The organism is Thioalkalivibrio sulfidiphilus HL-EbGr7, assembly GCF_000021985.1.
Lineage (GTDB): Bacteria > Pseudomonadota > Gammaproteobacteria > Ectothiorhodospirales > Ectothiorhodospiraceae > Thioalkalivibrio_A > Thioalkalivibrio_A sulfidiphilus.
The window spans coordinates 1980990-2092463 of record NC_011901.1 but is presented as its reverse complement, the minus strand read 5'-3'; the positions used below and the strand labels follow the sequence as shown (position 1 = coordinate 2092463).

General features: G+C 65.3%; 114 protein-coding genes and 2 tRNA genes (2 of these 116 running past the window's edge). 61 read left to right on the top strand and 55 right to left on the bottom strand.

Going from position 1 to position 111474, the window contains the following annotated elements; all coding sequences use genetic code 11:
- From TGR7_RS09885 to TGR7_RS09845, 9 genes are all read left to right on the top strand, one after another.
- Positions 1–294 carry the 3' portion of a sigma-54-dependent transcriptional regulator gene (locus TGR7_RS09885; protein ID WP_012638532.1) on the top strand. Its footprint begins 1074 nt before the window's first position, so only the last 294 of its 1368 coding nucleotides appear in the window; its start codon lies beyond the left edge, outside the window; the stop codon is at positions 292–294.
- A 172-nt stretch (positions 295–466) separates the two neighbouring features.
- Positions 467–784 (top strand): flagellar hook-basal body complex protein FliE, encoded by a 318-nt coding sequence (fliE, locus tag TGR7_RS09880; RefSeq protein ID WP_012638530.1) that lies wholly within the window; start codon positions 467–469, stop codon positions 782–784.
- A 20-nt stretch (positions 785–804) separates the two neighbouring features.
- The gene (gene fliF / locus TGR7_RS09875) at positions 805–2463 is read left to right on the top strand and encodes a flagellar basal-body MS-ring/collar protein FliF (RefSeq protein WP_012638529.1); all 1659 of its coding nucleotides are present in this window, start codon (positions 805–807) and stop codon (positions 2461–2463) included.
- On the top strand, positions 2447–3463 hold the full coding sequence (gene fliG, locus TGR7_RS09870; protein WP_012638528.1) for a flagellar motor switch protein FliG: 1017 nt from the start codon (positions 2447–2449) through the stop codon (positions 3461–3463). Before fliF ends, fliG begins: the two co-directional genes overlap by 17 nt.
- 235 nt (positions 3464–3698) lie before the next feature.
- Complete coding sequence (locus TGR7_RS09865; RefSeq protein WP_012638527.1) at positions 3699–4427, top strand: flagellar assembly protein FliH; 729 nt, start codon at positions 3699–3701, stop codon at positions 4425–4427.
- 5 nt (positions 4428–4432) lie between these two features.
- On the top strand, positions 4433–5800 hold the full coding sequence (gene fliI, locus TGR7_RS09860; RefSeq protein ID WP_041442922.1) for a flagellar protein export ATPase FliI: 1368 nt from the start codon (positions 4433–4435) through the stop codon (positions 5798–5800).
- 111 nt (positions 5801–5911) lie between these two features.
- Positions 5912–6352 (top strand): flagellar export protein FliJ, encoded by a 441-nt coding sequence (gene fliJ / locus TGR7_RS09855; RefSeq protein WP_012638525.1) that lies wholly within the window; start codon positions 5912–5914, stop codon positions 6350–6352.
- Positions 6353–6406: 54 nt separating this feature from the next.
- Positions 6407–7381, top strand: a complete 975-nt coding sequence (locus tag TGR7_RS09850) for a flagellar hook-length control protein FliK (protein WP_012638524.1) — start codon at positions 6407–6409, stop codon at positions 7379–7381.
- A 297-nt stretch (positions 7382–7678) separates the two neighbouring features.
- Complete coding sequence (locus TGR7_RS09845) at positions 7679–9592, top strand: methyl-accepting chemotaxis protein (protein WP_012638523.1); 1914 nt, start codon at positions 7679–7681, stop codon at positions 9590–9592.
- Positions 9593–9677: 85 nt separating this feature from the next.
- Here the strand turns inward: TGR7_RS09845 and TGR7_RS09840 are convergent, their stop codons facing one another.
- Positions 9678–11102, bottom strand: a complete 1425-nt coding sequence (locus tag TGR7_RS09840; protein ID WP_012638522.1) for a phospholipase D-like domain-containing protein — start codon at positions 11100–11102, stop codon at positions 9678–9680.
- A gap of 191 nt (positions 11103–11293) precedes the next feature.
- Positions 11294–11962 carry an ArsR/SmtB family transcription factor gene (locus tag TGR7_RS09835; protein ID WP_012638521.1) on the bottom strand — a complete coding sequence of 223 codons (669 nt, stop codon included), beginning with the start codon at positions 11960–11962 and terminating at the stop codon, positions 11294–11296.
- Positions 11963–12120: 158 nt separating this feature from the next.
- On the opposite strand from TGR7_RS09835, the gene TGR7_RS09830 reads away from it, so the two are divergent.
- From TGR7_RS09830 to TGR7_RS09810, 5 genes are read left to right on the top strand one after another with little or no spacing between them, the layout of a single operon-like run.
- Entirely contained in the window at positions 12121–12972 is an 852-nt protein-coding gene (locus tag TGR7_RS09830) for a sterol desaturase family protein (protein WP_012638520.1), read from the top strand.
- Positions 12969–13931, top strand: a complete 963-nt coding sequence (locus tag TGR7_RS09825; RefSeq protein ID WP_012638519.1) for a VTT domain-containing protein — start codon at positions 12969–12971, stop codon at positions 13929–13931. The genes TGR7_RS09830 and TGR7_RS09825 overlap by 4 nt, the downstream gene beginning before the upstream one ends.
- Positions 13932–13940: 9 nt before the next feature.
- Positions 13941–14630 carry a TIGR04283 family arsenosugar biosynthesis glycosyltransferase gene (locus tag TGR7_RS09820; RefSeq protein ID WP_012638518.1) on the top strand — a complete coding sequence of 230 codons (690 nt, stop codon included), beginning with the start codon at positions 13941–13943 and terminating at the stop codon, positions 14628–14630.
- A complete protein-coding gene (locus tag TGR7_RS09815; RefSeq protein WP_012638517.1) occupies positions 14627–15238 on the top strand; it encodes a TIGR04282 family arsenosugar biosynthesis glycosyltransferase in 612 nt (203 codons plus the stop codon). The genes TGR7_RS09820 and TGR7_RS09815 overlap by 4 nt, the downstream gene beginning before the upstream one ends.
- 52 nt (positions 15239–15290) lie before the next feature.
- The gene (locus TGR7_RS09810) at positions 15291–15560 is read left to right on the top strand and encodes a hypothetical protein (RefSeq protein WP_012638516.1); all 270 of its coding nucleotides are present in this window, start codon (positions 15291–15293) and stop codon (positions 15558–15560) included.
- 483 nt (positions 15561–16043) lie between these two features.
- Here the strand turns inward: TGR7_RS09810 and TGR7_RS09805 are convergent, their stop codons facing one another.
- Positions 16044–16871: an N-acetylmuramoyl-L-alanine amidase gene (locus TGR7_RS09805; RefSeq protein ID WP_012638515.1), complete on the bottom strand. Its 828-nt coding sequence runs from the start codon at positions 16869–16871 to the stop codon at positions 16044–16046.
- Between the two features lie 106 nt (positions 16872–16977).
- Here TGR7_RS09805 and TGR7_RS09800 point away from each other — a divergent pair, with 106 nt between their 5' ends.
- From TGR7_RS09800 to TGR7_RS09790, 3 genes are all read left to right on the top strand, one after another.
- Positions 16978–17730, top strand: a complete 753-nt coding sequence (locus TGR7_RS09800; RefSeq protein ID WP_012638514.1) for an SDR family NAD(P)-dependent oxidoreductase — start codon at positions 16978–16980, stop codon at positions 17728–17730.
- A 55-nt stretch (positions 17731–17785) separates the two neighbouring features.
- Entirely contained in the window at positions 17786–18220 is a 435-nt protein-coding gene (locus TGR7_RS09795) for a DUF2946 domain-containing protein (protein ID WP_012638513.1), read from the top strand.
- 70 nt (positions 18221–18290) lie between these two features.
- On the top strand, positions 18291–18782 hold the full coding sequence (locus TGR7_RS09790) for a copper chaperone PCu(A)C (protein ID WP_012638512.1): 492 nt from the start codon (positions 18291–18293) through the stop codon (positions 18780–18782).
- 465 nt (positions 18783–19247) lie between these two features.
- Here TGR7_RS09790 and TGR7_RS09785 read toward each other — a convergent pair whose 3' ends face one another.
- The 3 genes from TGR7_RS09785 to TGR7_RS09775 all read right to left on the bottom strand — a co-directional run bounded on the left by TGR7_RS09785 (position 19248) and on the right by TGR7_RS09775 (position 22044).
- Positions 19248–19562 carry a high-potential iron-sulfur protein gene (locus TGR7_RS09785; RefSeq protein ID WP_012638511.1) on the bottom strand — a complete coding sequence of 105 codons (315 nt, stop codon included), beginning with the start codon at positions 19560–19562 and terminating at the stop codon, positions 19248–19250.
- A 403-nt stretch (positions 19563–19965) separates the two neighbouring features.
- Positions 19966–21396 (bottom strand): RtcB family protein, encoded by a 1431-nt coding sequence (locus TGR7_RS09780; RefSeq protein WP_012638510.1) that lies wholly within the window; start codon positions 21394–21396, stop codon positions 19966–19968.
- 222 nt (positions 21397–21618) lie between these two features.
- Positions 21619–22044: an archease gene (locus TGR7_RS09775; RefSeq protein ID WP_012638509.1), complete on the bottom strand. Its 426-nt coding sequence runs from the start codon at positions 22042–22044 to the stop codon at positions 21619–21621.
- 527 nt (positions 22045–22571) lie between these two features.
- Between TGR7_RS09775 and TGR7_RS09770 the strand changes: the two genes are divergently transcribed.
- Complete coding sequence (locus TGR7_RS09770; protein ID WP_012638508.1) at positions 22572–23171, top strand: NYN domain-containing protein; 600 nt, start codon at positions 22572–22574, stop codon at positions 23169–23171.
- 259 nt (positions 23172–23430) lie between these two features.
- Positions 23431–23892: a hypothetical protein gene (locus TGR7_RS17475; protein WP_148211488.1), complete on the top strand. Its 462-nt coding sequence runs from the start codon at positions 23431–23433 to the stop codon at positions 23890–23892.
- A gap of 116 nt (positions 23893–24008) precedes the next feature.
- Here TGR7_RS17475 and TGR7_RS09765 read toward each other — a convergent pair whose 3' ends face one another.
- Positions 24009–24476, bottom strand: coding sequence for a pyridoxamine 5'-phosphate oxidase family protein (locus TGR7_RS09765; protein ID WP_012638507.1), 468 nt, complete (start codon positions 24474–24476; stop codon positions 24009–24011).
- 232 nt (positions 24477–24708) lie between these two features.
- On the opposite strand from TGR7_RS09765, the gene TGR7_RS09760 reads away from it, so the two are divergent.
- The 5 genes from TGR7_RS09760 to TGR7_RS09740 all read left to right on the top strand — a co-directional run bounded on the left by TGR7_RS09760 (position 24709) and on the right by TGR7_RS09740 (position 29618).
- Positions 24709–25383 carry a cupin domain-containing protein gene (locus tag TGR7_RS09760; protein ID WP_012638506.1) on the top strand — a complete coding sequence of 225 codons (675 nt, stop codon included), beginning with the start codon at positions 24709–24711 and terminating at the stop codon, positions 25381–25383.
- A 327-nt stretch (positions 25384–25710) separates the two neighbouring features.
- Positions 25711–26946 (top strand): serine hydrolase domain-containing protein, encoded by a 1236-nt coding sequence (locus TGR7_RS09755; protein WP_222702425.1) that lies wholly within the window; start codon positions 25711–25713, stop codon positions 26944–26946.
- 279 nt (positions 26947–27225) lie between these two features.
- Complete coding sequence (locus TGR7_RS09750; protein ID WP_012638504.1) at positions 27226–27768, top strand: flavin reductase family protein; 543 nt, start codon at positions 27226–27228, stop codon at positions 27766–27768.
- Positions 27769–28092: 324 nt separating this feature from the next.
- Positions 28093–29052: a homocysteine S-methyltransferase family protein gene (locus TGR7_RS09745; RefSeq protein WP_012638503.1), complete on the top strand. Its 960-nt coding sequence runs from the start codon at positions 28093–28095 to the stop codon at positions 29050–29052.
- Between the two features lie 155 nt (positions 29053–29207).
- Entirely contained in the window at positions 29208–29618 is a 411-nt protein-coding gene (locus TGR7_RS09740; protein ID WP_012638502.1) for a nuclear transport factor 2 family protein, read from the top strand.
- A gap of 152 nt (positions 29619–29770) precedes the next feature.
- Here the strand turns inward: TGR7_RS09740 and TGR7_RS09735 are convergent, their stop codons facing one another.
- The 5 genes from TGR7_RS09735 to TGR7_RS09715 form a co-directional block, all read right to left on the bottom strand.
- Positions 29771–31111 carry a saccharopine dehydrogenase family protein gene (locus tag TGR7_RS09735; RefSeq protein WP_012638501.1) on the bottom strand — a complete coding sequence of 447 codons (1341 nt, stop codon included), beginning with the start codon at positions 31109–31111 and terminating at the stop codon, positions 29771–29773.
- Between the two features lie 375 nt (positions 31112–31486).
- Positions 31487–31741 carry a Txe/YoeB family addiction module toxin gene (locus tag TGR7_RS09730; RefSeq protein ID WP_012638500.1) on the bottom strand — a complete coding sequence of 85 codons (255 nt, stop codon included), beginning with the start codon at positions 31739–31741 and terminating at the stop codon, positions 31487–31489.
- The gene (locus tag TGR7_RS09725; RefSeq protein WP_012638499.1) at positions 31738–31989 is read right to left on the bottom strand and encodes a type II toxin-antitoxin system Phd/YefM family antitoxin; all 252 of its coding nucleotides are present in this window, start codon (positions 31987–31989) and stop codon (positions 31738–31740) included. The genes TGR7_RS09730 and TGR7_RS09725 overlap by 4 nt, the downstream gene beginning before the upstream one ends.
- Positions 31990–32081: 92 nt before the next feature.
- Entirely contained in the window at positions 32082–32843 is a 762-nt protein-coding gene (locus tag TGR7_RS09720; RefSeq protein ID WP_012638498.1) for an ABC transporter permease, read from the bottom strand.
- Between the two features lie 203 nt (positions 32844–33046).
- Positions 33047–34015 carry an ATP-binding cassette domain-containing protein gene (locus tag TGR7_RS09715; RefSeq protein WP_012638497.1) on the bottom strand — a complete coding sequence of 323 codons (969 nt, stop codon included), beginning with the start codon at positions 34013–34015 and terminating at the stop codon, positions 33047–33049.
- A 245-nt stretch (positions 34016–34260) separates the two neighbouring features.
- Here TGR7_RS09715 and minC point away from each other — a divergent pair, with 245 nt between their 5' ends.
- From minC to TGR7_RS09670, 9 genes are all read left to right on the top strand, one after another.
- Positions 34261–34989: a septum site-determining protein MinC gene (minC, locus tag TGR7_RS09710; protein ID WP_012638496.1), complete on the top strand. Its 729-nt coding sequence runs from the start codon at positions 34261–34263 to the stop codon at positions 34987–34989.
- Between the two features lie 73 nt (positions 34990–35062).
- Positions 35063–35872 (top strand): septum site-determining protein MinD, encoded by an 810-nt coding sequence (gene minD, locus TGR7_RS09705; protein WP_012638495.1) that lies wholly within the window; start codon positions 35063–35065, stop codon positions 35870–35872.
- Positions 35873–35875: 3 nt separating this feature from the next.
- Entirely contained in the window at positions 35876–36133 is a 258-nt protein-coding gene (gene minE, locus TGR7_RS09700) for a cell division topological specificity factor MinE (RefSeq protein WP_012638494.1), read from the top strand.
- A gap of 25 nt (positions 36134–36158) precedes the next feature.
- Entirely contained in the window at positions 36159–37031 is an 873-nt protein-coding gene (locus TGR7_RS09695; protein ID WP_012638493.1) for an NAD(P)-dependent oxidoreductase, read from the top strand.
- Between the two features lie 190 nt (positions 37032–37221).
- Positions 37222–37803, top strand: a complete 582-nt coding sequence (locus tag TGR7_RS09690) for a 3'-5' exonuclease family protein (RefSeq protein ID WP_012638492.1) — start codon at positions 37222–37224, stop codon at positions 37801–37803.
- Positions 37804–37835: 32 nt separating this feature from the next.
- On the top strand, positions 37836–39971 hold the full coding sequence (gene recQ / locus TGR7_RS09685) for a DNA helicase RecQ (protein WP_012638491.1): 2136 nt from the start codon (positions 37836–37838) through the stop codon (positions 39969–39971).
- A gap of 264 nt (positions 39972–40235) precedes the next feature.
- Entirely contained in the window at positions 40236–40565 is a 330-nt protein-coding gene (locus TGR7_RS09680) for a hypothetical protein (protein ID WP_012638490.1), read from the top strand.
- A gap of 20 nt (positions 40566–40585) precedes the next feature.
- The gene (locus TGR7_RS09675) at positions 40586–40981 is read left to right on the top strand and encodes a thiol-disulfide oxidoreductase DCC family protein (protein ID WP_041441491.1); all 396 of its coding nucleotides are present in this window, start codon (positions 40586–40588) and stop codon (positions 40979–40981) included.
- A gap of 21 nt (positions 40982–41002) precedes the next feature.
- Positions 41003–41602 carry a histidine phosphatase family protein gene (locus TGR7_RS09670; RefSeq protein WP_012638488.1) on the top strand — a complete coding sequence of 200 codons (600 nt, stop codon included), beginning with the start codon at positions 41003–41005 and terminating at the stop codon, positions 41600–41602.
- 14 nt (positions 41603–41616) lie between these two features.
- On the opposite strand, the gene TGR7_RS09665 is transcribed toward TGR7_RS09670, so the two are convergent.
- Positions 41617–42180 (bottom strand): MarR family winged helix-turn-helix transcriptional regulator, encoded by a 564-nt coding sequence (locus TGR7_RS09665; RefSeq protein ID WP_012638487.1) that lies wholly within the window; start codon positions 42178–42180, stop codon positions 41617–41619.
- 121 nt (positions 42181–42301) lie between these two features.
- Here TGR7_RS09665 and TGR7_RS09660 point away from each other — a divergent pair, with 121 nt between their 5' ends.
- From TGR7_RS09660 to arsJ, 4 genes are all read left to right on the top strand, one after another.
- Positions 42302–42535: a thioredoxin family protein gene (locus TGR7_RS09660; RefSeq protein ID WP_012638486.1), complete on the top strand. Its 234-nt coding sequence runs from the start codon at positions 42302–42304 to the stop codon at positions 42533–42535.
- A gap of 89 nt (positions 42536–42624) precedes the next feature.
- Positions 42625–42978, top strand: coding sequence for a metalloregulator ArsR/SmtB family transcription factor (locus tag TGR7_RS09655; protein ID WP_012638485.1), 354 nt, complete (start codon positions 42625–42627; stop codon positions 42976–42978).
- Between the two features lie 109 nt (positions 42979–43087).
- Positions 43088–44107 carry an ArsJ-associated glyceraldehyde-3-phosphate dehydrogenase gene (locus TGR7_RS09650; protein ID WP_012638484.1) on the top strand — a complete coding sequence of 340 codons (1020 nt, stop codon included), beginning with the start codon at positions 43088–43090 and terminating at the stop codon, positions 44105–44107.
- 126 nt (positions 44108–44233) lie between these two features.
- A complete protein-coding gene (gene arsJ, locus TGR7_RS09645) occupies positions 44234–45469 on the top strand; it encodes an organoarsenical effux MFS transporter ArsJ (RefSeq protein ID WP_012638483.1) in 1236 nt (411 codons plus the stop codon).
- Positions 45470–45525: 56 nt separating this feature from the next.
- On the opposite strand, the gene TGR7_RS09640 is transcribed toward arsJ, so the two are convergent.
- From TGR7_RS09640 to TGR7_RS09625, 4 genes are all read right to left on the bottom strand, one after another.
- Entirely contained in the window at positions 45526–45714 is a 189-nt protein-coding gene (locus tag TGR7_RS09640; RefSeq protein WP_012638482.1) for a hypothetical protein, read from the bottom strand.
- A gap of 1 nt (position 45715) precedes the next feature.
- Entirely contained in the window at positions 45716–46219 is a 504-nt protein-coding gene (locus TGR7_RS09635) for an Hsp20/alpha crystallin family protein (protein WP_012638481.1), read from the bottom strand.
- Between the two features lie 96 nt (positions 46220–46315).
- Positions 46316–47188 carry an ion transporter gene (locus tag TGR7_RS09630; RefSeq protein ID WP_012638480.1) on the bottom strand — a complete coding sequence of 291 codons (873 nt, stop codon included), beginning with the start codon at positions 47186–47188 and terminating at the stop codon, positions 46316–46318.
- Between the two features lie 177 nt (positions 47189–47365).
- The gene (locus TGR7_RS09625; protein WP_012638479.1) at positions 47366–48307 is read right to left on the bottom strand and encodes an L-lactate dehydrogenase; all 942 of its coding nucleotides are present in this window, start codon (positions 48305–48307) and stop codon (positions 47366–47368) included.
- 186 nt (positions 48308–48493) lie between these two features.
- On the opposite strand from TGR7_RS09625, the gene TGR7_RS09620 reads away from it, so the two are divergent.
- The gene (locus tag TGR7_RS09620; RefSeq protein WP_245522972.1) at positions 48494–48910 is read left to right on the top strand and encodes an FHA domain-containing protein; all 417 of its coding nucleotides are present in this window, start codon (positions 48494–48496) and stop codon (positions 48908–48910) included.
- A 162-nt stretch (positions 48911–49072) separates the two neighbouring features.
- On the opposite strand, the gene TGR7_RS09615 is transcribed toward TGR7_RS09620, so the two are convergent.
- The 3 genes from TGR7_RS09615 to TGR7_RS09605 are packed head-to-tail and all read right to left on the bottom strand — an operon-like array spanning position 49073 to position 52930.
- A complete protein-coding gene (locus tag TGR7_RS09615; RefSeq protein ID WP_012638477.1) occupies positions 49073–49669 on the bottom strand; it encodes a Maf family protein in 597 nt (198 codons plus the stop codon).
- Positions 49666–51495 (bottom strand): sodium-extruding oxaloacetate decarboxylase subunit alpha, encoded by a 1830-nt coding sequence (gene oadA, locus TGR7_RS09610; protein ID WP_012638476.1) that lies wholly within the window; start codon positions 51493–51495, stop codon positions 49666–49668. The genes TGR7_RS09615 and oadA overlap by 4 nt, the downstream gene beginning before the upstream one ends.
- A 16-nt stretch (positions 51496–51511) precedes the next feature.
- Positions 51512–52930, bottom strand: coding sequence for an acetyl-CoA carboxylase biotin carboxylase subunit (locus TGR7_RS09605; RefSeq protein ID WP_012638475.1), 1419 nt, complete (start codon positions 52928–52930; stop codon positions 51512–51514).
- 152 nt (positions 52931–53082) lie between these two features.
- Here TGR7_RS09605 and TGR7_RS09600 point away from each other — a divergent pair, with 152 nt between their 5' ends.
- From TGR7_RS09600 to TGR7_RS09550, 11 genes are all read left to right on the top strand, one after another.
- Complete coding sequence (locus TGR7_RS09600; protein ID WP_012638474.1) at positions 53083–53619, top strand: YceD family protein; 537 nt, start codon at positions 53083–53085, stop codon at positions 53617–53619.
- A gap of 56 nt (positions 53620–53675) precedes the next feature.
- Positions 53676–53864, top strand: coding sequence for a 50S ribosomal protein L32 (gene rpmF / locus TGR7_RS09595; RefSeq protein ID WP_012638473.1), 189 nt, complete (start codon positions 53676–53678; stop codon positions 53862–53864).
- A 132-nt stretch (positions 53865–53996) separates the two neighbouring features.
- Positions 53997–55025, top strand: coding sequence for a phosphate acyltransferase PlsX (gene plsX / locus TGR7_RS09590; protein WP_012638472.1), 1029 nt, complete (start codon positions 53997–53999; stop codon positions 55023–55025).
- Positions 55022–55990: a beta-ketoacyl-ACP synthase III gene (locus TGR7_RS09585; RefSeq protein WP_012638471.1), complete on the top strand. Its 969-nt coding sequence runs from the start codon at positions 55022–55024 to the stop codon at positions 55988–55990. The genes plsX and TGR7_RS09585 overlap by 4 nt, the downstream gene beginning before the upstream one ends.
- A 92-nt stretch (positions 55991–56082) precedes the next feature.
- Positions 56083–56550, top strand: coding sequence for a CYTH domain-containing protein (locus tag TGR7_RS09580; protein WP_012638470.1), 468 nt, complete (start codon positions 56083–56085; stop codon positions 56548–56550).
- Positions 56551–56631: 81 nt separating this feature from the next.
- Positions 56632–57294, top strand: coding sequence for a response regulator (locus TGR7_RS09575; RefSeq protein ID WP_012638469.1), 663 nt, complete (start codon positions 56632–56634; stop codon positions 57292–57294).
- 62 nt (positions 57295–57356) lie between these two features.
- Entirely contained in the window at positions 57357–58013 is a 657-nt protein-coding gene (locus TGR7_RS09570; protein WP_012638468.1) for a uracil-DNA glycosylase, read from the top strand.
- A gap of 19 nt (positions 58014–58032) precedes the next feature.
- Positions 58033–59862, top strand: coding sequence for an excinuclease ABC subunit UvrC (gene uvrC, locus TGR7_RS09565; protein WP_012638467.1), 1830 nt, complete (start codon positions 58033–58035; stop codon positions 59860–59862).
- A 6-nt stretch (positions 59863–59868) separates the two neighbouring features.
- Positions 59869–60426, top strand: a complete 558-nt coding sequence (gene pgsA / locus TGR7_RS09560; RefSeq protein WP_012638466.1) for a CDP-diacylglycerol--glycerol-3-phosphate 3-phosphatidyltransferase — start codon at positions 59869–59871, stop codon at positions 60424–60426.
- Between the two features lie 75 nt (positions 60427–60501).
- Positions 60502–60577, top strand: a tRNA-Gly gene (locus TGR7_RS09555).
- 78 nt (positions 60578–60655) lie between these two features.
- A tRNA-Cys gene (locus TGR7_RS09550) sits at positions 60656–60729 on the top strand.
- Between the two features lie 609 nt (positions 60730–61338).
- Here the strand turns inward: TGR7_RS09550 and TGR7_RS09545 are convergent.
- The 15 genes from TGR7_RS09545 to TGR7_RS09475 all read right to left on the bottom strand — a co-directional run bounded on the left by TGR7_RS09545 (position 61339) and on the right by TGR7_RS09475 (position 75114).
- A complete protein-coding gene (locus TGR7_RS09545) occupies positions 61339–61581 on the bottom strand; it encodes a DUF2274 domain-containing protein (RefSeq protein WP_012638465.1) in 243 nt (80 codons plus the stop codon).
- Positions 61578–62852 carry a TraB/TrbI/VirB10 family type IV secretion system protein gene (locus tag TGR7_RS09540; RefSeq protein ID WP_012638464.1) on the bottom strand — a complete coding sequence of 425 codons (1275 nt, stop codon included), beginning with the start codon at positions 62850–62852 and terminating at the stop codon, positions 61578–61580. The genes TGR7_RS09545 and TGR7_RS09540 overlap by 4 nt, the downstream gene beginning before the upstream one ends.
- Positions 62853–62854: 2 nt before the next feature.
- A complete protein-coding gene (trbG, locus tag TGR7_RS09535; protein ID WP_012638463.1) occupies positions 62855–63847 on the bottom strand; it encodes a P-type conjugative transfer protein TrbG in 993 nt (330 codons plus the stop codon).
- Positions 63844–64548 (bottom strand): conjugal transfer protein TrbF, encoded by a 705-nt coding sequence (trbF, locus tag TGR7_RS09530; RefSeq protein ID WP_012638462.1) that lies wholly within the window; start codon positions 64546–64548, stop codon positions 63844–63846. Before trbF ends, trbG begins: the two co-directional genes overlap by 4 nt.
- Positions 64549–64560: 12 nt before the next feature.
- Positions 64561–65943 (bottom strand): P-type conjugative transfer protein TrbL, encoded by a 1383-nt coding sequence (gene trbL, locus TGR7_RS09525; protein ID WP_012638461.1) that lies wholly within the window; start codon positions 65941–65943, stop codon positions 64561–64563.
- The gene (locus TGR7_RS09520) at positions 65940–66260 is read right to left on the bottom strand and encodes a hypothetical protein (RefSeq protein ID WP_012638460.1); all 321 of its coding nucleotides are present in this window, start codon (positions 66258–66260) and stop codon (positions 65940–65942) included. The genes trbL and TGR7_RS09520 overlap by 4 nt, the downstream gene beginning before the upstream one ends.
- 11 nt (positions 66261–66271) lie before the next feature.
- A complete protein-coding gene (gene trbJ, locus TGR7_RS09515) occupies positions 66272–66997 on the bottom strand; it encodes a P-type conjugative transfer protein TrbJ (RefSeq protein WP_003138979.1) in 726 nt (241 codons plus the stop codon).
- A complete protein-coding gene (gene trbE, locus TGR7_RS09510) occupies positions 66994–69447 on the bottom strand; it encodes a conjugal transfer protein TrbE (RefSeq protein WP_012638459.1) in 2454 nt (817 codons plus the stop codon). The genes trbJ and trbE overlap by 4 nt, the downstream gene beginning before the upstream one ends.
- A gap of 12 nt (positions 69448–69459) precedes the next feature.
- On the bottom strand, positions 69460–69732 hold the full coding sequence (locus TGR7_RS09505) for a VirB3 family type IV secretion system protein (protein ID WP_003138984.1): 273 nt from the start codon (positions 69730–69732) through the stop codon (positions 69460–69462).
- The gene (locus tag TGR7_RS09500) at positions 69729–70121 is read right to left on the bottom strand and encodes a TrbC/VirB2 family type IV secretion system protein (RefSeq protein ID WP_012638458.1); all 393 of its coding nucleotides are present in this window, start codon (positions 70119–70121) and stop codon (positions 69729–69731) included. Before TGR7_RS09500 ends, TGR7_RS09505 begins: the two co-directional genes overlap by 4 nt.
- Complete coding sequence (trbB, locus tag TGR7_RS09495; RefSeq protein ID WP_012638457.1) at positions 70118–71188, bottom strand: P-type conjugative transfer ATPase TrbB; 1071 nt, start codon at positions 71186–71188, stop codon at positions 70118–70120. The genes TGR7_RS09500 and trbB overlap by 4 nt, the downstream gene beginning before the upstream one ends.
- A complete protein-coding gene (locus TGR7_RS09490) occupies positions 71185–71649 on the bottom strand; it encodes a CopG family transcriptional regulator (RefSeq protein ID WP_012638456.1) in 465 nt (154 codons plus the stop codon). The genes trbB and TGR7_RS09490 overlap by 4 nt, the downstream gene beginning before the upstream one ends.
- Complete coding sequence (locus TGR7_RS09485) at positions 71646–73658, bottom strand: conjugal transfer protein TraG (RefSeq protein WP_012638455.1); 2013 nt, start codon at positions 73656–73658, stop codon at positions 71646–71648. Before TGR7_RS09485 ends, TGR7_RS09490 begins: the two co-directional genes overlap by 4 nt.
- Before the next feature lie 236 nt (positions 73659–73894).
- Entirely contained in the window at positions 73895–74173 is a 279-nt protein-coding gene (locus TGR7_RS09480) for an EexN family lipoprotein (RefSeq protein ID WP_012638454.1), read from the bottom strand.
- Positions 74170–75114 (bottom strand): LysR family transcriptional regulator, encoded by a 945-nt coding sequence (locus tag TGR7_RS09475; RefSeq protein WP_012638453.1) that lies wholly within the window; start codon positions 75112–75114, stop codon positions 74170–74172. The genes TGR7_RS09480 and TGR7_RS09475 overlap by 4 nt, the downstream gene beginning before the upstream one ends.
- A gap of 502 nt (positions 75115–75616) precedes the next feature.
- Here TGR7_RS09475 and TGR7_RS09470 point away from each other — a divergent pair.
- From TGR7_RS09470 to TGR7_RS09440, 7 genes are all read left to right on the top strand, one after another.
- Positions 75617–76324, top strand: coding sequence for a TorF family putative porin (locus tag TGR7_RS09470; protein ID WP_041441433.1), 708 nt, complete (start codon positions 75617–75619; stop codon positions 76322–76324).
- 54 nt (positions 76325–76378) lie between these two features.
- Positions 76379–78088 (top strand): potassium-transporting ATPase subunit KdpA, encoded by a 1710-nt coding sequence (kdpA, locus tag TGR7_RS09465; RefSeq protein WP_012638451.1) that lies wholly within the window; start codon positions 76379–76381, stop codon positions 78086–78088.
- Positions 78089–78098: 10 nt separating this feature from the next.
- Positions 78099–80138, top strand: coding sequence for a potassium-transporting ATPase subunit KdpB (gene kdpB, locus TGR7_RS09460; RefSeq protein ID WP_012638450.1), 2040 nt, complete (start codon positions 78099–78101; stop codon positions 80136–80138).
- Positions 80139–80148: 10 nt separating this feature from the next.
- Positions 80149–80805 (top strand): potassium-transporting ATPase subunit KdpC, encoded by a 657-nt coding sequence (kdpC, locus tag TGR7_RS09455; protein WP_012638449.1) that lies wholly within the window; start codon positions 80149–80151, stop codon positions 80803–80805.
- Positions 80802–81257, top strand: a complete 456-nt coding sequence (locus TGR7_RS09450; protein WP_012638448.1) for a PTS sugar transporter subunit IIA — start codon at positions 80802–80804, stop codon at positions 81255–81257. Before kdpC ends, TGR7_RS09450 begins: the two co-directional genes overlap by 4 nt.
- 92 nt (positions 81258–81349) lie before the next feature.
- Complete coding sequence (locus TGR7_RS09445; protein ID WP_012638447.1) at positions 81350–84091, top strand: sensor histidine kinase; 2742 nt, start codon at positions 81350–81352, stop codon at positions 84089–84091.
- The gene (locus TGR7_RS09440; protein ID WP_012638446.1) at positions 84075–84809 is read left to right on the top strand and encodes a response regulator; all 735 of its coding nucleotides are present in this window, start codon (positions 84075–84077) and stop codon (positions 84807–84809) included. Before TGR7_RS09445 ends, TGR7_RS09440 begins: the two co-directional genes overlap by 17 nt.
- Positions 84810–84834: 25 nt before the next feature.
- Here TGR7_RS09440 and TGR7_RS09435 read toward each other — a convergent pair whose 3' ends face one another.
- The 9 genes from TGR7_RS09435 to TGR7_RS09395 all read right to left on the bottom strand — a co-directional run bounded on the left by TGR7_RS09435 (position 84835) and on the right by TGR7_RS09395 (position 92213).
- Complete coding sequence (locus TGR7_RS09435) at positions 84835–86820, bottom strand: relaxase/mobilization nuclease domain-containing protein (RefSeq protein ID WP_041441429.1); 1986 nt, start codon at positions 86818–86820, stop codon at positions 84835–84837.
- A gap of 436 nt (positions 86821–87256) precedes the next feature.
- Entirely contained in the window at positions 87257–87856 is a 600-nt protein-coding gene (locus tag TGR7_RS09430) for a S26 family signal peptidase (RefSeq protein ID WP_012638444.1), read from the bottom strand.
- On the bottom strand, positions 87853–88386 hold the full coding sequence (locus TGR7_RS09425; protein ID WP_012638443.1) for a DUF2840 domain-containing protein: 534 nt from the start codon (positions 88384–88386) through the stop codon (positions 87853–87855). The genes TGR7_RS09430 and TGR7_RS09425 overlap by 4 nt, the downstream gene beginning before the upstream one ends.
- Entirely contained in the window at positions 88383–88655 is a 273-nt protein-coding gene (locus TGR7_RS09420; RefSeq protein ID WP_012638442.1) for a hypothetical protein, read from the bottom strand. The genes TGR7_RS09425 and TGR7_RS09420 overlap by 4 nt, the downstream gene beginning before the upstream one ends.
- Positions 88652–89359, bottom strand: a complete 708-nt coding sequence (gene parA, locus TGR7_RS09415; RefSeq protein ID WP_425358067.1) for a ParA family partition ATPase — start codon at positions 89357–89359, stop codon at positions 88652–88654. Before parA ends, TGR7_RS09420 begins: the two co-directional genes overlap by 4 nt.
- Positions 89360–89543: 184 nt before the next feature.
- Entirely contained in the window at positions 89544–90401 is an 858-nt protein-coding gene (locus tag TGR7_RS09410; protein WP_012638440.1) for a replication initiator protein A, read from the bottom strand.
- A 26-nt stretch (positions 90402–90427) separates the two neighbouring features.
- Positions 90428–90709 carry a helix-turn-helix transcriptional regulator gene (locus TGR7_RS09405; RefSeq protein WP_003107109.1) on the bottom strand — a complete coding sequence of 94 codons (282 nt, stop codon included), beginning with the start codon at positions 90707–90709 and terminating at the stop codon, positions 90428–90430.
- 83 nt (positions 90710–90792) lie between these two features.
- The gene (locus TGR7_RS09400; protein WP_012638439.1) at positions 90793–91554 is read right to left on the bottom strand and encodes a DUF2285 domain-containing protein; all 762 of its coding nucleotides are present in this window, start codon (positions 91552–91554) and stop codon (positions 90793–90795) included.
- A 308-nt stretch (positions 91555–91862) separates the two neighbouring features.
- Positions 91863–92213, bottom strand: coding sequence for a DUF2958 domain-containing protein (locus TGR7_RS09395; protein ID WP_012638438.1), 351 nt, complete (start codon positions 92211–92213; stop codon positions 91863–91865).
- 243 nt (positions 92214–92456) lie between these two features.
- Between TGR7_RS09395 and TGR7_RS09390 the strand changes: the two genes are divergently transcribed.
- Positions 92457–92762 (top strand): helix-turn-helix domain-containing protein, encoded by a 306-nt coding sequence (locus TGR7_RS09390; RefSeq protein ID WP_012638437.1) that lies wholly within the window; start codon positions 92457–92459, stop codon positions 92760–92762.
- A gap of 63 nt (positions 92763–92825) precedes the next feature.
- On the opposite strand, the gene TGR7_RS09385 is transcribed toward TGR7_RS09390, so the two are convergent.
- Positions 92826–93140: a DUF736 domain-containing protein gene (locus TGR7_RS09385; protein ID WP_012638436.1), complete on the bottom strand. Its 315-nt coding sequence runs from the start codon at positions 93138–93140 to the stop codon at positions 92826–92828.
- Between the two features lie 806 nt (positions 93141–93946).
- Between TGR7_RS09385 and TGR7_RS09380 the strand changes: the two genes are divergently transcribed.
- Positions 93947–94399, top strand: a complete 453-nt coding sequence (locus TGR7_RS09380) for a nuclear transport factor 2 family protein (RefSeq protein WP_211260886.1) — start codon at positions 93947–93949, stop codon at positions 94397–94399.
- 132 nt (positions 94400–94531) lie between these two features.
- On the opposite strand, the gene TGR7_RS09375 is transcribed toward TGR7_RS09380, so the two are convergent.
- The 3 genes from TGR7_RS09375 to TGR7_RS09365 form a co-directional block, all read right to left on the bottom strand.
- Positions 94532–94807 (bottom strand): hypothetical protein, encoded by a 276-nt coding sequence (locus tag TGR7_RS09375; RefSeq protein WP_425358066.1) that lies wholly within the window; start codon positions 94805–94807, stop codon positions 94532–94534.
- Positions 94804–96858 carry a ParB/RepB/Spo0J family partition protein gene (locus tag TGR7_RS09370; protein ID WP_012638433.1) on the bottom strand — a complete coding sequence of 685 codons (2055 nt, stop codon included), beginning with the start codon at positions 96856–96858 and terminating at the stop codon, positions 94804–94806. The genes TGR7_RS09375 and TGR7_RS09370 overlap by 4 nt, the downstream gene beginning before the upstream one ends.
- An 80-nt stretch (positions 96859–96938) precedes the next feature.
- Positions 96939–97763, bottom strand: coding sequence for a DUF932 domain-containing protein (locus TGR7_RS09365; protein WP_012638432.1), 825 nt, complete (start codon positions 97761–97763; stop codon positions 96939–96941).
- Positions 97764–98046: 283 nt separating this feature from the next.
- Here TGR7_RS09365 and TGR7_RS09355 point away from each other — a divergent pair, with 283 nt between their 5' ends.
- Complete coding sequence (locus TGR7_RS09355) at positions 98047–100614, top strand: ATP-binding protein (RefSeq protein WP_225546706.1); 2568 nt, start codon at positions 98047–98049, stop codon at positions 100612–100614.
- Between the two features lie 68 nt (positions 100615–100682).
- On the opposite strand, the gene radC is transcribed toward TGR7_RS09355, so the two are convergent.
- The 3 genes from radC to TGR7_RS09340 all read right to left on the bottom strand — a co-directional run bounded on the left by radC (position 100683) and on the right by TGR7_RS09340 (position 103880).
- Positions 100683–101189 (bottom strand): RadC family protein, encoded by a 507-nt coding sequence (gene radC, locus TGR7_RS09350; RefSeq protein WP_012638430.1) that lies wholly within the window; start codon positions 101187–101189, stop codon positions 100683–100685.
- A 325-nt stretch (positions 101190–101514) separates the two neighbouring features.
- Complete coding sequence (locus TGR7_RS09345; RefSeq protein WP_012638429.1) at positions 101515–102678, bottom strand: PDDEXK nuclease domain-containing protein; 1164 nt, start codon at positions 102676–102678, stop codon at positions 101515–101517.
- Positions 102675–103880, bottom strand: a complete 1206-nt coding sequence (locus tag TGR7_RS09340) for a tyrosine-type recombinase/integrase (RefSeq protein ID WP_012638428.1) — start codon at positions 103878–103880, stop codon at positions 102675–102677. Before TGR7_RS09340 ends, TGR7_RS09345 begins: the two co-directional genes overlap by 4 nt.
- Before the next feature lie 435 nt (positions 103881–104315).
- Between TGR7_RS09340 and TGR7_RS09335 the strand changes: the two genes are divergently transcribed.
- On the top strand, positions 104316–106838 hold the full coding sequence (locus TGR7_RS09335; protein ID WP_245522971.1) for a sensor domain-containing diguanylate cyclase: 2523 nt from the start codon (positions 104316–104318) through the stop codon (positions 106836–106838).
- Between the two features lie 213 nt (positions 106839–107051).
- Here TGR7_RS09335 and TGR7_RS09330 read toward each other — a convergent pair whose 3' ends face one another.
- The gene (locus TGR7_RS09330) at positions 107052–107288 is read right to left on the bottom strand and encodes a complement C1q domain-containing protein (RefSeq protein WP_012638426.1); all 237 of its coding nucleotides are present in this window, start codon (positions 107286–107288) and stop codon (positions 107052–107054) included.
- Positions 107289–107477: 189 nt separating this feature from the next.
- Between TGR7_RS09330 and TGR7_RS09325 the strand changes: the two genes are divergently transcribed.
- The gene (locus TGR7_RS09325; RefSeq protein WP_012638425.1) at positions 107478–107738 is read left to right on the top strand and encodes a hypothetical protein; all 261 of its coding nucleotides are present in this window, start codon (positions 107478–107480) and stop codon (positions 107736–107738) included.
- A gap of 84 nt (positions 107739–107822) precedes the next feature.
- On the opposite strand, the gene mnmC is transcribed toward TGR7_RS09325, so the two are convergent.
- The 3 genes in view from mnmC to TGR7_RS09310 are tightly spaced (each overlapping or abutting the next) and all read right to left on the bottom strand, a layout consistent with a single transcriptional unit that may run on beyond the window.
- Positions 107823–109808, bottom strand: coding sequence for a bifunctional tRNA (5-methylaminomethyl-2-thiouridine)(34)-methyltransferase MnmC2/FAD-dependent 5-carboxymethylaminomethyl-2-thiouridine(34) oxidoreductase MnmC1 (gene mnmC / locus TGR7_RS09320; protein ID WP_012638424.1), 1986 nt, complete (start codon positions 109806–109808; stop codon positions 107823–107825).
- A complete protein-coding gene (locus TGR7_RS09315; protein WP_012638423.1) occupies positions 109792–110565 on the bottom strand; it encodes an ABC transporter permease in 774 nt (257 codons plus the stop codon). Before TGR7_RS09315 ends, mnmC begins: the two co-directional genes overlap by 17 nt.
- Positions 110562–111474, bottom strand: partial view of an ABC transporter ATP-binding protein gene (locus tag TGR7_RS09310; RefSeq protein ID WP_012638422.1) — the 3' portion only. The gene runs 11 nt beyond the window's last position; only the last 913 of its 924 coding nucleotides appear in the window; the start codon falls outside the window, past its right edge; the stop codon is at positions 110562–110564. The genes TGR7_RS09315 and TGR7_RS09310 overlap by 4 nt, the downstream gene beginning before the upstream one ends.

Sequence of the window (111474 nt, the reverse complement as noted above, 5' to 3'; positions counted from 1 at the left end):
GGCCGTCAGATCGATGCGGCCTGCATCCGTTTCGAGCATGTTTCGCCCGGCGCCGTGGAGCCCCGGGTGAACACCGGCGTCGATGCCCTGGCGCCGCCCCAGGCCGTGAACGGGCAGGTCGCTGCCCGGGCCCTGGACGCCAGCCTGCGTTCCCGCGAGGAGCAGCTGATCCTGGACGCCCTGCGCTGCGAACAGGGCAGCCGCAAGGAGGCTGCTGCCCGGCTGGGGATCAGCCCGCGGACGTTGCGCTACAAGTTGGCAAGGCTTCGGGAAGCCGGAGTGGCAATTCCCTGAGCAGCCCGACGGGCTGCTAGAGACAAGTGACCAGAGACAAGAGTCAAGTGAGGGCGTACTGCATGAGATCAATCACGGTGAAGATGATGAATGATGTCCAGACAAGGGGTTTCTTGCCTCTTGGATCTTGCATCTTGTCTCTGCTCATGCCGACCTCCGTCAGGAGGTCGGCATGAGCGATATGCAGATCAACCAGGTGCTCGCCCAGATGCGGGCGCTGGCGGCGAACTCCGGTCTCAACGCCACGCCCGCCCAGGAACCGTCCGGGGTCAACTTCGCCCAGATGCTCAAGCAGAGTCTGGACCAGGTGAACCAGACACAGCAGGCCGCCAGCGAGTTGAGGAACGCCTTCGAACTGGGCGACCCCAACGTGAACCTGGCCCAGGTGATGGTGGCCATGCAGAAATCCAGTATTTCCTTCGAGGCAGTCAACCAGGTGCGCAACCGCCTGCTCAACGCCTACCAGGAAATCATGAGAATGCCGCTCTGATCGGCGCAGGATAGGGAACGATGGCAAATTCGATGGCGGTTCTCAGCAATCAGGTGCGGGGCTTCGGCAGGCTGCCCATGGAGCGCCAGATCGGCCTGATCGTGGCGCTGGCGGCGGCGGTGGCGCTGGTGTCGAGCCTCTTCATGTGGATGACGCGCCCCAGCTACACGGTGCTGTATCCCAACCTGGCGGAGCAGGAGAGCGGCCAGGTCGCCGAGGCCCTGGGGCGGCACAACATTCCCTACCGCCTGGATTCCGCCACCGGCGCGGTCACCGTGCCTGCCCGCCATCTGCACGACGCCCGCCTGAAGCTGGCCACCGAGGGGCTGCCCAGGGCTACCGGTTTCGGCTTCGAGCTGCTGGAGCAGGACCAGGGTCTGGGCACCAGCCGCCTGATCGAGAACGCCCGTTACCATCGCGCCATCGAGGGCGAACTGGCCCGCTCCATCGCCACCCTGAGCAGCGTGGAGAGCGCCCGGGTGCACCTGGCCCTGCCTGCTCAGTCGGTATTCGTGCGTGACCGGAGCAAGCCGAGCGCCTCGGTGCTGGTCAATCTCTACGCCGGGCGGACCCTGGACGAGAGCCGCATCGCGGGCATCGTGCACCTGGTGGCCTCCAGCGTGCCGGACCTGGAGCCGGAGCGGGTCACGGTGGTGGACCAGCGTGGCCGACTGCTGACCCAGCCGGCCGGAGACGTGGACGGCGTCATGGCCAGCACCCAGCAGCTGGATTTCACCCGCCGCATGGAGGAAAGCTACGTGCGGCGCATCATGGACATCCTGACGCCCATCCTGGGCGCCGACGCGGTCCGCGCCCAGGTGGCCGCGGACCTGGATTTCTCGCGCATCGAACGCACCACCGAGGCCTTCGATCCGGAATTCTCCGTGGTGCGCAGTGAGCAGATCTCCGAGGACGAGAGCCGCGGCGGCGGCATGATGGGCGTGCCCGGCGCGCTCACCAACCAGCCCCCCGAGGCGGGCGTGATCGCCGAGGAAGGCAACGGTGCCAACGGCCAGGCCCAGGTGCCTGGCTCCAGCAGCCGCCGCACGGTGCGTAATTACGAGGTGGATCGTACCGTCAGCCACATCCGCGAGGCCCCCGGAGGTCTGCGCCGCCTGTCCATTGCGGTGGTGGTGGACCACAAGGAAGAACGCAACGAGGCTGGAGAACTTGAACGGGTGCCGTTCACTGAACAGGAGATGGAGCGTATCACCACCCTGGTGCGCGAGGCGGTGGGTTTCGACGCCCGCCGCGGCGACAGCATCAACGTGATCAATGCCTCGTTCCGACCGGTGGAGGCACTGGAACTGCCGCCCGAACCGCCCATCTGGCAGGAACCCTGGGTGGTGGATCTCGCCAAGACTATACTGGCGGTGATCATGGTCATCGTGCTGGCCCTGACCGTGGTGCGGCCCCTGCTCAAGGGGTTGGCGGAGCGGGGTGCCGCGGCGCGCCGCGAGGATCAGCTGGGCCACCTGGCCCTGCCCGAAGGCGAGCTGGGCGAGGAGCAGTTGCGACTCGGCCAGCAGCCCCAGGTCCAGGGCGCGCTGCCGGGGCCGAATACGAAGAAGAACTACGAGGACCAGCTGGACTCCGCACGCGGTATGGTGCGCGAGGATCCCAAGCGGGTGGCCCAATTGATGAAGACGTGGATTGCGAGCGATGGCGCAGGGGCCTGAAAACAGTAAGTTCACCGGCACCGAGCGTGCCGCGGTGTTCCTCATGAGTCTCGGCGAGGATGCCGCCGCCGAGGTGCTCAAGCACATGGGGCCGAAGGAGGTGCAGCGCCTGGGCACCGCCATGGCCACCCTGGCCAACGTCTCCCGGACCGAGGTGCAGAAGGTGCTGGAGGAGTTCACCCAGGCGGTGGAAGAGCAGACTGCCCTGGGCGTGGGCACCGACGAGTACATCCGCAAGGTGCTCACCTCGGCGCTCGGCGAGGACAAGGCCGGAGGCCTGATCAACCGTATCCTGCTGGGCCGCAACTCCAAGGGCCTGGAGGCGCTCAAGTGGATGGAGCCCCGGGCGGTGGCCGAGGTGATCCGCCTGGAGCATCCCCAGATCATCTCCATCGTACTCTCCTACCTGGACCCGGATCACGCCGCCGAGGTGCTCTCCTTCCTGCCCGAGCGCACCCAGCCGGACATCCTCATGCGCATCGCCAGCCTGGACGGCATACAGCCCAACGCCCTGCAGGAGCTGGACGAGATCCTGGAACGCCAGTTCTCCGGCAACAGCAACGTCAAGTCCTCGGCGGTGGGTGGCATCAAGAGCGCCGCCAACATCCTCAACTTCATGGAGCCCTCCAAGGAGGCCACCATCGTGGACCGCATCCGCGAGGTGGACGAAGACCTCAGCCAGCAGATCCAGGACCTCATGTTCGTGTTCGACAACCTGGTGGAGGTGGACGATCGCGGCATCCAGGCCCTGCTGCGGGAGATCTCCACCGAGTCCCTGGTGCTGGCCCTCAAGGGCGCCGAGGACGCCCTCAAGGAGAAGATCTTCAAGAACATGTCCAAGCGCGCCGCCGAGATGCTGCGCGACGACCTGGAGGCCAAGGGCCCGGTGCGCCTGAGCGAAGTGGAAGGCGCCCAGAAGGAGATCCTCACCGTCGCCCGGCGCATGGCCGAAAGCGGCGAGATCGTGCTGGGCGGCAAGGGCGGAGACGAGTTTGTATGAGGGCGCTAGAGGCAAGAGACAAGTTCCTAGCCCGCATATCTCACCACCCTTCTACTGCGGCCGCCGATCTGCGCGCTGTGACGGGGCGTGCTCCCTCCAGCCGGCTTGACGTAGTGTCGGCTACGCCGGCACCGTCTTCCGGTCCGCGCGCCCCGTCACAGCGGCATCTCGACGCCCTCGCTACGAACGGTGGTGAGATATGCGGGCTAGAGGCAAGAGGTGAGAGCCTCTGCCTATGACTCAGCGCATCATCAGTGGGGAGGAGGTGGAGACTGCGCAGCGTTGGGAGGCGCCGGCGGTGGGTGATGCTGCTGCGGCGTCGCGCAGGCCGGGTGTCCAGGCGCGCTCCGAGGCGGTGACGGACCGGCCGGCGCTGCCCACCGCCCGGGAGATCGAGGAGATCCAGCGGGCTGCCCGGGAAGAGGGCAGGGCCGAGGGATTCGAGCAGGGCCTTCAGGAAGGCAGGAAGGCCGGCGAGGCGGCGGTGCGCGCCGAGGTGGAGTCGCTGCAACGGGTGCTGGAGTCCCTGGTACCCGGCGTGCAGGCCCTGGACCAGCAGCTGGAATCCGATCTGCTGCAGCTGGTCAGCACCGTGACCCGTCAGCTGGTGCGCCGCGAACTGCGCGCCGACCCGGGCCAGATCGTCGCCGTGGTGCGCGAGGCCCTGATGGTGCTGCCCAGCACCGAGCGCACCATCCGCCTGCACCTGCATCCCGAGGACGCGCGCCTGGTGCGTGACGCCCTGCACCTGTCGGAACTGGAGCGGCCCTGGAAGGTGATCGAGGATCCGACCCTGAGCCGGGGCGGTGCGCGCCTGGAGACCGACACCTCCCACGTGGATGCCTCCCTGGAGACCCGTCTCAATGCCCTGATTTCCGAACTCTGGGGCGGTGAGCGCCGTCATGACGAGCAGGGCGACGCACAGGGGCGAGATCGATCGCAGAGCCGGCAGCGATGCCGGTGACGGCCATGGCGCTCCCTGAGGGCCTGGATCCCGAGCTGCGTCTGGCCCGGCTGCGGGACAGCCTGCGCCGGGGCGCCCGGCGCGTGGAGCAGGCCCGACCGCTGACCGCCGAAGGGCGCCTGGTGCGCATGGTGGGCCTGACCCTGGAGGCCGAGGGGGTGCGCATGCCCGTGGGTGGACGTTGCCGGGTGGTGAGCGCGGGCGGCGCCGAGGTGGAGGCCGAGGTGGTGGGTTTCTCCGGCGAACGGGTGTTCCTCATGCCCGTGGGCGACATCAGCGGGCTCACCCCCAATGCCCGGGTGATCCCCACCCAGCATGCCCGTGAGGCCCGGGTGGGCGAGGCCCTGCTGGGTCGCGTACTGGACGGTGCGGGCCGGCCCCTGGACGGTCTGCCGCCTCCGGATTGCGAGGCCAGCGTGTCCTTGAACGGCCGTCCCCTCAACCCCCTGGCGCGGCGTCCCATCCACGAGCCCCTGGACGTGGGCGTGCGCGCCATCAACGGCCTGCTCACCGTGGGCCGCGGCCAGCGCATGGGCCTGTTCGCCGGCAGCGGCGTGGGCAAGAGCGTGCTGCTGGGCATGATGACCCGCTACACCAATGCCGATGTCACGGTGGTGGGGCTGATCGGCGAGCGTGGCCGGGAAGTGAACGAATTCGTGCAGAACATCCTCGGTCCCGAGGGCATGGCCCGGGCGGTGGTGGTGGCGGTACCCGCCGACCATCCGCCGCTGATGCGCCTGCACGGCGCCATGCTGGCCACCTCCATCGCCGAGTACTTCCGGGACCAGGGCCTGAACGTGCTGCTGCTCATGGATTCCCTGACCCGTTTCGCCCAGGCCCAGCGCGAGATCTCGCTGGCCATCGGCGAACCGCCTGCCACCAAGGGTTATACGCCGTCCGTGTTCGCGCGCCTGCCGCACCTGGTGGAGCGTGCCGGCAACAGCGACCGGGGCGAGGGCACCATGACCGCCTTCTACACGGTGCTCACCGAGGGCGACGACCAGAACGACCCCATCGCCGATGCGGCCCGGGCGATCCTCGATGGACACGTGGTGCTGTCCCGGCGCATCGCCGAGGCCGGCCGCTATCCCGCCATCGACATCGAGGCCTCCGTGAGCCGGCTCATGAACGAGATCGCCGACCCGGGCCAGATCCAGGCCGCGCGCCTGTTCAAGCAGATCTACGCCACCTACCAGCAGAACCGGGACCTGATCAGCGTCGGCGCCTACCAGAAGGGCGCCGACCCCCGGGTGGACGCCGCCATCCAGTACTATCCTCACCTCGAGCAGTACCTCTCCCAGGACATGCGCGAGGCCGTGGATTTCAAGGAAAGCCTGCGGGCGCTGGACGCGCTGATGAACGAGGAGGCGTGAGGCGCCAGGTGTGAGGAGTAAGGCGTCATTAGCTTGATGCAACGCAGGATGCCAAATGACCCGTACTTGTATCTTGTCACTAGCAACTTGTCTCTGCCCCGGAGGGGCCATATGACCCGTTCCAAACGCATGCAACCCGTGGCCAACGTGGTCCACAACCGTCAGCAGAACGCCGCGCGCGTGATGGGCGAGCGGCAGCGGGCCCTGGATGATCAGCAGAACCGCCTGCAGGAACTCAACAACTACCGCGACGAATACGCCAGGCGCTTCGAGGACGGCGGCGAGTCCATGGCGGGCATCAACATGCGCGACTACCGGCTGTTCCTCTCGCGGCTCAACGAGGCCATCGAGGAACAGGCCCGTCGGGTGGAACTGGCGCGGGCCGCCCTGGAACAGAGCCGTGGCCAGTGGACCGCCACCCGGGTGCACAGCGACGCGGTGAACAAGGTGGTGGAACGCATGCAGGCCGACGAGCGCCGCGACGAGGACCGGCGCGAGCAGAAGGAAAACGACGAGTTCGGGCAGCGCCCGCGTCGACCCCACGACAAGTAACTGGCACGCATCTTGTTAACCAAAGCGCAGAGCACCTGACACAGGACGACACACATGCAGCTTGCCGCCTTCCCTATGAATCTGCCGGGCCCCCTGATGCAGGCCCTGGGCGACCTGGATGCCATGCCGGACGGAGCCCGCGCCCTGGGCGAGCAGGGCGATTTCTGGATGCGTCTGGCCATCCATCTCCAGGGCCTGGAGCAGGTGGCCGAGGCCCTGCCCGAGGAACTGGACGCCGAGGGTCTGGCCGCCTGGCTGGCCGCCAGCCTGGGCAATGACGAGGCCCTGCCGGTGGGTAGGCCCTTGCCGCAGGACGGCAAGAACTTGCCGCCCCAGGCCGCCTTGATGCAGGTTGCGGCAGGGAGCGTGGGTGCCGATACGGCTGACACGGAGCACTTCTCCGGTTCGGTCCGTATGCGCGAACACCTCATGGCGGCCGCTGTGCAGACGGCGGCGGCCATGTCCGCCGACGATGAAGTGTCTGGCAAGCGCGCCCTGAGCGAGCTCGCCTCCCAGGGCAAGGTCGGTGACATTCAGGCCGTCATGGCCAATGCGGTCAGTGCGGATCCCAACCAGGCCGCCACGCGCGCAGCGCCCCGTGCCCTGAGCCTGGACATTCCCATGGGGCAGCCGGGCTGGGACCGCTCCCTGGGCGACCGGGTGCAGTGGATGGTCAGCCAGAAGGTGCAGGTGGCCGAGCTTCGTTTGAACCCCCCCAACCTGGGCCCCATCGAGATCCGCGTGCACGTGGATGGGGATCGCACCCAGGTGAACTTCGTCGCGCCCCAGGCGGCGGTGCGGGAGGCCATCGATGCGGCCCTGCCGCGACTGCGGGAGATGTTCGCCGAGGGCGGCATGACCCTGGATGTGTCGGTGTCCCACCAGGACGCCCGCCAGGCCCGGGGCGAGTCCGACGGCCAGGGGACCGGTGGCGGTGCCCAGGCGGGTGAGGGCGCGGAGCAGTCCGGGCTGCCCGGCGAGGCCCAGGCCGTGCGCCAGGGCCTCGGGCTGGTGGACTACTATGCCTGAGCGGGGTTTGTGTTTGCCGCGGATGCGAGGCGCCCGGGATGTTCCCAGGCGCCTTTTTTATTGTGAGGTGCACTGAGTGTCATGAGCGGGCCCATCCGCAGGATGAGTGGAGCCATCCAGGTCGGGGCGATCCGTATAATGCCGCCCCTAAAGTGACTAAGTCACTCAAGTTTGCGTGATGGGTGTCGCTACAGAACTCACAAGAAGCAAAACAACAAAACCATAAAAAGAAGACTCGGGCCGCCCACAATCCAGGGCGCGCAAACGGTCGCACCGTATTCTCAGAGGCCTTGCTCCATGTTCAACAACCTGAAGATCAGTGTCCGCCTGCTGGGCGGCATCGCCATCCTCCTGCTGCTCACCGTCGGCCTGATCCTGCCGGTGGTGCTCAACAACCTGGGCGGTATGAGCCAGCGGGCCGAGGAGCGTCAGCTACAGGACCTGTTCCTGTCCCTGCGCACCGCCATCGACGCCCAATCCCAGCAGGCCGAGGCCATGGCCGCCTCGGTGAGCAACATCCCCGAGATCCAGGCCGCCTTCGCCGCCCGGGACCGGGACCGCCTGGCCGAACTCACCGTGCCCATCTTTCAGAACATGGGTCAGAGCCACGGCATTGACCAGTTCCAGTTCCACCTGGCCCCGGCCACCTCCTACCTGCGGGTGCACCGCCCTGACCGACACGGCGATGACCTGTCGGCGTTCCGCAACACGGTGGTGGAGACCAACCGCACCCGGCGCGCCGTGCAGGGCCTGGAGCGCGGCGTCGCGGGCCTGGGCGTGCGCGGCGTGGTGCCCATGTTCTACCAGGGCCAGCACACCGGCTCCGTGGAGTTCGGCCTGACCTTCGGCCAGTCCTTCTTCGATGATTTCACCCGTCAGTACGGGGCCGGCGCCGCGCTGCACATTCCCGGCGATGCCGGTGCCTTCAACCGCTTCGCCAGCTCCATCGGCGAAGAGGCGCTGCTCAGCCGCGAGGAACTGGCCCGTGCCCTGCGCGGCGAGACCGTGCTGCGCCAGACGGAGCACCGGGGTACCCCCGTGGCCGTGTACGGCCGGGTGATCAACGACTTCGCCGGCCAGCCGGTGGGTGTGCTGGAACTGATGGTGGATCGCAGCGAGTACGTGGCAGGTTACCGGGAGGCCCTGTTCTCCGTGCTCGGCGTGGGTCTGCTGGTGTTGGTGCTGGGCATGGGGCTTGCTTGGGTGATTGCCCGAGGAATCGTCAAGCCCCTGTGCGAGACCGTGGCGCGCCTGGACGACATCGCCCAGGGCGAGGGCGACCTGACTCAGCGCCTGCCGGTGGAGGGCAAGAACGAACTCACCCAGCTGGCGGTGGCCTTCAATGCCTTCGTGACCAAGATCCAGGACGTGGTGCGCCAGGTGGCGGGTGCCACTTCCCAGCTGGCTGCAGCCTCTGAGGAACTGTCCGCCACCGCGGAACAGACCACCAACCAGGTGCGCCGCCAGCAGAACGAGACCGACCAGGTGGCCACGGCCATGAACGAGATGACCGCCACGGTGCAGGAAGTGGCGCGCAACGCCACCGACGCGGCTGCTGCCGCCCGGGAGACGGACCAGGAGGCCAGCGCCGGTCGCGACGTGGTGGGTGCCACCATCCGCTCCATCGAGTCCCTGGCCTCCGAGGTGGAGAACGCCGCCGGCGTGATCCAGCGCCTGTCCGCGGACAGCGAGGAGATCGGCAAGGTGCTGGACGTGATCCGCGGCATCGCTGAACAGACCAACCTGCTGGCGCTCAATGCCGCCATCGAGGCGGCGCGCGCCGGCGAACAGGGCCGGGGCTTCGCGGTGGTGGCCGACGAGGTGCGCACGCTCGCCTCCCGCACCCAGGAATCCACCCACACCATCCAGGAGATGATCGAGCGTCTGCAGGGCAATGCCAGCAGTGCGGTGACCGTGATGGAGAAGGGCCGTGTCCAGGCCACTGGTAGCGTCGAACAGGCCGCCAAGGCGGGTCAGTCCCTGAAGAGCATCACCGGCGCCGTGGCGCGCATCACCGACATGAACACCCAGATCGCCAGCGCCGCCGAGGAGCAGTCCGCCGTGGCCGAGGAGATCAACCGTAACGTGGTGAACATCAGCCAGGCCGTGGACGAAACCGCCTCCGGCTCCCAGCAGATCAGCACCGCCAGCGATGAACTGGCGCGCCTGGCCGCGGAGCTTCAGGGGATGGTGGGGCAGTTTAAGGTGTAAGAAAGCGTCAGAGACAAGTGGCTAGAGGCAAGAGGCAAGTAATCATTTCTTGTCTCTTGCATCTTGCATCTTGTCTCTAGCGCCTTCATAGATAAGGCGTCAGCAACCTTGCGGCGCCGTTCCTCAGCCGCACGGGCAGGGATCGCCTCTGGCTTTCCTCGAGTGTCAGCGCACGCGCCTCGCGTTTGCGTGCTTCCACCCAGTCCTGCATCTGCCGGCCCAGTGCCGGGTCCAGGCATTCCAGGTTGAACTCGAAATTGAGCCGCAGGCTGCGCGGGTCCCAGTTGGCGGAACCCAGCAGCACCCACTCGCCGTCCACCAGCAGCAGCTTGGAGTGATCGAAGGGCGGCGGCGTGAGCCAGATGCGGCAGCCCCGTTCCAGCACCATCCAGTGCATGGCCTCTGAGGCCCATTGCACCAGGGGCAGGTTGCCCCGTGCCGGCAGCAGGATGTCCACCTTGAGCCCGCGCAGCGCGGCGCTGTTGAGCGCCGAGATCAGCGAGCCGTCGGGCAGGAAGTAGGGGGTCATCACCGTGATGCTCTCCCGGGCCTCGGCGAGCGCGGCGAGCATCAGCTGGCGCAGGGTCTCGAAGTGCTCGTCGGGGCCGTCGGGGACGCCGCGCGCGGGCACATCGCCCGCGGACGGGAGCGGCGGGAACCAGTCGTCACCCTGCAGTGTTTCGCCGGTGGCGAAGCGCCAGTCATCGGTGAATACCCGCTGCATCTGCGCCACCACCGGTCCCCGCACCTGGAAGTGCAGGTCCTGCACTGGGTGGCGTACGTCCAGGTCGATCCGATGTCCGGCGCGCAGGTTCATGCCGCCGGTGAAGCCGGTGTGTCCGTCCACCACCAGCAGCTTGCGGTGATTGCGCAGGTTGAAGGCCGCGAGCGTGCGTGGCAGGTGCATGGGCAGGAACAGTCGCGCCGGCACGCCAGCACGGCGCAGGGCCCGCTGCATGCTGCGCCGGCTGTAGCGCACACCCACCCCGTCGATGAGCACGCGCACCGCCACGCCCCGTTCGTGGGCGCGGATCAGCGCGTCGCGGAATTCCTTACCCGTGGGGTCGTGGTCGAAGATGTAGGTGGCCAGCGCCACGCTGTGCTTCGCGCCGTTGATGGCCTCGAGCATGGCCGGGTAGGCGGTCTCGCCGTTGACCAGGGGTTCCAGCCTGTTGCCGCCGGTGTAGGGGAAAGGGCTCAGGGCGTCGCCTGCGCGTACCAGGGGTTGCCAGCGCTCGTCGATGGGTGCCGGCACCACGGTTCGTGGGAGCGGTGCCTGCGGGTGCCCCGCCGCCTCGCGCAGGGCGCGGGCCCGGCTCTTGATGCGGTTGACCCCCAGCAGCCAGTACAGGATCGAACCGCCCAGGGGCAGGAGCATGATCAGTCCCACCCAGGCGATCACCGCCCGGGTGTCGCGTTTGTTGAGCAGGGCATGTGCCGCGCTGTAGAGGGCGATGCCCAGCACCAGCAGAGCGGAGAGGCTGGCGATGAGGGCCTGAAGGGTGTCCATGGCTGCAAGGATGAAGGATGAAGGCGGAAGGATGAAAGGGGTGAGGGCTTGGGCGCGAGTACCGTAGGTCGGCCTTCAGGACGACAGCGCAGGCTTCGATGGCCACCGGCGTCGGCCTGAAGGCCGACCTACGTCGTGATGCCACGCCCCCTGAAGTGTCGTAGGTTAGGGTTCGCTGCGCGCACCCCGACCTACGATGCCGCCTTCTCCACCGGCAGACCCGCGTTCTTCCATTCCGGGTAGCCGTCTTCCATGCGCCGGGCGCGGAAGCCCTTTTCGCGCAGGTTGTGGACCGCGTCGTAGGCGAGCACGCAGTAGGGTCCCCGGCAATAGGCGATCACCTCGCGCCCGGGGTCCAGCTGGCCGAGGCGGGCCTCCAGTTCATCGAGGGGGATGTTGATGGCGCCGGGCACGTGACCGGCCTGGAACTCCGCTTCGGGGCGCACGTCCACCACGGTCACTTCGCCCCGGCGAATGCGTTCCAGCAGCTGATCCACGGGCACCGGTTCCATGGCGTCCCGGGGATCCAGGTGCCGGTGCACCAGGTGATCCACGTCGGGGATGTGCTGCCGGGCCACCCGGCGCAGGGCATCCATGAGGGCGATCACGTCGTCGCCCGCCAGGCTGTAGAGCACCCGCTGGCCCTGGCGCCGGGATTCCACCAGGCCCGCCTGGCGCAGCTGCTGAAGATGCTGGGAGGTGTTGGCCACGCTCTGGCCGCTGAGGCCCGCCAGCTCATCCACCCCCCGGGATCCCTGGGCCAGGAACTCCAGCAGCTCCAGGCGGTTCGGATGGCTCAGGGCCTTGCCCAGGCGGGCGAACTGGGCCAGCAGCAGGTGCTTGATGTTCGTGCTTGACATGGGGGCATTAGAGCGCGAAACTGCGCCGTAATCAATATTCAATTGATTTATTGAATATTGCTCGGGGTGAGGTGACAGGCGAAATCGAGAGACGTACGGTTCGTATCGCCAAGCTTGAACCATGTCGCCTCACCCCTCACGCACTCAGAGAGTCCGCCATGACCGAATGGATCACCGCCAACGAGGCCGCCCTGCGGCTCGGTTTCTTCCTGGGCATCCTGCTGCTGCTGGGCATCGCCGAGGCCCTGCTGCCCCGGCGTCAGCGCCTGCTCACCCGCCTGCAGCGCTGGACCAGCAACCTAGGCATCGTGGTGATCAACACCGTGCTCCTGCGCCTGCTGTTTCCCGCTGCGGCGGTGGGGATGGCGGTGTTCGCCCAGTCGACGGGCTGGGGGGTGTTCAATACCTTCGAGCTGCCTTTCTGGATCGCGGTGCTGGTGTCGGTGCTGGTGCTGGATTTCATGATCTGGCTGCAGCACGTGATGGTCCACGCGGTGCCTGCCCTGTGGCGCCTGCACCGGGTGCACCACGCGGACCTGGACTTCGATGTCACCACCGGCCTGCGCTTCCACCCCCTGGAGATCATCCTGTCCATGGGGATCAAGTTCGCCGTGATCACGGTGCTGGGCCCGCCGGTGCTGGCGGTGATCCTGTTCGAGATCCTGTTGAACGCCACCTCCATGTTCAACCACAGCAACCTGCGTCTGCCCCTGGGCCTGGACCGGGTGCTGCGCCTGTTCGTGGTCACCCCGGACATGCACCGGGTGCACCATTCCGTGGCCGATGACGAGACCAACTCCAACTTCGGCTTCAACCTGCCCTGGTGGGATCGCCTGTTCGGCACCTACAAGGCCCAGCCCCGGGAAGGCCACGAGGGCATGACCATCGGCATCGACACCTTCCGCGACCCGCGCCAGTGCGACGGCCTCAAGGGCATGTTGCTGATGCCCTTCGTGGGCAAGGTCACCGACTACGCCATCAACCGTCGCCAGTGGGAGAAAAAGCCATGAAGTCCGCCAGGGTCTGGCTGCGCATCGGCCTGGGCCTGCTGGTGCTGGCGGGCATCGTGCTCGCGGTGATGTACCGGGATGCCTTCACCGTAGAGGCCCTGGAGACCCGGATGGCTGAACTGGGCTTCACCGCGCCGCTGATCTTCATGGGTCTCTACGCCCTGGCGGCGGTGTTCTTCCTGCCCGGCTCGGTGCTGACCCTGGCCGGCGGTGCCCTGTTCGGTCCCGTCTGGGGCACTGTTTACAGCCTGGTGGGTGCCACCGTGGGCGCGACCCTGGCCTTCCTGGTGTCCCGCTACCTGGCCGCCGACTGGACCCAGCGCCGGGCCGGTGGCCGGCTGTCGATGCTGGTGCGCGGCGTGGAGCAGGAAGGCTGGCGTTTCGTGGCCTTCACGCGGCTGGTGCCCCTGTTCCCCTACAACCTGCTCAACTACGCCCTGGGCCTGACCCGCATCCCGTTCTGGCACTACGTCCTGGCCACCTTCGTGTGCATGGCCCCGGGGGCCTTTGCCTACACCTGGCTGGGCTACGCCGGCCGGGAGGCAATGGCCGGCGGCGAGGGGGTGATCCAGACCGTGCTCATCGCCCTGGCGATCCTGGCCGCAGTGATGTTCCTGCCGCGCCTTGTTACCCGCATGCGCCGGGGCCGGGACCTGTCGGTGCAGGAACTCCACGAGCGCCTGGATGCGGGACGGGTCACCCTGCTCGACGTGCGCGGCGCGGATGAGTTTGCCGAGGGACATGTCCAGGGCGCGGTGCACATCCCCGTGGACCAGTTGCTCGCCGATCCCCAGCGGGTGGCCGAGTCCCATGGCGGTCCGCTGGCCATCATCTGCCGCACCGACCGGCGCTCCGCCAGGGCCTGGCAGGCCCTGGCCAGGGCCGGGGTGGTGGATGCCCGGGTGGTGGCCGGCGGCATGGAGGCCTGGATCCGGGCCGGCCTGCCGGTCAGCCGCTGAACCCTGAGCATGGATCACCGCGAGACACCCTGGCTGTCGGTGGTGATCCCCGTGCTCAACGAGGCCGAGGGCATCGGCGCATTGCTGGAACAACTGGCGCCCCTGCGCGAACGGGGCGCCGAACTGATCCTGGTGGACGGCGGCAGCAGCGACGGCACCCGTGAAATAGCCGCCGGCTGGGTGGACCGTCTGCTGCAACGGGGGCGGGGCCGGGCGCGGCAGATGAACGCCGGGGCCGCAGTGGCCCGGGGCGAGGTGCTGTGGTTCCTGCACGGCGACAGCCGCATCCCGGAGGAGGCCGATGAACACATCCGCGAGGCCCTGTCCCGGCGGGCGTGGGGTCGCTTCGACGTGCGTCTCTCCGGTGAGCAGCCGATGCTGAGGGTGGTGGAGCGGGCCATGAACCTGCGCTCCTGCCTGACCGGCATCGCCACCGGCGACCAGGGGATGTTCCTGGGGCGCGAGGACTTCCAGTCCCTGGGCGGCTTCCCCGCCATCGAACTCATGGAGGACATCGCGCTGAGCAAGCGCCTGAAGCGCGCCCTGGGCCGCCCCGCCTGTGTGCGCACGCCGCTCATCACCTCCAGCCGCCGCTGGGAGACCCGCGGCATCCTGCGCACCGTTCTGCTCATGTGGTGGCTGCGCCTGGCCTATGCCCTGGGCGTGAAGCCGGCGCGCCTGGCGAGGTGGTACCGGTGACCCGCATCCAGGTCTTCGCCCGCGCGCCCATCCCTGGCCAGACCAAGACCCGGCTGATCCTGGCCCTGGGCGCCGAGGGGGCCGCCGCGCTGCATGCCCGGCTCATCCATCGCACCCTGAGGGTGGCCCGGGAGGCCGCGCCGGGGCGGCTGGAACTCTGGTGCAGCCCCGATGCCGGGGATGATTTTTTCTCGGCCTGCGAGGATCGTTACGGCGTGGTGCTACGGGAACAGCCCGAGGGTGATCTGGGGGCGCGCATGCACACGGCGCTTGCCGATGCCCGGGCGGCGGGCGAGCATGCGGTGCTGGTGGGCACCGACTGTCCGGTACTCTCGGCGGACCACCTGCGCCGTGCCATGGACTGGCTCGAGTCGGGCGTGGACCTGGTGCTGGGACCCGCCGAGGACGGCGGTTACGTGCTCATCGGCGCGGGGCGGGCGGAGCCTGACCTGTTCACCCACATGCCCTGGGGCACGGAGCGGGTGTTTGCAGAGACGCTCGCACGGGCCCGGGACGCAGGGCTTGCCGTGCAGTGCCTGGAGCCGCTGCCCGACCTGGACCGGCCCGAGGACCTGCTGCGGGTCAATCTCGACACTCTGGGAGACTGACGGGCCAGGCATCACGGGCATCCTGGGGCCCGCTTGTGTACAATCGCGCCCCATGAAAAATCGTGCCCTCAGATTCATCGACAGCGTCCCGCTGATGTTCGCCCTGTTCTTCGGTATCGGCCTGGGTCTTGCGCCCTTCGTGCCGGAGCCCCACCTGGTCGAGAAGACCCGCATGCTGTTCGAGGGCACGCTCACCCGGCCCCTGGACATCTTCGACCTGTTCATGCACCTGGCCCCCCGTGGTGCTGCTCGCCCTCAAGCTCTGGCGCCTGGCCTGGCTCAAGCAGCACGGCGCCCAGGGCTGATTCCCGGCGCCCCGTAGGTCGGGCTTCAGCCCGACGCCGGCGCCCACCGAAGCCTCCGCTGTCGGCCTGAAGGCCGACCTACGACGGTCCAACGCGCGGCCCAGCCATTCCCCCGTAGGTCGGGCTTCAGCCCGACGCCGGTGCCCATCGAAGCCTCCGCAGTCGGCCTGAAGGCCGACCCACGACGGTCCAACGTGCGGCCCAGCCATTCCCCCGTAGGTCGGGCTTCAGCCCGACGCCGGCGCCCATCGAAGCCTCCGCTGTCGGCCTGAAGGCCGACCTACGACGGTCCAACGTGCGGCCCAGCCATTCCCCCGTAGGTCGGGCTTCAGCCCGACGCCGGCGCCCATCGAAGCCTCCGCTGTCGGCCTGAAGGCCGACCTACGAAGGTCCAACGTGCGGCCCAGCCATTCCCCCGTAGGTCGGGCTTCAGCCCGACAGCCGGTGTCCATCGAAGCCTCCGCTATCGGCCTGAAGGCCGAACTACGGGAACCCTGCCGTCACGCCTCCACGGGCTCCAGATACCGCCCGTGCACCCACCCCTCCAGGTCCGACAGCCCGTTGACCGCCTCCAGCACGCTGACCCGGCGCCAGTCCCCGTCCTGGTCTATCACTTCCAGCTTCACCCCCTGGGGTAGCGGGCCGCTGGGCAGCAGCGGGTGCCTCACGCCCGGGCCGCTGCGGATGTTGAGTCCCGTGGTGGTGCGCATCACCGGCAGGCTGTCCTCCTGTCGGCCCAGCAGGCGGGCGCGCAGCGCGCCCATGGGAAAGGCGGGGCCCGGGTCGGACTTGCGTCCGGGGGCGATGTCCTCGTGACCGACGATGTCCTCCAGACCGTAGCGGGCGAACAGGCACTGGGCCACTTCCAGGGTCGTCTCGATCTGCTCCCGGGTGTAGAGCTGCCAGCCGCTGGGCTCCGTCTCGTGCTTGTGGCGGGCCACCAGCACCTCGTCATCGTGGTAATCCCGTCCGAACCAGGATCGCCATTGGTCCCCGTGGGGCTGCAGGCGCCCGGCGTTGTCCAGTTCGATGCCGATGCTGTGGTGGTTGAGGCCGCTGAGATCGTTCCAGCGGCTCGCCCCCGCGTGCCAGGCCACGGTGTCGAAGGGCACCATCTGGGTGATGTGGCCGTTACGGTCGATCACCAGGTGCGCGGAGGCCTTGGCCTGGGGGTTGAGGAACCAGTTGATGGAGGATTCCGCGCTGGCCCCGGCGGTGAAGTGGATCACCAGCAGGCGCGGCGTCATCTTGCCACCGTGGCAGGGGCTCTTGCGGTATTCGCAGGGGTCGTTGTCGTGCAGATGCAAACGGTGTCTGACGATTTTCATCGTTGAACCACTCCTTGTGGAATCTCGCGGCCAAATGGTCCAAGGTGGAATAACGCATTCTGCGTTGAGATAAGCCTAGACGCATTTTTAGAGCGAGGAGGCCAACATGCGACTCAGAAACAAGATCGCGGTGGTCACGGGCGGTGCCAGCGGCATCGGCGAGGCCACGGTGGTGGACATGATCAACGAAGGCGCCCGGGTGGTGATCGCCGACATGGACGAGCAGCTGGGCGAGGCCCTGGCGCTGAAACTCAACGAGCGTCAGGAAGGCTGCGCCATCTTCCAGCCCGTGGACGTGAGCGACGAGACCCAGGTGGAGACCCTGTTCGAGACCACCGTCTCGCGCCTGGGCACCGTGGACGCGGTGTTCAACAACGCCGGCATCGGCGGCATGGCCGCGGCGGAGAGCTATCCGCTCGAGGACTGGCAGCGCATCATCGACATCAACCTGACCGGCGTGTTCCTGGTGGCCAAGCACGCCCTCGGCCACATGAAGCGCCAGGGCTCAGGCAGCCTGATCAACTGCGCCTCCATCCTCGGCAACGTGGGCCAGTCCATGACCGCCGCCTATTCCGCCGCCAAGGGCGGGGTGGTCAACCTCACCCGCACCCTGGCCCTGGAGATGGCGCCCCACGGCGTGCGGGTCAACACCGTCTCGCCCGCCTACATCGACACGCCCCTGCTGCGGGACCTGGACGAGGCCACCCTCAAGGCGCTGATCGCCCTGCATCCCATCGGCCGCCTGGGCCGTTCGGAGGAGGTGGCCAAGGCGGTGAGCTTCCTCGCCTCTGATGATGCCAGCTTCATCACCGGCGCCAACCTGCTGGTGGACGGCGGTTTCACGGCGGGCAAGTCCTGAGCGGCCTGTTCCCCGCGCCGGGCGGTGCTGTTCAAGGCCGTCCGCGTGGGGTTTAATGGCAGTCATTGATTCCCCTGCCTTCGAGGTGCAGGTGCGCGCACGCTCCCGGACATCACGACTGACCCACCGCGCAGGCCGCTGGCTCGGCCTGCTGGCGGTGTGCCTGCAGTTGCTGATGCCGGTGGTGCACGCCATGCCGGCGGGTCAGGACGATGCCCTCTGGCTCGCCGGCCTGCACGGCGAGTTCTGCGGCCAGCCGGTGTCCCTGGAGGCGGCCGATCCGGATCACGCGAATCAGCAGGCGGGCCACGAGATGCCTGTGTGCGACTGCCTCACCTGCAAGCTGTTGCAGGCGGTGGTGCTGCCGCCCGGTGTGCCGCCCGCCGCGCATGCCGGGGCCGTTGAGTCACCGACTTCAGGCAACATCGCGCTGCCAGCGCTCGCGCCGGTCCACGAACGACCGCCTGTGCGCGCGCCGCCCGCTGTATGAGTGCCGGTCCCGGTGACCGGTATCAGGATTGCACGACATTCCGCTCAATACAGCACAAGGTACGACCGACATGAAAAACCTCTTCATCAGCCTGCTGCTCGCCAGCCTCGCCTTCGCCAGCCCCGTGTTCGCCCAGGATGCCGCCTCCCGGATGGAAGTGGTGGAGGGCGCCTGGGTGCGTTCCACGCCCCCCAACATGAAGATCACCGCCGGCTATCTCAGCCTGCGCAACAACGCCAGCACCGACCACCGGCTGGTGGCGGCCCGTTCCACGGTCTCCGACCGGGTCGAGCTGCACACCCACGTGCACGACATGCAGACCGGCATGATGCAGATGCGTCACGTGGACCACATCGACCTGCCCGCCGGCCAGACCGTGGCGCTGGAGCCCGGCGGCCTGCACATCATGCTCATGGACCTGAACACCGACCTGCAGCCCGGCATCGACGTGCCCCTGACCCTGGAGTTCGACGACGGCAGCACCCTGGAGATCATGGCCCCCGTGCGCCGCATGACCATGGGTGGGCACCACCAGGGTCACGGTCAGCATCGCAATCACTGAATCTGACACGCTCATGAAAAAAGGCCGGTGTGATCCGCGATCACACCGGCCTTTTTTGTCCTGTCACTACGTAGGAGCCCCGACCCCGGGGCGAATGATGCTTGGCTTGTCAGCGGTAGCCTGGGCTGAGCGCCGCGAAGCCCAGCGGGGCGGTGTGACCGGTATTGCCCCTGCTGGGGTTCACGCTGTTCACCCCAAGCTACGCACTTAACCCGCATATCTCACCGGTCGGACACCGGCGGACGCGTAACAGGCTGAAATGCAAGTGGAATACACTGAAATGGTCGGCAACCTCAGCATCACAGTCTGTTCCCGCCGGTGTACTATCGCAGTTCAGGCTCGTCTTCGCGTTCGTAGGCTTGCTCTTCACTCAACCCATAGCAACGGCTATGGGTTTCGCTCCAGAGCGGCGCCTACAAACGCGAATCCTTCGCCTGCTCCCGCGATCCCGGTGAGATATGCGGGTTAAGCCCTCGGTACCCAGGCGCTGCACCAGCCGCCGGCGGCCACCAGCCTGCCGGGGAAGGCGGCGCAGGGCCCCCATTCGGCGGCATCGGCATCGGTGTACAGCTGGCAGTTGGCGCAGGTCTGGCCCTCGCGGTAATCCGGGTGCTCTACGGCGCTGGCATCGTGCCGGTAGTTCAGGGCCCGGGCCTGGGGGTCATCCTCGCTCAGCCGTTCGCTGGCCATGGCGGGCATGAACACCAGGGGCGCGGCCGGTACGGCCACGAGGCCTGCAAGCAGACGGCGGCGGGTGAGGTTCGTGTCGCGATCACGCATGGCGATCCTCCTTTCGGGTCTGATGAGTACCTCACCACCCTAACAAGCATTCAAGTGCAAGTTCAAAGCCGATACGTCAAAACGCGATCTATGCCCAGGTGTTCATGGTGGCTGGGGTGAGCAACGCGAACCCTACAAACCAAACGGCGACTCGCCACAGAGGGCACAGAGGTCACAGAGAACAGTCTCTTACACCGTAGGCCGGATAAGCGCAGCGCATCCGGCGAGCCACGTTGGCAGATCTGGCGGCGCAGAGATCGCCAAGGCGCAAAGGCCGCAAGGATTTTTCATCACGGAAGAAAGCTTTGCGTCCTCTGCGTCTCTGCGCCCTTTGCGTTATCGAGGGCGCATACAAGGACTACCGGCTACCCAATGTAGGAGGCCCGACCCCGGGCCGAACCGTCTACCCCTTGATGCACACCAACGGCTCCACCCGCGCCACCATCCTCGCCAGGCCCGCCTGGTGGGTCGCCTTCACCACCTCGCTCACGTCCTTGTACGCCCCGGGCGCCTCCTCGGCCACGCCGCGCAGGCTGGGGCTGCGGATCAGGATGCCGCGCCCGGCCAGCTCATCCACCAGCGCGCGGCCGCGCCACTGGCGGGTCGCGGCATGCCGGCTCATGGCCCGGCCCGCGCCGTGGCAGGCGGAGTTGAAGGACAGCCGTTCGCCCTCGTTGGTGCCCACCAGGATGTAGGAGGCCGTGCCCATGGAGCCGCCGATCAGCACCGGCTGGCCCACCGGGCGCAGGGCGTCGGGCAGGTCCGGGTGGCCGGGGCCGAAGGCGCGGGTGGCGCCCTTGCGGTGCACGTAGAGCTGGCGAGGGCTGCCGTCGATGCTGTGGGTCTCCACCTTGCAGGTGTTGTGGGAGACGTCGTAGAGCAGGTCCAGGCGCGCCTCGGGCAGGACCTTCGCGAACACGCGCCGGGTCAGGTGGGTGAGGATCTGGCGGTTGGCCAGCGCGCAGTTGATGGCCGAGCGCATGGCGCCCAGGTAGCGCTCGCCCAGTTCCGAGCGGATGGGCGCGCAGGCCAGTTCCCGGTCCGGCAGCTCGATGCCGTGGCGGTTCGCCGCCACCGCCATCTCGCGCAGGAACTCGGTGCCGATCTGGTGGCCCAGGCCCCGGGAGCCGCAATGGATGCTCACCACCACCTGGCCCACGGCCAGGCCGAACACCTTGGCCACGGCGGGATCGTAGATCTCGGTGACGTGCTGCACCTCGAGATAGTGATTGCCTGAACCCAGGGTGCCCATCTCGTTGCGCTGGCGCTTGCGCGCCTGCTCCGAGACCGCGTGGGGATCGGCACCGGCCATGCGGCCGTGTTCCTCGATGCGTTCCAGGTCCGCCGCCTCGCCGTAGCCCTGTTGCACCGCCCAGACCGCGCCGCCGGCCAGCATCTCCGTCATCTGATGGTCCCGCAGGTGGATGTAGCCTGTGCTGCCCAGTCCTGCCGGGATGGACTCGAACAGGGCATCGGCCAGGGCCGGTTTGATCTTCTCGATCGCCTCCCGGGTCAGCCCCGTGTGCAGGGTGCGCACGCCGCAGGAGACGTCGAAGCCTACGCCGCCAGCCGAAACCACGCCGCCCGCGTCTGCGTCGAAGGCGGCCACGCCGCCGATGGGAAAGCCGTAGCCCCAGTGGGCGTCGGGCATGGCGTAGCTGGCCTGCACGATGCCGGGCAGGGTGGCGACGTTGGTCGCCTGCTCGGCCACCTTGTCGTCCATCTCCCGCAGCAACGCCTCGCTGGCGTACAGGATCGCCGGCACGCGCATCTTGCCCGTGGGCTCAAGCTGCCAGGCGGTGTCGGAGAGTTTCGTGAAGCGATTCGGGTCCATGGGGGTCTCCGAAATCAGGAAAGGCGGTTCTCTCGCGGAGGCGCGGAGACGCGGGGGAAAGTCAAAGGCATGATCTCTCGCGAAGACGCAAAGACGCCAAGAAAGGCATTGAATAGGTTAAAACTCAAAAAAGCTTTTCCTTCGCGTCTTCGCGTCTTTGCGAGAAATATTTCCTTTTGGTTTTCCCAGCGCCTCCGCGCCTCCGCGAGAGAACAAGGTTTTTCAGATATCCAGCACACACTGCGCCATCCACTGCCCATCCGGCTGCCGGGCCACCTGGAGCTGGGTGAAGGTGGCGCCCTTGACCTCCACCGCCGGCTGGTGGCGGGCCACGTCCACCGGTTCGCCCCAGGCCGTGGCGCTGAGCTTCTCGCCCTCGATGCGCACCTCGAAGCGGGAGAACAGGCGCTTGCCCACCGCCATTTCATAGACCAGGGCATTGAGAAAATCATAGAGCAGGATCTCGGTCTCCGGTGCCTCGCAGTGGATCTCGATGACCTCCCGGGGCTCGATGCCGGCGGGATCGGTGACCACGGCGGTCATCGCCAGCGCTGCCTGCTCGAAGGCCTGGGCCTGGGTCTCCCCATGGCCGCGCACGCCCATGTCGGCCTGGTGGGGGAAGTGCTGCCAGTGGGGGAGGGTGGGCATGGGGGTGTGGATTGGCAACGGGTGATGGGATAACGATAGATCCGATGTGCGGGCGTGTCACTGGCCTGTTGAGTATCGCTTCAAATGTGTTTCCTCCGTGGCTCCGTGCCTCCGTGAGAGAAAAAGCTTGTTGTCCTCTCACGGAGGCACAGAGCCACGGGGAATGCCAGTGATTGGTGGCTTTGAGGAGCGGCAGGCTTATGGTTGATCCGACGCCTTTTTTGGGCCTTAATAAACGCTTCGATGTGCCTGACATACCAGCGCCGCTGGCGTTCAGGAATGCCATTCTTTTCCAATAGCCTCAGATAGTTAGCATAAAACCGCGAGGCCGCATGGGAATAAGGAGGGGAGGGATCCGACATATGACTGCTCCTTGTCGCAAAGCTGGGCATCCTGCCCGTGGATTCACTGGCTCCACTCTGATACCAGGCAGAACCGCGCGTTCGTGCAATAGGCAGATGCAGCCTATCACCCAATACTCCTGCGTCAGCCTAATGCACTGTTAGATTTCATCACTGGAGGTCATCGTGTCATCAAAGAAGAAGACGAAGAAAGAGCCTGCCGCTTACATCAGGCCAGGATCAGCAAAGGCCCATGGCGAGTTGGCGAACGATTCTGTTCATGTGTTTGTGGACGACCAGAATCTGTTTTGGGGCGTCCTAAACTCTGGGCAAAGCCGTGGGTACAGGGTTGACTTTGGTCGCTTGCTTACGGCGGCCTCAAGGGACGCTAGCGGGAAAACACGTTTCGTAAAAAGCGCCTACATTGCCGGCGTCATCCCCGATGACGACTCGTTCTGGAAGATCGCTGAGAACCAAGGGTTCACGGTCCGGCGGGGTTACCTCAGTGGGGCAGGAGGGGGGCAGCGTTCAAAGCAGGACGACGCTTATCTCATCACCGAGATCACATCAACGCTCTACGAGCACCAAGGTCCATCCACGATTGTATTGGTTGCCGGCGATGCTGACTACGTGCCGCCACTCATTAGAGCAAATGAAAAGGGATGGCGCGTTGAGGTTGCCTTCATTGACCGTGGCCTGTCATCCGCGCTTGACGCGGTTTCCCACCTGTTCCGCACAATCAACATTTCGTCTGTTCAGTATTTGCCCCCTGGCTGCGGCGGGTAATGAAATCTAACTATGTGCTCAACCGGGCCTGCGGGGAAATGTTACGTTCAAACCAACCACTATCGGCCCGCGGCCGGTTAGCACGGCGTTATGCGTCACTATTCGTTCGGCTCCACTAAGCATAAACCGGGTCAGAGAGGCATTTTCTCTAATATTAGGCAACTGGCATAAACCGGGTTAGAGAGGAATTTTCTCTAATATTAGCGATATTTGTTCTCTGCTCCTGTTTCTTATATGAGCTTAGAGAAGGTGATCCTCGATGAGCGAGAGTACAGAAAAAAAGAAATCATCTAGCTTCCTGTCAAAGTTAAATTTCTTCCTGATTGTAGTTCTTGGAATATTGTTATTGGTTATTAATGATGAGCAGTCCAGAAGAGCGGACATTCTGTACCAAGCGATAACCTCAAAGTACGAGGTTGATTTCACCGTTCAAGAAGTGCAGCCTATAGATAGTTCTTTCTTTTTGTCAGGTGCATCACAAGAGGTGCACCAGACCGGAGTCAGGTTTTCTGGTCGTGTTATTAACTCTCGATCGGTAGATCATACTAATGTTGTTTTCGAGCTCTCTGTGAATGGGAAGAGTAGAGAGTTCACAATAAATAGAATATCTTCTGGAAATAGCACAGGCTTTAATGTGTACATCCCAGAGCTAAATATTAAGGATGCTAGATATGCAACTCTTCAACATGTACGCTCTCAGGTTCATTTCTATACCCAGTAGCGCTATAAAAATGATGGAGCGGATTGGGATATCCACAATCCGAATTATGGATGATCCAATCCGTACAATCCGTTACTTCACAGCGAGATGATGTGTCTAAGCAACCACGGCACGCCTCATCCATCCCCCATCTCCACCAGATCCGTGTGCCCGAACCCCTTCGAGTAATCCAGCACCGAGATCACCGTCGGTGTGACACGGAATATCCGGACGTCATCCGGGGTGGGCATTTCAATCTCCAGCTTTGACGTGTCCTGCTCGGGATACGCCTGGGCGAGCAGGCCCAGGACCTTCTGGGCTTCGTCCCGATCAATCACAGGTTCCGCATGGGCCGCCATGGAAAGACCACTGATCGCCATGAGGTCGGCGGTGTCGTGGTCGATGGTCAGGGACACCCGGTTGTCATGGGCCAGGTTCCGGGCCTTCTGGCTGTCCAGGCCGCAGAGGAAGTACAGCGTCAGGCCATCGTGCACGTAGCCGACGGTGGTCACCTGGGGCCAGCCATCCGGGCGCAGGGTGGCGACGCTCATGATCCGGTGTTCGTCCAGCAGGTTCAGGATCTTGTTTCTGAGTGCTTCGTCCATCGCGCACCTCCCGGGATGCGAGGATTTCAAAGCGGAGGGCTTGTTCAGTGGCCACATCACGAATTGGGGGGAGCGGGGACGAGGCCGAGGCCCGAGTAATAAATATAGACCTTCTTTCCATGGACGGGAGTTGAGATCAGGGTTGTCAGTGTGGCCACTCGCGCTTGTCTCCGGGATGTGGTTTGATCATGGCCAATCATCTTTCTCCCTGAAACATCAGAGTTTTGCGCATATGCAGAAGACTATTGATGACCTGGCGGACGTGAACGCCGATCCGCACGAGGCCGCACGGGTCGACACCGGGGTGATGGCCTGGGAGCCGAGCCCCAGCGGCACGGTATGGCGCAAGCCGCTGTACCGCAGTGGCGGCGAGTTTGGACCGGTGACCAGCCTGGTGCGTTACGCTCCTGGCGGGGCATTCCGTCCCCACAGTCATCCCGAGGGCGAGGAGATCCTGGTGCTGGACGGGGTGTTCGCCGACGAGCACGGTGAGTACCGGGCCGGCACCTGGTTCCTGAATCCGGACGGCAGTAGCCATGCACCGCGCTCGGAGCCTGGCTGCGACCTGTTCGTGCGGCTTCGTCAGTACCCCGGCCGCGATCGGGCCGCGCGCTGTCTCGACACGGACCGGATGGACTGGGTGGAGACCGGTGTGCCGGGGGTCCAGGAGAAGGTGCTCTACCGGGAGTCGGGCTATCCTGAAGATGTGTGTTTGATGCAGCTGGCCAACGGTGCCTCGCTGCCGGTGCCGGGCGACGGCATCATCGAAATCCTGGTGCTTGAGGGTGAGTTGCGCGGTCCCGATGGCGTTGTCGCCACAGGTACCTGGATGCGAGCACCAGCCGCAGGTGCAGGTTCCTGGCTGGCGGCGGGAGACTGCCGGCTGTACCGGCGTATCGTCACCTAGCAGGCTGTTGAAACTGTCACGGGCGGCGCCGATGATGAGCACCTCGGTCAGCGCTATGCTCAGTACTTAATCGTGCCTGCCGACTTAGCGCTACACTGTTGGGCGGGCGATTCCTGGGCACTGTATCTTTTTTGGCTTAAACGAAGTAGAAATTGGATGCGTACCTGAATACATATAATTTCCGGTACAACCGGACAACAGGGGTGCTCATTGTCGTCATCTGCAGTCAAAGCCGCTCGCATAGTTGCTTTTCTCGCCGTCGCAAGCACGATGTCGGTGCACGCGCAGGAGGCGTCACTTACGGCACGTGAGTCCGACCCCCGCGTGATGGGCTGGATGCAAGGCGTGCCGCCGGCGCCGGACAAGCGGATCAGCGTCGCCGCCGGCGACTTCTTCGCGTTCCCCAAGTCCCGCTGGTCCGTCTGTCACATGCGCGAGCTGTTTCCGACTATTGAAGTCAGCCGCGGCATTGGTGCGCCGGTACCGCTGGACTACGTGCCGCATCACGAGTTCGCCGACATCCGTGCCGAGATCGACGCGCTGACCTTTACGCCGATGGATGGCGATGAAGAGATGACCTGGGCTGAGTCGCTTGCTGCGAACTATACCGACGGCATACTGATCCTGCACAAGGGGCAGGTCGTCTACGAATGGTATTCGGGTTGCCTGAGCGAGACGGGCCAGCATGCCATGATGTCGATGACCAAGTCGCTGGTCGGCCTGCTGGCAGAGATCCTGGTCGCCGAGGGCCGGTTGGATGACGACGCACCGGTGACAGATTATGTGCCCGAACTGGCCGACACGGCCTTTGGTTCCGCCAGTGTTCGGCAGGTCATGGACATGACCACGGCGCTGGCCTTCGATGAGAACTACGACGACCCCAATGCCGATATCTGGGCCTATTCCGCCGCCGGGAACCCGCTACCCAAGCCACCGGGTTACGACGGCCCGATCGGCTACATCGAGTATCTGCAAACCGTCGAGCGGGATGGCAGACACGGCGTGGCCTTCGGCTACAAGACCATCAATACCGACGTGCTGGCCTGGATCGTCGCGCGCGTGACCGGGATGACCTATACGCAGGCGTTATCCGACATGCTCTGGAGTCGCATGGGTGCCGAGCAGAGTGCCTATATTACTGGCGACGCCGTCGGCACGCCGTTCGCAGGGGGCGGTATGTCGGCAGGGCTGCGCGACCTGGGCCGATTGGGTCTGCTGTTGCTCAATGAGGGTGTGATCAATGGCGAGCGATTGTTCCCGGCCGATGTGGTGGAGAGCATTCGTGCGGGGGGCAGCCGCAGGGCCTTTGCCAGGGCCGGCTTCGATACGCTGGCCGGTGGCAGCTACCGTTCTATGTTCTGGGTGTTCCACAACGACAACGGCGCCTTTGCCGCACGCGGCGTTTACGGTCAGACGATCTACGTCGATCCGGCCGCCGAGATGGTGTTGGTGCGCCTTGCTTCCTACCCCAAGCCGAAGAACGCGCTTATCGATCCAACATCGCTGCCAGCCTACCAGGCGGTAGCAGACTATCTCATGTCAAGTCGCTCCAAGTACCCGTGAAATGGGACAGATCCGTTTTTATCACGCCCCTTCGCGGGCGTGAGCTACTTTGCCAGACGATTCAGGTGCCATCGGCGCTGTAGCTGCCAAAGCACCTCCCACGGAAACACCCAGCGTGTATAGCGTCTGATTCCGCTCCACGGCGGTATTGCCTCCTCCATTGTCACGAGTCGAATTCCCTTCACGGCCGGGCGTTCGAGATCCGTTATCTTTTCATAGGATTCTCTTTTGTCACCGACCCCATTTTCAGAAGGCTATCTGACCCAGGCAGGGGCCCCCATGCGATCGTTGAAACTGAGCAAGGCCTTCACCCTCATCGAACCCGGCCCCGTTGTCCTGGTCACCACCCATGACGGGAAGCAGAACAACATCATGACCCTCTCCTGGACCATGGTGATGGACTTCACGCCCAGATTCGCCATCACCACGGGGCCCTGGAACTATTCCTTCCGGGCGCTCAAAAAGACCCGGGAGTGCGTGATCGCGATCCCCACCGTGGACATGCTGGACAAGGTGATCGGCATCGGCACCTGCTCCGGCGCGGATACGGACAAGTTCACCCGGTTCGGGTTAACGCCGGTGCCGGGGAGGGCGGTCAAGGCCCCCTTGATCAAGGAATGCCTGGCCAACATCGAGTGCAGGGTGATCGACATCGTCAAAAAGCACGACATCGTGGTGCTGGAGGCCGTGGCGGCATACGTGGACACGTCTCGCAAGGAAAAGCGCACCGTGCACGCCGTGGGTGATGGGACCTTCATCGTGGACGGCAGGACGCTGGACCGCAGAAAGCTGATGTCATCCAAGCTGCCTGCCGGTGTTTAGCGGCAAATCAAAGGCATGGTCTCTCGCGGAGGCGCTGAGGCGCGGAGAAGATCAAAGGCACTTTCTCTTGCAAAGGCGCGAAGACGCAAAGAAAGGCATTGAAGGGGTAAAAACTCATAAAGCTTTTCCTTCGCGGCTTTGCGCCTTTGCGAGAGACCCTGTTTTTGACTTCCCCAGCGCCTCCGCCAAAGTTCATGAATGGGGTTGGTGATATGCGAGCATTGTTTTTCCCCGGCCCCTTGGGTTTTTGACGGTTTCGGGATCGGCTGCTAGGAAAAGGGGTGACCAACGACGCTTCGGTCTTATGCCGGAAGGAGGTGGCCCATGAACACCGATACGGGGTTTCCCAGTGAACCCGGTTCAGAGACTTTCCTGACCGAAGGCGGGATCGAGACCGAACTCATGTACAAGTGGGGCTTCGAGTTGCCCCATTTCGCGGCCTTTCCCTTGCTTGAAGTTCCCAAGGCTGTGGACGTGATGCGCGACATCTACCGGCGTTGCCTGGACGTTGCGGCGGCACAGGGCCTGTCTGCCATGCTCACGGGTCTGGATTACCGGGCCAGCCCCGATTGGGGGGCGCTGCTCGGGTATTCGCCTCAGGGGTTGGCCGACGCCAATCACCAGGCCATCGAATTCCTGCGCGATGTGGCGGCGGAATATGAGGGGGACATCGAAACCACTCTGGTGGGCGGTATCGTCGGGCCGCGGGGTGACGCCTATCAGCTGAACCGGGATATCACGGCTGCCGAGGCCGAGGATTATCACTCGGTGCAGTTGTCCACTCTGCGCCAGGCCGGTGTGGATTATGCTTGTGCCATGACCTTCAACAACATCGAGGAGGCCGTGGGTGTGGCACGCGCTGCCGCCGGTGCCGGTGTCCCCCTGGTCATGTCCCTGACGGTGGACGGCACGTCACGCCTCAAATCCGGTCCATCGCTGGCGGAGGCCGTGGCGGCCATCGACGAGCAGACCGACGCTGCGCCGGTCTGCTACCTGTTGAACTGCTCCCATCCCGTGGAGTTCGAGCCGGGACTTGAAACGGGTGACTGGATCCGGCGCATGCGGGGGTTCAGGCCCAATGCCTCGAAGATGGAGAAGATCGCCCTGTGTCAGCTTGGCCACCTGGAGGAGGGCGACCCGGAAGAACTCGGCCGCCTCATGGGCGGCTTGGCGCAGCGCTATCCGCACATGGACATCTGGGGCGGCTGCTGTGGCACCGGGCATGTGCACCTGGAGGAGATCGCTCGCAACGTGCGCCAGGCGCGCGAATCGGCCCAGGCTTGAATGCAGGTGAGGCCCATGGCCGGCAGGAATCCGGTTTGTCCGGGAAGGGCGGGTGTTTCATCACTGACGTCGATTCCATCAGCCGGTGACCGGAGCGGCAGGCTGGATGGGGCTGTAATCTTGGCACTAACCCAGGGCCTGACGGAGCCGGAGTGATGATGTCCGATCTGCGCGTTTATGACCTGTCGCCTGAACAGCAGGATCTGTGGAAGCGGGTCAATGATCTGTGGTCCCTGTCCATGGAACGCAACGCCGAGAAGATCCGGAGTACCTTGCATCCCAGGTACATGGGCTGGGATATGAACAGCCCGGTGCCCCACGACAGGGAAACCGCAGTCCAGTCCGTACTGGGTGACTCACCTGTGGTGGTGGACTACCAGCTCAGGCCGCTCAGCATCGAGGTCTACGACCACGTTGCAGGCATCGTTCACTACACCTACTCGGCCACCGTCGCGCCAAAGGGCGCGACGTCCTTTCGTGTCAGCGGGAAGTGGACCGAAATCTATCTCAAGCAAGGGGATCAGTGGGTGATGATCGGGGTCAGCGGCAGACCGGATCATGTATAGGACACTTCAGGTGCCTTGAGATAACGGAGTCTGTCCAATGTTCTGGATGCGTTCCTTGGCGTCTTTGCGCCTTCGCGAGAGCCCCTGTTTTTTGACTTCCCCCCGCGCCCCAGCGCCTCTGCGAGAGAACCCCGTCTCAGGTCTCGGTCGCATCACGCACGCTGTCGAACAGATCGATGTCCCAGGCCACCAGGTCGCGGCGAATGGCGTCGCCCCGGGCACGGGGCAGGATGCGGGCCAGGTCCACGCCGCCCAGCACGCCGGTCAGGGCGTGAACCGCTCCCGGAGCGCGCGTAGTCGAGGGCGTGCCAGGCCAGGATGGCGGCACCCACGGCGGTGGGGAATGAGATGTAGGTGGCGCCCGCGTAGGGCGTGCCGATCAGGCCCGGGTAGCGCAGGTAGCTGAGGCCGACGGTTTCGACCACGGTCTGGCGCTCGTTGCGCACCGTCTCCGAGATGCGGATCTCGGCGGCGGCGGCGAAATGGGCCCGGCGGATCACGCCGTCGCGCAGGTAGGCCTCGATGCGCCGGGGCTTGTTCATGCCGGGCAGGATGGAGCGCACCAGCGCCTCCACGGTGAGATCGGGCCGGTCGGGCAGGGTGCGCTTGGAGAGCAGGTTGAGCTGGAACAGGGCCTTGAGCAGTTCGACCTCGGAGCCGCCGGTGTACACGCCGATGGATTCCACCTCGGGAAAGGCACGGTGCAGTGACAGCAGTTCTTCCTGGTAGAGCGGGTACTGGCGGCTGGGTTCGGCTTCGTGGGGGAAATGGTATTCCCGTGCGCCGGAGAAGGGCTCCAGCACCTGGATCAGGCCGTTGCGGATCATCCGGGGCCGCTGGGCCATTTCCTCCAGGGCCACGATGGGTGACCAGGAGAACACGATGGAATCGGAATCGATGTCCTCCAGCAGGTAGAGATCGATGCTCTCCACCTCCAGGTCCTTGCGATCCGCGGTGAGCAGGTCGTGCATGCGCCGGCCGATGAGAAAGTCAGTGGCGCCGGGGGCGATGCCGAGATTGATCAGGGCGGCGATGCCGCGCTTGCGCAGTTCGGCATCGTAGCGGTACTGGGGGAAGGTCAGGCTGCGCTCGGTCTCGGTGTCGTACATGTCCGAGGCGAGGCTCACGGTGTGGGCACCGATGCGCAGGGCCAGTTCGATCATCGGCAGGTCGAATTCCGGCAGCGCGGCGTTGATCAGCACCGTGGCCCCTTCCAGGGTCTTGACGTGTTCCGGTGCCAGGGCGAACACCGGGGCGAACTCCGGCAGCTCGATGAACTCGATGCGCTCGAACAGGCGCTCGGCGTGGAACAGGGCGTCCCTGGCAGCCTCGGGGTCGCGGGTGTAGACCACGAAGTGGATCGGCACCGCATCCCGTTCCGCCAGTTCACTCAGGCAGATGAGCATGGCGGAGCCGACGGCGCCGAGGCCGAAGAACACGATTTTGAACGAGGTCGGTTGCGGGGTATTGCCGGGGGAGCTTTGCTGGGGCATGGGTGTCTAGCCCGCATATCTCACCGGTCGGACACCGGCGGGCGCGCAACAGGTTGATACATCAGTCAAATACGTCGAAATGGTCGCCGACCTCAGCTGACAGTCTGTTCCCGCCGGAGTCCTATCGCGGTTCAGGCTCGTCTTCGCGTTCGTAGGCTTGCTCTTCACTCAACCCATAGCTACGGCTATGGGTTTCGCTCCAGAGCGGCGCCTACGAACGCGAATCCTTCGCCTGCTCCCGCGATCCCGGTGAGATATGCGGGCTATGTCCTAATGATCGGCCGCGGTGGGGAAACTGGCCCGGACTTCCCTGCGCCGATTGCAGGCTCAGATTAATCCCGCAGGCCTGCGCGACTCAATAGGGCGTCACAGTCTTCAGTAGTGATAACGAAGTTGCGCGATAAACACACTGTCATCGTCAGTCCGGTAAACGATGCGATGCTCACCGTCGATCCGGCGTGACCAGTAGCCCAATAGGGCATGTTTCAGTGGCTCGGGTTTCCCGATCCCTTCAAACGGAGATCGTTGGATCTCTGCAATCAACTGGTTGATGCGCTTGAGTGTTTTCTTGTCGGTCTTTTGCCAGTAAAGATAGTCTTCCCAGGCATTCGCCGAAAAGATGAGCTTCATTCGGCCAGCGTCCTTTCGCTACCGCCACCCGCATCAAGCTCGTTGATGGCGTCGAGGAGACGCCGGGCGTTCTTGGGATTGCGAAGCAGGTATGCCGTCTCCTCAAGCGCCTGGTAATCCTCAAGCGAAAGTATCACGACGGCACGGTCATTTTTCTTGGTGACAATGACGGGTTCGTGGTTCTCGCACACGGCATCGATGGTCTGTGCCAGATTGGCGCGCGCCTTGGTGTAGGTGATGGCATCCATCTGCGGAGCCCTCCAGCAATTATGTACAGGAAATTGTACACAAGTGTGGCGGTCCCAGCCAATGGCCTGATGCCATCGTGTCCTGCGGAATCTCAGCGAATCAGCCGTCTGCGGATCAGGCGCGTCGCAATCATCAGGCCGACCACCCCGTAAGCCGCGATGACCGCGAGATGCAGCAGCACCTGCGTCGGCATGGTGCCGGTCAGCAGCGGACGCACCAGTTCCACGGTGTGGGCCAGGGGCAGCAGGTAGGCGAGCATCTGCACCGGGGCCGGGAACTGCTCCAGGGGGAAGAACACGCCGGACAGCAGCAGCGTGGGCGTGATCACCAGGGTGAAGTAGTAGAGGAAGAAGTCGTAGCTCTTGGAGAAGGCGGTGACCACCATGGCGCAGGCGCCGAAGGTGAAGCCGGTGAGCAGCAGCACTGGCAGCGCCAGCAGGGCCCAGGCGTTGGCCACCAGCCCCAGCACCGCGGCCACCACCAGGATCGCCGCCGCGCTCATCAGTCCCTTGGTGGCCGCCCAGGCCACCTCGCCCAGCACGATGTCGTCCACGGTGAGCGGCGCGCCCAGCATGGCGCTCCAGGTGTGCTGCACGTCCATGCGGGTGTAGGCGGAGTACATGCCCTCGAAGCTGGCCGTGAACATGGCGCTGGAGCAGATGATGCCGGAGGCCAGGAACACCATGTAGGGCATCTCGCCCAGATCACCCACCAGCATGCCGAAGCCGTAGCCGAAGGCCAACAGGTAGAGCACCGGCTCGCCGAAGTTGCCCAGGACCGAGGGGATGAGGATCTTGCGCCAGACCTTGAGGTTGCGGCGCCAGACGTGGAGGAAGCGGAGGTTGGGGGACATGGGGTGGCGTTGTTCAGAGCGGCAGTATGTTGAGTTTCGGTTGCTTCGGAAACAGCGTGGATTTAAGTGCGAAGTGAGAATTGGAAAGTGGGACAAAGAGCAACAAACCCTATACCGCCTAAGCCGGTACGCCTGTGGTTTCCTCCCACTTCCCAATTCTCACTTCGCACTTAATTTCGTCCTTCCCAATTCACACTTCCCACTTAATCCCGCAGGTCATGCCCGGTGAGTTTCAAAAACACGTCCTCCAGGTTGGCCGGGCGATGCAGGTAGCGCAGGCCGTCGGCGTCCAGGCGTTCGAGCAGCGGGCGCGGGTCGTGGGTGTAGATCAGGGCGATGTCTCCGACCCGGTGCAGGCGCTCACCCTCGGGGAGCGCGCCCTGTTTGTCCAGCCACAGGGTGGCGGCGTTGCCGGAGAGTTCCACCACGTGGGGTTCGATGTGGGCCTGGATCAGGGCCCGGGGGCTGTCGCAGGCGATCACCCGGCCCCGGTCGATGATGGCCAGGCGGTCGCAGAGGCGCTCGGCCTCTTCCATGTAGTGGGTGGTGATGATCAGGGTGGTGTCCCGGGACAGCAGGGTGCGCAGGCGGTGCCAGATGTGGTGGCGCGCCTGGGGGTCGAGGCCCGTGGTGGGCTCGTCCAGGACCACCAGCTCCGGCTGGTTGATGAGCGCGCGGGCCAGGGTCAGGCGCCGCTTCATGCCGCCGGACAGGGACTGGATGTTGACGTCTTCCCGGCCCTTGAGGCTGGCGAATTCCAGCAGGTCCTCCACCCGCCGCGCGAGGGCCTCGCCCTTCAGGCCGAAGTAGCTGGCGTAGGTGACGAGGTTTTCCCGCACGGTGAAGTCCGGGTCCAGGGTATCGAACTGGGGCACCACGCCGATGCGGGTGCGGGCCTCCCGGGCGCGCTCGGGAATGGGTTCGCCCAGCACCGTGAGCTCGCCGGCATCCGGCGGGGTCAGGCCCAGGAGCATGCGCAGGGTGGTGGTCTTGCCGGCGCCGTTGGGGCCCAGCAGGCCGAAGCACTCGCCGGTGCGCACGGTCAGGTCCACCCCGTCCACCACGGTGCGCCCCTCGTAGCGCTTGGTCAGACCCCGGGCCTGGACCAGGGGCTGTTCGCGCTCGGGGCTGGGGCTGGCGAGGGGGGCTTGGCTTGTCCGTGAGGCCGGCATGACGGGGTCCAGGTGCTGCGGGAAAGGCGGGTGTCCTGAGTGCTCAGGACACCCGATGGTACGCGCCTGACCCGGTGCTGTCAGCGCCGGGGTGTCGAATCTGTGGTGTCAATCCTGCGTATTCCCGACCCGGCTGATACCATAGCCCCCTTCGACTGTTCCTCCGTACTGCCAAGGATTTCCGTGCCCTTCATGAGCCCCAGCAAGCACCTTCCGTCTCTTCAGCCCCGCCGGAACGCGGCCCCATGAGCGCCCAGGCCGCCGCCGCGACAGCCGCCGCCCTGCAGTTCAAGGGGCGCATGATCACCGTGACCCTGCTGCGTCTGCTCAGCCCCTCCCTGGAGGCGGTGGGCAGGGAGCTGGACGCGCGCCTGGCCGATGGCAGCGGTCTGCTCGCCGGGCTGCCCACGGTGCTGGACCTGGAGGCCCTGGGCGAATCCGCCGCCGGGCTGGAACTGGCGGCGCTGGCTGCAACGTTGCGCGCCCACGGGGTGTCCCTGATCGGCTTGCGCGAGCTGCCGGGGGAGGCCGGCGAGGCGCTGCGGACCCGCGCCGAGGCGGCGGGGCTCGCGGTGCTGAACGTGGACGGTTCCCGGGCGGCACCGCGCCGGGAGGTGGAGGTGTCGCCCCGGCCCGCCGCCGAACCGGTGCGCAGCCTGCTGGTGACCCAGCCGGTGCGTTCCGGTCAGCAGGTCTATGCCCGGGGCGGGGACCTGATCCTCACCGCGCCGGTGAGCGCCGGGGCCGAGGTGATGGCGGACGGCAATATCCACGTCTACGCGCCCCTGCGGGGCCGGGCCATGGCCGGGGTGCTGGGCGATAGCGGGGCGCGCATCTTCTGTCAGCGCCTGGACTGCGAACTGGTGGCCGTGGCCGGCCATTACCGCCTGAGCGAGCAGATCAGCGACGCGGAGCGGGCAGGGCCGGTGCAGGTGCGGCTGGAGGGTGAGAGCCTGGTGATCGAGGCTCTCTAGATTCCAGAAATAACTTAAATAATAATCTTCAATCTATTGTTTTTGAATAAATTAAACTGACGGAGAAGACTCTGTGGCGAAGATCGTCGTAGTAACCTCGGGCAAGGGCGGGGTGGGCAAGACCACCACCAGCGCCGCCATCTCCACCGGCCTGGCCCAGGCGGGCCATCGCACTGCGGTGGTGGATTTCGACGTGGGCCTGCGTAACCTGGACCTGATCATGGGGGTGGAGCGCCGGGTGGTGTACGACTTCGTCAACGTCATCAACGGCGACGCCAACCTGAAGCAGGCGCTGATCAAGGACAAGCGGGTGGAGGGGCTGTACATCCTGCCCGCCTCCCAGACCCGGGACAAGGACGCCCTGACCACCGAGGGTGTGGAAAAGGTCCTGAACGAGTTGGCCGAGGAGTTCGACTACATCGTCTGCGACAGCCCCGCCGGCATCGAGCGCGGCGCGCTGATGGCCGCCTACTTCGCCGATGAGGCCATCGTGGTCACCAACCCGGAGGTCTCCAGCGTGCGCGACTCCGACCGCATCCTGGGCATCCTGGCCAGCAAGACCCGCCATGCTGAGCAGGGCAAGGGCTCGATCCCCGGGCGGCTGCTGCTGACCCGTTATTCCCCGGAGCGGGTGGTCAAGGGCGAGATGCTGAGCGTGGAGGACGTGCAGGAGATCCTGGCCGTGGACCTGCTGGGGGTGATCCCCGAATCCCAGGCGGTGCTCAACGCCTCCAACGCCGGCACCCCGGTGATCATGGACGAGAGCTCCGATGCCGGTCAGGCCTACCAGGACGCGGTGGCCCGGTTCCTGGGCGAGGATCGGGAGCACCGCTTCCTCACCGTGCAGAAAAAGGGCCTGTTCGGCCGCCTGTTCGGGAGTTAAGCGATGAATTTCTTCAACTACTTCCGATCCCAGAAGAAGAAGTCCGCCCAGGTGGCCAAGGAACGGCTGCAGGTGATCGTGGCCCGGGAACGGGTGCACCGGGACGGCCCGGACTACCTGCCCAGGCTCCAGGAGGAGATTCTCAACGTGATCCGCAAGTACGTGCAGGTGGACGAGGACGCGGTGAGCATCCAGCTGGAGCGCGACGGCGACTGCGAGGTGCTGGAGCTGAATGTGACGTTGCCGGAGCACAAGGCCTGAGTATCAGCAACGAAGGAGACGCGCCATGAAGGTCGGCTACATCGGACTGGGCATCATGGGCCGCCCCATGGCGGCGAACCTGCTGAAGGCCGGCTACGAGGTGTGTGTCTGGGCGCGCCGGCCGGAGAGCCTGGAACCGCTCAAAGCCGCCGGTGCCACGGTGGCCGCCTCGCCCGCCGAGCTGGCGGGGCAGGTGGACGTGGTGTTCACCAACGTCTCCGACACCGCAGACGTGGAGGCGGTGCTGCTGGGCGAGAACGGCGTGATCCACGGCGCCCGTCCCGGGCTGATCGTGGTGGACCACAGCACCATCGCCGCCGGCGCCTCCCGGCGCATGGCTGAAAAGCTGGCGGGGCAGGGCATTCAGATGCTCGACGTGCCGGTCTCCGGCGGCGAGCAGGGGGCCATCGACGGCACGCTTACCCTGATGGTGGGTGGCGAGGCCGAGGCATTAGAAAAGGTGCGGCCCCTGCTGGAGGTGGTGGGCGGCACCATCACCCACGTGGGCGGCCCCGGCGCCGGCCAGATCGCCAAGACCTGCAACCAGATGATCGTGGCCCAGAGCCTGCAGGCCATCGGCGAGGCCTTCACCCTGGCCGAGGCAGCCGACGTCGACCCCGCCCGGGTGCGGGAGGCGCTGCTGGGCGGTTTCGCCTACTCGCGCATCCTGGAGGTCCACGGCCAGCGCATGCTGGACAAGAATTACCGCCCCGGCTTCAAGGCCCGGCTGCACCGCAAGGACATGGGCATCGCCCTGCAGACCGCCGCCGAACTGGGTGTGGCCACCCCCGGCTCCGCCGTGGCCACCCAGTTCATCAACGCCCTGGTGGGCCAGGACATGGGTGAGCTGGATTCCTCGGCGCTGGTGGAGATGCTGCGGCGGTTGAACAAGGGGTAGATTCGTTTGATGCGGTTGTGGTTAACGCAGAGGGCGCAAAGCCGCAAAGAACGCATAGTATTTTATTTAATTCAATAAATACAGGCTGTTATGGATTATATGTAATATTTTACTTAATCATTTTTGCGCTCTCTGCGTCTTTGCGTCCTCTGCGTTAAAAGTCGTCCCACCCTCTAATAACCGACGATACATGCCAGATTCCAAAGCCAATCCCGAGATCTACGTCTCCACCGACATCGAGGCCGACGGTCCCATCCCCGGCCCCCATTCCATGCTGAGCCTGGCCTCGGTGGCCTATGATCCGGACGGGCAGGAGATGGGCAGTTTCTCCGTGAACCTGGAGACCCTGGAAGGCGCCGAGGCCCATCCGCGCATGGTGGAGTGGTGGGCGCAGTTTCCCGAGGCGTGGGCCGAATGCCGCAAGGACCTGGTGGCGCCGGAGCCGGCCATGCAGGCCTACGCGGACTGGATCGAGGCCCTGCCCGGGCGGGCGGTGTTCGTGGGCTGGCCGGCGGGCTGGGACTTCATGTGGGTGTACTGGTACCTGATGCGCTTTACCGGCCGGCGCCCGTTCCACGAGAACGCCCTGGACATCCGCACCTACGCCATGGCCTTGCGGCGACTTGAATACCGCAAGAGCGGCAAGAGCTACCTGCCCAAGCGCTGGTTCTCCGAGCAGCGCCCCCACACCCACGTGGCCCTGGATGACGCCAGGGAGCAGGGGGAGCTGTTCATGCACATGCTCCGGGAAAACCGCCGGGACGAGACATGACCCAAACCCTCAATGGTCACAGGGAGGCGACCATGGATACAGCAAGACAGGTCCTGCGGGACACCTTCGGCTACCCCGATTTTCGCCCCACCCAGGGAGAGATCGTCGAACACCTGGTGGCGGGCAATGAGGCCCTGGTCCTCATGCCCACCGGCGGCGGCAAGTCGCTGTGCTACCAGATCCCCTCCCTGGTGCGGTCTGGCACCGGCATCGTGGTCTCGCCGCTGATCGCCCTGATGCAGGACCAGGTGGACGCACTCCGGCAGGTGGGCGTGCGTGCCGCGTTCCTGAACTCAAGCCTCGATGCCCGCACCGCCCGGGAGGTGGAACAGGCCCTGCTGGCCGGGGAGCTGGATCTCCTCTACGTGGCCCCCGAACGCCTCATGACCGAGCGCATGATGGACCTGCTCACGCGCAGCCGGCTGGCCCTGTTCGCCATCGACGAGGCCCACTGCGTGTCGCAATGGGGCCACAACTTCCGCCCCGAATACCTCAAGCTCTCCGCCCTGCACGAGCGTTTTCCCGAGGTGCCCCGGGTGGCACTCACCGCCACCGCTGACGCACCCACCCGCAAGGAGATCGCCGAGCGCCTGGGGCTCACCGAGGCCCGGCATTTCATCAGCGGCTTCGACCGGCCCAACATCCGTTACCGGGTGACCCAGAAACACGCCGGCACCCGCAACGAGCTGCTGCGTTTCATCAAGGACAATCACCCGGGCGAGGCAGGCATCGTCTACTGCCTGTCGCGCAAGAAGGTGGACGACACGGCCCAATGGCTGGAGGGCAAGGGCCTCACCGCGCTGCCCTATCACGCCGGTCTGGCCCAGGAGGTCCGCCAGGACCACCAGTCCCGCTTCCTGCGCGAGGAGGGGGTGATCGTGGTCGCCACCATCGCCTTCGGCATGGGCATCGACAAGCCCAACGTGCGCTTCGTGGCGCACCTGGACCTGCCCAAGAGCCTGGAGGCCTATTACCAGGAGACCGGCCGTGCCGGCCGCGACGGCCTGCCCGCGGATGCCTGGATGGCCTACGGCCTGCAGGACGTGATCATGTTGCGCCAGATGCTGGAGGCCTCCGAGGCGGAGGAGACCCACAAGCGCATCGAGCGGGCGCGCCTGGAGGCCATGCTGGGTTACTGCGAGCTGACCACCTGCCGCCGCCAGCGTCTGCTGGAGTACTTCGGCGAGCGCCTGCCCGAGCCCTGCGGCAACTGCGACACCTGCCTGGAGCCGCCCGAGACCTGGGATGCCACCGTGGCAGCCCAGAAGGCGCTCTCCTGTGTGCACCGCACCGGCCAGCGCTTCGGCGTGAACCACGTGCTGGACGTGCTGCTGGGCAAGGACAGCGAGCGCATCCGGCAACTGGGCCACGACAAGCTGTCCACCTACGGCATCGGCAAGGAACTGGACGCCCACCAGTGGCGCGCTGTGTTCCGCCAGCTGGTGGCCGCCGGCCTGCTCACCGTGGACGCCGAAGGTTTCGGCGCCCTGAAACTCACCGAGGCCTGCCGCCCCGTGCTGCGCGGCGAACAGGAAGTCTGGCTGCGCAAGGATGCCCGCCCGCCCCGGGGCGGGGGTCGCAAAGAGCGGGTCAGCAAGCGGGTCTCCACGGGCCCCGTGGACGGACCCGGCGAGGCCCTGTTCGACGCCCTGCGCGCCCTGCGCCGCAGTCTCGCCGATGCCCAGGACGTGCCCGCCTACGTGATCTTCAACGACGCCACCCTGCGCGAGATGGTGGCGGTCCAGCCCCGCACCCTGGACGAGCTGGCGGAGGTCTCCGGTGTCGGCCAGCGCAAGCTTTCCCAGTACGGCGAGGATTTCCTGTCGGTGATCCTGGAGTATGCCGGGTCCGGGGATGACAGCGGTGTCAGCGACACGGTGCTGGAGACCCTGTCCCTGTTCCGCCTGGGCTTCGACGCCGAGGCCATCGCCGCCCGGCGCGGGCTGACCACGGACACCGTCTACAACCACCTGGCCCGCTCGGTGCAGGCCGGGGAGATTCCTTTGCGCGAGGCGGTGGGCTTGTCCGATGCCGAGCTCAAGCAGGTGGAAGAGGCCTTCGATGCCCATTTCGATCCGGCGGCGCCGGCGCTTCGGCCGGTGTTTGATGCGCTGGATGGGGTGTATTCGTATGGGGTGTTGCGGTGTGTGCAGGCGGGGAGGGGGTAGGGGTTTGGGGTTGATCGTGGCTTTTGCAGACAGATTCAAAATCTAAGTCAAAGGCTTCCGAGCCCCGTGCAACGGGGATCGGAAGCCTTTGATCTTGCTCTTGTCTTAAGACCCGAATTCCGTGTCGAATCAGAAGCCATTGGCTTCGACCGTGACATGTACCAATCCATTCCCCAGGTGTCCGTGCGGGAATAGAACTTTCCCCCCATCCCCGCACCCAATACAAAATCGCCCCACCCACTCTGAAACAAGAGGGCACCCCCCATGCCATCCAAGCTGCCATTCAACTACACCACCCCCACCGGCGAACGCTTCGAGGTGGAGTTCGAACTGCATCCGGACACCGTCTCCGCCATGCGGGTAAGTCAGCTGCTGGAACGGCTCATGGACACCCTGGACCACGAGATCGGCATCCTCGGCAACACCGCCAACGGCGACGTGCTGCAGGCCCTGACCATGGCCCTGTCCCTTCGGGCGGGGATGATCCATGCGAACCCGGAAGTGACGGGGCAGCTGTGCAAGGACCTGCTGGACCGGGCGCTGAAGAGCGTGGACAACAGCCGGCGCAGCCATGACCTGTCGGGACACGCCTGAACATGCCCCCAACTCACGCTATGAGCACACATGCCATGAACGATGTCCGCCCCGTGGTCCTGTTCGACGGCGGCTGCCCCCTGTGCCGTAAGGAGATCGCCCATTACAGGCGGCTCGACTCGAAGGGACGCATCCGCTGGGAGGACATCCACGCGGACCGCGACATCCCCGGCCGGCACGGGCTGGCGTGGGAGGACACCATGATGCGTCTGCATGTGGTGGAGGCGGATGGCGGGATCCGCACCGGCGCCCATGCCTTCGCGGCCATCTGGGACCGTCTGCCGGGTTACCGCTGGCTGAGTCGGGTGCTGCGGGCCATTCCGGGCGTGCTGGGTCTGGTGGATGCGGCCTATACGCGCTTCGCCCGCTGGCGCTGGCGGCGGCGCTGCGAAACCGGGACCTGTGACATTCGTTAGATCGTTCGTGAGGTGCAGTCCATGAAACCGCGCGTTTCCGTGTTGCATGCCGTCACAACCCGCCTGGCAGGCCTCACGGCCATGTTGTTGCTGCTGGCGGCATCCTTGTTCGCCACTCCCGCCCGGGCGGACGAGGCGTCACTGTTCGCCCTGCTCAAGCAGCCGGGCCATGTGCTCCTCATGCGCCATACCCTGGCCCCGGGCATCGGCGATCCGGAGGGGTTCGTGCTGGAAGACTGCCGCACCCAGCGCAACCTCTCCGATACCGGACAGGTGCAGGCACGGGAACTGGGTGAGCGCCTGCGCGCCGGGGGGATCGAGTCGGCCCGGGTCTATTCCAGCCGCTGGTGCCGTTGTCTGGATACCGCCACCGGACTGGGGCTGGGCCCGGTGATCCCGCTGACCGCCCTGGATTCGGTGTTCCAGCGGCGCCACGAGACCGAGGCGCGCACTCGCGCCCTGCGGGACTTCCTGGCCGCTCTGGAACCGGGTGAGCCGGTCATCCTGGTCACGCACCAGATGAACGTCAGGGCGCTGACCGGGCGTTCCACCGGCGTCGGCGAGGGCCTGCTGCTCAATGTGGAGGATCCCGAGAATGTCCGGGTGGTGGGGGTGTTCTGAGCGAGCGGTACCGCTCAGCCGTGGGGCGCGGCCTCCCGGCGCCATTCACGACAGATCCTGATCCGTTGCCGGTCGTCCAGGGGTTCACCGGTCAGGCCGCAGCGCCAGCCCCCGTCTTCCTGCAGAAAATGCGCGCAGTGCTGACACACGCCGAAGGCCTGGTTGTTGTTCAGGTGCTGGAGGGTCGTCAGCAAAGTGTGCAGCCCCTCTTCCAGGACCTCCCGTGAATTCAGGTCACCGGGCATGGCCTTGTCCAGGCGCTGTGTCCAGGTCTCCTCCAGCAGCGCTTCCCCTTTCTTCGTCAGTTTCAGATGCACGCGCTTGCCATGGCGCGGGTCGGGCTCCTTGCGCAACAGACCCTTGCCCTCCAGCACCGCCAGGGTCTGGGAGACCGTGCCCCGGGTGATGCCGAAGTACTCGGCGACCGCGATGGGGATGTCGCTGTAGCGGTTGGCCTGGGCCAGGTAGCCGAGGATCTGGAACTGGATGGGCAGCAGCCCGTGGCGGGCCGCATCCTCCCGCACCGCCTGCTGCATCAGGGCGGAGAGGCGTTCGAACAGGGCATGGGTACGATTCATGGCGTCAATGTATCGCCTCAAAGCATTCCTTGACTAGGGGTGTATCGAGTCTATACTTCACGCATGTATCGACACGATACATGTGTGAAGTATAGACCCCCTAAACAAGAGGAGTTCCATCATGAGCAAGGCCATCTTCTTTCATGCCGGTTGCCCTGTCTGCGTCAGCGTCGAGGCGCAGTTCGTGGGTGCCCTGGATCCTTCCCGCTACCAGGTGGAGGTGGTCCATCTGGGCCAGGATGCCTCCCGGCTCGCCGAGGCCGAACGCTACGGCGTGAAGTCCGTGCCCGCCCTGGTCATGGACGGCCAGACCTTCCATATCAACTTCGGTGCGGCACTCTCCGATCTGAAGTGATCTCCCCCGGCGGGGTGTGGGCCCGCATCCCGCCAGCTGTCATATCACTGTGATAGCGAAGGATCCTTGGTTTGGATATATTCGGCTGTATGAATATAAAGCCGGAAGCCCTGTTTAATGCCCTCTCGGACACCACCCGCCTGCGTTGCCTGGCCCTGCTGCGCGCCGAGGGGGAGCTGTGTGTGTGCGAAATCACCCACGCCCTGGACCTGCTGCAGCCTCGTATCTCCAGGCATCTCGCCCAGTTGCGTGAATCCGGCCTGCTGCTGGATGAGCGTCGGGGACAGTGGGTCTACTACCGCATGAACCCCCAACTGCCCGCCTGGACGGACGCGGTCATCGCCACCAGCCTGGAGGCGGTCCGGGACCAGGAACCCTATCTCACCGACCGCCGGCGCCTTGAGACCATGGTCGAGCGACCCGGCCGGCTGTGTTGCGCCTGAAGGACGTCATCTGCGGGTCACAAAGCATCCGTAGCATCTGACCCATTTTGTCTGCACCCCTGCCGGGCTCGACCGTGCGCCGGCGCTGCACTTTCATGGAGAGCAAGCAATGAGCATTCGCGTTGGCATCAACGGCTTCGGCCGCATGGGTCGCCTGGGGCTTCGCGCCGGCTGGGGCATGGCGCCGCTTGAGTTCGTGCACGTGAACGAGACCGCCGGCGACGCGACCTGTTCAGCCCATCTGCTGGAGTTCGACTCGGTGCATGGCCGCTGGCCCCACGAGATCCGCGCCGAGGCCGACGCCTTCAGCGTGGACGGGCAGCGCATCAGCCACAGCAGCGGCAAGACGCCCGGCGAGGTGGACTGGGCCGGCATGGGCATCGACATCGTCATCGAGGCCTCGGGCAAGTTCCGCACCGTGGAATCGCTCAAACCCTATTTCGACCAGGGTGTGAAGAAGGTCATCGTGGCCGCGCCCGTGAAGGACCCCTCGGTGCTCAACGTAGTGGTGGGGGTCAACGACCACCTCTACGACCCGGCCCGCCATCACCTCATCACCGCGGCCTCCTGCACCACCAACTGCCTGGCGCCGGTGGTGAAGGTGATGCACGAGGGCATCGGCATCCGCCACGGCACCATGACCACCATCCACGACATGACCAATACCCAGACCCTGGTGGACACCGGCCACAAGGATCTGCGCCGGGCCCGGGCCGCGAGCCTGTCCCTGATCCCCACCAGCACCGGTTCCGCCAGGGCCATCGGCGATATCTTCCCGGAGCTGAACGGGCGCCTGAACGGACACGCCGTGCGCGTGCCGCTCTTGAATGCCTCGCTGACGGATTTCGTGTTCGAGGCCCAGCGGGAGACCACGGTGGAGGAGGTCAACGGCCTGCTGCGCGCGGCCGCAGAGGGTCCGCTCAAGGGCATCCTGGGCTACGAGGAGCGCCCGCTGGTCTCCGTCGACTACAAGGACGACACCCGCTCGTCCATCGTCGACGCGCCCTCGACCCTGGTGATCAACGGCACCCAGGTGAAGGTGCTCGCCTGGTACGACAACGAGATCGGCTACGTGAACCGCATGATGGAACTGGCGGTGAAGGTTGCACTTTTGAAGTGGGAAGGGTGAATTGGGGATGGCAGTACGAAGTGTGAATCTGGAAGTGAGAATTGAAAGGCCTTTTCTTCGCACTTCCCAATTCTTACTTCGCACTTAACATCGCCTCTGCGGCAAAGTCTTTGTCCTGAACGACCAATGCAAGCAAACACGACACCGCTCGGTCTGCGCCCCTACGCGATGATCACGGCCAATTACTGGGCCTTCACCATCACCGACGGGGCGATCCGCATGCTGGTGGTGCTGTACTTCCACATGCTGGGGTACTCGCCGCTGGAGATCGCGCTGCTGTTCCTGTTCTACGAGTTCTTCGGCATCGTCACCAACCTGGTGGGCGGCTGGCTCGCTGCGCGCCTGGGGCTCAACACCACCATGATCCTCGGCACGGGTTTGCAGGTGTTCGCCCTGCTCATGCTCACCGTGCCCGATGCCTGGCTGGGGGTGGCCTACGTGATGTTCGCCCAGGCGCTCTCGGGCATTGCCAAGGACCTGAACAAGATGAGCGCCAAGTCTGGCGTGAAGCTGGTGCTGGGGCAGGGGGGCGAGGGCCGGCTGTTCAAGTGGGTGGCCGTGCTGACCGGCTCCAAGAACGCGCTCAAGGGCGCCGGCTTCTTCGTGGGCGGGGCGCTGCTCTACGCGGTCGGATTCCGCTGGGCACTGGTGTGCCTGGCGGGCGGGCTGTTCCTGGTGGCGATCTTCGCGGTGCGTGGCCTGCCCGCGGGCCTGGGGCGGGCCCCTGGCAAGCCCAAGTTCGGTCAGATGTTCTCCAACACCCGGGAGATCAACTGGCTCTCGGCGGCGCGCTTCTTCCTGTTCGGCGCCCGGGACGTGTGGTTCGTGGTGGGCCTGCCGGTGTTCCTCTCGGCGGTGCTCGGCTGGAACCACATGCAGGTGGGCGCCTTCCTGGCCCTGTGGGTGATCGGCTACGGCATCGTGCAGGCCTCGGTGCCCCGGCTGATCCGTTCATCCAAGGCCATCGGGGACCCCGACGGCGGTACGGCCAGACGCTGGGCCTTCGCCCTGGCGCTGGTGCCGGCGGGGATTGCCATCGCGCTGATGCAGGGCCTGGACCCGGCCTGGACCCTGATCATCGGCCTGGGGCTGTTCGGCGTGGTGTTCGCCATCAACTCCGCCGTGCATTCCTTCCTGATCCTGGCCTACGCGGATCACGACAAGGTGGCCATGAAGGTGGGCTTCTACTACATGGCCAACGCCGGCGGCCGCCTGCTGGGCACGGTGCTTTCCGGCTGGGTCTACCAGACCCAGGGGCTGGAGGGGTGCCTGTGGTGGTCGGTGGGGTTTGTGGTGGCGGCGGGTGTTCTTTCGCTGAAACTGCCTAAAAGTACGAAGGGTGAATTGGGAAGTGGGAAGTAAAGGCATTTGAATTCCCACTTCCCACTTCCCACTTCCCAATTCACCCTTCCCACTTCCTAAAAGTCCCTCCGCTCCCAGAGATCATCCTGCTTCTGCCGCCGGTCCTTGCCGGAGCGGCGGGGATCCTTCTCCGGCTCGAAGCGCACCATCTCGCGCCGGTCCTTGCCGGAACGCCGGTCCTTGCCGGAGCGGCGTTCCGGACCCGCGTAGGTGTTGCCGTTGATGATGGGGCTGTCGTCGCTCATGTCAGGCTCCCTGGACGGGGATGCGCCGGCCAAGGGCGCGCAGGTTCTTGGGCAGGGTCACGGTCAGCACGCCGTTGTGGTACTTGGCCCTGGCGCCCTGGGGGTCCACGGGGACGGGCAGGGGGACCATGCGCTCGAAGCGGCCGTAGGCCCGCTCCATCACGTAGAAACGGCCCCGGGCCTGTTCCCGTTCAAGGTGCTTCTCGCCGCTGACCACCAGGTGATCATCCACCACCTGGATCTCGAAGTCCTTGGACTCCATGCCGGGGATCTCCAGGCCGATGATGAGTGCGTCATCGGTCTCGCGGACCTCCGAGGCCAGCACGCCCCAGCGGGCGGCGTTGCGGGCCACGCCGGCCTCAACACTCTCCACCGGGCCTTCGGCGGAGCTGGGGTGGAAGCGGGTCAGTGCGCTGCCGGCGCGTTCGCGCAGCTGCTGCCAGCCGCGGCTCAGGGTGTCGAGGGCATGGCCGAAGCCTTCCCTGATCTGGTCCAGTGTGCTCATGGCGACGCTCCTGTGATGACGCTCTCGTTAAAGAGTGTAGCCCGCTGCGCCTGCGAATCGTAGGGGCATTACGACCGGGCACACGGTCTGGCCTGCCTATCCGGGCCTGCGCAGCTCCTCCCGCAGGGCCCGGATCTCCTCGCGCAGGGCGCGCAGGTCCTGGTGCAGCTGCTGGTTTTCGCTCTCCACCCGGGTGAGATCCTGGTGCAGCTGCGCGCTCTCGGCATGCACCACCGTGGTGATGGTCTTTTCCTCGAACTTCTGTTGCTCCTCGGCCAGGGTCTGCATGGTGTTGACGATGATGGCGATGAACAGGTTCAGGATGGTGAAGGTGGCCACCAGGATGAAGGGCACGAAGAACACCCAGGCGTAGGGATGGGTCTCCATCACCGGCCGTGCGATGCCCATGGACCAGCTCTCCAGGGTCATGACCTGGAACAGGGTGTACATGGAACGGCCGATTGATCCGAACCATTCCGGGTGATCTTTGGCGAACAGCCCGGTGGCAATGACTGCGAACACGTAGAACAGGATGATGAGCAGGCCGAAGATGGACGCGATCCCCGGGATCGCCCGCAGCAGGGCCTCCACCACGAAACGCAGCTTCGGAATCATGGACACCAGGCGCAGCAGACGCAGGATTCGCAGCACCGCGAAGGGGCCCGAGGCCGGAATCAGGGCGATACCCACCACCAGGAAGTCGAACACGTTCCAGGGATTGCGAAAAAAGCGCAGGCCCTTGGCGTAGAGCTTGATCAGGATCTCCACCACGAACACGCCCAGGATCACCCGGTCGGCGCCGATCAGCCAGTCGCCGATACGGGCCATGATGTCCGGGTCGGTCTCCAGGCCCAGGATGGCGGCGTTGATCAGGATCAGGGCGATGATGACCCGCTGCACCGGGCCGGATTCGATCCAGCGCCCGGCGCGTTCGCGCAGGCCCGGATTCACACCAGGGGTGTGGAACATGGTTGGGTGTCTCCAGAAGGGGATCGGACTAAGGCGGGCGGAAGGATAGGGGAAGGAAGTGGCTAGTCTCAAGTGGCTAGTGGCAAGGAACACCACCCTCACGGTGTACTCCCTCCCCCGCAACGCGGGGGAGGGCTGGGGTGGGGCCCCTTGCCACTAGCCACTTGAGACTAGCCACTAGATTTCCATCCCCTCCAGGCCTCCCCGCAGCACGGCGGCCGAGGCGTGCAGGCCTGCACGCTCCTGTTCGGAGACCTCCGGCGGTACCCGGCATTCCACCCCCCGGGAACCCACCACGCAGGGGATGCTCAGGCACAGTCCCGGCTCGATGCCGTAGATCCCGGCCGGGTCCACGCTCACGGGCAGGACGCTCTTCTGGTCCTCCAGGATCACCCGCACCAGGTAGGCGATCACCAGGCCGATGGCGGTGTTGGTGTAGCCCTTGCGGGCGATGATGTCGTAGGCGGCGCCGCGTACCTGCTGGAAGATGCGTTCCATGGCCCCGGCGTCGAAGGGCTTGCAGCTGATCTCGTGGCCCATGATGGGCAGGCCGCCGATGCTGGCGCTGCTCCAGATGGCCACCTCGGAATCGCCGTGCTCCCCCAGGATATAGGCATGCACGGAGCGGGGATTCACGTCGTAGTGCTCGCCAAGCAGGGCGCGGAACCGGGAGGTGTCCAGCATGGTGCCGGTGCCGATCACCGCCTCCGGGGGGCGCTTGCTCAGGCGCTGCATCACGGTGGTGAGGATATCCACCGGGTTGGTGGCGATCACCAGCACCGCCTCCGGGGCGTTGCGATCCAGCTGCTCGGCGATCTCCCGGAATACCGCCGCGTTGCGGTTGAGCAGGTCCAGGCGGGTCTCGCCGGGCTTCTGGCCGACGCCCGCGCAGATCACGATCACCCCGCAGCCGGCCAGGTCCGCGTAGTCGCCGGCGCGCACCGTCACCCGGCCCACCAGGGCCTGGCCGTGCATCAGGTCCATGGCCTCGCCCTCGGCCCGGCGGGGGTCCTTGTCCACCAGCACCAGGCTGCTGGCGATCTGGCGCTGGAACAGGGCATAGGCGGCGGCCATGCCGACGTTGCCCGTGCCGATGATGCCTACCGTGTTCTTGGACATGGGGGATTGCCTCCCTTGGATTTGCGTGTAAGGATTCCGAGAGGTTTATCAGAAAGAACGTTGCAAACGCATGTTCTTGATCACTTGGCCGATTTTTTCTGCTTAAGTTCACAGAAAATGGCCTTTGTCCGCGCGCATACTCTATCTCAGTGAGCAACTGAGGTAGGCCAAACGATGAAACACTTCATGCAGTCCTCCGACGACGGTTACAACGAGGCTTCACCGACCCAGCAGATCAGCGCAGAGCGCGTGCGGGCCATGTATGACCTGACCGCGCGACTCTCCCTGAGCTACGAGGGTGTCGAGCACTGGTTCACGGCCAGCTCCCGGGTGTTCGTGGTGGGCCGCAACCTGGACTGCGATCTGGTGGTCGCGGTACCCGTGGCTTCCCGGCACCATGCCCGATTCATCTACCGCAAGGGCAAGTTCGTGGTCATTGACCAGAGCACCAACGGCACCTATGTGCAGCTCAAGGGCAACGACCAGGTCTGCCTGCTCAACGGTGAGGAGTTCCCCCTGGTGGGCGAGGGCGTGATCAGCCTGGGCCGTCCGGTGGAGGACGGTGACCCCCACCTGATCCATTTCCGCATCCCGGGCCGCTGAAGCGCAAACGGGATGGACACGCAAACGGGCCGCCCTTGGGCGGCCCGTTTGCGTTGGAGGGGCGTAGGTTGGGGTGAGCGCAGCGAACCCCAACAGGCGATGTCCCGACCGATTCCCCATCGTTGGGGTTCGCTGCGCTCACCCCAAGCTACCGCACTGGGGCTAGGCCGAGTCCTTCCCGCCCAGCACCGCCACGCCTTCCTCCCGCAGCATGCTTACCAGGGTGATCAGGGGCAGGCCGATCAGGGCGGTGGGGTCATCCCCCTCCATGCGCTGGAACAGGGCGATGCCCAGGCCCTCGGACTTGAAGCTGCCGGCGCAGCCGTAGGGCTGCTCCCGGCGCAGGTAGTGCTCGATCATGGCCGAGTCCAGGGTGCGAAAGTGCACGGTGAAGGGCACGGTGTGGATCTGGGCCCGTCCGGTCTCGGCATTGAGCAGGCACAGGCCGGTGTGAAACACCACGGAACGGCCCGAGGCGGCGCGCAGTTGCACCACGGCCTGCTCGTGGCTGCCGGGCTTGCCCAGGATGCGACCGTCCAGCTCCGCCACCTGGTCGGAGCCGATGATCAGGGCCTCGGGATGGTGCATGGCCACGGTCCGGGCCTTGTCCCGGGCAAGCCGGGCCACCAGGTCGGTGGGGGATTCGTCGGGCAGGGGGGATTCGTCCACCTCGGGCGAGTGGCACTGAAACGGCAGTTGCAGGCGCTCCAGCAGTTCCCGGCGAAACGGCGAGGAGGAACCGAGGATCAGGGGCCTCACTCGATCTCCACCAGGGTCTCGTCCGGGTTGACGCTGTCGCCCTTGGCCACGTGCACCGCCTTGACGGTGCCGTCCACCGGGGCCTGTACCTCGGTCTCCATCTTCATGGCCTCGAGCACCAGCACCGCGTCACCGGCCTTGACCGTGTCGCCTTCCTTGACCAGCACGTCGGTGATGCTGCCGGGCATGGAGGTGCTCACGTGGCCGGGCTTGGTGGCCCGGGGGCGCTGGCTGCCCTTGCCGCGGGGGCGGGGCTGGGCGGTGTCGCCGCCCTCGGCGGACACCAGCAGTTCATCCAGGGTCTCCACCTGGATCTCTTCGGGCATGCCATCCACGGTGACGTAGAAGGGGCGCATGTCCTCGCGCTTGTGGCCGGTGCCGGTGACCTTGATGTGGTAGGTCTCGCCATGCAGGGTGACGCGGAATTCCACTGGCGCGGCCTGGTCCTCCTTCTTGCCGCCGTTGGCAGGCAGCAGGGGTTCGGGCACCAGGTGGCCGTCGCGGCGCTGCTGCAGGAACTCCCGGCCCACCTCGGGGAACATGGCGAAGATCAGCACGTCCTCCTCGCTCTGGGCCAGCTCGCCGGCCTGCTCGCGCAGGTTCTCAAGCTCGTCGTCCAGCAGGTCGGCAGGGCGGCAGTCGATCACCTCGGCGTTGCCGATGGCCTTCTGCCGTACCACGCTGTTCACCGTGCCCAGGGTGCGGCCGTAGCGGCCCTGGAGGTAGAGCTTCACCTCGTTGGTGATGGTCTTGTAGCGCTCGCCGGTGAGCACGTTCATGACAGCCTGAGTGCCGACGATCTGGGAGGTGGGGGTGACCAGGGGCGGGTAGCCCAGGTCCTCGCGCACCCGGGGGATCTCCTTCATCACCAGGTTCATCTTGTCCAGGGCGCCCTGTTCGCGCAACTGGTTGGCCAGGTTGGAGATCATGCCGCCGGGCACCTGGGTGGTCTGCACCCGGGTGTCGATGCCGGTGAACTCGCTTTCGTACTGGTGGTATTTCTTGCGCACCTCGTGGAAGTAGAAGCCGATCTCCTGCAGGGCCTCCAGGTCCAGGCCGGTGTCGTACTCCGTGCCCTTGAGGGCCGCCACCATGCTCTCGGTGGGCGCGTGGCTGGTGCCGCCGGCGAAGGCGGACATGGCGGTGTCGATCACGCTCACGCCGTGCTCGATGGCCTTGAGGTGGCACATCTCGGCGAGCCCCGAGGTGGCGTGGGTGTGCAGGTGCACGGGTACCTTGACCGCCGCCACCAGCTCGCTCACCAGTTCCGCGGTGGTGGACGGGGTCAGCAGGCCGGCCATGTCCTTGATGGCGATGCTGTCGCAGCCCATGTCCACCATCTCCCGGGCCATGGCCACGAACTGGGCGATGTTGTGCACCGGGCTGGTGGTATAGCTGATGGTGCCCTGGGCGTGCTTGTTTTCCTGCTTCACCGCCTCGATGGACACGCGCAGGTTGCGGGTGTCGTTCATGGCGTCGAAGATGCGGAACACGTCCATGCCGTTGGCGGCGGAGCGGGCCACGAAGCTGCGCACCACGTCGTCGGCATAGTGTCGGTAGCCCACCAGGTTCTGGCCGCGCAGCAGCATCTGCAGGCGAGTGTTGGGCAGGGCCTCGCGCAGCTTGCGCAGGCGCTCCCAGGGGTCTTCCTTGAGGAAGCGCACGCAGGCGTCGAAGGTGGCGCCGCCCCAGACCTCCATGGACCAGAAGCCGATCCGGTCCATGCGCTCGCATATCGGCAGCATGTCCTCGGTGCGCATGCGCGTGGCGATCAGGCTCTGGTGGCCGTCGCGCAGGGTGAGATCGGTGATCATGATCTTGGACATGGCGTTACCTTATGGCTTACAGGCCCTTGTGGGCGGCGATGGCGGCGGCGATCACGGCCGCCAGTTCACGGACCGGGCGGCGCACCGAGTAGTCGGTGAGTTCCGGGTGGGCCTCCACGAAGCCCGTGTCGAAGCGCCCTGACTGGAATTCCGCGTTGCCGAGGATCTCCAGGTGATAGGGGATGGTGGTCTTCACGCCGAACACACCGATGTCCTGAAGTGCACGGCGTGCGCGGCGGATCAGGCTTTCCCAGTCCAGGGCCCAGACGATGAGCTTGGCGCACATGGAGTCGTAGTGGGGCGGGATGTGGTAGCCGGTGTAGATGGCGCCGTCGGTGCGCACGCCCGGGCCGCCCGGGGCGAAGTAGCGGGTGATACGCCCGAAGCTTGGCAGGAAGTCGTTCTTGGGGTCTTCGGCGTTGATGCGGAACTCGATGGCAAAGCCGCGGCGCTGCACCTGCTCCTGGGCGTAGCTCATGGGCAGGCCCGAGGCGATGCGGATCTGTTCCTGGACGATGTCCACGCCGGTGATCATCTCGGTGACCGGGTGTTCCACCTGCAGGCGGGTGTTCATCTCCATGAAGTAGAAGTTGTCCTCGTGATCCATGAGGAACTCCACCGTGCCGGCGTTCTCGTAGCCCACCGCCCTGGCGGCGCGCACCGCCAGCTCGCCCACGTAGGCGCGTTGAGCATCGCTCAACTGGGGGGATGGGGCGATCTCAACCAGCTTCTGGTGGCGGCGCTGGATGGAACAGTCGCGCTCGAACAGGTGGATGGCGTTGCCGTGGCTGTCGGCCAGCACCTGCACCTCGATGTGGCGCGGGTTGATGATGGCCTTCTCCATGAAGATCTCGGTGTTGCCGAAGGCCTTGGTGGCCTCGGAGCGCACCCGCTCGTAGTTGCTGCGCAGCTGGGCCGGATCGTCGCAGCGGCGGATGCCGCGCCCGCCGCCGCCGGTGGTGGCCTTGAGCATCACCGGAAAGCCGATCTGCTCGGCCAGGGCCAGGGCCTCGTCCACGCTGGCCAGGTTGCCCTCGCTGCCGGGCACCACCGGCACCCCGGCGGCGATCATGGAACGCCGCGCCTGGACCTTGTCGCCCATGGCGTGGATCACCTCCGCCGAGGGGCCGATGAAGCGCACCCCGCGCTGGGCGCAGGTGCGGGCGAACTGGGGGTTCTCGGACAGGAAGCCGTAGCCGGGGTGGATGGCATCACAGCCCACGGCCCGGGCCACGTTGACCATGCGGTGCACGTTGAGATACCCGGCCAGGGAATCGGGGCCGATGGAGTAGGCCTCGTTGGCCTTCTTGACATGCAGGCTGTGGCGGTCCGCGTCGGTGTACACGGCCACCGAGGTGATCCCCATTTCGGCGCAGGCACGGATGATGCGCACGGCAATCTCGCCGCGGTTGGCAATCAGGATCTTGCGTATCACGGGGTGCCGCCACCTTGGGAATACGGGGCCCGAAAACCGGGTGATCCCGGAGTATCCGTGATTTACCGTCGGCATTTCAAGCCAAGCCCCGGATTCACAAGGCAAAATCGTCTTTGACAGCGGACTGTCCCGGGGCGTAAAATTGCCCGCTTATGTTCGACGCGTTGCCCGACTGGATCGACCCGGCCCGGCTGTCCGCCAGGGCGGGTGAGGTGGCGGGTACGTTGCCCCTGTCCCGCTTGCCCCGGCTTTCCGGGGAACTGCTGGATACCGAAGGGGAGGCCAGCGCCCGGTTTCACTTCGACAGGGCGCCCGGCGGTGGTGACCGGGTACGTGGACACGTCCAGGCCACCCTGCACCTGCGCTGCCAGCGCTGCCTGGAGCGCATGGACCACCCTGTGGACCATGACTTCGAGGCCCGCCTGGTGGCCGATGAGAAGGTCCTGGAGACACTGCCCGATGACCAGGACGCGGTCTGGGTGGAGGAACGGGGCCTGAGCCTGCACGGTCTCCTGGAAGAGGAGCTGCTGCTGGCACTGCCGGTGGTGGCCCTGCATCCCGAGGGCAGCCCCTGCGCCGAGGGCGGACACCGGGAGTTCGCCGACGGGGATATCTCCCGCAGCCGGCGCGAAGTCGACAACCCATTCGCTGTCCTGAAGGGACTCAAGACAGACGAGAACAAACCCTAGCCCGGTCATGGTGACCGGGGACTGGTTCAAGCTAACGCTCTACGGAGATCTTTATCATGGCAGTTCAACAGGCCCGTACCACCCCCTCGAAGCGCGGCATGCGTCGTTCCCACGATGCGCTCAAGAACGCTGCGCTCTCCATCGAGCCCACCACCGGTGAAGTGCACCGTCGGCACCACATCAGCCCCGATGGTTTCTACCGCGGGCGCCAGGTGATCAAGGCCAAGGAGCAGGACGAGGAATAAACCCCTCGCCGCTTCGCTGAACGGGAGGCACGGCCGCCCGTTCAGCGCCTCACGCAAGATGTAACCAGACATCGCGGGATGGACACATCCCGCGTCGTCATTTACGGGCAGGCGAAAATCGTCGACGACTGAATGAGCGGACTCTTTACCATCGCACTGGACGCCATGGGCGGTGATCACGGCCCGGGTGTCGTGGTCCCGGCCGCGGTCGGGGCACTGGGCAAATACCCCGATATCGAGCTGGTACTGGTGGGTGATGAATCCATGCTCAGCGCCGAGATCGCCCGCCACCCCGTACAGCCTTCCGAGCGGCTTCGCATACACCACGCCAGCCAGGTGGTGGGCATGGACGAGCCCCCCGCACAGGCCCTGCGCAACAAGAAAGACTCCTCCATGCGCGTGGCCATCAACCTGGTCAAGGACGGCAAGGCCCACGCCTGCGTGAGCGCCGGCAATACCGGCGCGCTCATGGCCACCGCCCGCTACGTGCTCAAGACCCTGCCCGGCATCGACCGCCCGGCCATCAGCACCGCCATCCCCTCCATCCACGGCCACACCCACATGCTGGACCTGGGCGCCAACGTGGACTGCACCGCGGAACACCTGTTCCAGTTCGCGGTGATGGGCTCGGTACTGGTGAGCGCCGTGGACAACAATCCCAGCCCCAAGGTGGGACTGCTCAACATCGGCCAGGAAGAGATCAAGGGCAGCGACCAGATCAAGGAAGCGGCGCGCCTGCTGGAGGCCAGCAACCTCAACTACATCGGCTTCGTGGAAGGCGACGACATCTTCTGCGGCGACGTGGACGTGGTGGTCTGCGACGGCTTCGTGGGCAACGTCTCGCTCAAGACCAGCGAGGGCGTGGCGCGCATGGTGTCCCACTTCATCCGCGCCGAGTTCAAGCGCAATCTGTTCAGCCGCTTTGCCGCGCTGTTCGCCATGCCTGTACTCGGCAACTTCAAGAAGCGCATCGATCCGCGCCTGTACAACGGCGCCAGCCTCCTGGGCCTGCAGGGTATCGTCATCAAGAGCCATGGCGGTGCCGACGCGTTTTCCTTTGAAAACGCCATCCGCATCGCCCGCCTCGAGGTGGAGAAGAACATCGCGCAACGCATCGACAAGCAGCTGGAACAGCTGCTGACGGAAAGGGAAGCATCGTGACCTACGCCCGGATCACCGGCACCGGGGGCTGTCTCCCGGAGAAAATCCTCACCAACCACGATCTGGAAAAGATGGTGGAGACCACGGATGAGTGGATCCAGGAGCGCACCGGCATCAAGAAGCGCCACGTCGCGGGCCCCGAGGAGACCACCTGCGACCTGGCCGAGCGGGCCGCGCGCCGCGCCATGGAGATGGCCGGGCGCAGCAGTGCCGACATCGACCTGATCATCGTCGCCACCACCACCCCGGATCGCGTGTTCCCCAGCACCGCCTGCCTTCTGCAGAAACGCCTGGAGATCCACGGCTGCGCCGCCTTCGACGTGCAGGCGGTGTGCACCGGCTTCGTCTACGCCCTGGGCGTGGCCGATCGCTTCATCCGCACCGGCGGCGCGAAGTGTGCCCTGGTGGTGGGTGCCGAGACCCTGTCGCGCATCGTGGACTGGACCGACCGCACCACCTGCGTCCTGTTCGGCGACGGCGCCGGTGCCGTGGTGCTGGAGGCCAGCGAGGAGCAGGGCATCCTCTCCACCCACCTGCACGCCGATGGCCGCTTCGATAACCTGCTGCATGTGCCCAAGGGCATCTCCACCGCCTACAGCGAGGTGCTGGCGGGCGAGGCCTACATCGAGATGAAGGGCAACGAGGTCTTCAAGGTGGCGGTCAACACCCTGGGCCGCATCGTGGACGAGACCCTGGAATACAACGATATCGACCAGGCGGAGATCGACTGGCTGATCCCGCATCAGGCCAACATCCGCATCATCCAGGCCACCGCGCGCAAGCTGAAGATGCCCATGGACCGGGTGGTGGTCACCGTGGACGAACACGGCAATACCTCCGCCGCCTCCATCCCCCTGGCCCTGGACGTGGCCGTGCGTGACGGGCGTGTGCGCCCCGGGGACCTGCTGATGATGGAGGCCTTCGGCGGCGGCTTCACCTGGGGCTCGGCCCTGCTGCGGTTCTGATCAGCCGTCCAGCGGTTTCCCGCTGACCGGATCAGGTAGAATACCCACCGTCCCGACCGGGCCGCGACGGCCCGGCCAACACGAGACGATCCATGGGCCTGGAAATCGAACGCAAGTTTCTGGTGGTGGGCGAGAGCTGGAAGAAAAGCGTCTCTCGGCGCATCCACTTTCGTCAGGGTTACCTGTGCGGCAATCGCCACGCCTCCATCCGTGTGCGGGTGACCGACGAGGACGCCCGGCTCAACATCAAGAGCGCCACCCTGGGCGTCGAGCGTGAGGAGTTCGAGTATTCGATCCCGCCCGAGGAGGCACGGCGCATGCTGGAAGCCCTGTGCGAGGGCCCGTTGATCGAAAAGACCCGGTACTTCGTCGAACATCAGGGGCATGTCTGGGAGGTGGACGTGTTCGAGGGCCGCAACGAGGGGCTGATCGTGGCCGAGATCGAACTCTCCGCAACCGACGAGGTCTTCGATCGACCGGACTGGGTCGGCCAGGAGGTCTCCCATGATCCGCGCTATTACAATACCAGCCTGGTCAAACATCCTTTCTGTGAATGGTGAACCGCCGACCGTGAAACATCTCCGGGCAAACCGTCATCAAACCTCCACTCGCCGCACCTCGGGTGCGCCGGGGGCCGGGGCATGATCGACGTCCTGCTGGTGGACGATCACGAACTGGTTCGCATGGGCATCCGTGGCCTGCTGGATGAGCGCGCCGCCGTGACCGGTATCCAGGTGGTGGGCGAGGCCCACTCCGGCGAAGAGGCCCTGGTGGAGGCCAAGCGCCTCAAGCCGGACGTGGTGCTCATGGACATCAACATGCCGGGCATAGGCGGGCTCGTGGCCACCCGGCGCATCGTGGAGGCCCAGCCGTCGGTAAAGGTGCTGGTGCTCACCGCCATGGATGAGGGTCCCGTGCCCCGCTGGGTGCTGGAGGCCGGCGCCAGCGGCTATCTCACCAAGGGTTGCCGCATCGAGGAGATGATCGCCGCCATCCAGGGCGCCATGCAGGGCGAGCGCCATATCAGCCCGGCGGTGGCCCAGCGCCTGGCCCTGGGCGGGCTCGCCAAGGGCCAGGCCAACCCTTTTGATGAACTCTCCGGGCGGGAACGCCAGATCCTGCTGATGATCCTCCAGGGCCAGACACCCCAGGCCATCGCCACCGCCCTGAACATCAGTCCCAAGACGGTGAGCACCTACAAGTGCCGGGTCATGGGCAAGCTGGGTATCAGCAACGACATGCAACTGGTGACCCTGGCCGCGCAGCATGGTCTGATCGCTTCCCGGGAAGTGGGCGACAACTAGCAGGCTAGCCCCAGGCCTTCTGTCCCGGCCGGCAGGGCCCACTGCCGTGGTAGCATGACGCCATGGAAACCCACTTCGATCCCCACTGCACCCGCTGCCCGCGCCTGAGCGGGTTTCTGGCCGACCTGCGCCAGAAACACCCCGGGTATCACAATGCCCCCGTGGCGCCTTTCGGTGATCCCGAAGCCCGGCTGCTGATCGTTGGCCTGGCCCCGGGCATGCACGGCGCCAACGCCTCGGGACGGCCCTTCACCGGCGACTACGCCGGCATCCTGCTCTACGAGACCCTGCACCGCTTCGGCTTTGCCAGTCGCCCGGAATCGGTGTCCGCCGACGACGGGCTGGTGCTCAGTGATTGCCGCATCACCAACGCGGTGAAGTGCCTGCCGCCGGCCAACAAGCCGGAGACCGGCGAGGTGGTGTGCTGCAACGATTACCTGGCCGTGGAACTCAGGGGCCTGCCCCGGGACGCGGTGGTCCTGGCCCTGGGCACCATCGCCCACAATGCCGTCCTGCGCGCCCTGGGGATCAAGGCCAGCGCGCACCGCTTCGGCCATGGCGCCGAACATGAACTCGACGGCCTGACCCTGATCGATTCCTACCACTGCAGCCGCTACAACACCCAGACCCGGCGCCTGACCCCCGAGATGTTCCAGGCGGTGTTCGCCCGCATCCGCGAGCGGCTGCCCGAAGCGCTGGCCCGGCAGCGGCGCGCCTGACAACCGACCCCCGGCGTCCATGAGCGAGCAGTACGAGGCCGCACCCTTCGATCCCGCCAGCTTCCTGCGCACCCTGACCCATCGTCCGGGGGTGTACCGGATGCTGGGCGGGGCGGGGGAGGTGCTCTACGTGGGCAAGGCCAAGGACCTGAAGAAACGGGTCGCCAGCTATTTCCGCAGCAACGTGAGCAGCGCGCGGATCCGCTCCATGGTGAGCCAGATCCACAACATCGAGGTCACCGTCACCCGCACCGAGGCCGAGGCCCTGCTGCTGGAGAGCAACCTCATCAAGGAGCACCGGCCCCGCTACAACGTGCTGCTGCGGGACGACAAGAGTTACCCCTACATCCTGGTCACCGACCACGCCTTCCCGCGCCTGACCTTCCACCGGGGCGCGCGCAAGCCCGGCGGCCGCTACTTCGGCCCCTATCCCTCGGCGGGGGCGGTGCGCGAGACCCTGAACCTGCTGCAGAAGCTGTTCCTGGTGCGCCAGTGCGAGGACAGCTTCTTCCAGAACCGCTCCCGGCCCTGCCTGCAGTACCAGATCCGGCGCTGCACCGCGCCCTGCGTAGGGCTCGTCAACGAGGCCACCTACCGGCAGGACGTGGAACACGCGGTGCAGTTCCTGGAGGGCAAGAGCGAGGCGGTGATCCGCGACCTGGTGGTGCGCATGGAGCAGGCCTCCGAGCGACTCGCCTTCGAGGAGGCGGCCCGTTACCGGGACCAGATCACCCGGCTGCGACAGATCTCCGAGCAGCAGTACATCAGCGGCGCGGGTGGCGACGTGGACATCATCGCCTGTCACCAGGCCTCCGGTCAGGCCTGCGTGCAGGTGTTCTTCGTGCGCGGCGGACACCACCTGGGCAACAAGGCCCTGTTCCCCAGCGTGCCCGAGGACACCAGTGCCGAGGAACTGATCAGCGCCTTCCTGGCCCAGTATTACCTGAGCCGCGAGGTGCCCGCGGAGATCATCCTGAGCCATGTCCCGGAGGACGCGGAGGTGCTCACGGAGGTGCTCGGTGAGCGCCGGGGCAGGGCGGTGAGCCTGAGCTGGAACGTGCGCGGCGAGCGGGCCCGCTGGCTGGAGATGGCCGAGCGCAACGCGGAACTGGCCCTGCGCACCCGGCTCGCCAGCCGCGCCGGCATGCGCGAGCGCCTGGAGGCCCTGGCCGAGGCCCTGGACCTGGACGAGTTGCCTTCGCGGATGGAGTGTTTCGACATCAGCCATACCCAGGGAGAGCTCACCGTGGCCTCCTGCGTGGTGTTCGATGCCGAGGGGCCGGTGAAGTCCGACTACCGGCGCTTCAACATCGAGGGCATCACCCCTGGGGATGACTACGCCGCCATGCGCCAGGCCCTGCAGCGGCGCTACACGCGCCTCAAGGAGGGCGAGGGGCGTCTGCCGGACGTGCTGTTCATCGACGGCGGCAAGGGCCAGGTGCGCCAGGCCCTGGAGGTGCTGGAGGAACTGCAGGTCCAGGGGGTGAGCGTGGTGGGCGTGGCGAAGGGGGCGGACCGCAAGCCGGGGCTCGAGACCCTCGTGTTGAGCGACTCCGAGCGCCCGACTATACTGCCGCCGGGCTCCAGTGCCCTGCATCTCATCCAACAGATCCGCGACGAGGCGCACCGATTCGCCATCACTGGCCACCGCCAGCGACGTGCCAAGGCGCGCACCGCTTCTCCCCTGGAGCAGATCCCCGGCATGGGCCCGAAGCGTCGCCAGCAGTTACTCAAGCATTTCGGCGGGCTGCGCGGCGTGAGCCGGGCCGGCGTGGCCGAGCTGTCCAAGGTCCCGGGCATCAGCCGGAAGCTGGCACAGCAGATCTACGACAGCTTTCATGAAGGCTGAATCTCGATGACATTGAACATACCCAACCTGCTCACCTGGCTGCGCATCGCCCTCATACCCCTGATCGTGGTGGTGTTCTACCTGCCCGTGTCCTGGTCCGGGCCGGCCAGCGCCGCCATCTTCGCCCTGGCGGGCCTGACCGACTGGCTGGACGGGTACCTGGCGCGCAAGCTGGGCCAGACCTCCCGCTTCGGCGCCTTTCTCGATCCCGTGGCCGACAAGCTGATGGTGGCCGCGGCCCTGGTGCTGCTGGTGGACAAGATGGGCGGTGTGCTGCTGGCCGCCGCGGCCATCGTCATCATCGGCCGGGAGATCGCCATCTCCGCCCTGCGGGAATGGATGGCGGAAATCGGTCAGCGGGGCAAGGTGGCGGTCTCGAGTCTGGGCAAGGTGAAGACCACCGCGCAGATGGTCGCCATCTTCCTGCTGCTCTATCAGCAGCCGGTGCTGGGGTATGACCTACACACCCTGGGCCTGGTGCTGCTCTACGCGGCTGCTGCACTGACCCTGTGGTCCATGATCCAGTACCTGCGCGCCGCCCTGCGCAGGGTGAACGCGGCCTGACGCAGGCAGCTTCATCCTTGCAAGAATCCCCCCTTGACACAAAACTGCAAGGATCCATAGAATACGCGCTCCCAAGCGGGAATAGCTCAGTTGGTAGAGCACAACCTTGCCAAGGTTGGGGTCGCGAGTTCGAGTCTCGTTTCCCGCTCCAGATTCTCAAACCTCGGTTCTGCCGAGGTTTTTTGTTTTCGGGACAGGGGTGCTATGATTTGCGCCTCTTCCCGCACCCGGCTGGGTGGCAGAGTGGTTATGCAGCGGCCTGCAAAGCCGTGTACGCCGGTTCGATTCCGACCCCAGCCTCCACTTTTCCCTGATGTCTTTCGCGCGGTCTGCTGCAAGCGGCTACAATGCCGTCTGCCTGCCTTTTCGATTCAGCCCGGATGGCGGAACTGGTAGACGCAGGGGACTTAAAATCTGTTTTGTCAAGTCCTTTCTGCTAGAACTACCGAGCCAGAAGGTCAATAGCGACAACGGTTTGCGAGCGTCCATGCTGTAGCTTTGCTGCTTGGCTTGACGATCAGGGGCCAGCTAGGCGCCAGTAGATGGAGGTAGGTGTTTTCGGTGCGTTGAGCACTACGCCCGAGTGGTGAAATCGGTAGACACAAGGGACTTGAACAATTTGAGCCTTCGGGGGGAAACGCCCGAAGTGAAGCCCGTCAAAGTCGGCGAACGCCCTGGATGCTTTTGCACCCGAGCCAACGCCGAGCCAAGCCCAAGCCACAGCTTGGGAAGGTGTAGAGAGCAGACGGCGGGCACCTACGGCCGCAAGGCTATGGTGAAGGCGTGCTCCAGACCACGAACGCCCTGCGTTGAGCAAGGCGGCGGCGAAAGTCGAAGTGGTAAGAAAATCCCTCGCCGAAAGGCGTGCCGGTTCGATTCCGGCCTCGGGCACCAATCCAGAGCCGCCCCTGTTCACGCAGGGGCGGCTTTCCCGTTTTTGGACTGTGTGCGCTTGAAGCCCCGATCCCCCGCCATGAACGCCTCCAGCATGTGCGGGATCAACTTCTCTGCATCGACCACCTCGCCATACGCCTGCGCGTGCATCGCGGCGTAGCGGTCGAGGTCGGCTTTCAGACTGGCCGGGCAGGCAAAGGTCAACTTGACGTTCTCGGTCTTGGGCAGCGGCCCGAGCCGCAGCTTCTTGGTCGCGCTCATTGCGAAGCTCCCCGATTGAAGAACAGTGGCTGGTAGGGCCGAAGCACCAGATCCCGATTGACGATGATCCGCACCGGCAGGCCCGGCCGCGTGGTCAGCGTCGGCTGGATGTTCATGTTGCGCCGGGTGATCTCCTGCCCGACCTGATTGATGCTGTCCTGTGCGCTATCGCGCCCGGCGATGACGATCCGGTTGCCGTCCTGACGGTTCTCCGGCGCAGCCAGCTCGGCGCCCACGCCCAGCAGCGTCGTCAGCACCGCGCCCGCGACGATGCGATTCCAATGCCAGTCCACGTCGTCTTCCAGGCCGGCGTAGCCGGCCGGGTCGGTGCCGACAAGGCTGTCGAGCGTCAGCGAGGACGTATCGGGCAGGATGACCCGGTTCCACACCACCTGCACACGGCTCTGCCCGTAGCTGACCTGGCTGTTGTAGCGCCCGAGGATGCGCGATCCCTGCGGGATCAGCAGGAACTTGCCCGTGGCCGTGTCATAGACCGGCTCCGTCACCGTGGCGATCACGTCGCCCGGAAGGTCGGACTTGATGCCCGTCACCAGCGCGCCCGCGATCACCGTTCCGGCCATCACCTGATAGGGCGACACCGGCAGCGCCAGATTGCCGGAATTGCGGGTTTCCGTAGAGCCTGCTTTCAGGAACGCCTCCTTCTGGTCTTGCCGGTTCTGCACGGCGGTCGGGTCGGCAGGCTGGGCCGCCGTCGAGGCCGGCCCAGCGGCGAGCGGGTCAAAGGCCGCCAGCGTGCTTGCGCCACCAGACGCACCCGGCACCGCCTGCGTCACCGTGGCGGCGGCCTGGCTTTGGCCGCCCGAGCGGAAGAACACCGACGAGGCCGCTGCCGCGTCGGCCTCCTTGCGCAAGGCATCCTCGGGATCATGGCCCGGCGGTACATACGTCGGCGTCACCGGCTGCTGCGAGTTCACGATGGCCGGGCCGAGATCACCCGGCAGCGGCGGCCCCAGCTCGGACACCTTCGGCGGCAGCTTCGAGTAGTCCGAAGGCAGGCCATCCAGCCCTTCGGACTTCGACACGCGATCGACGTTGTAAAGCTCGGTCTGCTCATTGGCGCCGCGCCGTTGCGGTTGCAGCGACCAGATCGTGGCCCCGAGCACGGCGACCGACAGGCCGCCGACAAGGACGGCCAGCGTGCGCCGGTTCAGGCGCGTGACCGGGCGCGGCTGGGCGCGCAGCGCCACCGCCTCGGGCGCGACCTTGCCCGCCTGCGGCGTGGCGAGGTCGGGGGTGTCGTCCTGGCTCATGGTCAGTTCCTCCGTGCCACGCCATCCGTGCGCTCGATTCGCACCACATCGCCCTTGTCGCCACCTAAGCGCAGTTCGGCGGCTCCGAACAGCCGATCCACGATGTAGTACGGCGAGCGGAAGCGGTAATTGACCAATTGCCCGTCGCCTTCCGGCCCGATCACGAACAGCGGCGGAAGATCGCCCTGCGCGATGCCGGCGGGAAGCTGGATATAGACTTTCTGCCCGTCGTCGAAGGCGCGCAGCGGCTTCCACGGCGGATTGCTGCCGCTGATCGCGTAGCGGAAGCGCAGGTTCTCCAGCGACAGGCCGCTATCGACCGGCGCTGCGGTGCTGGCCGCTTGCGCCTGGCGCTGCAAGGCCAGCATCCGGTCGCGCGGGTACTCCCACGACACCGATGCCATCCACGTCTTTTCTGTCGAAGCCAACTCCAGCAGGTACGTTCTGCGGTTGGTGGTGATGACGAGATTGGTCTTGAGGCCCGAGCGGATGGGCTTCACCAGCACGTTCACGCGCAGGTCGGCGCCGCTGCCGCTGGACGTGTCGCCCACGATCCAGCGCACGGTATCGCCGGCGGCCACCGTCACTAGTTCCTCGCCAGGCTGGAGCGACACCACGGTCACGCGGCCCACGGCCGCATAGACCTGATAGAGCGCACCATCGCTATACGGCCACACCTGAATAGCGTTGACGTAGCCCTCGCGCGTGGGCGCGACGCGCGCCTCGGCATTGGCACGCGAAACGCGCACCTTCTCGTCTGCCGGCTCCGGCACAGGCTTGGCGTCCTCGGCTTCGGGAGCCGGCTTCAACTGCGCGGGCATCGGCAGTACCTCGGGCACGGCCACCACCTCTACCGGCGCGGGCGGCTCTGGCAGCGGCTGGGCCTGTACCGGCTCATCGAGTGAGATGGTCGGCGGCGGTTTGCCCTGCGTGGCGCAGCCCGCCAAGGCAAGCAGGATCACCGGCAAAGCGGATTTACGGAAAAGATCATTCATGGCTTGGCTCCTTCGGAAGAATCCAGTTCGCGGCTCCACGACAGGCCGTTGACGTAGATGCCCAGGGGGTTCTTGCGCAGGCGTTCTTCGGTGCGCGGCGGCTGGAGCACGATGGACACCACGGCCGTCCACCGATCCAGTCCCGCCGCGGCGCCGTTGACGTAGCGGCGTTCTGTCCAGCGCACGTTGAAAGACGTGTCGCTGGCGCGCACGACGCTGGTGATCTGCACCGTCACCGACTCCTTGCCGATGCGCGCGAACGGGTCGTTGACCCGCGCGTAGTCGTTGAGCACGGCCGCGCCCTTGTCGGTCGTGTAGTCGTAGGCGTCGAGCCAGTTCTGGCGCACGACGATGGGGTCGATGGACAGCGAGCGAACCAGGCCGATGAAGCGGCCTAGGTGGTACGCGGTCTGTGCGTCGCTGGGCTTGTATGGCGTGGCGGCTTCGCCCACTGCGCGCACCTGGCCCGCGTTGTCCACCTCCACGACGTAGGGCGTCACAAAGGACTGCGCGGAGCGCCACACCAGGCCGCCGGCCATCAGCAACGCGAGGGTGAGGCAGCCGAAGGCCATCAGGCGCCAGTTCTTCGCCTGCACGCGCGGCGAGCCGATACGGTCGTCCCATACCTGGCCGGCAGCTTGGTACGGCGTGGCAGGCTGCGGCGTGTCGGCGTAACGCACCTGCGGTTTCTTGAATCGCATGGTCAGTTCTCCTTATGAATCGGAATCGCGCAGGCTCGGCCCTTGGCCGGAGCCGCCGCCGTCGCCACCGCGCAGCGCATGGGCGGTGGTGGTCGCGGCATGGGTGAGCTGTTGGCGGCGATGCAGTCGTTTCGCCCAGGCAGGTTGTTCCTGCGTCTGCGCGTTGCTGGCGCTGGGCGTGGCCTCGCCAACTCCCTGACCGGATGCCGCCCCTGCGCCACTGTCGGCCGCAGCGCCATTCCAGCCAGCACGGAACGGAGCGGCCATGCGCTGCCCGACAGCGGAGGCACGGGATGCAGCGCCTCGTCCGGCTGCCTGCGCGCCGGTCTTGGCGACGTTGCCCAAGCCCGCCATCGCGCCTTTGGCACCGCCGCCTGCTGCGGCGGAACCGGCCTGGAACGCCGACTTCGCGCTGCCCGCCGCCGACGTGGCGGCACGCGCGCCGCTGCCGGCCAGCTTGGCGGCGGCCGGGGCCATGCGCGCGCCAGCAGCTACCGCACTGCCCACGCCCGTCGCGGCGGCACCGACGGCCACCGCCGTTCCGGCTGCGCCGATGGCCGCGCCCGCCATCGCGCCCGCGCCGAGCTGCGGCGCACCGGACACAAGGCCCGTGGCGATGCCGGGGCCGAAGATCCCCAGCGCCAGCAAAGTGAGCGAGGCCAGCATGATGACCAGCGCATGGTCGAGGGACGGCTCATCGGGATGGACTTGGAACTGGGTGAACAGACCCGAGCCGATACCGACAATCACGGCCAACACCAGCACCTTGACGCCGGAGGCCACGACGTTGCCCAGCACTTTTTCCGCCAGAAAGCTCGTCTTGTTCCACAGCGCGAACGGCACCAGCACAAAGCCTGCGAGCGTGGTCAGCTTGAATTCGATCAGCGTGATGAAAAGCTGGATCGCCAGCACGAAGAAGCAGAGCACCACGACCAGCCAGGCGAGGAACAGCACCAAGATGGCATCGAGGTTCAAGAACACCTCGGGAAATCCCATCATGTCGTCAAGCTGAAGGAAGATAGGCCCGCCCGCGTCAAGGCCGGTTTTCGCCAGTCGGCCCGGCTGCAAGAAGTTCTCCATCGTGATTGCCGAGCCGGTGGCGGTGATACCCAATCCCGCAAACGAGCGGAACACGATGCTGGCCAGCCAGTTGAAGTTGCCGATGATGTAGGCGAAGGCACCGACGTAGAGCACCTTGCGCAGCAGCTTGGCGATCACGTCCTCGCCCTGGCCGGTGGCATGGCTCATGGCCCAATACAGGCCGGCGATCGTCATGTCGATGACGATCAGCGTGGCCGTGAGGAACGCTACTTCGCCCCGCAGCAGCCCGAAACCCGAGTCGATGTAGGCGGCGAATGTGTTGAGGAATTGGTCGATGATGGTCACGTCATTCATGGCGTGTCCTCCGGTTCGGCGGGAACGGTCGGCGCCATGCCATCGGCCGGCTCCTCGAAGCTGGGCGGGATCGGCGGCAGGCCGGCCAGCGTTCGGTATTCATCCGGCCCGGCTTCGCCGGAAAAGAAGCGCCGCCGGAAGGCTTCGGCGGCGGCGCGGCAAGCGTCCTCGCCCGTGGCCTGCCGGTCGGCCGCGCATTGCGCGCGCAATGCCTTGAGCCGCACGGGATCAGCGGCCAGGGCATCGGCGAGGTTGTCGGCCGGCTGCTCGCCGCAGGCGGCCAGCAGCACGGCACCAAGGACGAGGACGCATCGCATGTCGGCCCCCGTCAGTCGCGGTAGAAGTTGACGGACTGCGGCGTGTACGGCGTGCCTTCCCCGAGGAAGCGCCGCCGCACTTCGCGGGCGCGCTCGGTGGCCGCCGCCTGCCGCGCCAGTTCCAACGAGGCGGCCCGGTCTTGCGTGATCTGGAGCCGCTGCGACTGGATCGACTGCTTGGCCTGCAAGGCGAGCAACTGGTTCATGGCCTGCATCGCCTGCAACGCGCCTTGCGCCGACTGGCTCTTGCCGACCAGATCGGCCAGCACGCTTTCGTCTTCGCCCAGGTTCTGCGACACCTGCGCCTGCATCTGCATGGTGGTCTGCAAGCCGTTGAGCGTGTTCTTCCATCGCTCCTGGGCGTCGCGGTACATCTGGTCGCCGCTGACGGTGGCGGCGTACTGCTCCGGGTACAGGCGGGCAAACTCCCGATCCAGATTCGTCACGTCGTAGGCCAAGCCTCGGGCCTGGGCGATCAACCGCTCGGTCGTTGCCAGGTTGGCGCGCAACTGGCCGACCACGCTGGACGGCAGGCTGGCGAGGTTGCGCGCCTGGTTCATCAGCATCTGCGCTTCGTTCTGAAGCTGTTGGATCTGGTTGTTGATTTGCTCCAGCGTGCGGATCGCAGTCAGCGTGTTCTGCACGAGGTTGGTGGGGTCGATCACGACCCATTGCGCATGGGCAGTGGCCGTGCAAAGCATGGCCGCGATGGCCGCGGCGACAAGGCGCTTCTTCATGGCAGGTTCTCCTGTGGGTGGTCAGCGAGGGAACCCGGCGCGAGGCCGGGGAACGAGGGCAGCAGGTCAGCCGCCCAATCGAGGCCGCGATGGCGCAGCCAGGCGCCCGCGAAGCCGGGCGTGCCGGCGTCCAGCAGCACGCGGTCTATGTCGCGCTGGTCTTGCGGCGTGGAAGCGCCCGCAAACGCCAACGCCGCCGGCCCCAGGTCGAGGTCGAACAGGCGGTTGCCGAGGCGGGATTGGTAGTAGTAATCGCGCTTGGGCTGCGCGGTGGCGACGATTTCGATCTGACGCCTGTTGAGGCCGAAGCCCTCGTATATCGTGCGAATCTGCGGCTCGGTCGCCTGCGGGTTGGCGAGGAAAATGCGGCTCGCGCAGCTCTCGATGATCGCGGGCGCGATGCTCGAATCCTTGATGTCGGCCAGCGACTGCGTTGCGAAGATGACGCTGACGTTCTTCTTGCGCAGCGTCTTGAGCCACTGGCGGATGCGCGCGGCAAACACCGGGTCATCGAGGAACAGCCACGCTTCATCGAGGATCAGCAGCGTGGGCGCACCGTCAAAGCGTTCGTCGAAGCGCGCAAAGAGGTAATGCAGCACGGCCATGACGGCGGCCTTGCTGTGCATCAGCTCTTCCATCTCGAAGCACTGCACGTCGGCCATGCCCAGCCGGTCGTGGTCGGCGTCCAGCAGCTTGCCGTGCGCGCCGCCCAGCACATACGGCGCGAGCGCCTGGCGCAGCGCGTTGGACTGCAAGAGGACGGACAGCCCGGTCATCGTGCGCTGCTCCACCGGCGCACCGGCAAGGCTGCCGAGTGCCGACCAGATGGCCGCCTTCTCGTCCGGGCCGACTGCCACGCCTTCGTGCAGCAAGCGGCCTTCGATCCATTCCGCTGCCCAGGTGCGGTAGCCCTCGCGGTCGATGCGCGCGAGCGGCTGGAAGGCGATTTCTCCATCCGTGCCCAGGTCGTAGTGCTCGCCGCCCAGCCCGAGGATCGTGGCGCGCATGGAACGCCCCATGTCGAAGGCGAAGATGCGCGAGCCGCGATAGCGGCGAAACTGCAACGCCAGCGTGGCGAGCAAGACCGACTTGCCCATGCCGGTCGGGCCGGCGACCAGCGTGTGGCCCACGTCGCCGATGTGCGTCACCAGCCGGAACGGCGTCGCGCCATCGGTGCGGGTGACGATCAGCGGCGGGCCGTCCAGGTGGTCGTTCTTCTCCGGCCCGGCCCACACCGCCGACACCGGCATCATGTGCGCCAGGTTCAGCGTCGAGACGATGGGCTGACGCACGTTGGCGTAGGCGTTGCCGGGAAGCGAGGACAGCCACGCATCCACGGCATTGAGCGTTTCGGGGATGGTGACGAAGCCGCGCCCCTGAATGACGCGCTCCACCATGCGCAGCTTCTCGTCGGCTGCGCCGGCGTCCTCGTCCATGACGGTGACGGTCGCCGTCAGGTAGCCGAAGGCGACCTGATCGCTGCCCAGCTCCTGCAAGGCCGCATCCGCGTCCGCCGCCTTGTTGTTCGCGTCGGTATCGACCAGCGGGCTTTCCTGCTGGAAGATCGTTTCGCGCAGCAGCGCGATGACGTTCTTGCGCTTGGCGAACCACTGGCGGCGCAGACGCCCCAATTCCCGTTCCGCCTCGGATTTGTCGAGGCACAGAAAGCGCGTACTCCAGCGATACCCAAATCCCAGGCGGTTGAGGTCGTCCAGAATCCCCGGCCAGGTCGAGGTCGGGAATCCGCGCACCGACACCACGCGCAGGTGCCTGTCGCCCAGCATGGGGGCCAGGCCACCGACCAGCGGCGAGTCGGTCAGCAGCGCGTCGATGTGGAACGGCACCTCGGGAACGCCCATGCGATAGCGCCGCGTCGAGATGGTCGAGTGCAGATAGGTCAGCGTCTGGCTGTCATCGAGCCAGGCGATTTCCGGCATGACGCCATCGAGCAGGTCAAAGACCCGATCCGTTTCCGCGACGAAGGCTTGCAGCCGCTCGCGCCAGTCCACGCCATTCGTCGGCGTGTTCTCGTAGAGCATCTTGGCGGCACGGGCGCGCGATTCCTCGGGCGGCAGGTACACCAGCGTCAGGTGATAGCCGCTCTCGAAGTGATGGCCGGTATCCTCGAAGGCCGAGCGGCGTTCTTCGTCCACCAGCCACGAAAGTGGCTCGGGAAACTCCGAGTGCGGGTAGTCGGCAGCGGTGCGGCGCTCGGCCTCGATGAACAGCGCCCAGCCAGAACCCAGCCGGCGCAGCGCGTTGTTCAGGCGTGCCGACGTGGCGATCAGCTCGCCTTGCGTGGCGCTATCGAGGTCAGGCCCGCGAAACCGGGCGGTGCGCTGGAAACTGCCGTCCTTGTTCAAGACGACACCCGGCGCGACCAGTCCGGCCCAGGGCAGCCAGTCGGCGAGCAGCGCGGGCCGTTGGCGGTATTCGGCAAGGTTCAGCATGCCTGCATCCCCTCACACGTCCAGCAGCGGGCGATGCTTGATGTGCCGGGCGAACACGGCCATGAACTGAGGATCGACGCGCGCACCCCACACCGCCAGCGAATGGCCGACGATCCAGAGCACCACGCCCGGAATCCACAGTTGCAGGCCCAGCCCGACGGCGGCGGCCAGCGTGCCGTTGGCGATCGCCACGGTGCGCGGTGCGCCGCCCAGCAAGATCGGCTCGGTGAGCGAGCGATGCAGCGGCACCTCGAACCCGGCCGCGAAGGTGTCCGGGCCGCTCATACGACAGCCCCGCCAGAGAACGAAAAGAACGACAGGAAGAACGAGGACGCGGCGAAGGCGATGCTCAAGCCGAACACGATCTGGATCAGCTTGCGGAAGCCGCCTGACGTGTCGCCGAAGGCCAGCGCGAGGCCCGTGGCGATGATGATGATGACGGCGACGATGCGCGCCACCGGCCCCTGGATGGATTCGAGGATGGATTGCAGCGGGCCTTCCCACGGCATCGAGGAACCGGCGGCCTGCGCGGTTCCAGCCAGCAACAGCAGCAGTGCGGCCAGCAGTAAGCCTTGCGCCGCAGGGCGGGCCAGGCTGTGCAGCCGCGACCGCGCGGGAAGGCGCAAAGCCGGATTTGCAGAAAAACGGAAAGCAGGAACGATCATCTGCGTCATGGCAGTTCTCCAGGTTGGTCAGGGGACGGGGAAGTCGCCGCAGCGGGTGCGGCCTCGGGAAATAGCGGCAGCTCGGGAAACGGTGTCTCCAGCGCATCCGCCAATCGGTAGCCCACACCGTCGAAGCCGACGACGCGGGCGATGCTCTCGATGCGGCGCTTGCGCCCGCGACCGGCGATGTGGATCACCACGTTGACCGCCTCGGCGATCAGCGCACGCGGCGGGTTCACCGCCACTTCGAGAATCAGTTGCTCCATGCGCAGCAACGCGCCCAGCGCGGAACCCGCATGGATCGTGGCGATGCCGCCGGGGTGGCCGGTGCCCCACACCTTGATGAGATCCAGCGCCTCGGCGCCGCGCACCTCGCCGACCACCACGCGATCGGGTCGCAGGCGCATGGAGGAGCGCACCAACTCGGTCATGGACACCACCCCCGCGCGCGTGCGCAGCGGAACGTGGTCACGCGCCGCGCATTGCAGCTCCACCGTGTCTTCGAGTACCAACACGCGGTCGCCGGTGGCGGCAATCTCTGCCAGCAGCGCATTGGCCAGCGTGGTCTTGCCGCTGCTGGTGGCCCCGGCGATCACGATGTTCTGGCGCTCGCGCACGGCCTGCACCAGAAAGCCCGCCTGGGCGGCGGTCATCATTCCGTCCACGACGTACCGCTCCAGCGGGATCACGCCGATGGCGCGCTTGCGCAGCGCGAAGGCCGGCCCCGGCGCGGCGGGCGGCAAGATGCCCTCGAATCGCTCGCCCGTCTCCGGCAGTTCAGCCGACAGCAGCGGCTGGCCGCGATGGACTTCCGCGCCGACGTGGGCAGCGACCAGGCGGATGATCCGCTCGCCATCGGCCTCGGGCATCTCCACGCCCATCGGCGCGCGCCCACTCGAAAGCCGATCCACCCAAAGGGTGCGATCGGGGTTGAGCATGATTTCCACCACGTCGGGGTCTTCGAGCGCGGTGGCGATCAGCGGCCCCATTGCCGTGCGCAGCATCTGGATGCGTCGCTCAAGGGAGGCGGCAGCAGACGAACGCGGCTCATGCGGGAGTTGCGGAACGGCACTCATGAGGCACGCTCCCGAGCCTGGGCGGCGGCTGCCGCGTCTTCCATCCGCACCGGGTCAGGGTGCAGTTCCTCCACCACATCGCGCACCAGGCTGCGTCCGCGCATCAGGTGGCGGCCAAGCTGCTCGGTGAACTGCTCGAAGCGCGCCTTGCCCTGGGCGCGCGCCGCGTCTTGGTGTGCCTCGGGAACCGGCGTGCTGACCGTCAGGTAGTAGCGGATGAACAGCGCCAGCGTCTCGATGGCGATGCTCTGGTCACGCTCCATGCGCTTGGCCTGGCGCGACAGGCGATCAAGGCGCTTGGCGATGGCCGCCTCGCGCTGGTCAGCGGCATCGGGCGACAGCCACGATGCGAGCGCCGCCGCAACGATCGACGACTTGGACACGCCTTTCTTGGCGGCCAGCTCGTCGAGCCGCTGGGCGTGCTCGGGCTGAATGAACAGATTGAGGCGGTATTGGCTCATAGCTCGATTCCGTCGTTGGGGTTCAGCGATGCCAGCCGGGCCGCGCGCTGCATGGCCGGATCGAGCTGGCGAGGAAGGGGAAGCGGCAGGTCGTCGTCGTCATCGAGCAGCCCGAGGTCAGCTGCGGGCGCGGCCAACTCGGGGTCGTAGGCGACGACTTCGGAAAGCTCGGGCTGACGGCGCGGGCCGCCGTCGTCGGCGGAACCGAGGCCATCGGCGGGTGCCGTGGCCGGTGCGGTGGGCGTTGGTGGGATTGCCAGCCCGCTCCAGTCGTCGGGGCGCAGCGGCGGCGCGTCGGCGTATTGGCTGTCCGCCAACACGGGCGGCGACAGCACGCGCCGCTTGAAATTGGCGTCCGCGTAGTAGCGCAGCTTCTTTGCCCGGATCGGCGCCACGCTGGAGACCATCACCACGGCCTCGTCGGGCGGAAGCTGCATGACTTCGCCGGGCGTCAGCAGCGGGCGGGCCGTCTCCTGGCGCGACACCATGAGGTGGCCCAGCCACGGCGCGAGCCGGTGGCCCGCGTAGTTGCGCTGTGCGCGCAACTCGGTCGCGGTGCCCAACGTCTCGGAAATGCGCTTGGCGGTGCGTTCATCGTTGGTGGCGAACGTCACACGCACATGGCAGTTGTCCAGAATCGAATGGTTTTGGCCGTAGGCTTTGTCGATCTGGTTGAGCGACTGCGCGATGAGGAAGCTGCGGATGCCGTAGCCCGCCATGAAGGCCAACGCGGTCTCGAAAAAATCCAAGCGCCCGAGTGCCGGAAACTCATCGAGCATCAGCAGCAGCTTGTGGCGGCGCTTGATGCCGTCGGAGCCGTCCAGCGATTCGGTGAGCCGCCGTCCGATCTGGTTGAGGATCAGGCGGATCAGCGGCTTCGTGCGGCTAATGTCCGAAGGCGGCACCACCAGGTACAGCGATACCGGATGCTCGGCGGCGATCAGGTCGGCAATGCGCCAGTCGCAGCGCGAGGTGACTTCGGCCACAGTGGGATCGCGATAAAGGCCGAGGAACGACATGGCGGTGCTCAACACGCCAGAACGCTCGTTGTCCGACTTGTTGAGCACTTCGCGCGCAGCGGACGCCACAACGGGATGCGGGCCACCACCTTCCTCGTTCACGAGGTGCGGCGTGGTCATCATCCGGTGCAAGGTCAGCTCGAATGGGCTGGCCGGGTCGGAGAGGAAGTTGGCGACGCCGCGCAGCGTCTTGTCCTGCCCGGCGTAAAGGACGTGCAAGATGGCGCCGACCAGCAGCGCGTGCGAAGTTTTTTCCCAATGGTTGCGTTTCTCCAGCGCGCCTTCGGGATCGACCAGGATGTCCGCGATGTTCTGCACGTCGCGCACTTCATGCGCGCCGCGCCGTACCTCCAGCAGCGGGTTGTAGGCCGCCGACTTCGCATCCGTGGGGTTGAACAGCAGGCAGTGCGAGAAACGCGAGCGCCAGCCTGCGGTGATCTGCCAGTTCTCGCCCTTGATGTCGTGGATGACGGCGGACGCGGGCCAGGAAAGCAGCGTCGGCACCACGAGGCCGACGCCCTTGCCGCTGCGCGTGGGTGCGAACGTCAGGACATGCTCTGGCCCTTCATGGCGCAGGTACTGGCGGTCGTGCTGGCCGAGGAACACGCCCGCCGGCTGCGTGAGACCCGCCTTGCGAATGTCCTGCGCGTTTGCCCAGCGGGCCGATCCGTAGGTCGTGACAAGGCGTGCCTGCCGCGAGCGCCAGACCGACATAGCAATGGCGACGGTCACTGCGACCATGCCACTGCTGCCGGCGATGGCACCGCCCGTGTCGAAGATTTCCGGGGTATAGGCGCCGTAAGAGAACCACCACTCAAACAGCTTCCACGGGTAATAGATCGGCGTGCCAAGAATATCGAACCAGGGCGAGCCAAGGCGTACTTGATAACCAAGGGCTGCTGCTGTCCACTGTGTGGCGCCCCACACGCCGGCGATCACGATGCCGAACACCACGGCGATCTGACCGAACAGCACGTTTGTCCCTTGCATGACCTTGCCTCCGATTTCTCCTGCGCTGATTCCTCATGGAAAGCGCGGCACAAGAACGTGCCGCTGGCGTCAGGATCGGTGCCGGGTCGGTGCCGGTCAAAGACCGTTTAGGGCATAAAGGTCGAGGAAAAAGAAAGAACTAGCGTGGTGGCGAACCAAAGAAAAACGCCGCAAGCGCGGGCGCGTTGCGGCGTGTCGGGCAAAAATATGAAGGTAATGCGGCGATCCGCCAACAATCAGAACTTGGGCGACTCTTTCGGCGGCGTGTACGGGGTTTCGCCGTCGCCATAGAACCGCTTGCGCGTAGCTTCCGCCACGCGGTTGCACAGCACGTCGCCCAGCTTGGGGCGGTCGGTCTTACATTGCTGGCGCAGCTCTTTGAGTCGTTCGGGGTTGGCTGCCAGTTCTTCCACCGTCGGGACACCCGCATCCGAGCCTTTGGCCTTCTGAGGAGTCTCGGACTGGCCGCAGCCAGTCATGGCGACCACCAGCAAGAACGGGATGATCTTGTTCATGTCGTGAATTCCTCCGGGGGGTCAGGACTGCGACGCGGAACAGGTTTCGCGGACTCCGGCGATTCAATGGCCTGCACGCGCTCAATGAACCGCGCAAGCACATCGGATGGCTCATCGTCGAGGTGCAGCAGGTAAGTCGTCAGCGGCGGTACACGCGACGCCAGTGGCCGGGCCACCACACCCGGCTCACGGCTGGTGGCAATATGCGCTTCACCTGTCAGCCCGATCGCGAAGCCCGCCGAAACCAGTGCCATCATCAAATCGCAGGAAGCCACACGTTCCGCAACAAGTGGCTCCATGTCGGCACGACGCAGCACCCGTTCGACATGCTTGGCATGACCTTCGCAGACTTGCGGATTGCACAGAACCAGCGGGTAGCGCAGCAACTCGTCCAGCGGGATGCGCTTGTGGGCCAGCAGCGGATGCCGCGCCGGCACCGCCACCATCAGCGCATCGCTCCATACAGGTATGGCGGTGATGCCATCGCCTACGTCATCGGATTGTGCGAACCCCACATCGTATAGGTCGTCATGCAAGCCTTTGATCTGCTGTGAAAGCGGCACCTCGAAGAATCGGAGGTCAACTTCCGGCTCTTCCTGGCGGCACAACGCCAGCAAGCTCGGCAAGCGCGACGGTGTGACGCCGTCCGATAGAGCTACGCGCAACTGCCCGTGAAAACCGTTCGCCGCTGCCTTCACGCTGTCACGTGCTTGTTCCAAGGCAGCAAGCACGCGACGCACGTGCTCCAAGAACAGCTTGCCGGTGCGGGTGAGCCGCGTGCTGCGTGTGGTGCGGGCAAACAGCACCACGCCCAGTTCTTCCTCCAACTCCTTGATGGCCCGTGATAGTGGGGATTGTTCTATGTGCAGCCGCTCGGCAGCACGGGCGAAGTGAAGTTCCTCTGCAACTGCGAGAAAGTATCGAAGATGGCGTAGCTCCATTCCCTTGATCTCGATTGCACTGCGCTACCAGTCAAGCCAATACTTTCCAGTATTCCGCAGAAAAACTATTCCTTGTCTGCGTCACGCTGGCGATTACTGCCCGGTGATGATTTTCTATGTCGTCTTTCAAGCCATGTCACGATTCTTTCTGATGCTCGAAAGAATGCAATGAAGGCGAGCACGACAACACCAACGAAGATGATGTCTTGCAACATCTGAGGCACTAAGAATCGCCGCACATATGACCCCAAGACCATATCCCAGGCGGGGAGCGTTCGCCGTAAATTCGCCGTAAATTCATTGCTTGGCGCGGCCACCAGTACGCCAGCTCCTCGTACTCGCGCGCCGCGGATCGACCTCTTTTTCGCATGCGCCAGACAAATCCCGCCGAGAATTTACGCAGAATTTATGCGCGGGGATTCTTCTGGAATAGAGAATTTACGGGCCTTCACTGAATACTTGAACGCATGGCTAGTTCGCCATTCATCCGCGAAGTGAAAACATGCTTCTCAATAATATTCAGCCGGCCAGAATGGCTGTCGCCGTCGCCGTCAGTGGGTTGTTGCTGGGAACGACGACCAGCGTTCACGCGCAGGTTTCCGGCAGCGCCGCGCTGACGTCGGACTACGTTTGGCGCGGTTCGTCTCAGACGCGCGAAAACCCTGCCATCCAGGCGGGTGGCAAGTACGCCCACGAGTCCGGACTGTATGCCTCCATCTGGGGGTCGAACGTCAAGTTCGAGCCGGACAACGGCGCACGCAGCGAGTTCGACCTTGCCGTGGGATGGAGCGGAAAGATCGCCACGGATTGGGCGCTGGACGTCTATCTCCTGCGCTACCAGTACCCCTCGGCGAACACCAACCTGAATTGGAACGAGATCAACGCGAGCATCATCTGGCGCGACAACTACTGGCTGGCGGTGGGTCACTCGAACAATGCGATGGCGACGGACACGACCGGCACGTATGCGCTGCTCGGCGCCCGTTATCCGATCAGCGACCAATGGCGCGTCGAAGGCAGCGTAGCCCGCTACGTTCTCGATAGCGCCTATGCCGACAGCTACACGCACGGCGCGCTCGGCGTCGTCTGGACGTTCAAGGCGCCGTTCGAGGCCCGCCTGACCCTGCATAGCGCCGATTCGGCGGCCAAGCGACTGTTTCCCGGCATGGCCGGCTCGCGCGCCGAGTTCGCCATCCAGGCTTCTTTCTGACCGGGGGCGTGATGACCACAAGCCCTCCAAGCAACACGTTGATGGAGTCCGATCATGACTGAGTTTCTTCTCGTATTTGCCCTGGCGATCGGTCTCGGATGGCCGCTCGGTCGCTATCTGGCCGCGGTCATGCGCGGCGCGCCGATGCGCGGCGACAGGCTGTTTCTGTGGCTGGAGCGGCCCCTGTATGCGCTGATCGGTACCAACCCCGAGCGCGGCATGAGCTGGCGCGGGTACGCCGGCGCGTTCCTGCTGAGCAACCTAGTGCTGGCGGTCATCGTGTGGCTGATCCTGATGACCCAGGCGTGGCTACCGCTCAACCCCAACGGCGCGCCCAACATGAGCTGGGACCTGGCGCTGCACACGATGGTGTCCTTCCTGACCAACACCAACCAGCAGCACTACTCCGGGCAGGCACAGCTCTCGTACCTGGCCCACATGACGGGCATCGTGACCTTGCAGGTCATCACGCCCATGATGGGTCTGGCGCTGGTCGTAGCGACGCTGCGCGGGTTCTTCGGCGGACGCAATGCGCAGGAGCGCAAGGCCGATGGGCAGGAGCAGGCCCCGGTGGATGTCGGCAACTACTGGGCCGATGTGATCCGCCCCACGCTGCGCTTCATGCTACCGCTGTGCCTGCTGTGGTCGGTGCTGCTGACCAGCCAGGGCGTGCCGGCCACGCTGGATGGCGGCCCCGTGGTCGCTCCCGTGGATACGACGGTAGAAATGAAGGAACAGAAGATCCCGCTGGGTCCGGTGTCTCCTATGGTCGCCATCAAGCAACTCGGCACCAATGGCGGTGGCTGGTACGGCCCCAACAGCTCGGTGCCGCTGGAGAACCCCACGCCGCTGTCGAATCTGCTTGAAACCTTGGCACTTATTTTGGTCCCAGTCGCGGTGGTGTTCATGATCGGTGGACTGACCGGACGACGAAAGTTTGCCGGATTGGTGTGCGGCACGATGTTGACCATGTCCGTCGTGTCGGCGGGATTCGCCATCTGGTCGGAAGGGTTCTCCTCGACCTCGCAGGACATCGCGCTGATGGAAGGCAAGGAAGTCCGCTTCGGCGCCGAGCCTTCCGCGTTGTGGGCCGCATTGACGACACAGACATCCAACGGCTCGGTCAACGCCATGCACGACTCGCTGGCGCCTCTGACCGGCCTGGTCACGATCAGCGACATGCTGATCAACGCCATCTGGGGCGGCATCGGCAGCGGCTTGCAGCAGTTCCTGACCTATCTCCTGCTGGGCGTGTTCCTGGCCGGCCTGATGACGGGGCGCACGCCGGAACTTTTCGGACGCAAGATCGAAGCGCCCGAGGTCCGCCTGCTCGCAGTGCTCGTGCTGCTGCAACCGCTGATCCTGCTGGGCCTGACCGCCATCACGCTGGCCGTGCCGAGCCTGACGGGGAGCTCGAACCCCGGCTTCCATGCCATCAGCCAGGTCTTCTACGAATACACGTCGTCCTTCGCCAACAACGGCTCGGGCTTCGAGGGGTTGGGCGATGCCACCGTCTGGTGGAACGTCACCGCCAGCTTCGTGCTCGCCGCGGGTCGCTATCCGGCCCTCATCATTCCGCTGGTGATCGCAGCCATGCTCGCGCGCAAACGCCAAGCCCCGGAAAGCACGGGAAGCCTGCACATCGAAACCCCCACTTTTGCGCTCACGCTGATCGCGGTGATCGTCATCCTGACACTGCTTCAGTTCATGCCCGTGCTGGTGCTAGGCCCCGTTGCCGATCATCTGAGCCTGGTCGCGCGTTGAGGAAAACATCATGAACCATACAACCTCGAAAGAACACGCGGGCCGCCGCTCGCGCCTGGATGAGCGCGGCTTCGCGCCTGCGCTGGTCAACTCCTTCATCAAGCTGGCGCCGCAGCACATCATCAAGAACCCGGTGATGGCCGTGGTCTGGCTCGGTACGCTGGTAACGGCGGTTGCTACCCTCGCGGGTTGGGCGCAACCCGGTTTCGGCTGGGCCGTAACCGTGATCCTGCTGATTACCGTGCTGTTCGGCAACTTCGCCGAAGCCGTGGCCGAATCCCGCGGACGCGGACAGGCGGCGTCGCTGCGCCGAGCCCGCAAGGATTTGATGGCCCGGCGGCTGGACACCGCCGGCGGCGAGAAGACGGTGCCGGCCGCCGAGCTGCGCCCCGGCGATCATGTTATGATCGAAGAAGGCCAGTTGGTGCCTGCCGACGGCGAGATTGTCGAAGGTCTGGCGACGATCAACGAGGCCGCCGTGACCGGCGAGTCCGCGCCTGTGCTGCGCGAGGCCGGCACCGACCGCTCCGGCGTGATCGGCGGCACCAAGGTGCTGTCCGACCGCATCGTGGTGCGCGTCACCGCCGAGCCGGGCAACAGCTTCCTCGACCGCATGATCGCGCTGGTGGAAGGCTCCAACCGGCAGAAGACGCCCAACGAAATCGCCCTGGGCATCCTGCTCGGTGTGATGACGCTGACCTTCCTGATCGTCGTCGTGACGCTGCCCTTCATCGGTGGCTTCGTCGGCGTGAACGTCAACGTCGTGCTGCTGGTCGCCCTGCTGGTGTGCCTGATCCCAACCACCATCGGCGGGCTGCTGCCGGCCATCGGCATTGCCGGCATGAACCGCGCGCTACAGGCCAACGTGCTGGCCAAGTCGGGCAAGGCCGTGGAGGTCGCGGGCGACGTGGACGTGCTGCTGCTGGACAAGACCGGCACCATCACCTACGGCGACCGGCAGGCCACCGCGTTCCACGCGCTGGCCGCAGTGGATGCCGCGCAACTGCGTCAGGCGGCGCTGCTGGCTTCGCTGGCGGACCCGACGCCGGAAGGCAAGTCCATCGTCAAGCTCGCACGCGGCAAGAACGAGAAGCTCGATGAACCCGAAGGCGCGCATTTCGTGCCGTTCTCCGCGCAGTCACGCATGTCGGGCGTGGACCTGCCTGGCGAGCGCGTCATCCGCAAGGGCGCGATGGACGCGATCGCGCGGCATGTGCAGATGCTGGGCGGCGTCATCCCCGCCGAACTCGAAGCGCGTGTGTCGGATGTGGCCCGCAAGGGTGCCACGCCGCTCGTGGTCAGCGATGGCCGGCACGTGCTGGGCGTCATCGAACTGTCCGACGTGATCAAGCACGGCATCAAGGAACGTTTCGCGCGCCTGCGCGAGATGGGCGTCAAGACCGTGATGATTACGGGCGACAACCCGCTCACGGCGGCGAACATCGCCGCCGAGGCCGGTGTCGATGACTACATCGCTGAGGCACGCCCGGAAGACAAGCTCGCGCGCATCCGTGCCGAACAGAGTGGCGGTCGCCTGGTAGCGATGGTGGGCGATGGCACCAACGATGCGCCGGCGCTGGCCCAGGCCGACGTGGGCCTGGCAATGAACTCGGGCACACAGGCGGCCAAGGAGGCCGGCAACATGGTCGATCTCGACTCCGATCCGGCCAAGCTGCTCGCCGTGGTGGAAATCGGCAAACAGCAGCTCATCACGCGCGGCGCGCTGACCACCTTCTCGCTGGCCAACGACGTGTCCAAGTATTTCGCCATCCTGCCGGCGCTGTTCGCCGCAACAATCCCGCAGATGGCGGCGCTGAACGTCATGAACCTGTCGAGCCCGAACAGCGCCGTGCTGTCGGCGCTGATCTTCAACGCCATCATCATTCCGCTGCTGATTCCGCTGGCCTTGCGCGGGGTGCGCTTCAAGCCCGCGAGCGCGACGCAACTGCTGCGCAACAACATGCTGATCTATGGCGTGGGTGGCGTCCTGCTGCCCTTCATCGCGATCAAGGTGATCGACGTCGCGATCTCCGCCATGTTCTCTCTCTGAGGATTCGATCATGTCTCATAACGCAACTACAACTCCCCGCACGCCGGGCAATGTGTCCCCGGCCATCTCCGACAAGGGCCTGCTCCGCGGCTCCATCGGCCTGGCGATCATTTCGCTGGTCGGTTTCGGTCTGCTGTATCCGCTGGCGGGAGTCGGGCTCGGCCAGGCGCTGTTCCCGAGCACTGCCAATGGCAGCCTAATCGAGCGCGATGGCAAGGTCCTCGGCTCCTCACTGGTGGCGCAGCCGTTCTCGGACGATCGCTACTTCCAGTCACGCCCCTCTGCGGCCAACTACGATGTGATGGCGGTGGCAGGGAGCAACCAGGCCCGTACCAATCCAGACTTGCGCAAACGTGTCGATGAAACGCGAGCCGCCCTGGCGCAAAGGTATGGTGTCGATCCTTCCGCCATACCCAGCGATCTGGTCACGCAATCCGGCGGCGGCATCGACCCGCACATCAGTTCGCAAGCTGCCGCCATTCAGATTGACCGCGTAGCACATGCGCGCGGTATCTCACGCGATGTCATCGAAGGCTTAGTTGCCCAGCATACGGAGGGCAAGCAACTCGGTTTACTGGGCCAGCCTCGCGTGAATGTGCTTGAGCTGAATCTGGCGCTGGATGCTGTCGCTTCGCCCGCCCCGAAGGCGCCAGCGACTGCGCAATGACTGTGCTGGGCATCTACCTTCAGGCCGAGGACGTTCTCCTCGGTCTGAACGTTTCGAACAAGCGACAGTTGTTCCAGGCCATCGGCCTTCACACCGAGCGCATCGGCGGTTTGCCAGCGGATGCTGTCGCTTCCGCCCTGATGCGGCGGGAACTGGCGGGATCGACTGCATTGGGCCTCGGCGTCGCCATTCCCCACGCCAGGGTGAACATTCTGAAACGCATTCGCGCTCTGTACGTGCGTCTCGTGCCAGGGCTGGAGTTCGATGCTCCTGACATCGGGCAAGTATCCGATGCCCTGGTGCTGCTGGTTCCCAGCCCAGCAACCGAGGCGCATCTTGAGCTTTTGGCCCATGCGGCTGCATTGTTCTCCGATAGTGGATTTCGAGCGGCCTTGCAAGCCCGTCATAACCCGGTTGAAATTAAGGCGTTATTTGATGAATGGACTTCTTAGACGGCGCCACGCCTCATCCATAGCTTGGCGAGAACCAAGGGTGGCCGAAGACGATATGCAGACAACGAAAATACTTTGAGGATAGGTCTGCCATGGGAACCGAACATACGGGACAAGCCGACGCCTTGCTGGGGGAAATCAAGCGCCAGACCGCAGGACGTCTGACGGTGTTCCTGGGCGCCGCCCCCGGTGTCGGCAAGACCTACGCGATGCTGGCGCGCGCGCGCGAACTCCACCGCCAAGGGGTGGATGTCGTCATTGGCATCGTCGAGACACATGGCCGCAGCGAGACCCAGACCATGGTCGAGGGTCTGCCGCTGTTGCCTCGCAAGAAGGTCGAATACCAGGGACGGCAACTGGAGGAGATGGACCTGGATGGTTTGCTGGGGCGCAAGCCGGCCATCGCCCTGGTCGACGAGCTGGCCCATCGCAACGCTCCCGGAAGCCGTCATGAGCGGCGCTGGCAGGATGTGGAGGAATTGCTCAACGCTGGTATCGACGTTTACACCACGGTCAATATCCAGCATCTGGAAAGTCTGAACGACGTGGTGCACCAGATCACTGGTATCCGGGTGAGCGAGACTGTTCCCGACGCCGTTTTCGAGCGCCTGCGTGACATCCGCCTGGTGGATTTGCCTGCGCGAGAACTGATCGAACGCCTGAACGATGGCAAGGTGTATTTGCCCGAGCAGGCCGCCCAGGCGCTGCAGGCGTTCTTCTCGCCGTCGAATCTCACCGCTCTGCGCGAGCTGGCGATGCAAACCGTGGCCGATCACGTCGATGCCGACTTGCGCGAGACGCGCGCGGCGCGCGGCCTGGAAGGCATTTCCATCCAGCGCCATGTGCTGATCGCCATTGACGGCCGGGGGCAGTCGGAATACCTCGTAAGAGCGGGGGCTCGAATCGCCGAGCGCCGGGGCGCTCCTTGGTCGGTGGTCACGGTGGAGACCGGGCGCTCGGCCGATGCCGCCTTGCACACTGACGACCTTTACCGGACGGCCCCCACGCGCAACATGGTTGCGCGTGCGGAGCAGCAGCGCTTGATCGAGATCGACAAGGCATTCGCGCTGGCGCGCAATCTGGGTGGCGAGACGGAAGTGCTGCACAACACCGACGTCACCCAGGCACTGCTCGACGCCGCCGAGGCGCGCGGCGCACGATCCATCGTGATCGGCCGCACGCGCGAGCGCCCCATCGTCCGCATCTTCAATCGCACGCTGACGCAGCAACTGTTGCAGCGCGGCGCACGATACGAGCTGACGATCGTCAGCACGCCGCAGGCCCGGCAGCGGGCGATGGAATTGCAGGGTCTTGCCAGCGGTCGCCTCACGGGACGGGAGGTCGTGCTGATCCTGCTGGCCAGCGTCGGCGCCGTCGGCGCGGCGGCCTTGGCCGAGCGCACGCTGGGCTTGCAGGATCTGTCCCTGATCTTTCTCGTGGCGGTCATGCTCGTCGCCTCACGAACCCGCATGCTCTCGGCCGTCATTACCGCCGGGCTGTGTTTCGTGGCATACAACTTCTTCTTCATCGAACCGCGCTACACCTTCCTTATCAGTGCTCACCGTGGTGTGGCCACTGTGTTGCTGTTCTTGGCGGCGGCTCTGATTGCCGGACGACTAGCTTCACAACTGCGCATGCAAGTCGTGGCGTTGCGAGCGGCGAACACACACGCGACGGCCATGCAGAACCTGGGACGCCATCTTGCCAAGGCAGCCGATCTCGGGCAGGTCATCGCATCAGGCTCATCGGTTCTGCAATCGACCCTGCACGCCGAGGCATGGATACGCATCAATGGCGAGGCCGGTCCTACCACTGCCGCGAATCATCTGACCGAGAAGGATCTGATGGCGGCCGACTGGACGCAGCAGCACGGGCAGGCGAGCGGGCACTACACGGACACCCTGACCCATTCGTCTTGGTTGTTTCTGCCGGTGCACTCGGACAAGAATACGCTCGGCGTGGCCGGCTTGAGGTTCCCGTCGGGCATGGGGCGTCTTTCGTTCGAGCAGCGCCGCCTGGCGGAAAGCATGGTGGAGGACATCGGCCAGGCCGCCCAGCGCACGCGGCTGGTGTCGGAACTGGAGGAAGCGCGCGTCACCGGAGAAACGGAGCGCCTGCGGTCCGCGCTGCTGTCGTCGGTGTCGCACGACCTGCGTTCGCCCCTGTCGTCGATGATCGGAGCAGCGGACAGCTTGGCTCGCTACGCCAAGGATATGGGGCCGGAGGATCAGAAAAGCCTGCTGGAGACCATCCATGTGGAAGGCGAGCGCCTGGATCGGTACATCCAGAACCTGCTCGACATGACCCGGCTCGGGCAGCAGGGACTGACGCTGACACGCGACTGGATCGGCATCGACGAGTTGGTGGGTTCAGCGTCCAGGCGTTTGCAACGGTACGAGCCCGATGTACGCATCGAACACGATATTCCCCCCGACCTGCCTCCGATCCATGTCCACCCCGCGCTCATCGAGCAGGCTCTGTTTAATGTGATGGAGAACGCGGCGAAGTTCTCCCCTCCGGGTGTGCCCATCCGGGTGCAGATTCGACGGACCGAGGACGATCAATTACGAATCGACATTTCGGACCGTGGGCCAGGCATTCCAGAAGACGAACGACGCCGCATCTTCGATATGTTCTACAGCGTGGAGCGTGGCGACCGGGGCAAGCAGGGAACCGGCCTGGGACTGACGATCGTCCAAGGTATCGTGGGTGCCCATATGGGCAGTGTCCAAGCGCTGCCGGGACCAGAAGGCAAGGGAACTACCATCCGTTTGACCTTGCCTTGGGGCGGGTACGCCAATCAGGAGGCGAAAGAACATGATGGGACGTCCTAGTGAGTCGAATTCGGGCGCTCCGGCCGCCAGAATTCTCGTCGTCGATGACGAACCGCAGATCCGCAAGTTCATCGACATCAGCCTGCGCTCGCAGGGATACGCGACTCTGCTGGCGGGAACGGGCCGGGAAGGACTGACGCTGCTGGCTAGCAAGGGGGCCGATCTCGTCGTTCTCGATCTGGGATTGCCCGACAAGGACGGGAAGGAAGTGCTCAAGGAGCTTCGGCGATGGTCGCGCGTGCCAGTCATTGTGCTTACAGTGCGCTCCGGGGAAGAGGAGAAGGTCGCCTTGCTGGATGCGGGTGCCAACGACTACGTGACCAAACCGTTTGGTGTCGAGGAACTGATGGCGCGTATCCGCGCATTCCTGCGAACGTTAGGATCGGGCGCGGAGGAAGATCCAGTTTATGACGACGGGGTTGTCAGAATTGATCTGGCACAACGGGAAGTGACCGTCCACGGCCAAGTCGTCACACTGAGCCGTAAAGAGTTTTCTCTGCTGTCCCTGTTGGCCCGTCAACCTGGACGGCTGATTACCCAAACGCAAATCTTGCGGGAGGTATGGGGACCGACGCACGAGGAGGATGCCCACTACTTGCGCATTCTTGTGGGCAAGTTGCGCAACAAGCTTGGGGACGATGCCTCAGCTCCCCGCTACATCGTGACCGAACCAGGGGTCGGACTGAGATTCATCGCGAAAGAACGGCAAACGGCTTGAACGGAGCAGGATACAAGGCAGATGGTCAGCCGATTGCCGGTCCGCGTTGCCGACCAACTTCCCAAGAGACCCCGCCACCGCGCACCGTCGCGGCGATCCGCTGCCCCAGCCGCGGCTCGATTACCGGCCGCCACGGCACCAGCGAGAAGCCTATGCCGTCATCGAGCATCGCATAGCGCCCGCTGGCGAGCATGACGGAGCGCCGGTAGATGCCTGCCACGCGCCGGCCGTCGGCCACCGGCCAATGCTCCAGGCCGGTTTCGGCGGCAATGTCCTTGGCGGTCTGCGCCAGTTCCCGATTGCGCAGCGTGCCCAGCAGGTTGCGCGCCAGGATCACGCGCTGCCCGCGCCGCTCGGCCAGCCCCTGTTCGGCCAGGAAGTCGGCGCGCTGCTGCATCGCCTGCTTGGCCTCGCCACCAAAGCCCAGGTCGCCCAGGCCGGAGCCGCCGCCGATCAACTGCTGGTCAAGCCAGGTGGCCCCGATCACGCGGGCCTGTCGCTCGATGGGCAGGTGCGATTTCAGCTCCACGGCCACGCCGCCCAGGCGCTGCGCGTCGTAGCGCCGGCCCTGCTCGGGCAGGTCGCCCGGTACCTTCCATAGCCCTTCGGCCACGCGCTCAACGATGCCAACCCGGCGTAGGGCCTCCAGCCGGCGGACGTGGGCCGCGACGACTTCCTGCGGGTCGCGGCCGGGCTTGGCCCGGCCATGCTCGATCGCCAGGTGATGGTTGGTGTGGTACAGGCCATCGCTCGCCAGCGCGGCAATGTTCCTGTCGGCCGCCCGCACCTCAGCGGAACCGCGTACCTCCACCACGGCTCCGGTGGGATAGTTCGCCAGCTCGTCACCGGCGTTGAGCCCGACGTAGTGGGCCTTGCCGTCCACGCCGTCGATGACCAGATAGCCGCGGTCGTACAACTCGTCGGCCAGCCCCTTGGCGGCCACCCGGCCGACGAGGGTACAGCCGTCGTCGCCCGGCTCGAACACCGCCAGTTCGCGCGGCTCGCCGCGCATGGCCCGCAGCATGGTTCGGATGATGTCGCCGCGCTCGCCCAAGGCGCGCAAGGTCTTTTCCGCATCAGCATGGACGGCCCAGGTGCCCGGCTGCGTCTCGTCGGCCAGGCCCAGGCGCTGCAAGCGTTGCAGGCGGCCGATCAGCAGCAGGCGCTGGCGTTGCAGCCGGGGTTCGTTGAGCCGTTCGACATGCACCAGGCCCTCGTCGCCGACCTCGCGCTTCAAGGTGCGATCCAGACTCGTCCACCGCTCTTGCTCCACCTCGCGCTGCAAGGTCTGCTGGATCTCCATCTCGGTGCGCGGCCCCAGCCATTCGGTCGCCAGTTCGGCGGCGCGGTGGCGGAAGCCATCGGCGATGTAGTCGCCCGCGATGATGAGGTCTTTGCCGGTGTCATCGCGCCCGCGCACGATGATGTGCGTGTGCGGGTTGTCGGTGTTCCAGTGGTTCACGGCCACCCAATCGAGGCCCGTGCCCAGGTCGGCCTCCATGCGCCCCATGAGGTGCCGCGTGTAGGTGCGCAGGTCTTCCAGATCCGCGCCATCCTCAGGCGAGAGGATGAAGCGAAAATGGTGCCGGTCGCCGGCGCAGCGTTCCTTGAAGGCGTCGAGGTCGGCGGCGTCGGTCTGCGGCCCGTAGGCTTGGCCCGGCTCGCCGTCGCGGCCCACGCCATCACGTTCGATGTAGCGCAGGTGCTTGGCGAGCGACTGCGGGCTGGCCCGCTGGTGATTCACCAGCAGCGTTTTGATGGTCACGCGCCGGGACATGGGCGTCAGCTTCGCGCCCGCGAAGCGCGCCGCCGTATGGCCGCGCCCGAGGCGCGAGCCGGGCCGTTGGCCGGTGCCGCCCGCCGCGCCAGGACGGCGCACTGTGGACTTGCCGCTGCTGGCCTTGCCCGCCTGCTTGAGCACCTTGGAAACGAAGCTCTGCCCCTGGCTCTTGCCCCGGTTCTTCGGGGAGCTGGGGCGCACGCGGAAATCGTCGTCGCGGCGGTCGCTCATGGCTGCGCTCCCTGAAAGCTGGGGCGTGCCCCGGCGTGCGAAGCACGCGGGCCGCCCTGTCTTGGCGCGGGCTTCGCGCCACAAGCGGCACGGCGGCGAAGCCGCTGCGTGCCGCGCCACTCCCACGTGCAGACTGGCTTTCGACGCGGCCCGGTGCCGCGTCCTTTTGTCTTGCCTTCCGCCTTTGCCCCTCGCTGGCGCTCTGGGCAGCGGCGGCCCGGCGGCGCTGCTGCGCGAGCAGCCAGCGCGCCGGCGAACGCGGCGACGGCCATAGGCCGGGCGCGTTCGAGGCAAGACGCCTGCACACGGGAAGGCAGTGCGAAGTGCGGCGCGGATGCGCTCGCACTGCACGCGCGACGACATGCGGAAAGCCACCGGATCGGCACGTCCGATGGCACGATGGGATGCACGGCAACGTGCAGCGAATCGGCGGCCATCATGGGCGAGACTCCAGCCAGACCGGATGCGCGACGCCGATCACGGCGGATGCGCTGACCGGCCCGAAGTACCTGCTGTCGAACGACGCCGGGTTGGTCGTACTGAGCAGGAATAGTTCGCCGGGTTCGAGGCGACGGCATTGCTGCCAAGATGGCAGCGGCCGGCTCCAGCGATCAGCAGGCAGCGCGGCGGCCGAAGGCACGCCGTCGATGCGGACAATGCGGCCAGTGATGCACACCTCCTGCGGTGCGATGGCGCCCACGCGCTTGAGCAACGGCACGCGCGCCGGCAGGTAGCCGCGCTGCGCGGCCAGCGCGGCGGCATCTGGCGGCAACGTGGTCAGGATGATGTTGCCAACGGATAACGGACGTGGCAGCGAGCCGGCACCTTGGCCCAGCGGATCGACGCGATACCAGCCGACCGCCACACTGTCGGACGGGTTGTAGATCAGACGCGGCAACGGATGCACGAAGGACGCCCAGGCCAGCGCAGCGAGGCCGCAGGCGGACAGGCCCGCAAGCACGATGCGAGCGCGCAGGCGGGAACGAGGACGCGGCGCCTTTCCGGCGGTGTTGGCACCAGTGGAAACGGCAGTCATGGCAGCGCCCTCCCGGCCAGCCAGGCGGCGTGCCGCTCGGCGGTGTATTCGGGCAGCGGCAGGCGCGCTGCGAGCCGGTTGGCGAGCGTGCGCCAGTACGCGGGCGAGGCAGCGACAGGCGAGATGCCCAGCGCCTCGATGGCGTCGATGCGTTCCAGCACGGCGCGCACTTGCCTGTCGCCCTCGGCGTGCAGCAGCAGGCGCGCGCCCGGCTGTACGCCGGGGATGCGCTGCGCGTCGTCCAGCGGTGTACAGGCTTGCATCACCATGAGCTGCCAGCGCACGGTGCCGTAATCGTTGGCCTGCCAGCGCACACGGCAGAACACCGCGCCCGGCAGGAATACCGCGCTGCGCCGCCAGCGGTCGAGCTGGTGCGTGCGCGCGGGTTCACCGAAGCGCAGGTAGAGCTTGAAACGGGCCTCGATGTAGGCCAGCGCCACGCGCGTCAGCGGCGCGCTGGCGGGCTGGCCGACAGGCGCAGCCAGCGCAGCCTTGGCCGCGACGGCGGCAGGCGAAGCGGATGCGGTCATGGTGTGTTCTCCCCGTGGTTCTCGGGAAACTCCCGCTCCAGCAGGCCGCGCAGCAGGTCGGCCACGGTCACGCCTTGCGTGAAGGCCGATACCTTGATGCGCGCCCGCATGGCGGGCGTGATGTCGAGGGTGAGGCGGGCGGTGTAGAGGTCGCCCTTGCCCAGTGCATCGGCGTCGCCTTGCCGAATCCACGCTTCAGCGTGCGGATTCGCAGGCGGACGCGCGCCGATGCCAACGCGCTTTGCGCGAGGTGGCGGCTTCGCTGTCATGTCGTCCACCGCAGCAGTTCGTCCACCAGCGCAGTAATTTCCCGTGCGGCGGCGCTGTCCGGCGCCGTCTCGCGTGCAAGCCGGCCAGCGGCCACGCTGTCGGCGAACACGATGCGCTGATGCACTTCCGCGCGCAGCGCAGGAAGCGGCTGTTCGGCGAGCGCCTGGCGCGCTTCGCGCCCGATCACGGTGGTACTGACGCGCCGGTTGATGACGAAGGCCGCTCGAAGCGCAGGCCGAAACACCTGCGCTTCACGGATCAACGCGACCATTTCGGCGCTGGCCCACAAGTCGTAGGGACTGGGCTGTACCGGGATCAGCACGCGCTCGGCCGCCAGCAGCGCGGAGCGCGCCAAGGCGGCGATACGCGGCGGGCCGTCGATGACGACGTGATCGGCCCGCCTGGCGAGTTCTGGCGCTTCCTGATGCAGCGTTTCGCGTGCGAGGCCCACGGCACTGAACAGCCGTGGCAAGCCTTGCTGGCTTCTGCGCTGCGTCCAGTCCAACGATGAACCTTGCGGGTCGGCGTCCAGCAGAACGACGTGCTGGCCGCGCATCGCCAGCTCGCCGGCGATGTGCGTGGCGAGCGTGGTCTTGCCCACGCCGCCTTTCTGGTTGAGCAGAGCGACGATCATGGCCTGGCCCTCCATGTTGGAAAGCCGGGCTTTTGCTGCTGCGTTTGTGGCCGCGTGGTGGTTGTCCACCGCAGCAGCGTTTCCCTACTAAAAGTTAGAGAAATTAAGTTAGGGAAGTTAGAGGGCCAGAAAACGCAGTGCTGGCGCGGGTTTGCGGCCGATCGGCACGCCTGATAGCACGATAGTCCCACGCCTGATAGCACGATACCCGGCACGCCTGATAGCACGACACCATCCACAGGCTTTCCCAGAGTTATCCCCGTGCCGTATGCAGCACGGGCCGGAATGTCAGAAGCTCCATGCCGTTGTCCGGCATCCGTTCGACGCCCAGGACGTAGCCGGGCAGCGACTGCCGCGCGACCAGCGCGCGCAGGTCGCAGGCGAAGTCGTAGGGCTTCGCGGTGCTGCCCGACTTCTGGTGCAGGTAGCGGAAGTCGAACTGCCAGCCGTGCTCTTGCTTGCCGCCGTGCTTGCGCACCAGCCGATACAGCCAGCGCTCGATGCCGCCGGTCAGCCGGAAATACGCGGGGTCGATGGTCAGCACCAGGGCGGCGTCGAGCACGCCGGCATAGAACCAGTCCGGCAGGATCAGCTCGATGCCTAGCGGCGTGCCGCTGGCATCGGCCAGCTCCTTCCATTCGTTGATCCACGAGAAGCGGTGCAGGCGCCGGCCGGTCGTCTCGCGGATGGACGTGGCCACGGTTGTCGATTGCAGCCGGTCGAGCGCAGCCTTGAGGCGCTGGTAGTCGCGCAGCGACTTGCCGCGCCCGATGAAGCGCAGGATCTCGTAAGGTGTGGCACGCATCAGCCGTGATGGACGCAGGCCCGCGTCCTTGGCCTCCACGATCTGCGAGGCCGCCCAGATCAGCACGTCCGCATCCCAAATCGTGGCGATGCCGTGCTCCTGTGTGCCTTCCACGCGGATCGTCACGTTGCCCGCGCGGAAGTCGATGGGTTTGACCCGCTTGGACTTGCCGAGCGAGAAGAACGGGTAGGCCATCAAATCCTGGCTGTCGCGCGGCGCCATGTCGCCGGGCAAGGCGCGGAACAGGTCGAGCTGTTCGCGCTCCTGCAACGGCCGCTGCCGGGACGGCAGCGCGGTGCTGGACATGGCGATGGCCTGCCGCGCGCCGCCGATCAGCGCGCACGGCTGTCGGCCGAGTGGTGCTCGGCGTATTCGGGATCGGAAGTCGTCTCGAAACTGCGGTCGGCCGCCCAGGCGTCGAGATCGGCCACGGCGTACATGACGCGCCGGCCGAACTTGCGAAAGCGCGGGCCGCCGCCGATCACGCGCTGCTTTTCCAGCGTGCGCGGCGATAGGCGCAGGTACTCGGCGGCTTCGTCGTTGGTGAGGTAGCGTTGGGGCTGCGCGGCAGCGGTCGAGACAGTGGCGGCAGGCCGCAAGGGGGCGGGACGCATGGTGTGAACCTCCATCGGTTGAAAACGCCCGGCCACACAGCGCGACCGGATGGAGGCAGTCTCAAGAAGCGAGGGGTTTCCGATCAGGGCCGGTTTGCGTCCGCATCAAAACGACCCTTCTCAAGCGGCGGAAGCTGTGCTAGGTGGCGATAGCCGCCGCGCATCAGCACATCGCCGCGCCGCACCAGGCGGCGCACCTTGGAGCGCAGGCCGCCATCGCTGTACCAATCGGCCACGGCCTCGGCACCGAACAACCCTTCGCCCACATCGCGCAAGGACGCGCCCGCCAAGGTCGCGTCGAGCGCCTGCAAGGTGTGCAGCTCCAGCAGCGCGGCAGGGGTTGGCCGTGGTTTGGCGACAGCAAGGCCCTCGCCGGGCGGCTGGTTGCCCGCAGGCGCGACAGCGCCGCCGCGGTGGGCATAGGCGACAGCCATGCCGTCTTCCAGGCCGGGCGCGAGCGCAAAGCGCAGACAACGGCCTGGGCTGCGTGCGATCAGCGCCAGCCCTTTGCCGTTGTGGAGCAGGTGCTTGTGGCCGGGAATGCGCCAGAACGCGAAGGCGGTAGCGTCCTGCGGTGGATCGGCGTCGGGGTAGAGCTGCACCACGGCCGCATGACCAGGCAGCCAAGCGGGATGAGCGTCACGCGCATCCAGGGCCGGGTCTTCCAGCAGGCGCAATCCCCAGCGATGCGCCGCTTCCGGCCGGCGATGACGGCGCAGCCAGTCGAGCCGGTAGTCGGGATGCCTGCGCAGGTATTCCCAAGCGAGCGCGAGCGCATCCAGCCACAAAACGTAGAGGTATGCCGCAGTTGGATACCAATGCGCGAAGTGATGAGGATTGACCATGACGCCTCCTCCTGCGAACAGGACTCGCCGCCACGGAAGAACTACGCGCTACATCGCCCTCGTCGGAACGTCATGGGTTAAAAAGGCGGATGGGGCTGTCAAGACCGATTGGCTCCGATGCGTTGCGGTATTCGTCTCGATGCTGCGGCGGCAGCACCCCAGAAGGGGGTACTGCACAAGCCAGCCTGCCGCAGCCCGCGCCAGGCATCATGTCTATTTGGATCAGACTGGTGGGGCTACGCCGCAAGAATGTGGATTGAGACTTATCCGGTATGACACCAGACTGAAAAAGTCACAGTAGGACGTATTCAGTCCGGGATCGCTCCGTCGCGCTCGGCCAGCCGGGTGTATTCCGACAGTGTGCGCGTGGGACGGAAATAGAGGTCGCGTAGCACGGGCTGCTGGCGCGGCCCGACGATGCCGGCCAGCTCGGACAGCTTGACGGTTCCCTGCGCGGGCATCCCGATCCCCAGGTCGATGAGGCCCCAAGCGGTGTCGCCATCGGCGGGATCGAGCGCAGCCAGCAGCCAAGTCACATGCGCGTCGGGCGTGAACAGCCGCACCACGGGCATCGGGTCGATGGCCCGGCCAGCGGCACGGGCCTCGCCGTTGGCGAGCAGTTGCGTGCGCTCCGGGTCGGTGGCAAGTGGCTGGGGCATGGTCGGTAATCCCACAAATCCAATGATGCACGGATGCGGTTTCGCGCCAAAGCGCAGAACCGCGAAACCGGATTTGCGCCTTCGTGCGCAAGCACGGATGCGCTTACGCGGCTTTGCTGGAACGCGCCGATGCGGATTTCCGTAAAGCCACAAAAACGGATAGCAACACCAAATGAACACTATAGATTGTAGTCCTATAGGGCGCAATGGGCTGTCATCTTGGTTTTTTGAGGGAAACCATAGGTGGCGGCTGGGTATTCATTGGCAAAGGCATTGAAGACGGTCAGAAAGGCGCGTGGCTTGAGCCAGGAAGCCTTCTCTGACGTGTCCAGCCGCACCTATATGAGTACCCTCGAACGCGACCTGAAAAGTCCGACCCTGCATAAGCTGGCCGAGCTGTGCGAGGTGATGGAGATCCACCCGCTCACGCTGCTAACGCTGGCCTACGCGGGCGATAGCCCGCACAAGGCCGACGAGCTGCTGGCGCAGGTGCGCCGGGAGCTGGAGTCGGTGTTGAAAGAGCGCGACGCGGCGAAGCCGCGCGCGTGATGCGGTGATGTGCTGCGACCAGCAGCACAGCGCCCCGCCGCGATGGACGGGGCGCTGCGGCGGTCACGCCGCCTGGGGCTTGCTGCGCGACCAGATCAGGTCGTGCGTGCCGTCCTCGCCTTCGATCATGCGGGCGTAGACCGGAGCCGGGAACGAAGGATCGTCGAGGGTCACGGACAGGTAATCCCGCCCGGCTTCGCTGGTCTTCTTCCACGCCGCGCCGATGTCGTGACCGGCCGCCTGGACGCGGAAGTCCGGGGCTTTCTCGCTGTCCCCCTTGTCGTTGGGAACCAGCTTGACCTTGACGTTGAGCGTCAGGGTGCGAAGCGTGCCGGTGAAGCCGTCTTTGTCTGCGGTGAAGGTGCCGATGTTGGCCATGATGTTTTCTCCTTTCGGTTGAACAAGGTTCGCGCCCATCGCGTCCTTGTTGTGATCCGGCCGGCGGGGGACGGGCTGGCTGCACCGCTTGCGGTCGAAACGCAGTGGAGAACCGGAAGGCGAAAAGAATTTGTCCCGCGAGGAATGCGCTTCAGCGCAGGGGAAATTGTTTTCGCCGGACGGTTGCAGCCATGAAGCCCGAGGCGCAGCCGCGCCCCCGCCAGGATTCACAACGAGACAAGGACGCCTTGGGCCGAACCGCTCCGAAAGGAGATGGGGCCGGCTCGGCATCCCCGCATGAAGGCTGCTCCGACTCGCCCGCTGACGCGGGCCAGGTCAACCACCCGACGACAAGCGAGAACGCCCCTGCCGCACCTTGCGATGCCGGTCTTGAGGCGTGGCGTGGAAGCTCCATAGCGATGCCGGGCGGGTTGTCCGTGAACCGTCCTTCGTGATGTAACAGGCTGGAGCCGCCAGCGTTGAGGACGGCCCGCATTTGCACAACCTGCCGCAGCAAGCGCCAGCGTGTTCGCCAGCGCGCCGTCCATCGCGGCGGGGCGCTGGCCGGGCCGATCCGGCGTAGGCCGGTTCGGCGGCATCAAGGGGTGCCAAGCATCGCGCGGCGGGGATAGCCCGCAGGGCTTTCCCCTAGAGGCAAGCGGAGCGCGCAGCGCCGCAGGCGCGAAGGCGTGAGGGATTGAAGCCGAATGGCCGTGACGGCAAAGACGGCACGGGGCGCAGCCCGAAAGCCCGGCGGCGCATCGCGCCGACACGGCCTACCATGACGAGTACGAACAGCGAAGCCCATGCCCAAGGAAGCACCGATGGAAGAAAAGCGCATCCATGAGTTCTTCAAGCGATACCAAGACATCTTTCGCCAAGGATTGAAAAACGAAGCGAACATGGAGCAAGTGGCCTCGTCCTATGCCACCGCCTTCATCGCCGCCTCGCCGGCTAGGGTCATGGCAGGCCAGAACGACGAGCAACTGAAACAAGTCATGCGCCAAGGCTTCGAGCGTTACCGCCAACTCGGCACGAAGGACATGACTCTGCGAGGCATTCGCATCGCCCCTATCGACGCGCATCATTGCCTTGCACACGTCGCTTGGACGGCAACCTATGACCGGGGCGCGGCCCCGGACGTGTCTATCGACTTCGACGTCCACTACTTCGTGCAGCAGCTCGATGGCGATCCCAAGGTATTCGGCTGGGTGTCAGGCGACGAACAGGCGCTGTTGAGGCAGCACGGTATCGTCTGACGCCACTGCCGCGAAGACGGCGGCGCTCTGATTCGGCTGTTGGCCTTGAACACCGGGCGCGGCCACCGCCGCGCCCGGATTTGCATTTCACCGCGCCCAGGGCGGAACGGCCTGGGCGCGGTGCTGTTCGGGTTATTCCTTCGTCTCGATGAGCCACCACACGGCACGCGGCAAGGCGCGGCCCGTGATGGGGTGAATGTCGGTGAGGTCGGCGCGGGCTGACCAGCCCGAGGGCGGGCGGTAGCCGCGCACGTCGCCGTCGCCGTGCCAGCGGCGGGCGCGTACCGCGCCGGGGGCGTAGATCGCCGCCATGCGTGGGCGGCGGGTGGTGGTGCGGGTCATGGGGCGTTCTCCTTCCAGCGAAGCGCCCCGGTCGGGGCCGGGGCGCTTGCCATCGGCGCGGGTCAAGCGGCCAGCGCCACGGCGGGTTCATCCGCCAGTGCCTCGGCATCCTCCGGGGCATCGTCCTGCGCCTGCGGTTCTGCCTGCGTGGTTTCCTGCGCACCTTCTGCCTTGAAGATGGCGGGCATCCATCCGCTGCCGTTCGCCAGCCGCTCGGCCTCGCTGGCAATGTCGGCCTTCTTCAACTTCGCCAGCCGGGAAACCTGCTCGGGCGCGTAGTCGCCCACGGCTTGCAGAACTGCCGCCTTGGGAACGTGCTTGAAGTAGCCTTCTGCGGTCGGCTTCCACCATGCGGCCATGTCGAGGCCCACGGCCTGCGCCAGTTCCTCGCCGGGTTGGTGCGGCGGGGCGCGAGGCGTCACCACGTCCACCGTGGAAGCCACGCAGACGGCCAGCAACTTGACCAGTTCGTCTTGCGGCTTTGCCAGCAGCACGGCGAACAGTTCGGCGCTGTCCTGCGGCAAGGTTTCACCTGCCACCTGTTGCAGTTCGCGCAGCGCCACGGCGGCGGGCGATTCCGGCCAGTCCGGGGCCATGCCTTCCAGCCGGTCTTGCACGTTGAGGCGCACGCCGAGCGGCAGGCCGTCGCCGTAGGCGTCAGGCTGCAAAACCTCCTGCACCATGCCATGCACCAGCGCGGCCAGCGCCACTTGCGGATGCCGTGCCACTTCGATTTGCAGCGCCGCCGTGCGGTGTGCGCTCAACCGCTGCGCCAGCCGGTCGGACAGGCTCGCAGCCTTGGGCGCGTCGTCGGCGTCGTGGCCTTCGTCGTTGTCGGCTTCGCCTTCCGCGCTGCCGAAACCGCGCCGCAGCTTTTCCAGCGTGCGCAGCGCCTTTGCCTCGGCCTCGCGCAGCAGGCCGCGATGAATGACGGCCTCGCCGTTGCGGTCGATGGTGACGATGGCACCGGCCACCTCGCGCACTTCGGGCGCATAGCCTTGTAAGGCGTCATCCGCGTCTTGCAGTTCCCCGATCACCTGATCGCGCCGCTGTTCCAGCTTCTCGGCCTTGGCCTCGTCCTCGGCGTCGCTGGCGTCCTCCAGTTCGGCGTCGATCTTTTCAAGCCGGTTTTCCAGCGAGGCGATGCGGCGGGCCTCGCGCGTGGTCGGCTCGCGGCGGTGGCGCGGTGCGTTCTGGAACGCCTGCCGTTCCTCGTAGGCCAGATGCGGCACGGCCTCCACCCATGACCAGCCCTCGGCGCGCACGTTCTCGGCCAGCGTTGCCAGCTTCTCGCGCACCAGCGTTTCCAGCACTGCGGCGTCGGTGAGGTAGGTGCCGGCATCGCCTTCGGCGAACAGGTCGCGGCGGATGCCTCCGCCTGCCTGCCGGTAGGTGTCCAGCCCGACGAAGCGCACCAGCGCGTGCGTGGCGTCGATTTCGCGCTCGGTGAGGCGTGCGCGCAGCGCGGACGGGCCGCGCTGCCATTCCGGCGCAGCATAGAACGCGGCTTCCTGCGCGGCGTGGTCGTCGGTGATGGTCAGGGCCATCAACTGCTCCAGCGTGACGGTTCCGGCGCGGTAGTCGGCCATCAGGCGCGGCGCGATGTGGGCCAGCTTCAAGCGGCGCTGCACCACCAGCGGGGACACGCCGAAGTCGGCGGCAATGTCCTCGATGGGCCGGCCTTCCTTCACCAGCGCGGCGAACGCCTCGAACTGGTCGGCGGGGTGCATCTGCTCGCGCATCAGGTTTTCCGCGAGGCTGAGGGTGCGGGCGCTGCCATCGGCCACCAGCAGGCACGGCACCTCGTAGTCGGCGGAGATGCGGTGTTTCTTCGCCAGCAGCTTCAAAGCGGTCAAGCGGCGATCACCGGCCACCACCTCGTAATGCTCGCCATCGGCGGATGCGATCACGATCAGGTTTTGCAGCAGGCCGATGCGGGCGATGCTCGCGGCCAGTTCGGGGATGGACAGGCGCGGCATCTTGCGGGCGTTGCGCTTGGAGCGGCGCGGCAGCAACTGCGAGAGGGCAACCAAGATCAGGTTCTTGGACGGGTCGGCCATTTCCAGCGGCGCGGCGGTTTCGATGGCGCGGGCTTCGGTTTGGGTTACGGCGTTCATGGTGATAACTCCTAACGATTCAGGGATGCAGCAGCGAGGGATGCGGCAAGGGCTGCTGCCTGCCCCTGCCGCGTGGGGATTCAGGCTTTCAACTGGCGCAGGCCATCGGCCAGCAGCCACAGGGAGCGATTCAGGCGCACGCTCTGGTCAATGCCCTGCACGGGCCGGGTGGTCTGGCGGCGGCCATTGGCAGCGCGGGCGGACAGGCCGCCTTTGATGAGGTTTTCCTGCGTGCGGTTGAACACGCTCCACAGGTCGCGGCGGTCGTCGTCGCCACGGCGCGGCATCAGGATTTGCGATTCCGTGACGGGTGCGGGCTTGTCCTCGTCGTACTTCAAGGCCAGCGCAGCGCGGGCGAACACTTCCGATTCCCCTGCGTCGAGGGTGATGGCGCGCATGGCATCGCGGGATTCCTGCGCCCGGTCGAATCCGTGCAGGACTTCGTAAGCGCCTTCGATGACGTGCCCGGCCACGTCGCCTTTGTGGGGCACGCGCACGTCGGCCACGGTGTCGCCGCACACCAGCCCATTGCTGCACACGAAGCGGAACATTCCGGCCAGCATCTGGTAACTGCTGGTGCCGTCATGGGAGTTCAGCAGGATGATTTCGTTGGCCTCGCGCCCGTTGATCTGGCTGGCGTGGCGCAGGCGGATCATGTGCTTGGTGTAGTCGCGGCGGTCGTCGTGGCGCACGCGGGTCTGGCACACCATGAAAGGCTCGAAACCTTCCCCGCGCAGTTCCTGCAACACGGTCGCGGTGGGGATGTAGGCGTACCGCTCGGAGCGGCTTTCGTGCGGGGCGTCCGCGAAGATGGACGGGGCCACCCTGCGGATTTGGTCATCGGACAGCGGGTAATCGCTGCGCAGTGCCGGGGAACGGGAAGCGAAACGGGATGCGAGTTGCATGATCTTTCTCCTGACAAAAAAGAGGTTTGCTGTTCACCGCACACCGGATTCCTAGATTCGGAGCCCAGCCTTTCGGCTGTTTGGTGCGGTCGGCACGAGGAACCCGGTTGGCCCTGTTGCCACCGTCTTTCCTGAGTTCATCGCCCGCGACGGTCAGGAGCGCGCGGACGGGGGCCGTCAAGGAGGAAAGCGCAGGGTCGGTGCGGCCCGCAGGCGCAGCCGAGGACACGGCTCTGCGCGCCTTGATGGCCCACGGGAGCGGGCTACAGTCGCGGACAAGGTGATGAAGTCAGGGAAGACGGCTGGACATGGCAACGGCCTTCCCTGTGTGCAGACCGCACGGCAAGCGAAGCGCGCAGGCCCGAAGCTGGAAGCCGGGCCGGAGGCGTCAGCGATGCGAAAGGCTGGCAAAGCCAGTCCCGCCAGGGATGAGCGACTAGCGAACCTGGAGCAGCGCGATCCGCGAAGCGGAGACGCAAAAGAACTCTTCGTTTACCATTTGTTCTGCAAGCAAATGTTGCTAAAGCAAGAACACGGGGGGCTAAAAGTGATCGTCTGCATTAACCGTCTCAAGCAGTTCGGCATCTTCAGCGACTTCAATGGAACGAAGATCCAGAAGTTCGGCCGGTACAACCTTGTCTATGGCTGGAACGGAACAGGCAAGTCAACCCTATCGAATCTATTCTCTTGCTTTGAGCTTCGCTCGATGGTTCCTCGCTTCAGCGCGGGTCAGTTTTCAGTTATTTTGGAAGACGGCTCAACGATCACGGAAGCCACACTCCCTTCATCCCAATTAAATATCCATGTCTTCAATCAACGCTTTGTGCATGAGAATATTGATTGGGACAAATCCGTAAAAAGCATCCTTCTCATTGCGAAAGAGAAGATTGATGACTTGCAAAAACTGGAGAAGCTAAAAGGCGATCTTCAATCGAAGAAGAAAGCTCACGACGAAAAGCAAAGCGACATCAAGAAGCAGCGTGAAGCATTGGATAAATTTCTGACCAATGCTGCCAAGAAAATGAAGCTAGGACTTCAGGCGATTGATACGAGCGATAGCTACTACTTGAACTACGACCGCCGAAAGCTCTCCAATTTCATTCAGAATAATGGCAAGGCCATTGTTAATCCTGGCTCGGTTCTTCCAGATGAGAAGGTCATCGACCTCACGAATGCCGCCAAACCAGATCAACTTCCAAGTATTACCTTCGCCTCAACGGCCATTGAGCCGGACTACTTTAAGAAGGCGGCAGGTCGCATCAGAGACTTGATTGGAACTACAGCAGTCAATCAAGCTATCCGGCGGCTGACTGATAACCCGGACATTCGTGAATGGGTTCAAGCCGGCTTGGAAATTCATAAAAACCATGATTCGCAATCCTGCGAGTTCTGCGGCTCCCCATTCACCCAGCTTCGTGCTGAGGCACTTGCCGCTCACTTCAGCAAAGAGTTCACGGATTTTCAAAACCGGCTTCAGAGCGCCGCGACTTGGATTGAATCTCAAGGTGCTCCAGCCAATCAGTTGCCCGCAGCGACGGAGTTTTATAAAGAGCTATCGGCTGACGCAGATAAATTCCAGAAGGAATACACATCTGCTGCTGAGAAGATCAACCAGCAAATAGACGGATGGCGGCAAGCTCTGAAAGCCAAAATTACAGATCCTGCAAAGACAGACATTCAGATTTCGGATGTGGTTGAAGAGGATGTCACGAATTTCAATGAGATCCTAAAGTCGATCGTTGCGCTCGTCGGAAAGCATAACAATAAGACTTCAAACTTCAAATCTGAGACATCAAAAAGCAAGGTGGCACTGGAACTTCACTTTGCTGCGGCTGAGGTGCAAGAATTTGACTATGCTGGAAGTGAGAAGAAATGCAATGACCTTGAGGCTGAAGCAAAGAATGACTACAAGGAAATTGAAAAACTTGGTCAAGAGGTCGGAGCAATAGAGGCGCTGCTCTCAAATGAGACGGTGGGGGCGAAAGAGTTCAATGACATCCTGCATCGTTTCATCGGTCGTTCTGAGCTTTGCTTGAGCTTTAATCAAAATAAAAAAGGCTATGAGATCATCAGAAACGGTGTGGGTGAGCATGATGGGAATTTGAGCGAAGGTGAGAAGACTGCGATTGCATTTGTCTACTTCATCACGAAGCTCAAAGAAAATGGAAACAACATCAAGGACACAATTGTCGTCGTTGATGATCCGGTCTCAAGCTTTGATTCAAATCACCTGTTTCATGCCTATTCTTTCCTGAGAACTCAATGCACTGAAGCCAAGCAACTTTTTGTACTCACCCACAACTTCACTTACTTCAAGCTGGTGAGAGACTGGTTCACTGGAACGAACAGGAACAGGATCGCCAAAGGAAAAGCTGAGAATTGCTTCTTCTATCGACTGGATGCGCCTCCTGGTTCACCCCGCCACTCGCTGCTTGTTGACGCCGACGACTCTCTGAAGAATTACGGTTCGGAGTACCACTATATTTTCAAGAAGCTCTATGAATATAGGGCGCATACGACTCTTAACCGAGACGAAGCATTCTTGACGGCGAACCTCGCACGCAAGCTAGTTGAATCGTTCTTTACCTTCAAGTATCCAAGGCGGAGAAGCGACATTAGTCAATTAATGGATGTTGGCCTGAAAGACTGCACCATCACGACACCGGAACTCAAAGAGAAGATATACCGCTTTATCAACAAGTATTCGCATAGCGATGTAATTGAAATAACCGAGGAATCGGCAGAAAACTTGGCAGGCGAAAGTCACAGCGTCATCGGGCACATCTTTCAGTGGCTGGAGGAAGTGGACAAGAAACATTACGACGAGATGATTCAGGTTGCGACTGCCTGAGCGCCAGGCCCGCGAGGGCCGGAGTTGCGCCACCAGGCGCAGCAAAAAGGGGGCCGAAGCCCCCCTCGTCAAATCAGGCCGCGCTCGGCGAATGACGTGGTGCGAGTCCCCGCAACGATGACGTGATCCAGCGTGCGAACGTCCACCAGCGCCAGCGCCTGCCGAAGCTGCGCGGTCATCGATCTGTCGGCCGCGCTCGGCTCGGGGTTCCCACTCGGATGGTTGTGCGAAACGATGACCGCCGCCGCATTGAGCCGCAGCGCCTGCTTCACCACTTCGCGCGGATGCACCTCGGCGGCGTCGATCGTGCCGTGGAACATCTCCACGTAGTCGATCAACCGATGGCGCGTATCGAGAAACAGGACGGCAAAGACTTCGTGCTCGAAGCCGGCCAGCTTGGCGCGCAGGTAGTCCTTGACCGCCTCCGGCGAACTGAACGATGCACCGCGCTGCATCTTCTGTTCGATGACCTGGCGCGCAGCTTCCAGAATCTGGTCGGCGTCCGCCGGCCGATAGCGGCCACGGCCATCGCGCACCATCAGCGGGGTATCGTGAGAGAGGGAGAATTGCGACATGATCGTGCTCCGGTTGCTCGGGCGGAATTGCCCGGAACCGTGTTCAGCACGGCGCAGCGCAAGCAGTCAGGGGTCGCAGACGGCCACCAGGACGCAAGCGCGCATGGCGCGCGCCGCCCTTGACGGCGAGGACGCCGTGATACGGTGAAGGGAGCAGCAAGACCGCCTACACACCGCCCACTGCACACCCTCGGCTTTTGGGCAAGCGGAGCGCGCAGGCCCGCGAGGGCCGAAGGCGTCAGGGGTCAAGGCCGAATGGCCGCGACTCGGAACGAGGCGTGGGGCGCAGCCCGCGAACCCGACGGCGGAACGCCGGGACGCCCGGTTACTGCGGGAGTTTCTTGGGCTGCTTCGACGTGCGCGATTCCAGCAAGCGCCGCGTAGTCTCCAATTCCTTCTGCAACAGCTCGGCATCCGGCAGCACGGTACGGTAGTTCGCCGCCATCACCTTTGACGGCAAACCTTCCAAGGCATACCGCGCCAGGGCATGGCCCTTGTCGGCGCACAGGATCAACCCCACGGGCGGGTTTTCATCGGGATAGGCCCAATGCTCCTTGGCGTAGTTGCAATACATGAGCATCTGGCCCACGTCGGCATGGGACAGGCTGCCCAGCTTCAAGTCGATGATGACCAGGCAGCGCAGCCGCCGGTGGAAAAACAGAAGATCCACCCGATACCAGGTCTGGTCGATGCGCAAGCGCCGCTGCCGCCCGACGAAGGTGAACCCTTCGCCCAGCTCCAGCAGAAAATCCTCCAGCCGCTGGATCAGCGCGGCCTCCAGATCGGATTCGGAATACTCGTCCTTGAGGTTCAGGAACTCCAGCACGTAGGGGTCTTTGATGGCGTCGTCGGGCCTGACGGCATCCTCGGGCCTCGGCGCTGCGCCCTTGACCAGCATCGCCGCCTTGTCCTTGGACAAGGCCGTGCGCTCGTAGAACTGGCTGCCGATCTGCCGGTCAAGCTGGCGCACGCTCCAGCCGCCGCGCAACGCCTCGGCCTCGTAGAACCGGCGGGCGTGGTCGTCCTTGACCGCCAGCAGCCGCACGTAGGCCGACCACGGCAGCGGGAACACCTGCGCCAGCTCGGCCAGGGCGAATTTCCGAGACACTGTCTCGGAAATCTCGGCAGGCGGTTCGTCGCCTGATTTCCGAGACAGTGCCTCGGAAATCATGGGCCGGGGGTAGGCGGCGAAGAACCGCCGCATGTTCTCCAGATTGTCCGGGCTGAAACCGCGCCCGAAGCGCGCGGTCAGGTCGGCGGACAGCCGGGCAATCAACTGCTCGCCATAGCCCGCGCGCCGCTTGCCCTGTTGCTCGGCCTCCACGATGCGGCGGCCGATTTCCCAATAGCTGGCCGTCATCAGCGCATTGACGCTGCGCGCCGCCGCCTGGCGCGCGGCGTCCAGCAGTTCCACGATGCCGCCGTGGATGCCGGCGTAGCCGGCAGGCAGGGCGGCGTCTTTGGCGGCTTTGGGCGTCCGGGCGCTCATGCCGTGGCCTCCTGCGGCTGCGGTTGCCGCTTTCCGGTGATGGTCTGCCGACGGGTCGCCACCAGTTCGGCGGCTTGGCGCACAGGATCGTCCTCGGTGTGGACGTAGCGCATGAACATCGCCACGGTCTTGTGCGCCGTCAGCGCCATACCGACCTTGACCGGGACGCCCGAATTGGCAATGTCGGTCGCGGAGCGATGGCGAATGCCGTGGGTGCCGACCTTCGGCACGCCGGCATTGCTGAGGATGCGCCGCCACCCCTGATAGTAGGTGTGGGGACTGAGGGGCTGGCGGTGGTCGATGATCGCCGGGCAGACATAGGGCGAATCGCCATAGCGGGGGGCGCTCGTCAGCCGCCGCTTGGCTTCCTCGCTCAAGGGCTTGGACATATCGCCGGTCTTGCTGTCCGGCCAGACCACCCGGCCATTGGGCAGGTCGAGCCAATCCCACTGCAACAGCAGGATTTCCGACATGCGCGCCGCGAACTCGAATTGCAGCCGGACGGCCAGCAAGAGGATGGGATGCTCCAAGTTCTCGGCCTCGGCCTTGTCCAGATAGGCGAACAGCTTGACCATCTGGTCATCGGTAATGAGCCGGGTCGAGCCTTTCTCCGGGTACTTGGGCACATGGCGGCACGGGTTGGAGCCGTCCGGCCGATAGCCCCACAGTTCGGCCAGATTGAACATCTTGCGCACGAGCGACAACACCCGATTGGCCTGGGTGGGCGACTTCTCCATGCGCTTCATCAGCGCGGTAATGTCGTTGCGCGTGACTTCGTGAACCTTCTTGGTGCCGAAGGCCGGAATGACGAAGGTGTCGATCTGGTACTGGTAGCCGGCCTGGGTGCTCGGCTTGTTGTGCGGCTTGGAGTGGTCATCCATGAACCGGCCGCACAGCTCCTTGACCGTTGGGGCCTTGCGGGCATCCGCCTTGTCCAGTCCGGGGTCGCCGCCGCGCCGGACTTCGGCCAGCCAGTCTTGCGCCAGCGACCGGGCCTGTTCGACCGTCAGCTCGCCGAACTGGCCGAGTGACGGCTTGCGCCGAACACCGGAGTTCGTGCGGTACTGAAGCATGAATACCTTGCGCCCGGTTGGTGTAACCTTGCACAAGAAGCCTGGAACGAGCGTATCCCGGAGTTCCACGTCGCAGGTTCGCGCCTGTGCCGTGTCAACGACGGACTTGGTGAGTTTGATTTTCGCCATGAGGGTGCTCCTGAAAGGCCCCGATTCCAGGGGCCGGCTAGGAGCCAAGCGAAAGGGAACCGGGGCGGTTTGCATCGCGCACCGGGATATGATGGAAGGCATTGGTTAGCTGGAAAACCTGCTACAGCAAGCCCCATCCAACCCCAGCGGTGCCCCGGTGCGGAAGCCATGCTCTGGCTTAAAATCCCCCGGCTTTTGCCGTGCCGGTTCGATTCCGGCTCCGGGCACCACTCCAAGACGCCCTGACCTGCGCCGTCATTTCGGCCCCCGGTGGCGTGATATAGTCGTTTATGGGCGGTTCACGGCACAATGTCCTGCAACCGCCTGTACATCTCCCGGCCCAAGGAATCGACACAGCGTGGCATCTCCCGAGCACCGCTCAGAACCCTCGCCAAGGCGCCGACCCGGCCCCATGTCCCTGTGTCACTCCGAGCCATGCCGTTGAAGATCTCGCGCTGGCCCCTGCTGGCGGGTTGCCTTGCGGGCGGCCTGATGCTGCTCGTGCTTTTCAGCCTGCTGCAGGTCTGGAAGCAGCGGGTTCAGGACGAGACCCGCGCCGAGCTGGTGGGGCAACTGGGCAATCTCCGGGCCCGGCTGGAATCCGAGCTCAATGCGGTGATCCACGTCACCGACGGTCTGGTCACCTACATCATGTTCAACCCGGACCTGGGCGAGACCGAGTTCGACGCCATCGCCGCCATGCTCATGGAACGCAGGCCGGGGCTGATCAGCCACTTCACCGCTGCGCCCGACAACGTCATCCGCTATCTCCATCCCCTGGAAGGCAATCGTGCGGCCCTGGGCCTGGACCTCATGAGCCACCCGGAGCAGTCCGGTTCGGTGCTGGACATGATGGAGCGCCGCTCGACGGTGCTCGCCGGTCCCTGGGAGCTGGTGCAGGGTGGCCTGCGCCTGATCATCCGCACGCCCATCTTCGTGCCTGCCCACGTGGCCGGGACCGAGGACGACCGCTACTGGGGACTGGTCTCCATTCCCGTGGACATGCAGCGCCTGTACGAGGCGGCCGGGCTGGGTTACTTCGAGCGCAGCATGGACATCGCCATCCGCGGGCGGGACGGCCTGGGCGCTCGGGGTGAGACCTTCTACGGCGATCCGGCGCTGTTTCGCCGTGACAGCCTGCGCCAGACGGTGACCATGCTGGGGGGCGAGTGGGAACTGGCCGCCGAACCCAGTGGCGGCTGGCCGGCGGTGACGCCCGTCGGCGGTCTCTGGGGTCTGATCTGGCTGATCACGCTGCTCACGGGCGCGCTGGCCTGGTATCTGAGCCTCCAGGGACAGCGCCTGCGCCAGTCGGAGGTCAAGTACCGGGCGCTGATGGAGAACCTGAGCGACGGCGCGTGCATCGTCCAGGACGGCTGGCTGCGTTATGTGAATCCCCGCTTCAGGGACATCTTCGGCCATGACGAAGAATTACTGCTGTCTCATCAGCTGAGTGACTTCCTGGTCGCCGAGGACCGCGATCAGCTCGCCAGACTCATGTCCAGGGTGATCGCCGATCCTGCCCGCCCCGGACCGCTGGAGACGGAGCTTCGCATCCGCACCGGTGATGCGGGGCACAGCTACGTGCGCATCAACCTGAGCGCCATGGCGTGGGAGGACGGGCCGGCGATACTGGCGACGGTTTCCGACATCGATGACCGCAAGCGGCTGGCCAACCAGCTGCTCGACAGCCATGAGCGGCTCAACGCCATCATCCGGGCACTGCCGGACATCGGTTTCATCATCGACGACCAGGGGCAGTACCGGGATGTCTTCGGCGGCCTGGACAGCCAGCTGTACCACCGGGGGCAGGCGCTGATCGGCAAGCGCCTGCACGAGGTACTGCCGCTGGAGCTGGCGGACCGCTTCCTGTCGGTGGTGCACAAGGCCCTGGAGACCTCGAGCCTTCAGACCCTGGAATATGCCCTGAGCGCCGAGCAGATCAGTATCCCGCCCAAGGGAGGTCCCGATGGAACCCTGTGGTTCGAAGGGCGTGTCATGGCCATGGGGGCCAGGGTCTTCGACCGCCCCGCGGTTATCTGGCTGGCCATGAATGTCACCGCGCGCAAGCGTCTGGAGGAATCCATGCGCCTCAATGCCCGGGTGTTCGAGGACAGCAACGAGGGCATCTTCATCACCGATGCGGGCAACCGCATCATCTCCGCCAACACGGCCTTCACGCGCATCACCGGCTATGAAGCCGCCGAGGTGATCGGTCGCAATCCGGGACTGCTCAGCTCCGGCATGCACGACGAGGCCTTTTATCAGTCCCTGTGGGAACAGGTGCTGCTGCACGGGCGCTGGGAAGGGGAGATCTGGAACCGGCGCAAGGACGGTCGTGTGTATCCCCAGAACCTGTCCATCAGCGTGGTGCGCGATGGTGAGGGACGCATCAGCCACCACATCGCCATCTTCTCCGACATCACCCGGCGCAAGGAGGCCGAGGCCCAGATCCGGCACATGGCACTGCACGACAACCTCACCGGGCTGGCCAACCGCACCCTGTTGCGGGATCGCCTGACACAGGCCATCGAACAGGCGCGACGTGACAGGAACAGCCTGGCGCTGCTGTTCATCGATCTGGACGATTTCAAGCCGGTCAATGATACCCACGGCCACGAGGCGGGGGACCGGGTGCTCAAGGAAGTGGCTCAGCGTCTGCGGGCTGCGGTGCGCCGGGTGGACACCGTGGCGCGCATGGGCGGGGATGAGTTCGTGATTCTGCTCCAGGCCCTGGAGCAGGAGGACATGGCCATCCAGGTGGCCGAAAAGATCATCGATTCACTGTCCAGGCCGATACAACTCAACGGCCAGACATGCCTGCTGGGGGCCAGCGTCGGCATCGCCCTGCATCCCCGCCATGGCGAGGACCACGACGGCCTGATGCGGGCCGCCGACCAGGCGCTTTACCAGGCCAAGTCGGCAGGCAAGAACCGCTACCAGGTCGCCGGGTACTGAGGTCCCAGGCCCAAATCAAAGAGCCAAGGATCGCAATTGATGGTGGTCTCCGGGCCTGACTCGCGCTGTCTCTGGAAGGAGAAGCGTAGCCATAGGGCGGGCCGTGCCCGCCTGCTGTCCTTGAACCTGCGGCTGACGTCGAACCTGGGTCTGACGGCGCGTACGGCACGCCCTATGCGCAAGCGCACCGCACGCCTTGGTGTGATATGCGGGCTACTCCACGCCCTCCACGGACTGTACCCACACGCCGCGGTCGCAGCGCAGCAGCATGCCGCCGCTGTTGACGTAATCGCCGTGCTGGTAGGCGATGTCATTGAAGTAGCACGCGGGTTCTCCCGGCACCTCCTGCTTGAGCACATCGGACTCCTCGTCCATCTCCATGGCGATGGGGGAGTTGCGCAGTTCGGGATCCTGCGCGCCCACGTGGGGCGGGGTATGGCTGTTGCTCATCGGATTCTCCGGTTCCTTGTGCAATGTCTCTGGTCAAGCCTTCTGCGCAGTATGGACGATGCCCGGTGACCTGGTTTGACCGTCGTCAGGTAAACAGGCCGCTTGGGCACCGGATGGCAGGCAGCGCTAAAAACTTGTGTTATTAGTCTACAACGTCAACCGCCACCGTCACACAGGAACCGCAGCATCATGGGCAAGCCCACCGACGAAGAACTCAAGGCCGCGCGCATGCGCGAGCATGGCGAGGATCCCCACTTTCTCGCCAAGTGTCTGCTCAACCTCAACTACCGGATGAAGCACCTGGAACGGGTGCTCAGCGCCTCGGAGCGTTACCTGCATTCGGGCCTTGCCGAGCACAACCACGCGGAACTGGTGCGCACCATCGAGGCCTACAAGCGCGCCGAGGCCCGGGGCACCTACGAGGAAGACAAGGAACCCTGGCTCGAATAGGGCGAGGGCGAATTCAAGATTCAAAATTCAAAATTCAAAGGGATAGGCATCTGCCCTTTGAATTTTGAATCTTGAATCTGAATCTCAGGAATGCGCTTTCCTGAGTTCCCTGACCCGATCCCGCGCCGGATGCAGGGCCTCCACCAGGTCACGGGGCAGGGGCAGGGGATCGCCGTGCATCAGCGAGGCCAGCAGTTCGGCGCTCAGGGGGGCGGTGGTCAGGCCCCGCGAGCCATGGGCCAGGCTGGTGTAGACGCCGGGCAGCAGGGGCGCCCCGGGATAACTGTCGGGGCGACGGCCGTGATGCAGTTCCCCGTAGCAGCGTTCGAAGGCCACCATGTCCGGCAGCGGCCCCGCGAGCGGTAGGCGGCCCGGGGCGTTGAAGCGCAGCGCCGCCCGTCCGGACAGGGGCGGGTCCTCATCCCCCAGCGCGTCCGGCCAGACCCGGCGCAGTCCCGCCAGGTTGCTGGCATGTTCCTCGGGACGCAGCCGGGTGTTCCGGTCACCACGCACGAAACTCGCGCCGCAGACATGGCCGCTTCGGGTTGCCGGTGTCAGGTAGCCCTCGTAGCACAGCACCCTCTTCAGCCCCCGCGTGTTGCGGCTTGTTTCAATCACACTCAGCTGACCGCGCAGGGGCCTGGGTTCGATGCCCGGATGCAGCCCCGGCAGGCCCGCGCCGTTGGCCAGCACCACCCGGGGTGCGCGTGTGATCGCCACGCCATGCTCATCTTCCAGCAGCCAGTCTTGTCCGTCACGGGTGAGGCGTGACACCGCTCGTCCCAGGCGCAGATTCACACCCGCCGCTGCCAGTTGCGCGCGGCACAGGGCCGCCGGGTCCACCCAGCCTGCCCGGGGCAGGAACAGGCCCGGCAGGTTGAGTGGCACGCCGGCCAGCTCGCTGGCCTCGGCGGCATCCACGGCCCGCATCAGTTCCGGGGGCAGGGTCAGGCGTTCACGGATGCGTTCCAGGCGCTGCGCAAGGCGCTTGCCGTCGGCCAGCCACAGGGCGCCGCACCAGTCACGGGGCAGGGCCTCCGGGGTCAGTCCCAGGGATTCGATCCACTGGCGGGAAAACGCCGCCGCCGACAGGGTGAAGCGGCTCACCACCCCGTGATCGGCGCTCAGGTGCGGCATGAGGATGCCGGCCGGGTTGCCGGAGGCGCCGGCGGCCACCTGATCCGCGCCATCCACCACCGTGACCTGCCAGCCCCGGCGCGCCAGGGCCAGGGCCACGGCGCTGCCGGCAAGGCCTGCGCCGAGTACCGCCGCCTGGCGTGCGGCGGGTGGGGCGGGGGGCGGGTTCGAGTACCAGGGCGGGGTGGGGTCGGGGGTCGCTGCCTGTGTGTTTCTCAGGCCGCGGATGCGTTCCCGCTTGTGGCCGAAACCCGGCAGGCGCTCAATGGCAAAACCCGTGGTCTCCAGGCCGCGACGCACGTGGCCTGCGGCGGTGAAGCTGGCGAGTGTTCCGCCTGCCGGTGTCAGGCGCGCCACTTGCGCGTACAGGGCCTCCTGCCACAGTGCCTGGTTGCGTGCCGGGGCAAAGCCATCCAGGTACCAGGCATCCACCTGCGCCTGGCACTGGCTCAGGCAGTCCACGGCATCGCCGAACATCAGGGTGAGGCTCAGACGTTCCCCGGGGAACAACAGCCGGTGAAAGCCGGGCACCGGCGCCGGGTATTGGGCCAGCAGCGCCTCACCCAGGTCACGCAATGCCCGGGGCAGGGTGGAGATCAGCCGGGCCAGGTCCTCGCGGGTGAAGGGATGCAGTTCCACGCTCAGGTAGTGCAGCCAGCCGGCTCCCGGCTGGCCGCGCCAGAGATCCCAGGTCAGCAGGAAGTTGAGCCCGGTGCCAAAGCCGGTCTCGGCGATGGTGAACACATCCCGGTCGAGCCAGCGTTCGGGCAGGCCGTTGGCCTCAAGGAACACGGTGCGGGATTCCTCGGCGCCGTGGCCGTGGCTGAAGTACACGTCGCCGTAGCGCGACGACCAGGGCGTGCCGTCGCGAAACTCCAGGACCGCCGGCTCCAGGGGCTGGAATCCGGCGCCTGTGTCAGTTGCGGATGCCATGCCCCTTGTTGAGCAGGTACAGGCTGAAGGAAAACAGCGCGGCGATGAAGCCCAGGATGATGGCGTAGGAGAGCCACAGGTTGATGTCGCTCACCCCGAGCAGCCCGTAGCGGAAGGCGTTGACCATGTACAGGATGGGATTGAGGTGTGAGACCCCCTGCCAGAACTCCGGCAGCATGGTGATGGAATAGAACACGCCACCCAGGTAGGTGAGCGGGGTGAGCACGAAGGTGGGGATGATGGAGATGTCGTCGAAGCTCTTGGCGTAGATGCCGTTGATCAGGCCTGCCAGGGAGAACAGCACGGAGGTGAGCAGCACCACCGAGAGCGTCACGCCGAGGCTGTGCATGCTGAAGGGACTGAACAGCAGCGACACCAGGGTGACCGCCACGCCCACAGTGAGCCCCCGGCACACGCCGCCGGCCACGAAGCCCAGGATGATGAGCGCGTTGGGGATAGGGGCCACCAGCATCTCCTCGATGTGATGCTGGAACTTGGAGCCGTAGAAGGACGACACCACGTTGGCGTAGGAGTTGGTGATGATGGTCATCATGATCAGGCCGGGGACGATGAAGTCCATGTAGCGCAGGCCGTCCATCTCGCCGATGCGCGAACCGATCAGGCCGCCGAAGATGATGAAATAGAGCGCCGTGGTGATGGCCGGCGGCAGCACGGTCTGCACCCAGATGCGCATGAAGCGCAGAACTTCCTTGATGACGATGGTCTGGAAGGCGATCCAGTTGCGGCGCAGGCTCATGAGGGACGGTTCTCCTTCACCAGGTTCATGAACAGCTGCTCCAGGCGGTTGGTCTTGTTGCGCAGGCTCAGCACCTGCACGTCGGCGGCGGCCAGATCCGTGAACAGCGCGTTGACGCTGTCCTCCTTGCGGATGTCCGCCTCCAATGTCAGTTCATCCACCCAGCGCAGCGTGTGCCTGGGCAGTTGCGGCAGCTGGGCCAGGGGCCTTGCCAGGTCGAGCACGAAGGTCTCCACGTTGAGCTTGCCCAGCAGGCCCTTCATGGTGGTGTTCTCGATGATCTCGCCATGGTCGATGATGGCGATGTTGCGGCACAGGCTTTCCGCCTCTTCCAGATAATGGGTGGTGAGGATGATCGTGCGACCCTCGGCGTTGATCTTGCGCAGGAAGGTCCACATGGAGCGGCGGATCTCGATGTCCACGCCGGCGGTGGGTTCGTCCAGGATCAGCAGCTGCGGCTCGTGCACCAGGGCCCGGGCGATCATGAGGCGGCGCTTCATGCCCCCCGACAGGGTGCGCGCCATCTCGTGGCGCTTTTCCCACAGTCCCAGTTCGCGCAGGTAGCGCTCCGCCCGCTCGTAGGCCTGGCGCCGGGGGATGCCGTAATAACCGGCCTGGTTGACGACGATCTCCACCACCGGCTCGAAGGTGTTGAAGTTGAATTCCTGGGGTACCAGGCCCAGGCAGGCCTTGGCGGCATCCTTCTCCCGGTCGATGTCGTGGCCAAAGATGGAGACTTGGCCGGCGGTCTTGTTCACCAGGGAGGCGATGATGCCGATGGTGGTGGATTTGCCCGCGCCGTTGGGGCCCAGCAGGGCGAAGAAATCCCCGGGCTGCACGTCCAGATCGATGCCCTTGAGCGCCTGGAAGCCATTGCGGTAGGTCTTGGTCAGATTCCGGATCGAGAGG

Excerpts from the sequence above, each read along its gene's own strand:
- fliG (WP_012638528.1), top strand. The coding sequence starts at position 2,447 with ATGGCGCAGGGGCCTGAAAACAGTAAGTTCACCGGCACCGAGCGTGCC.
- TGR7_RS09410 (WP_012638440.1), bottom strand. The coding sequence starts at position 90,401 with ATGTCCAGCACCGCGCTGCCGTCCCGGCAGCGGCCGTTGCAGGAGCGC.
- rpmF (WP_012638473.1), top strand. The coding sequence starts at position 53,676 with ATGGCAGTTCAACAGGCCCGTACCACCCCCTCGAAGCGCGGCATGCGT.
- TGR7_RS09625 (WP_012638479.1), bottom strand. The coding sequence starts at position 48,307 with ATGTCCAAGAACACGGTAGGCATCATCGGCACGGGCAACGTCGGCATG.
- TGR7_RS09845 (WP_012638523.1), top strand. The coding sequence starts at position 7,679 with ATGTTCAACAACCTGAAGATCAGTGTCCGCCTGCTGGGCGGCATCGCC.
- TGR7_RS09380 (WP_211260886.1), top strand. The coding sequence starts at position 93,947 with ATGCCCAAGGAAGCACCGATGGAAGAAAAGCGCATCCATGAGTTCTTC.
- kdpC (WP_012638449.1), top strand. The coding sequence starts at position 80,149 with ATGTCTCATAACGCAACTACAACTCCCCGCACGCCGGGCAATGTGTCC.
- TGR7_RS09640 (WP_012638482.1), bottom strand. The coding sequence starts at position 45,714 with ATGAGCGACGACAGCCCCATCATCAACGGCAACACCTACGCGGGTCCG.
- TGR7_RS09630 (WP_012638480.1), bottom strand. The coding sequence starts at position 47,188 with ATGTTCCACACCCCTGGTGTGAATCCGGGCCTGCGCGAACGCGCCGGG.
- TGR7_RS09715 (WP_012638497.1), bottom strand. The coding sequence starts at position 34,015 with ATGCCGGCCTCACGGACAAGCCAAGCCCCCCTCGCCAGCCCCAGCCCC.
- TGR7_RS09730 (WP_012638500.1), bottom strand. The coding sequence starts at position 31,741 with ATGAAGCTCATCTTTTCGGCGAATGCCTGGGAAGACTATCTTTACTGG.
- TGR7_RS09805 (WP_012638515.1), bottom strand. The coding sequence starts at position 16,871 with ATGAAAATCGTCAGACACCGTTTGCATCTGCACGACAACGACCCCTGC.
- fliE (WP_012638530.1), top strand. The coding sequence starts at position 467 with ATGAGCGATATGCAGATCAACCAGGTGCTCGCCCAGATGCGGGCGCTG.
- kdpA (WP_012638451.1), top strand. The coding sequence starts at position 76,379 with ATGACTGAGTTTCTTCTCGTATTTGCCCTGGCGATCGGTCTCGGATGG.
- TGR7_RS09420 (WP_012638442.1), bottom strand. The coding sequence starts at position 88,655 with ATGACAGCGAAGCCGCCACCTCGCGCAAAGCGCGTTGGCATCGGCGCG.
- mnmC (WP_012638424.1), bottom strand. The coding sequence starts at position 109,808 with ATGGCATCCGCAACTGACACAGGCGCCGGATTCCAGCCCCTGGAGCCG.
- minE (WP_012638494.1), top strand. The coding sequence starts at position 35,876 with ATGAATTTCTTCAACTACTTCCGATCCCAGAAGAAGAAGTCCGCCCAG.
- TGR7_RS09395 (WP_012638438.1), bottom strand. The coding sequence starts at position 92,213 with ATGCCCCAGCCACTTGCCACCGACCCGGAGCGCACGCAACTGCTCGCC.
- TGR7_RS09670 (WP_012638488.1), top strand. The coding sequence starts at position 41,003 with ATGAAACCGCGCGTTTCCGTGTTGCATGCCGTCACAACCCGCCTGGCA.
- TGR7_RS09340 (WP_012638428.1), bottom strand. The coding sequence starts at position 103,880 with ATGGCGAAAATCAAACTCACCAAGTCCGTCGTTGACACGGCACAGGCG.
- TGR7_RS09720 (WP_012638498.1), bottom strand. The coding sequence starts at position 32,843 with ATGTCCCCCAACCTCCGCTTCCTCCACGTCTGGCGCCGCAACCTCAAG.
- TGR7_RS09325 (WP_012638425.1), top strand. The coding sequence starts at position 107,478 with ATGGGCAAGCCCACCGACGAAGAACTCAAGGCCGCGCGCATGCGCGAG.
- TGR7_RS09540 (WP_012638464.1), bottom strand. The coding sequence starts at position 62,852 with ATGAGCCAGGACGACACCCCCGACCTCGCCACGCCGCAGGCGGGCAAG.
- TGR7_RS09570 (WP_012638468.1), top strand. The coding sequence starts at position 57,357 with ATGGAAACCCACTTCGATCCCCACTGCACCCGCTGCCCGCGCCTGAGC.
- minC (WP_012638496.1), top strand. The coding sequence starts at position 34,261 with ATGAGCGCCCAGGCCGCCGCCGCGACAGCCGCCGCCCTGCAGTTCAAG.
- trbE (WP_012638459.1), bottom strand. The coding sequence starts at position 69,447 with ATGCTGAACCTTGCCGAATACCGCCAACGGCCCGCGCTGCTCGCCGAC.
- fliI (WP_041442922.1), top strand. The coding sequence starts at position 4,433 with ATGGCGCTCCCTGAGGGCCTGGATCCCGAGCTGCGTCTGGCCCGGCTG.
- TGR7_RS09750 (WP_012638504.1), top strand. The coding sequence starts at position 27,226 with ATGCGATCGTTGAAACTGAGCAAGGCCTTCACCCTCATCGAACCCGGC.
- TGR7_RS09850 (WP_012638524.1), top strand. The coding sequence starts at position 6,407 with ATGCAGCTTGCCGCCTTCCCTATGAATCTGCCGGGCCCCCTGATGCAG.
- TGR7_RS09765 (WP_012638507.1), bottom strand. The coding sequence starts at position 24,476 with ATGGACGAAGCACTCAGAAACAAGATCCTGAACCTGCTGGACGAACAC.
- TGR7_RS09785 (WP_012638511.1), bottom strand. The coding sequence starts at position 19,562 with ATGCGTGATCGCGACACGAACCTCACCCGCCGCCGTCTGCTTGCAGGC.
- TGR7_RS17475 (WP_148211488.1), top strand. The coding sequence starts at position 23,431 with ATGAGCGAGAGTACAGAAAAAAAGAAATCATCTAGCTTCCTGTCAAAG.
- TGR7_RS09620 (WP_245522972.1), top strand. The coding sequence starts at position 48,494 with ATGCAGTCCTCCGACGACGGTTACAACGAGGCTTCACCGACCCAGCAG.
- TGR7_RS09810 (WP_012638516.1), top strand. The coding sequence starts at position 15,291 with ATGAAAAATCGTGCCCTCAGATTCATCGACAGCGTCCCGCTGATGTTC.
- TGR7_RS09780 (WP_012638510.1), bottom strand. The coding sequence starts at position 21,396 with ATGGACCCGAATCGCTTCACGAAACTCTCCGACACCGCCTGGCAGCTT.
- TGR7_RS09335 (WP_245522971.1), top strand. The coding sequence starts at position 104,316 with ATGCCGTTGAAGATCTCGCGCTGGCCCCTGCTGGCGGGTTGCCTTGCG.
- plsX (WP_012638472.1), top strand. The coding sequence starts at position 53,997 with ATGAGCGGACTCTTTACCATCGCACTGGACGCCATGGGCGGTGATCAC.
- TGR7_RS09830 (WP_012638520.1), top strand. The coding sequence starts at position 12,121 with ATGACCGAATGGATCACCGCCAACGAGGCCGCCCTGCGGCTCGGTTTC.
- TGR7_RS09400 (WP_012638439.1), bottom strand. The coding sequence starts at position 91,554 with ATGGTCAATCCTCATCACTTCGCGCATTGGTATCCAACTGCGGCATAC.
- TGR7_RS09665 (WP_012638487.1), bottom strand. The coding sequence starts at position 42,180 with ATGAATCGTACCCATGCCCTGTTCGAACGCCTCTCCGCCCTGATGCAG.
- TGR7_RS09345 (WP_012638429.1), bottom strand. The coding sequence starts at position 102,678 with ATGAGCGCCCGGACGCCCAAAGCCGCCAAAGACGCCGCCCTGCCTGCC.
- TGR7_RS09440 (WP_012638446.1), top strand. The coding sequence starts at position 84,075 with ATGATGGGACGTCCTAGTGAGTCGAATTCGGGCGCTCCGGCCGCCAGA.
- TGR7_RS09355 (WP_225546706.1), top strand. The coding sequence starts at position 98,047 with ATGAAGTCAGGGAAGACGGCTGGACATGGCAACGGCCTTCCCTGTGTG.
- uvrC (WP_012638467.1), top strand. The coding sequence starts at position 58,033 with ATGAGCGAGCAGTACGAGGCCGCACCCTTCGATCCCGCCAGCTTCCTG.
- TGR7_RS09660 (WP_012638486.1), top strand. The coding sequence starts at position 42,302 with ATGAGCAAGGCCATCTTCTTTCATGCCGGTTGCCCTGTCTGCGTCAGC.
- TGR7_RS09385 (WP_012638436.1), bottom strand. The coding sequence starts at position 93,140 with ATGGCCAACATCGGCACCTTCACCGCAGACAAAGACGGCTTCACCGGC.
- TGR7_RS09795 (WP_012638513.1), top strand. The coding sequence starts at position 17,786 with ATGGCAGTCATTGATTCCCCTGCCTTCGAGGTGCAGGTGCGCGCACGC.
- TGR7_RS09655 (WP_012638485.1), top strand. The coding sequence starts at position 42,625 with ATGAATATAAAGCCGGAAGCCCTGTTTAATGCCCTCTCGGACACCACC.
- TGR7_RS09735 (WP_012638501.1), bottom strand. The coding sequence starts at position 31,111 with ATGCCCCAGCAAAGCTCCCCCGGCAATACCCCGCAACCGACCTCGTTC.
- trbB (WP_012638457.1), bottom strand. The coding sequence starts at position 71,188 with ATGAGTGCCGTTCCGCAACTCCCGCATGAGCCGCGTTCGTCTGCTGCC.
- TGR7_RS09315 (WP_012638423.1), bottom strand. The coding sequence starts at position 110,565 with ATGAGCCTGCGCCGCAACTGGATCGCCTTCCAGACCATCGTCATCAAG.
- TGR7_RS09760 (WP_012638506.1), top strand. The coding sequence starts at position 24,709 with ATGCAGAAGACTATTGATGACCTGGCGGACGTGAACGCCGATCCGCAC.
- TGR7_RS09580 (WP_012638470.1), top strand. The coding sequence starts at position 56,083 with ATGGGCCTGGAAATCGAACGCAAGTTTCTGGTGGTGGGCGAGAGCTGG.
- oadA (WP_012638476.1), bottom strand. The coding sequence starts at position 51,495 with ATGTCCAAGATCATGATCACCGATCTCACCCTGCGCGACGGCCACCAG.
- TGR7_RS09865 (WP_012638527.1), top strand. The coding sequence starts at position 3,699 with ATGACTCAGCGCATCATCAGTGGGGAGGAGGTGGAGACTGCGCAGCGT.
- arsJ (WP_012638483.1), top strand. The coding sequence starts at position 44,234 with ATGCAAGCAAACACGACACCGCTCGGTCTGCGCCCCTACGCGATGATC.
- TGR7_RS09725 (WP_012638499.1), bottom strand. The coding sequence starts at position 31,989 with ATGGATGCCATCACCTACACCAAGGCGCGCGCCAATCTGGCACAGACC.
- TGR7_RS09470 (WP_041441433.1), top strand. The coding sequence starts at position 75,617 with ATGCTTCTCAATAATATTCAGCCGGCCAGAATGGCTGTCGCCGTCGCC.
- TGR7_RS09820 (WP_012638518.1), top strand. The coding sequence starts at position 13,941 with ATGGATCACCGCGAGACACCCTGGCTGTCGGTGGTGATCCCCGTGCTC.
- radC (WP_012638430.1), bottom strand. The coding sequence starts at position 101,189 with ATGTCGCAATTCTCCCTCTCTCACGATACCCCGCTGATGGTGCGCGAT.
- TGR7_RS09485 (WP_012638455.1), bottom strand. The coding sequence starts at position 73,658 with ATGCAAGGGACAAACGTGCTGTTCGGTCAGATCGCCGTGGTGTTCGGC.
- trbG (WP_012638463.1), bottom strand. The coding sequence starts at position 63,847 with ATGAATGATCTTTTCCGTAAATCCGCTTTGCCGGTGATCCTGCTTGCC.
- TGR7_RS09330 (WP_012638426.1), bottom strand. The coding sequence starts at position 107,288 with ATGAGCAACAGCCATACCCCGCCCCACGTGGGCGCGCAGGATCCCGAA.
- TGR7_RS09405 (WP_003107109.1), bottom strand. The coding sequence starts at position 90,709 with ATGCGTCCCGCCCCCTTGCGGCCTGCCGCCACTGTCTCGACCGCTGCC.
- TGR7_RS09480 (WP_012638454.1), bottom strand. The coding sequence starts at position 74,173 with ATGAACAAGATCATCCCGTTCTTGCTGGTGGTCGCCATGACTGGCTGC.
- TGR7_RS09500 (WP_012638458.1), bottom strand. The coding sequence starts at position 70,121 with ATGACGCAGATGATCGTTCCTGCTTTCCGTTTTTCTGCAAATCCGGCT.
- TGR7_RS09520 (WP_012638460.1), bottom strand. The coding sequence starts at position 66,260 with ATGCGATGCGTCCTCGTCCTTGGTGCCGTGCTGCTGGCCGCCTGCGGC.
- TGR7_RS09365 (WP_012638432.1), bottom strand. The coding sequence starts at position 97,763 with ATGCAACTCGCATCCCGTTTCGCTTCCCGTTCCCCGGCACTGCGCAGC.
- TGR7_RS09635 (WP_012638481.1), bottom strand. The coding sequence starts at position 46,219 with ATGAGCACACTGGACCAGATCAGGGAAGGCTTCGGCCATGCCCTCGAC.
- recQ (WP_012638491.1), top strand. The coding sequence starts at position 37,836 with ATGGATACAGCAAGACAGGTCCTGCGGGACACCTTCGGCTACCCCGAT.
- trbJ (WP_003138979.1), bottom strand. The coding sequence starts at position 66,997 with ATGAAGAAGCGCCTTGTCGCCGCGGCCATCGCGGCCATGCTTTGCACG.
- TGR7_RS09790 (WP_012638512.1), top strand. The coding sequence starts at position 18,291 with ATGAAAAACCTCTTCATCAGCCTGCTGCTCGCCAGCCTCGCCTTCGCC.
- fliJ (WP_012638525.1), top strand. The coding sequence starts at position 5,912 with ATGACCCGTTCCAAACGCATGCAACCCGTGGCCAACGTGGTCCACAAC.
- TGR7_RS09575 (WP_012638469.1), top strand. The coding sequence starts at position 56,632 with ATGATCGACGTCCTGCTGGTGGACGATCACGAACTGGTTCGCATGGGC.
- TGR7_RS09755 (WP_222702425.1), top strand. The coding sequence starts at position 25,711 with ATGGGCTGGATGCAAGGCGTGCCGCCGGCGCCGGACAAGCGGATCAGC.
- TGR7_RS09445 (WP_012638447.1), top strand. The coding sequence starts at position 81,350 with ATGGGAACCGAACATACGGGACAAGCCGACGCCTTGCTGGGGGAAATC.
- TGR7_RS09430 (WP_012638444.1), bottom strand. The coding sequence starts at position 87,856 with ATGACTGCCGTTTCCACTGGTGCCAACACCGCCGGAAAGGCGCCGCGT.
- trbF (WP_012638462.1), bottom strand. The coding sequence starts at position 64,548 with ATGCGATTCAAGAAACCGCAGGTGCGTTACGCCGACACGCCGCAGCCT.
- TGR7_RS09680 (WP_012638490.1), top strand. The coding sequence starts at position 40,236 with ATGCCATCCAAGCTGCCATTCAACTACACCACCCCCACCGGCGAACGC.
- TGR7_RS09425 (WP_012638443.1), bottom strand. The coding sequence starts at position 88,386 with ATGACCGCATCCGCTTCGCCTGCCGCCGTCGCGGCCAAGGCTGCGCTG.
- TGR7_RS09475 (WP_012638453.1), bottom strand. The coding sequence starts at position 75,114 with ATGGAGCTACGCCATCTTCGATACTTTCTCGCAGTTGCAGAGGAACTT.
- TGR7_RS09695 (WP_012638493.1), top strand. The coding sequence starts at position 36,159 with ATGAAGGTCGGCTACATCGGACTGGGCATCATGGGCCGCCCCATGGCG.
- pgsA (WP_012638466.1), top strand. The coding sequence starts at position 59,869 with ATGACATTGAACATACCCAACCTGCTCACCTGGCTGCGCATCGCCCTC.
- TGR7_RS09840 (WP_012638522.1), bottom strand. The coding sequence starts at position 11,102 with ATGGACACCCTTCAGGCCCTCATCGCCAGCCTCTCCGCTCTGCTGGTG.
- fliF (WP_012638529.1), top strand. The coding sequence starts at position 805 with ATGGCAAATTCGATGGCGGTTCTCAGCAATCAGGTGCGGGGCTTCGGC.
- kdpB (WP_012638450.1), top strand. The coding sequence starts at position 78,099 with ATGAACCATACAACCTCGAAAGAACACGCGGGCCGCCGCTCGCGCCTG.
- TGR7_RS09740 (WP_012638502.1), top strand. The coding sequence starts at position 29,208 with ATGATGTCCGATCTGCGCGTTTATGACCTGTCGCCTGAACAGCAGGAT.
- TGR7_RS09800 (WP_012638514.1), top strand. The coding sequence starts at position 16,978 with ATGCGACTCAGAAACAAGATCGCGGTGGTCACGGGCGGTGCCAGCGGC.
- TGR7_RS09690 (WP_012638492.1), top strand. The coding sequence starts at position 37,222 with ATGCCAGATTCCAAAGCCAATCCCGAGATCTACGTCTCCACCGACATC.
- trbL (WP_012638461.1), bottom strand. The coding sequence starts at position 65,943 with ATGAATGACGTGACCATCATCGACCAATTCCTCAACACATTCGCCGCC.
- TGR7_RS09490 (WP_012638456.1), bottom strand. The coding sequence starts at position 71,649 with ATGAGCCAATACCGCCTCAATCTGTTCATTCAGCCCGAGCACGCCCAG.
- TGR7_RS09835 (WP_012638521.1), bottom strand. The coding sequence starts at position 11,962 with ATGTCAAGCACGAACATCAAGCACCTGCTGCTGGCCCAGTTCGCCCGC.
- TGR7_RS09435 (WP_041441429.1), bottom strand. The coding sequence starts at position 86,820 with ATGAGCGACCGCCGCGACGACGATTTCCGCGTGCGCCCCAGCTCCCCG.
- TGR7_RS09745 (WP_012638503.1), top strand. The coding sequence starts at position 28,093 with ATGAACACCGATACGGGGTTTCCCAGTGAACCCGGTTCAGAGACTTTC.
- TGR7_RS09675 (WP_041441491.1), top strand. The coding sequence starts at position 40,586 with ATGAGCACACATGCCATGAACGATGTCCGCCCCGTGGTCCTGTTCGAC.
- TGR7_RS09825 (WP_012638519.1), top strand. The coding sequence starts at position 12,969 with ATGAAGTCCGCCAGGGTCTGGCTGCGCATCGGCCTGGGCCTGCTGGTG.
- TGR7_RS09370 (WP_012638433.1), bottom strand. The coding sequence starts at position 96,858 with ATGAACGCCGTAACCCAAACCGAAGCCCGCGCCATCGAAACCGCCGCG.
- TGR7_RS09545 (WP_012638465.1), bottom strand. The coding sequence starts at position 61,581 with ATGAGCGCGACCAAGAAGCTGCGGCTCGGGCCGCTGCCCAAGACCGAG.
- TGR7_RS09505 (WP_003138984.1), bottom strand. The coding sequence starts at position 69,732 with ATGAGCGGCCCGGACACCTTCGCGGCCGGGTTCGAGGTGCCGCTGCAT.
- TGR7_RS09650 (WP_012638484.1), top strand. The coding sequence starts at position 43,088 with ATGAGCATTCGCGTTGGCATCAACGGCTTCGGCCGCATGGGTCGCCTG.
- TGR7_RS09600 (WP_012638474.1), top strand. The coding sequence starts at position 53,083 with ATGTTCGACGCGTTGCCCGACTGGATCGACCCGGCCCGGCTGTCCGCC.
- TGR7_RS09450 (WP_012638448.1), top strand. The coding sequence starts at position 80,802 with ATGACTGTGCTGGGCATCTACCTTCAGGCCGAGGACGTTCTCCTCGGT.
- TGR7_RS09775 (WP_012638509.1), bottom strand. The coding sequence starts at position 22,044 with ATGCCCACCCTCCCCCACTGGCAGCACTTCCCCCACCAGGCCGACATG.